This is a genomic window from Sorangium sp. So ce131, assembly GCF_051519095.1.
Classification (GTDB): Bacteria; Myxococcota_A; Polyangia; order Polyangiales; family Polyangiaceae; genus Sorangium.
Window position 1 is genome coordinate 5,053,602 of the sequence record NZ_CP150455.1, and the last position, 115,343, is coordinate 5,168,944.

At 72.0% G+C, this 115,343-nt stretch carries 82 protein-coding genes and 2 pseudogenes (2 of these 84 cut by a window edge); 47 read left to right on the forward strand and 37 right to left on the reverse strand.

What is annotated here, in order from left to right; translation table 11 throughout:
- The 7 genes from WMF43_RS18175 to WMF43_RS18205 form a co-directional block, all read left to right on the forward strand.
- Positions 1-3,378, forward strand: partial view of an amino acid adenylation domain-containing protein gene (locus WMF43_RS18175; RefSeq protein WP_437681742.1) — the 3' portion only. The gene continues 8,082 nt to the left of window position 1, outside the view; only the last 3,378 of its 11,460 coding nucleotides appear in the window; the start codon falls outside the window, past its left edge; it ends in the stop codon at positions 3,376-3,378.
- A 91-nt stretch (positions 3,379-3,469) separates the two neighbouring features.
- Positions 3,470-5,152 (forward strand): cyclic peptide export ABC transporter, encoded by a 1,683-nt coding sequence (locus WMF43_RS18180; RefSeq protein ID WP_437681744.1) that lies wholly within the window; start codon positions 3,470-3,472, stop codon positions 5,150-5,152.
- A gap of 83 nt (positions 5,153-5,235) precedes the next feature.
- Positions 5,236-7,272, forward strand: coding sequence for a membrane dipeptidase (locus tag WMF43_RS18185; protein ID WP_437681746.1), 2,037 nt, complete (start codon positions 5,236-5,238; stop codon positions 7,270-7,272).
- Between the two features lies 1 nt (position 7,273).
- Positions 7,274-7,993 carry an ABC transporter ATP-binding protein gene (locus WMF43_RS18190; RefSeq protein ID WP_437681748.1) on the forward strand — a complete coding sequence of 240 codons (720 nt, stop codon included), beginning with the start codon at positions 7,274-7,276 and terminating at the stop codon, positions 7,991-7,993.
- Positions 7,990-9,108, forward strand: coding sequence for an efflux RND transporter periplasmic adaptor subunit (locus WMF43_RS18195; protein WP_437681750.1), 1,119 nt, complete (start codon positions 7,990-7,992; stop codon positions 9,106-9,108). Before WMF43_RS18190 ends, WMF43_RS18195 begins: the two co-directional genes overlap by 4 nt.
- Positions 9,108-10,331, forward strand: a complete 1,224-nt coding sequence (locus WMF43_RS18200; RefSeq protein WP_437681751.1) for an ABC transporter permease — start codon at positions 9,108-9,110, stop codon at positions 10,329-10,331. The genes WMF43_RS18195 and WMF43_RS18200 overlap by 1 nt, the downstream gene beginning before the upstream one ends.
- The gene (locus tag WMF43_RS18205; RefSeq protein ID WP_437681753.1) at positions 10,328-11,590 is read left to right on the forward strand and encodes an ABC transporter permease; all 1,263 of its coding nucleotides are present in this window, start codon (positions 10,328-10,330) and stop codon (positions 11,588-11,590) included. The genes WMF43_RS18200 and WMF43_RS18205 overlap by 4 nt, the downstream gene beginning before the upstream one ends.
- A gap of 515 nt (positions 11,591-12,105) precedes the next feature.
- Here WMF43_RS18205 and WMF43_RS18210 read toward each other — a convergent pair.
- Genes WMF43_RS18210 through WMF43_RS18220 form a run of 3 tightly spaced genes read right to left on the reverse strand, consistent with a single transcriptional unit; the run spans position 12,106 to position 17,113 of the window.
- Positions 12,106-14,043: an SIR2 family protein gene (locus WMF43_RS18210; RefSeq protein ID WP_437681755.1), complete on the reverse strand. Its 1,938-nt coding sequence runs from the start codon at positions 14,041-14,043 to the stop codon at positions 12,106-12,108.
- The gene (locus WMF43_RS18215) at positions 14,040-16,862 is read right to left on the reverse strand and encodes a protein kinase domain-containing protein (RefSeq protein WP_437681757.1); all 2,823 of its coding nucleotides are present in this window, start codon (positions 16,860-16,862) and stop codon (positions 14,040-14,042) included. The genes WMF43_RS18210 and WMF43_RS18215 overlap by 4 nt, the downstream gene beginning before the upstream one ends.
- Positions 16,859-17,113 (reverse strand): hypothetical protein, encoded by a 255-nt coding sequence (locus WMF43_RS18220; RefSeq protein ID WP_437681758.1) that lies wholly within the window; start codon positions 17,111-17,113, stop codon positions 16,859-16,861. The genes WMF43_RS18215 and WMF43_RS18220 overlap by 4 nt, the downstream gene beginning before the upstream one ends.
- Positions 17,114-17,340: 227 nt before the next feature.
- Between WMF43_RS18220 and WMF43_RS18225 the strand changes: the two genes are divergently transcribed.
- Positions 17,341-17,925, forward strand: coding sequence for a hypothetical protein (locus tag WMF43_RS18225; protein WP_437681760.1), 585 nt, complete (start codon positions 17,341-17,343; stop codon positions 17,923-17,925).
- A 302-nt stretch (positions 17,926-18,227) separates the two neighbouring features.
- Here the strand turns inward: WMF43_RS18225 and WMF43_RS18230 are convergent, their stop codons facing one another.
- Positions 18,228-18,743: a universal stress protein gene (locus WMF43_RS18230; RefSeq protein WP_437681761.1), complete on the reverse strand. Its 516-nt coding sequence runs from the start codon at positions 18,741-18,743 to the stop codon at positions 18,228-18,230.
- Positions 18,744-19,078: 335 nt separating this feature from the next.
- Here WMF43_RS18230 and WMF43_RS18235 point away from each other — a divergent pair, with 335 nt between their 5' ends.
- On the forward strand, positions 19,079-23,905 hold the full coding sequence (locus WMF43_RS18235; RefSeq protein ID WP_437681763.1) for an AAA family ATPase: 4,827 nt from the start codon (positions 19,079-19,081) through the stop codon (positions 23,903-23,905).
- Between the two features lie 694 nt (positions 23,906-24,599).
- The gene (locus tag WMF43_RS18240; protein ID WP_437681765.1) at positions 24,600-26,780 is read left to right on the forward strand and encodes a hybrid sensor histidine kinase/response regulator; all 2,181 of its coding nucleotides are present in this window, start codon (positions 24,600-24,602) and stop codon (positions 26,778-26,780) included.
- A gap of 31 nt (positions 26,781-26,811) precedes the next feature.
- On the opposite strand, the gene WMF43_RS18245 is transcribed toward WMF43_RS18240, so the two are convergent.
- The 3 genes from WMF43_RS18245 to WMF43_RS18255 all read right to left on the reverse strand — a co-directional run bounded on the left by WMF43_RS18245 (position 26,812) and on the right by WMF43_RS18255 (position 30,954).
- Positions 26,812-28,089, reverse strand: coding sequence for a hypothetical protein (locus WMF43_RS18245; RefSeq protein ID WP_437681767.1), 1,278 nt, complete (start codon positions 28,087-28,089; stop codon positions 26,812-26,814).
- A gap of 780 nt (positions 28,090-28,869) precedes the next feature.
- The gene (locus WMF43_RS18250; protein WP_437681769.1) at positions 28,870-30,021 is read right to left on the reverse strand and encodes a sigma 54-interacting transcriptional regulator; all 1,152 of its coding nucleotides are present in this window, start codon (positions 30,019-30,021) and stop codon (positions 28,870-28,872) included.
- 600 nt (positions 30,022-30,621) lie between these two features.
- Positions 30,622-30,954: an STAS domain-containing protein gene (locus WMF43_RS18255; RefSeq protein ID WP_437681771.1), complete on the reverse strand. Its 333-nt coding sequence runs from the start codon at positions 30,952-30,954 to the stop codon at positions 30,622-30,624.
- A gap of 132 nt (positions 30,955-31,086) precedes the next feature.
- Here WMF43_RS18255 and WMF43_RS18260 point away from each other — a divergent pair, with 132 nt between their 5' ends.
- Positions 31,087-32,199, forward strand: a complete 1,113-nt coding sequence (locus WMF43_RS18260) for an SLBB domain-containing protein (RefSeq protein WP_437681772.1) — start codon at positions 31,087-31,089, stop codon at positions 32,197-32,199.
- 75 nt (positions 32,200-32,274) lie between these two features.
- Positions 32,275-33,756 carry a hypothetical protein gene (locus WMF43_RS18265; RefSeq protein ID WP_437681774.1) on the forward strand — a complete coding sequence of 494 codons (1,482 nt, stop codon included), beginning with the start codon at positions 32,275-32,277 and terminating at the stop codon, positions 33,754-33,756.
- 67 nt (positions 33,757-33,823) lie between these two features.
- On the opposite strand, the gene WMF43_RS18270 is transcribed toward WMF43_RS18265, so the two are convergent.
- From WMF43_RS18270 to WMF43_RS18280, 3 genes are all read right to left on the reverse strand, one after another.
- Positions 33,824-35,635 carry a GumC family protein gene (locus WMF43_RS18270; RefSeq protein ID WP_437681776.1) on the reverse strand — a complete coding sequence of 604 codons (1,812 nt, stop codon included), beginning with the start codon at positions 35,633-35,635 and terminating at the stop codon, positions 33,824-33,826.
- A 184-nt stretch (positions 35,636-35,819) separates the two neighbouring features.
- Positions 35,820-36,644: a WecB/TagA/CpsF family glycosyltransferase gene (locus WMF43_RS18275; protein WP_437681777.1), complete on the reverse strand. Its 825-nt coding sequence runs from the start codon at positions 36,642-36,644 to the stop codon at positions 35,820-35,822.
- Between the two features lie 29 nt (positions 36,645-36,673).
- Complete coding sequence (locus WMF43_RS18280; protein ID WP_437681779.1) at positions 36,674-37,834, reverse strand: glycosyltransferase family 4 protein; 1,161 nt, start codon at positions 37,832-37,834, stop codon at positions 36,674-36,676.
- Between the two features lie 272 nt (positions 37,835-38,106).
- Here WMF43_RS18280 and WMF43_RS18285 point away from each other — a divergent pair, with 272 nt between their 5' ends.
- From WMF43_RS18285 to WMF43_RS18315, 7 genes are all read left to right on the forward strand, one after another.
- Entirely contained in the window at positions 38,107-38,973 is an 867-nt protein-coding gene (locus WMF43_RS18285) for a glycosyltransferase family 2 protein (RefSeq protein WP_437681781.1), read from the forward strand.
- A complete protein-coding gene (locus WMF43_RS18290; protein ID WP_437681783.1) occupies positions 38,970-40,133 on the forward strand; it encodes a hypothetical protein in 1,164 nt (387 codons plus the stop codon). Before WMF43_RS18285 ends, WMF43_RS18290 begins: the two co-directional genes overlap by 4 nt.
- Before the next feature lies 1 nt (position 40,134).
- Positions 40,135-41,280 (forward strand): alkaline phosphatase family protein, encoded by a 1,146-nt coding sequence (locus tag WMF43_RS18295; protein ID WP_437681785.1) that lies wholly within the window; start codon positions 40,135-40,137, stop codon positions 41,278-41,280.
- Positions 41,281-41,288: 8 nt separating this feature from the next.
- Positions 41,289-42,422 carry a glycosyltransferase family 4 protein gene (locus WMF43_RS18300; protein ID WP_437681787.1) on the forward strand — a complete coding sequence of 378 codons (1,134 nt, stop codon included), beginning with the start codon at positions 41,289-41,291 and terminating at the stop codon, positions 42,420-42,422.
- A gap of 645 nt (positions 42,423-43,067) precedes the next feature.
- Complete coding sequence (locus WMF43_RS18305) at positions 43,068-43,781, forward strand: sugar transferase (RefSeq protein WP_437681789.1); 714 nt, start codon at positions 43,068-43,070, stop codon at positions 43,779-43,781.
- A 28-nt stretch (positions 43,782-43,809) separates the two neighbouring features.
- A complete protein-coding gene (locus tag WMF43_RS18310; protein WP_437681791.1) occupies positions 43,810-45,219 on the forward strand; it encodes a hypothetical protein in 1,410 nt (469 codons plus the stop codon).
- 50 nt (positions 45,220-45,269) lie between these two features.
- On the forward strand, positions 45,270-46,655 hold the full coding sequence (locus WMF43_RS18315; RefSeq protein ID WP_437681793.1) for an O-antigen ligase family protein: 1,386 nt from the start codon (positions 45,270-45,272) through the stop codon (positions 46,653-46,655).
- A gap of 55 nt (positions 46,656-46,710) precedes the next feature.
- On the opposite strand, the gene WMF43_RS18320 is transcribed toward WMF43_RS18315, so the two are convergent.
- Positions 46,711-47,994, reverse strand: coding sequence for a glycosyltransferase family 4 protein (locus WMF43_RS18320; RefSeq protein ID WP_437681795.1), 1,284 nt, complete (start codon positions 47,992-47,994; stop codon positions 46,711-46,713).
- A gap of 67 nt (positions 47,995-48,061) precedes the next feature.
- Here WMF43_RS18320 and WMF43_RS18325 point away from each other — a divergent pair, with 67 nt between their 5' ends.
- The gene (locus tag WMF43_RS18325) at positions 48,062-49,192 is read left to right on the forward strand and encodes a glycosyltransferase (RefSeq protein ID WP_437681797.1); all 1,131 of its coding nucleotides are present in this window, start codon (positions 48,062-48,064) and stop codon (positions 49,190-49,192) included.
- A gap of 264 nt (positions 49,193-49,456) precedes the next feature.
- Here WMF43_RS18325 and WMF43_RS18330 read toward each other — a convergent pair whose 3' ends face one another.
- Positions 49,457-50,734, reverse strand: coding sequence for a hypothetical protein (locus tag WMF43_RS18330; RefSeq protein WP_437681799.1), 1,278 nt, complete (start codon positions 50,732-50,734; stop codon positions 49,457-49,459).
- A 294-nt stretch (positions 50,735-51,028) separates the two neighbouring features.
- Here WMF43_RS18330 and WMF43_RS18335 point away from each other — a divergent pair, with 294 nt between their 5' ends.
- The 5 genes from WMF43_RS18335 (at position 51,029) to WMF43_RS18355 (ending at position 56,115) form a co-directional block, all read left to right on the forward strand.
- Entirely contained in the window at positions 51,029-51,220 is a 192-nt protein-coding gene (locus tag WMF43_RS18335; RefSeq protein ID WP_437681801.1) for a hypothetical protein, read from the forward strand.
- On the forward strand, positions 51,217-51,636 hold the full coding sequence (locus tag WMF43_RS18340) for a type II toxin-antitoxin system VapC family toxin (protein WP_437681802.1): 420 nt from the start codon (positions 51,217-51,219) through the stop codon (positions 51,634-51,636). Before WMF43_RS18335 ends, WMF43_RS18340 begins: the two co-directional genes overlap by 4 nt.
- A 419-nt stretch (positions 51,637-52,055) precedes the next feature.
- On the forward strand, positions 52,056-52,619 hold the full coding sequence (locus tag WMF43_RS18345; RefSeq protein WP_437681804.1) for a hemerythrin domain-containing protein: 564 nt from the start codon (positions 52,056-52,058) through the stop codon (positions 52,617-52,619).
- 86 nt (positions 52,620-52,705) lie between these two features.
- The gene (gene ric / locus WMF43_RS18350) at positions 52,706-53,383 is read left to right on the forward strand and encodes an iron-sulfur cluster repair di-iron protein (RefSeq protein WP_437681806.1); all 678 of its coding nucleotides are present in this window, start codon (positions 52,706-52,708) and stop codon (positions 53,381-53,383) included.
- Between the two features lie 1,490 nt (positions 53,384-54,873).
- The gene (locus WMF43_RS18355; protein ID WP_437681808.1) at positions 54,874-56,115 is read left to right on the forward strand and encodes a hypothetical protein; all 1,242 of its coding nucleotides are present in this window, start codon (positions 54,874-54,876) and stop codon (positions 56,113-56,115) included.
- Positions 56,116-56,257: 142 nt separating this feature from the next.
- Here the strand turns inward: WMF43_RS18355 and WMF43_RS18360 are convergent, their stop codons facing one another.
- The 6 genes from WMF43_RS18360 to WMF43_RS18385 all read right to left on the reverse strand — a co-directional run bounded on the left by WMF43_RS18360 (position 56,258) and on the right by WMF43_RS18385 (position 64,178).
- Positions 56,258-57,418 carry an ATP-binding protein gene (locus WMF43_RS18360; protein WP_437681810.1) on the reverse strand — a complete coding sequence of 387 codons (1,161 nt, stop codon included), beginning with the start codon at positions 57,416-57,418 and terminating at the stop codon, positions 56,258-56,260.
- Positions 57,415-58,689: a sensor histidine kinase gene (locus WMF43_RS18365; protein ID WP_437681812.1), complete on the reverse strand. Its 1,275-nt coding sequence runs from the start codon at positions 58,687-58,689 to the stop codon at positions 57,415-57,417. Before WMF43_RS18365 ends, WMF43_RS18360 begins: the two co-directional genes overlap by 4 nt.
- A gap of 242 nt (positions 58,690-58,931) precedes the next feature.
- Positions 58,932-60,416 (reverse strand): cobalamin B12-binding domain-containing protein, encoded by a 1,485-nt coding sequence (locus WMF43_RS18370; RefSeq protein ID WP_437681814.1) that lies wholly within the window; start codon positions 60,414-60,416, stop codon positions 58,932-58,934.
- A gap of 105 nt (positions 60,417-60,521) precedes the next feature.
- Positions 60,522-60,992 carry a response regulator gene (locus tag WMF43_RS18375; protein WP_437681816.1) on the reverse strand — a complete coding sequence of 157 codons (471 nt, stop codon included), beginning with the start codon at positions 60,990-60,992 and terminating at the stop codon, positions 60,522-60,524.
- 157 nt (positions 60,993-61,149) lie between these two features.
- Positions 61,150-62,550, reverse strand: a complete 1,401-nt coding sequence (locus WMF43_RS18380) for a sigma-54-dependent transcriptional regulator (RefSeq protein ID WP_437681817.1) — start codon at positions 62,548-62,550, stop codon at positions 61,150-61,152.
- Positions 62,551-62,633: 83 nt separating this feature from the next.
- Positions 62,634-64,178, reverse strand: a complete 1,545-nt coding sequence (locus WMF43_RS18385) for a sensor histidine kinase (RefSeq protein WP_437681819.1) — start codon at positions 64,176-64,178, stop codon at positions 62,634-62,636.
- Positions 64,179-64,206: 28 nt separating this feature from the next.
- On the opposite strand from WMF43_RS18385, the gene WMF43_RS18390 reads away from it, so the two are divergent.
- Positions 64,207-64,446 (forward strand): hypothetical protein, encoded by a 240-nt coding sequence (locus WMF43_RS18390; protein WP_437681820.1) that lies wholly within the window; start codon positions 64,207-64,209, stop codon positions 64,444-64,446.
- A gap of 10 nt (positions 64,447-64,456) precedes the next feature.
- Here the strand turns inward: WMF43_RS18390 and WMF43_RS18395 are convergent, their stop codons facing one another.
- Positions 64,457-65,686 carry a LuxR C-terminal-related transcriptional regulator gene (locus WMF43_RS18395; protein WP_437681822.1) on the reverse strand — a complete coding sequence of 410 codons (1,230 nt, stop codon included), beginning with the start codon at positions 65,684-65,686 and terminating at the stop codon, positions 64,457-64,459.
- A gap of 387 nt (positions 65,687-66,073) precedes the next feature.
- Between WMF43_RS18395 and WMF43_RS18400 the strand changes: the two genes are divergently transcribed.
- Positions 66,074-67,171 carry a hypothetical protein gene (locus WMF43_RS18400; RefSeq protein ID WP_437681824.1) on the forward strand — a complete coding sequence of 366 codons (1,098 nt, stop codon included), beginning with the start codon at positions 66,074-66,076 and terminating at the stop codon, positions 67,169-67,171.
- A gap of 87 nt (positions 67,172-67,258) precedes the next feature.
- Here WMF43_RS18400 and WMF43_RS18405 read toward each other — a convergent pair whose 3' ends face one another.
- Positions 67,259-67,399, reverse strand: coding sequence for a hypothetical protein (locus WMF43_RS18405; protein WP_437681825.1), 141 nt, complete (start codon positions 67,397-67,399; stop codon positions 67,259-67,261).
- 158 nt (positions 67,400-67,557) lie between these two features.
- On the opposite strand from WMF43_RS18405, the gene WMF43_RS18410 reads away from it, so the two are divergent.
- The 4 genes from WMF43_RS18410 (at position 67,558) to WMF43_RS18425 (ending at position 71,648) form a co-directional block, all read left to right on the forward strand.
- Positions 67,558-68,823: a helix-turn-helix domain-containing protein gene (locus WMF43_RS18410; protein WP_437681826.1), complete on the forward strand. Its 1,266-nt coding sequence runs from the start codon at positions 67,558-67,560 to the stop codon at positions 68,821-68,823.
- A gap of 27 nt (positions 68,824-68,850) precedes the next feature.
- Positions 68,851-69,504 (forward strand): Vgb family protein, encoded by a 654-nt coding sequence (locus WMF43_RS18415; protein WP_437681827.1) that lies wholly within the window; start codon positions 68,851-68,853, stop codon positions 69,502-69,504.
- A gap of 412 nt (positions 69,505-69,916) precedes the next feature.
- Entirely contained in the window at positions 69,917-70,312 is a 396-nt protein-coding gene (locus tag WMF43_RS18420) for a DUF6289 family protein (RefSeq protein WP_437681829.1), read from the forward strand.
- A gap of 475 nt (positions 70,313-70,787) precedes the next feature.
- On the forward strand, positions 70,788-71,648 hold the full coding sequence (locus tag WMF43_RS18425) for a helix-turn-helix transcriptional regulator (RefSeq protein WP_437681831.1): 861 nt from the start codon (positions 70,788-70,790) through the stop codon (positions 71,646-71,648).
- 71 nt (positions 71,649-71,719) lie between these two features.
- Here the strand turns inward: WMF43_RS18425 and WMF43_RS18430 are convergent, their stop codons facing one another.
- Complete coding sequence (locus WMF43_RS18430; RefSeq protein ID WP_437681833.1) at positions 71,720-73,132, reverse strand: hypothetical protein; 1,413 nt, start codon at positions 73,130-73,132, stop codon at positions 71,720-71,722.
- Between the two features lie 739 nt (positions 73,133-73,871).
- Here WMF43_RS18430 and WMF43_RS18435 point away from each other — a divergent pair.
- Together WMF43_RS18435 and WMF43_RS18440 are read left to right on the forward strand one after the other, a co-directional pair.
- Positions 73,872-74,918, forward strand: a complete 1,047-nt coding sequence (locus tag WMF43_RS18435; protein ID WP_437681835.1) for a histone deacetylase family protein — start codon at positions 73,872-73,874, stop codon at positions 74,916-74,918.
- A 217-nt stretch (positions 74,919-75,135) separates the two neighbouring features.
- Positions 75,136-75,729: a DoxX family protein gene (locus WMF43_RS18440; RefSeq protein ID WP_437681837.1), complete on the forward strand. Its 594-nt coding sequence runs from the start codon at positions 75,136-75,138 to the stop codon at positions 75,727-75,729.
- A 102-nt stretch (positions 75,730-75,831) separates the two neighbouring features.
- On the opposite strand, the gene WMF43_RS18445 is transcribed toward WMF43_RS18440, so the two are convergent.
- Positions 75,832-76,590 (reverse strand): hypothetical protein, encoded by a 759-nt coding sequence (locus WMF43_RS18445; RefSeq protein WP_437681839.1) that lies wholly within the window; start codon positions 76,588-76,590, stop codon positions 75,832-75,834.
- A gap of 80 nt (positions 76,591-76,670) precedes the next feature.
- Between WMF43_RS18445 and WMF43_RS18450 the strand changes: the two genes are divergently transcribed.
- Together WMF43_RS18450 and WMF43_RS18455 are read left to right on the forward strand one after the other, a co-directional pair.
- Complete coding sequence (locus WMF43_RS18450) at positions 76,671-77,438, forward strand: ATP-binding cassette domain-containing protein (protein ID WP_437681841.1); 768 nt, start codon at positions 76,671-76,673, stop codon at positions 77,436-77,438.
- Positions 77,439-77,680: 242 nt separating this feature from the next.
- The gene (locus tag WMF43_RS18455) at positions 77,681-78,613 is read left to right on the forward strand and encodes a S1 family peptidase (RefSeq protein WP_437681843.1); all 933 of its coding nucleotides are present in this window, start codon (positions 77,681-77,683) and stop codon (positions 78,611-78,613) included.
- Positions 78,614-78,616: 3 nt separating this feature from the next.
- Here WMF43_RS18455 and WMF43_RS18460 read toward each other — a convergent pair whose 3' ends face one another.
- The 3 genes from WMF43_RS18460 to WMF43_RS18470 form a co-directional block, all read right to left on the reverse strand.
- Complete coding sequence (locus WMF43_RS18460; protein WP_437681845.1) at positions 78,617-80,002, reverse strand: glycoside hydrolase family 15 protein; 1,386 nt, start codon at positions 80,000-80,002, stop codon at positions 78,617-78,619.
- Positions 80,003-80,319: 317 nt separating this feature from the next.
- Entirely contained in the window at positions 80,320-81,693 is a 1,374-nt protein-coding gene (locus WMF43_RS18465) for a response regulator (protein WP_437681847.1), read from the reverse strand.
- Between the two features lie 201 nt (positions 81,694-81,894).
- Complete coding sequence (locus WMF43_RS18470) at positions 81,895-83,169, reverse strand: hybrid sensor histidine kinase/response regulator (protein WP_437681848.1); 1,275 nt, start codon at positions 83,167-83,169, stop codon at positions 81,895-81,897.
- Positions 83,170-83,278: 109 nt separating this feature from the next.
- Here WMF43_RS18470 and WMF43_RS18475 point away from each other — a divergent pair, with 109 nt between their 5' ends.
- On the forward strand, positions 83,279-83,893 hold the full coding sequence (locus tag WMF43_RS18475) for a response regulator transcription factor (protein WP_437681849.1): 615 nt from the start codon (positions 83,279-83,281) through the stop codon (positions 83,891-83,893).
- Positions 83,894-84,113: 220 nt separating this feature from the next.
- Here WMF43_RS18475 and WMF43_RS18480 read toward each other — a convergent pair whose 3' ends face one another.
- Positions 84,114-85,292 (reverse strand): hypothetical protein, encoded by a 1,179-nt coding sequence (locus tag WMF43_RS18480; RefSeq protein ID WP_437681851.1) that lies wholly within the window; start codon positions 85,290-85,292, stop codon positions 84,114-84,116.
- 161 nt (positions 85,293-85,453) lie between these two features.
- Positions 85,454-86,971: a vWA domain-containing protein gene (locus WMF43_RS18485; RefSeq protein ID WP_437681853.1), complete on the reverse strand. Its 1,518-nt coding sequence runs from the start codon at positions 86,969-86,971 to the stop codon at positions 85,454-85,456.
- A gap of 423 nt (positions 86,972-87,394) precedes the next feature.
- Between WMF43_RS18485 and WMF43_RS18490 the strand changes: the two are divergent.
- Positions 87,395-87,472, forward strand: a pseudogene (locus tag WMF43_RS18490) (DNA-binding response regulator); the annotation flags it as partial.
- 57 nt (positions 87,473-87,529) lie between these two features.
- On the opposite strand, the gene WMF43_RS18495 reads toward WMF43_RS18490, so the two are convergent.
- Both WMF43_RS18495 and WMF43_RS18500 read right to left on the reverse strand, forming a co-directional pair.
- Positions 87,530-88,387 carry a Uma2 family endonuclease gene (locus WMF43_RS18495; protein WP_437681855.1) on the reverse strand — a complete coding sequence of 286 codons (858 nt, stop codon included), beginning with the start codon at positions 88,385-88,387 and terminating at the stop codon, positions 87,530-87,532.
- A 129-nt stretch (positions 88,388-88,516) separates the two neighbouring features.
- Entirely contained in the window at positions 88,517-89,131 is a 615-nt protein-coding gene (locus tag WMF43_RS18500) for a response regulator transcription factor (RefSeq protein WP_437681857.1), read from the reverse strand.
- Between the two features lie 154 nt (positions 89,132-89,285).
- On the opposite strand from WMF43_RS18500, the gene WMF43_RS18505 reads away from it, so the two are divergent.
- The gene (locus tag WMF43_RS18505; RefSeq protein WP_437681859.1) at positions 89,286-90,110 is read left to right on the forward strand and encodes a sensor histidine kinase; all 825 of its coding nucleotides are present in this window, start codon (positions 89,286-89,288) and stop codon (positions 90,108-90,110) included.
- A gap of 271 nt (positions 90,111-90,381) precedes the next feature.
- On the opposite strand, the gene WMF43_RS18510 is transcribed toward WMF43_RS18505, so the two are convergent.
- Both WMF43_RS18510 and WMF43_RS18515 read right to left on the reverse strand, forming a co-directional pair.
- Positions 90,382-90,690, reverse strand: coding sequence for a DUF6968 family protein (locus WMF43_RS18510; protein WP_437681861.1), 309 nt, complete (start codon positions 90,688-90,690; stop codon positions 90,382-90,384).
- A 1,043-nt stretch (positions 90,691-91,733) separates the two neighbouring features.
- Complete coding sequence (locus WMF43_RS18515) at positions 91,734-91,874, reverse strand: hypothetical protein (RefSeq protein WP_437681863.1); 141 nt, start codon at positions 91,872-91,874, stop codon at positions 91,734-91,736.
- A gap of 296 nt (positions 91,875-92,170) precedes the next feature.
- Here WMF43_RS18515 and WMF43_RS18520 point away from each other — a divergent pair, with 296 nt between their 5' ends.
- Positions 92,171-96,241: an ATP-binding protein gene (locus tag WMF43_RS18520; RefSeq protein WP_437681865.1), complete on the forward strand. Its 4,071-nt coding sequence runs from the start codon at positions 92,171-92,173 to the stop codon at positions 96,239-96,241.
- Between the two features lie 310 nt (positions 96,242-96,551).
- Positions 96,552-96,983, forward strand: coding sequence for a hypothetical protein (locus WMF43_RS18525; RefSeq protein WP_437681867.1), 432 nt, complete (start codon positions 96,552-96,554; stop codon positions 96,981-96,983).
- 1,541 nt (positions 96,984-98,524) lie between these two features.
- Here WMF43_RS18525 and WMF43_RS18530 read toward each other — a convergent pair.
- Entirely contained in the window at positions 98,525-103,393 is a 4,869-nt protein-coding gene (locus WMF43_RS18530) for an nSTAND1 domain-containing NTPase (protein WP_437681869.1), read from the reverse strand.
- Between the two features lie 16 nt (positions 103,394-103,409).
- Between WMF43_RS18530 and WMF43_RS18535 the strand changes: the two genes are divergently transcribed.
- The 4 genes from WMF43_RS18535 (at position 103,410) to WMF43_RS18550 (ending at position 107,786) form a co-directional block, all read left to right on the forward strand.
- Positions 103,410-104,285 carry a sigma-70 family RNA polymerase sigma factor gene (locus WMF43_RS18535; protein WP_437681871.1) on the forward strand — a complete coding sequence of 292 codons (876 nt, stop codon included), beginning with the start codon at positions 103,410-103,412 and terminating at the stop codon, positions 104,283-104,285.
- A gap of 412 nt (positions 104,286-104,697) precedes the next feature.
- Entirely contained in the window at positions 104,698-104,880 is a 183-nt protein-coding gene (locus WMF43_RS18540) for a hypothetical protein (protein ID WP_159397735.1), read from the forward strand.
- Positions 104,881-104,969: 89 nt separating this feature from the next.
- Positions 104,970-106,067 carry a hypothetical protein gene (locus tag WMF43_RS18545; protein WP_437681873.1) on the forward strand — a complete coding sequence of 366 codons (1,098 nt, stop codon included), beginning with the start codon at positions 104,970-104,972 and terminating at the stop codon, positions 106,065-106,067.
- Between the two features lie 117 nt (positions 106,068-106,184).
- On the forward strand, positions 106,185-107,786 hold the full coding sequence (locus WMF43_RS18550; RefSeq protein WP_437681875.1) for a hypothetical protein: 1,602 nt from the start codon (positions 106,185-106,187) through the stop codon (positions 107,784-107,786).
- Positions 107,787-107,789: 3 nt separating this feature from the next.
- On the opposite strand, the pseudogene WMF43_RS18555 reads toward WMF43_RS18550, so the two are convergent.
- Positions 107,790-107,999: pseudogene (locus WMF43_RS18555) on the reverse strand (LysR substrate-binding domain-containing protein); the annotation flags it as partial.
- 1,192 nt (positions 108,000-109,191) lie between these two features.
- On the opposite strand from WMF43_RS18555, the gene WMF43_RS18560 reads away from it, so the two are divergent.
- Positions 109,192-109,953 (forward strand): poly(ethylene terephthalate) hydrolase family protein, encoded by a 762-nt coding sequence (locus tag WMF43_RS18560; protein ID WP_437681877.1) that lies wholly within the window; start codon positions 109,192-109,194, stop codon positions 109,951-109,953.
- A gap of 45 nt (positions 109,954-109,998) precedes the next feature.
- On the opposite strand, the gene WMF43_RS18565 is transcribed toward WMF43_RS18560, so the two are convergent.
- The 3 genes from WMF43_RS18565 to WMF43_RS18575 form a co-directional block, all read right to left on the reverse strand.
- Positions 109,999-110,721 (reverse strand): ankyrin repeat domain-containing protein, encoded by a 723-nt coding sequence (locus WMF43_RS18565; RefSeq protein WP_437310280.1) that lies wholly within the window; start codon positions 110,719-110,721, stop codon positions 109,999-110,001.
- Between the two features lie 927 nt (positions 110,722-111,648).
- Positions 111,649-112,275, reverse strand: coding sequence for a JAB domain-containing protein (locus tag WMF43_RS18570; RefSeq protein WP_437684033.1), 627 nt, complete (start codon positions 112,273-112,275; stop codon positions 111,649-111,651).
- Between the two features lie 5 nt (positions 112,276-112,280).
- Positions 112,281-112,934 (reverse strand): RNA polymerase sigma factor, encoded by a 654-nt coding sequence (locus WMF43_RS18575; RefSeq protein ID WP_437681879.1) that lies wholly within the window; start codon positions 112,932-112,934, stop codon positions 112,281-112,283.
- Positions 112,935-113,102: 168 nt separating this feature from the next.
- Here WMF43_RS18575 and WMF43_RS18580 point away from each other — a divergent pair, with 168 nt between their 5' ends.
- Positions 113,103-113,381, forward strand: a complete 279-nt coding sequence (locus tag WMF43_RS18580) for a helix-turn-helix domain-containing protein (protein WP_012233090.1) — start codon at positions 113,103-113,105, stop codon at positions 113,379-113,381.
- 370 nt (positions 113,382-113,751) lie between these two features.
- Here WMF43_RS18580 and WMF43_RS18585 read toward each other — a convergent pair whose 3' ends face one another.
- Positions 113,752-114,564, reverse strand: a complete 813-nt coding sequence (locus WMF43_RS18585; RefSeq protein WP_437681881.1) for an integron integrase — start codon at positions 114,562-114,564, stop codon at positions 113,752-113,754.
- A 517-nt stretch (positions 114,565-115,081) separates the two neighbouring features.
- On the opposite strand from WMF43_RS18585, the gene WMF43_RS18590 reads away from it, so the two are divergent.
- Positions 115,082-115,343: the 5' portion of a hypothetical protein gene (locus WMF43_RS18590; RefSeq protein WP_437681883.1), read on the forward strand. Its footprint extends 1,187 nt past the window's final position; only the first 262 of its 1,449 coding nucleotides appear in the window; it begins with the start codon at positions 115,082-115,084; the stop codon falls past the right edge of the window.

Below are 115,343 nucleotides of genomic sequence, written 5' to 3' on the forward strand. Positions count from 1 at the left end.
GTCATCGAGCTCCCGCTCGACCGCCCGCGCCCGCCGGTGGAGACCTTCGTGGGCGGGAGGTACCACTTCCGCCTCGATCGCGGCGTGAGCGACGGGCTGCGCCGGCTGGCGCGCGAGCATGACGCCACGGTCTTCATGGCCGTGCTCGCCACCTACGCGGCCTTCCTCGCGCGCGTCTCCGGCCAGGAGGACATCGCCGTCGGCACGCCCGTCTCCGGCCGCGGCCGGCGCCACACCGAGCGCATGATCGGCTTCTTCATCAACACGCTCGTCCTGCGCTGCGACCTCTCCGGCGCTCCCTCCTTCGCCGGGCTGCTCGCGCGCGTGCGGGAGGTCGCCCTCGGCGCCTACGCGCACCAGGACATCCCCTTCGAGAAGCTCGTCGAGGAGCTCTCGCCCGAGCGCGACACGAGCCGCTCGCCGCTCTTCCAGGTCTGCCTCACCTACCTCGACCTGGCGCCTACGGTCGGCGCGGCCGGCGCGGACGGCGGCGGCTTCGACGTCGACCCGAACGTCGCCAAGTTCGACCTGACCCTCGCGGTCGCGCACCGGCCGGGCGCGCCGCTCGCGCTCTCGTTCGAGTACAGGACCGCGCTCTTCGACGAGGCGACCATCACGCGGCTGGCGAGGCACTTCCAGAACCTCCTCGCCGCGATCGTCGCCGCGCCCGGCGCGCCCGTCTGCGATCTGGACCTGCGCGACGAGGCCGAGCGCGCGCAGATGTGCGCCTGGAACAGCACGGAGACCGACCTCCTGGCCGAGCACCTCCCCGGCGCCGGCCCGCGGCCTCTGCCCTGCGTGCACGAGCTCGTGGCGGCGCAGGCCGCGCGCACCCCGGATCACGTCGCGCTCGTCGTCGGGGACGAGCGCGTGACGTACGCCGAGCTCAACACGCGCGCGAACCAGCTGGCCCACCACCTGCGCCGCCTCGGCGTCCGGGCGGACACCGTGGCCGTGCTCGCGGACCGCTCGGTGGACCTCATCGTGGCGCTGCTCGGCGTCCTCAAGGCGGGCGCCGCGTACCTGCCGCTCGACCCCGCGCACCCCCCGAAGCGCCTCGCCTTCGCCCTGCGCGACGCGCGCTCGCCGGTCCTGCTCACGACGTCCCGGTGGGCGGCCGTGGCGCGGCAGGCCGCCCCGGAGGCGCGCGTCGTCTGCCTCGACGCCGAGCGACCCGCGATCGCGCGCGAGCCGTCGGCCGACCCGCCCCCGCGCGCGACCCCCGCGCACCTGGCCTACGTGCTCTACACCTCGGGATCCACGGGCGAGCCCAAGGGCGTCATGATCCCGCACGGCGCCCTGACGAGCTTCCTCTGGAGCATGGCGCGCGAGTTCAGGCTGACCGAGCGAGACAGCCTGCTCGCCGTCGCCGCCGTGACCTTCGACATCTCCGTCATGGACATCTACCTTCCCTTGATCAGCGGCGCGCGCGTCGTGCTCGCCCGGACCGAGGACGCCTCCGACCCGGGCGCGCTCGCGCGCCTCCTGGAGAAGCACGGCGCGACGATCCTGCAGGCCACGCCCGCGACCTTCCGCATGCTGGTGGACGCCGGCTGGAAGGGCAGGGGAGGGCTGCGCCTCCTGTGCGGCGGCGAGGCCTTGCCGGCCGATCTCGCCGCGGCCCTGCGCGAGCGCGGCGACTCCGTCTCGAACCTGTACGGCCCCACCGAGGCCACCGTGTGGGTCTCCTGCCTGCGCGTCGGGCCCGACAGCGCCGGCTCGACCGAGTCCGTCTTCCTCGGCGGTCCCATCGCCAACACGACGTTCCACATCCTCGACGCGAGGCTGCGGCCGGCGCCGGTGGGCGTGCCCGGCGAGCTCTTCATCGGCGGCGTGCAGCTCGCGCGCGGCTACCTCAACCGGCCGGCGCTGACCGCGGAGCGCTTCCTGCCCGATCCCTTCTCCGGCCGGCCCGGGGCGCGGCTCTACCGCACCGGCGATCGCGCTCGTTATCGTCCGGACGGGACCATCGAGTTCCTCGGCCGCATCGACACGCAGGTCAAGCTCCGGGGGCTCCGCATCGAGCTCGGCGAGATCGAGGCGGTCCTGCGCGCGCACGCGGGCGTCCGCGAGGCCGTCGTCGTGGTGCGGCAGGAGCGGCTGGCCGCCTACGTGGTGCCCGCGGATCCGCAGGCCGCGCCGGCGGCGGCGGCGCTGCGCGAGCACCTGCGCGCCCAGCTCCCCGAGTACATGGTGCCGAGCGCCTTCACGTTCCTCGAGGCGCTGCCGCTGACCTCGAGCCGCAAGGTCGACCGCAAGGCGCTCCCGGCGCCGACCGAAGGCGCCGGCCGCCGCTTCGTCCACCCGCGCACCCCGCTGGAGTGGCAGGTCTGGCGGATCATGGCCGAGCTGCTCCGGGTCCCCTCGCTCGGGGTCAACGACAGCTTCTTCGAGCTGGGCGGCCACTCGCTGATGGCCGTCGCGCTGGTCGGCCGGATCGAGGCCCTGTCCGGGCAGAAGCTGCCGCTGACCGCGGTCTTTCGCCACCCCACGGTCGAGGAGCTCGCGGATCTGCTGCTCCGCGGCGGTGCCGGCGGCGGCGTCGGCGGGACCGGCGGCGACGCGGCCCGCTCTCCGCTCGTGGAGATCAAGCCGGGCGCCGGCAAGCCGCCCCTGTTCCTGGTGCACCCCATCGGCGGCACCGCCTTCTGCTACGCGGCCCTCTCGCGCGCGCTCGACCCGGATCAGCCGGTCTTCGCCTTCCACGCGCCCGGCCTGGACGAGGGGACGGCGCCGCTCCGGAGCGTGGACGCCATGGCGCGCGTGTACGCCGACGCGCTGGAGGCGGCGTATCCCGCGGGGCCGGTCCACGTGGGCGGGTGGTCGATGGGCGGCGTCGTGGCGTTCGAGCTCGGTCGGCAGCTGCGCGCGCGGGGCAGGGAGGTGGCGCCGCTCGTCGTGATCGACGCCGCGATGCCGCTCCACCCGAGGCCCGAGCGCAGGACCGACATGCAGCTGATGCTCGGCTTCCTCGGCAACCTGGAGCTCTCGCCCGAGGAGCTCGGCCTCTCGCGCGACGCCGACTGGACGCTCGACCGGGTGCTCGACGCCGTGCTGGTGAAGGGCAAGGCCGCCGGCGTCGTGCCGGCGAGCGCCGATCGCCGGTTCCTGGCGCGCTACTTCGAGGTGTTCGCGGCCGGCGCCAGGGCGCTCGACGGCTACCGCCCCGCCTCGGCTCCGGCCGACGCCCGCGCCCTCTACGACGGCGACGTGCTCCTGCTCAAGGCGGCCGACGCGCCGCCCGACATCGCGCAGGGCTGGCAGCGCTCGACGAGGGGGCAAGTCCGGGCCGCCGACGTGCCGGGCAAACACGACCAGCTCATGGATCCGCCGTACGTCGACGCGATCGCCGCCCGGATCCGCGAGGCGCTGGCGTGAGCCGCGCGACGCGCGCCGCGCGGAGCGTGGGTGCCCCGGAGCGCGCCGGTCGCGCGCGCGGCGCCCGGGGCGCGAGGGGTGAGGCCCGTCGATGACCTTCGTCCTGTTCCTCCTGCGAGAGCACCGCGCGAGCGTGGCGCTGGCGGCCCTGGTCGGCCTCGCCGGCGGCGCCGCCAACGCGAAGCTGGTCGCCATGGTCAACGGCAACCTGAGCGCCATGACCGCGGGCGGCGTCGGCTCGCCGTGGTTCTACCTGGGCGTCACCGCCATGGCCTTCGCGGCGGGGCTCCTGTCGGAGCTCATCCTCGTCTTTCTCTCGGAGCAGATCACCTACCGCCTGCGCATCAACATGTGCGCCCAGATCCTGCGGCTGCCGGTGGCGCAGGCCGAGAAGGTCGGCCGGTCGCGCCTCACGGCCACGTTCACCCATGACATCCAGACGGTCACGACCGCCCTCTTGCGGATACCCACCCTCTTCGTGAACGCGGCCGTCACGATCGGCTGCCTCGTCTATCTCGGCTTCCTCTCGCCGGTGATGCTCGCGGTGCTCTTCGGGTTCCTCGTGCTCGCGCTGGCCTCCTACCTCGTCCCGGAGCAGTGGGCGATCCGGAAGATGGAGGTGTATCGCCACGAGTACGACCGGATGATCGGCCAGTTCGACGCCATGAGCCAGGGCGCCAAGGAGCTCAAGCTGCACCACGCGCGGCGGCGGGCCTACTTCGAGGAGGTCCTGTGCGAGACCGCGGGGCGCGTGCGCTCGGCGGCTTACGGGCACCGCGTCGTCTATGCGGTGCTGACCCACTGGTCGCAGATGTTGTTCTTCCTGTTCGTCGCGATCCTGATCTACCTCATGCCGAGCTACGAGGCGCTCGACGCGAAGGCGATCACCGGCTTCGCCCTGGTCGTGCTCTACCTCGTGGCGCCGCTCGATCAGCTCATGATGTCCGTGCCGCGCTTCCGCGCCGCCGACGTCTCCTTCGCCAAGGTGCGTGAGCTCGGCCTCGAGATGGACGCGACGAGGCGCGGCGTCGGCCTGCTGGAGCCCGGCGCCGCGGCGCCCGACGGCGAGGGCCTGCCGCCGCTGCGCGAGATCCGCCTGCGCGGGCTGACGCACGCCTATTACCGCGAGCGGGAAGAGCGTCAGTTCGTCATGGGCCCCATCGACCTGGCGATCCGCGCCGGGGAGCTCGTTTTCATCACGGGCGGCAACGGCAGCGGCAAGACCACGCTGGCCAAGCTGATCGCCGGGCTCTACGTCCCTGCCGGCGGCGAGCTCCTGGTCAACGGCGAGCCCGTCACCGATCGGGATCGAGAGCGCTTCCGGCAGTACTTCTCGGCGATCTTCAGCGATTTTCACGTCTTCGAGCAGATCCTCGGGTTGCCCGTCGAGGCGCTGGACAGCCGGGCGCTCTCCTACCTGCAGAAGCTGGAGCTCGATCACAAGGTGGAGGTGGTGCAGGGCGCCCTCTCCACCACCCGCCTCTCGAGCGGCCAGCGCAAGCGCCTCGCGCTCTTGATCGCGTACCTCGAGGACCGTCCGGTCTATCTCTTCGACGAGTGGGCCTCGGACCAGGACCCGGAGTTCAAGCACGTATTTTACCGTCAGCTCCTGCCCGAGCTCAGGGCGAGGGGAAAGACGGTCATCGCCATTTCACACGACGACCGCTATTTCGACGTGGCCGACCGCGTCCTGAAGCTCGCGGATGGACGGCTCCAGTCCGGCGAGAAGGTCAATCAAAGTTGCCCGGATTCGGTGGCATCAATCGTTGAATGATGTATGCTGTGCCGGCAATCGCATCTGCGTACGGTGACGGAAGTCCTTCGCAGCGTAACCCTTTGCGTCAAGGATCCATCAAGATGAAACGCTTGAAGATTGCGTATTCCCCTCTTCTCCTTGTCGCCCTGTCCCCGGGGTGCGGCGCCGAGGCGCCGACAGGCGCCGCCGGGCTCGACGAGCAGGTCGCGCAGGAGCCCGCGGCGCTGGCGACGCCCGTCTCGGGCTTCGCGGAGCTCCACCATCACATGATGGCGGAGGAGGCCTTCAGCGGCGGCTGGCTCCACGGCTCACACGCAGGGCCGCTCGACGATTGCGACGGCGGGCTGCCGCCCAGCGATCACGCCCGTGTGCGGCAGGATCTCTCGAGCCTGCTGGACGTCTGCCCCGACGCCGGCGGCATCGACATGAGCGGCGTGCCGATCTTGAACCAGCTCTTCTGGCTGGGCGGCGCGGTCGGCTCCGAGCTGATCGGGCAGACCGACGGGACGGACGGGGACACCGGCCTTCACCTGGGCCGGTCCGACTTCGGCGCCGGGTGGCCGCGCTGGGACACCATCGCCCATCAGCAGGGGTGGGAGGGCTGGATGCGAGACGCCCACAACCGCGGGCTCAACCTCGTGGTCGTGTCGGCGGTCAGCAACGATTTTCTCTGCAGCCTCCTGCCGGAGGCCAACCGGAACCGTCCCTGCGACGAGATGGCGGACGTGGAGCTCCAGATCCAGATGGTCAACGACTTCGCCGCCGCGCGGTCCGACTGGGTCGAGGTGGCGCTGTCGCCGTCACACGCGCGCCAGATCATCGGCGCGGGCAAGCTGGCGATCGTCATCTCCATCGAGACGAGCAACCTCTTCGGGACCCGGAATGCGCTCTCGGAGCTGGACCGCTTCTACGCCATGGGGGTGAGGACGCTGCAGCCGGTCCACCAGCTCGACAACCGCTTCGGCGGCGCGGCGCCGCACAACCCGATCTTCCAGGTCGCCCAGTTCACGCGGAACTGCCACGTCGATTTCGACTGCGGCATCACGACCGACGAGTTCACGCTCGGCTTCGACGTCGACAGCAGCTGCCGCAACACGCGCGGCCTGACGGCCGAGGGGCGGGCGCTGCTCCAGGCGATGATGAACAAGGGGATGTTGATCGACCTCGCCCACCTCTCCGAGCGCGGCGTACAGGACGCCTACGTGCTCGCGCAGGCGAACTCTTATTACCCGCTCTACATCTCACACGGGCATTTCCGGGAGGTGATGAACCCCAAGCTCGCGGACGACGAGAAGACGACGCCCGCCTGGGCGATCCAGGCCATCCGGCGCACGGGCGGCATGTTCGGGCTGCGGACCGCGCACGACGAGACGCGCGCCTACTCGCGCTCGGGCGTCGAGAACAGCTGCCACGGCTCCAGCCGCTCCGTGGCGCAGGCCTACGAGTTCGGCCGCCAGGGGCTGAAGGTGCCCATGGCGTTCGGCGCGGATCTCAACGGATTCATCCAGCAGACCCGCCCGCGGTTCGGGCCGAACGGGGCGTGCTCTGCCACCTTCGAGGCCGAGGCGGACGCGCAGGCGCGCGCGCAGCAGGTGAGCGGCCCGGCCCGCGTGGGGACCGATTTCGACGAGAAGGGCCTCGCCCACATCGGCCTGCTCCCCGACCTCTTGACCGATCTGGATCACCTCGGCGTCAACACCGGGCCGCTGCGCAGCTCCGCGGAGACGTTCCTCCGCATGTGGGAGCGCGCGAACGGCCCGCGCTCGGGCATGGCGGACGCGGCCAACGACATCGACACGAGCGGCGTCTCTCCGTATGTGCCGCGCGAGCAGCGCGAGGCGTCGTACCCGACACAATGCGGCGAAGCCTACGCGCCGGCGCACCAGGTCACCGGCGGCGAGTGCCGCTTCGACGCCGAGTGCATCAGCGGCGATTGCTCCTCCTCGCCTTGCACCGTCCTCGCCGGCACGTGCCAGTGCGTCTCCGATGCGCACTGCGGCGCCGGCCAGTATTGCGGGTGGGGGCTGAACAGCGGCGCTTGTCAGAACAAGAAATCGTCGGGCGCTCTGTGCGTCGAGGGCCGCGAGTGCCTGTCGGGGAGCTGCCGCTGGACGCTCTCCGGCCCGCGATGCAGGTAACATGAGCCACGTTCCCCCCCTGGTCCGGCTGGAGTCGATCACCAAGGTTCACGCGATGGGCCACGTCGAGGTGCAGGCGCTGCGCGGCGTCTCTCTGGAGGTCCGGCGAGGTGAGATGGTCGCCATCATGGGGGCCTCCGGCTCGGGGAAGTCGACGACCCTCAACGTCATCGGCACGCTGGATCGGCCGAGCGGGGGGCGGTACCTGCTCGACGGAGAGCCGGTCGGGAGCCTCGATGAGGTCGAGCTCGCGCGGCTCCGCAACCGGAAGATCGGGTTCGTCTTCCAGTCGTTCAACCTCCTCCCGCGCAGCACCGCCCTGCAGAACGTCGAGGTCCCCATGATCTACGCGGGAATCCGCCCGTCCGAGCGCCGGGCGCGCGCCGCGCGGGCGCTCGAGCGTGTGGGGCTCGCGGGCAGGGCGGGGCACCTGCCGAACCAGCTCTCGGGCGGGCAGCAGCAGCGCGTGGCCATCGCGCGGGCGATCGTGAACGCCCCGTTGCTCCTGCTCGCCGACGAGCCGACCGGCGCGCTCGACTCCGCCACCACGCGGCAGATCATGGATCTCTTCTGCGAGCTCCACGCGGAGGGGATGACCCTCGTCCTGGTCACCCACGACGCGGCCATCGCGGCGTACGCGGATCGGGTCATCACCTTCAGGGACGGCGTGATCCTCTCCGACACCGGCGTACGCGCCCCGGCCCAGGGAGCGGCGGCGTGAGCGCCCGGCCGAGGCGCGCCTGGCGCTGGCTCCTGGGGCTCACGGTCGCGGTCGCCACCTCCGCCGTGCTCCTGCGCCAGAACTTCGCGGGGTCGGCGCCGATCGACCCCGCGCTGGTGGTGACCGCGCGGCGCGGGGATCTCACCCTGGAGATCCTCGAGACGGGGAAGGTCGAGGCCCGGGAGAAGGTCGAGCTCAAATCCAAGGTCGCCGGCCAGGTGGCCCAGGTGCTCGTCGACGAGGGAGACCAGGTCAAGAAGGGTCAATTGCTGCTCGTGCTCGACGCGACGGACCATGAGCGTGAGGTCACCCGCGCGGAGGCGGAGCTCGCCCAGGCCAGGGCGGGCGTCGCGTTCGCGAAGACGTCCCTGGATCGGGTGACCGCCGGGGTCGCGGGGAACGTCGTCGCCGCGAGCGAGCTCGACACGAGCAAACACGAGCTCGTCGCGAAGGACATCTCGGTGCGGCTGGCCCAGGTCTCGCTCGTCGCGGCGCGGGACCGCCTCGCCTACACGAAGATCGCCTCTCCGATCGACGGGACCGTGATCCAGCGCAACATCGACCCTGGCGAGGTGGTCACTCCAGGTGTGGAGTCGACGTTCGACGGCAAGGCGCTGCTCACGGTGGCGAACCTCGCGACCCTGGTCGTCACGATCGAGCTGAACCAGATTGATGTCGTCAAGGTCCGCCTCGGCCAGCCCGCGACGCTCGCGCTCGACGCCCTCCCCGGCAGGACGTACGCGGCGAAGATCACCAAGATCGCGCCCGCGTCGGTGCGGGCGCAGGGGAGGGAGGTCGACGTCTTCCCGGTCGAGGCGGAGCTCGCCGCCGTCGACGAGCTGATCAAGCCCGGGATGACCGCGGACGTGCGCGTCCGCATCGAGGAGAACCCGGGCGTCCTCTCGCTCCCCATCGAGGCGATCGTCGAGGAGAACGGGAAGACGTTCGTCACCCGCGTCGTCGGCCCCCCCGGCGGCAAGACGTCGACCGAGCGGGTCGAGGTCGCGACGGGCGCGCGCAGCGACCGCGCGGTCGAGGTGGTGAGCGGCCTCGAGGAGGGGACCCGCGTCCTCATCGACCCCGCCTCGGCGGCCGCGAACGAGGCGCGGATGTGATGTGGACCGGATACCTGGTGATCGCCGCGAAGGCGCTCTCGGCGCACCGGCTCCGGTCGATGTTGACGGTCCTCAGCATCACCATTGGTGCGTTCGCGATCGTCCTCATGTCGTCGCTGGCCGAGAGCGGCATCACCACGCTGAGCCGCGGCATCGAGGAGACGGGCGGCGCCAGGCTGATCCTGCTGGCCCCCAAGGTCCCCGAGCGCGCCGAGGGCAAGCAGGGGATGTACCCGCCCGGCTTCGAGCGGCGGGACAAGGAGCGCCTGTTCGCGGGCGTCCCGCACGTCACCGAGGTCGTGATGTTCGCGTCGCTCGGCATGCAGGACATTCTCTCGGAGCAGGGCAAGCAGGCCCGCACCGATCTGGTGGCCGCCGACAGCGGCTTCTTCGACACGTTCCGGATGCGCGTCGGCCGCGGGCGAGCCTTCTCGGAGGAGGAGGACCAGGGCCGCGCCAGGGTCTGCGTGGTTGGCCATCAACTCGCGGAGAAGCTCTGGCGGGGCGACCCGCTGGGCCGGAGCGTCACCATCGGCGCGCTGCGCTGCCGGGTTGTCGGCGTGCTCGCCGACAACGACCGTTTCGGCGTCGACTTCGGCTTCGACTGGGTGGACGTGCTCATCGCCCCGCTCGAGACGGTGATCGACGTCGAGGGGAGGGGCCGAGTCGAGGCGACGATCGTCGCCAAGACCGCCGACGTGAGCGCCAACGATCCGGTGAAGCGCATCCTCAACGCGCGGCTCCTGGAGCGCCACCGCGGCGTCGACGATTTCACCATCTACGACTTCAGCGCCGTCATGGCCCAGCTGAAGAAGATGTTCGCGATCGCCGAGGTGATCGTCGCCCTGATCGCCGGCGTCGCGCTGCTGATCGGCGGCTTCGGGGTGATGAACATGATGCTCGTCAGCATCTCCGAGCGCGTGCGCGAGATCGGCATCCGCAAGGCGCTCGGCGCGGCGCCCGGGGACATCAGCGCGCAGTTCCTGTGCGAGGCGGTGCTGCTCTCTGGCTCTGGCGGTCTCTTCGGCGCGCTGGGCGGCGCGCTCGCCGCGGCGCTGGTCGCCCCGCTGCTCCGGGGGTTCTTGCCGGCCTGGGTCGGGTCGATCTCGACGGCCGCGGTCGCCGCGGCCATGGCGGTGTCGCTCGGCGTGGGCGTGGGCTTCGGCTGGTTGCCGGCGCGCCGCGCTGGCCGGCTCGATCCGGTCGTGGCGATGCGCCGATGAGGCTCGGCGATCTCCTTCGCTCCGCGCGGTTCGTGGCGGAGGGCCGCGCCCGCGCGCTCTTGACGCTGCTCGGCATCGTGATCGGCACGGGCTCGATCGTGCTGCTCGCCTCGTTGCTCCGCGGCGGCGAGGCCGCGCTGGTCAGGGCGAGCCAGGATGTCGTCGACGCCGATCTCATCGAGGTCCGGCGCGCCGAGGTGAACGTCAAGGACCGGAAGCGCACGCGGCGAGAGCTCTCTCGCGAGGATGCCCGCGCGCTCGCCGCGTCCCCGGTGCTCGCCGGCGGCCTCAGCGAGTCGGCGCGCCGGACCGAGGCCCACGCGGGCGGCAGGAAGGCGCGCATCCGCCTTGTCAGCTCCGCCCCGGCGGCGCTGTCGCTGTACGGCCTGGAGGTCTCGCTGGGCCGCTTCCTCGCCGAGGCCGACCTCTCGGAGCGCCGGCGCGTGTGTGTCGTCGGCCATGACGTCTGGAAGGAGCTCTTCGGCGGCCGCGCCGCGCTCCACGCCGCGGCGCCGTCGCCCGGGGGCGGCCCCGCCGAGGCCGGCGCGCCCCACGTCATCGTCGATGGCCATGCGTGGACGGTCATCGGCGTGCTCGCGGATCACCCGACGCTGCTCTCCACGGACAGCACGTATGTCTGGAACCGCAAGGTGCTTGTCCCCGAGACGACGTACGACGCGATCTTCTCGCCCTCGCACGAGGTGGATCGCGTCTATGTCCGGCGGAGCTCGGCGGTCCGCACCCCGATCGAGACGCTCAAGACGATGATCGAGCGGACGCTGCTCCGCCGTCACCTCGGCGTCGGGAATTTCGAGCTCGAGGACGAGGAGGCCGCCCAGGAGGAGCTCATCCTGGGCGTGATCAAGCTGCTTGTCCTGAGCACGGGCCTGATCGCGCTCGTGGTGGGCGGCATCAACATCATGAACATCATGCTCGTCACCGTCACCGAGCGCACCCGGGAGATCGGGATCCGCCGGGCCATCGGCGCCTCTCCCCGGGCGATCCTGGCGCAGTTCCTCGTGCAGGCCGCCGCCGTCTCTCTTCTCGGCGGTGCGCTCGGCGTGCTCGCCGGCCTCGGCCTCGCCTGGATCGTGGCCGCGCTGCTGACCGAATTCGTGGGCCGCTGGGCCTTCCACGTGGAGCTCTGGTCGATCGCCCTCGGGCTCGGCCTGTCCGCGGTGATCGGCGTGGTGTTCGGCTTCTACCCCGCGTGGCGCGCGGCGCGGATCAACCCGATCGAGGCGCTGCGCGCGGAGTAGCCCGGTGTCTGGTTTACGAGGACGCGGGAGTCCTCGCAGGCAATGCTGTTGCGTGTACCGTCTGCCGGTCGACCTTGGAGCTGATCATCGACGTGGAGACCTCACGGCGATGAGTCGATGTCCCTTGGGATTACCTGTAAGGGCCCTTTTGCGGTGCAGTCGCGTCAACGATGCGCATCTGGTCGGACCACGAGCCGACCGCTTGCTCGATCTGAGCGAGCTCTCCGAGATCGTATGCGTAGAACTCGGTATAGCCGCACGTCAGGCATATCCAGGTCTGGAACTTCCCGGCGCGCATCGATTCCATCCCGCTTCGCACGACGGCATGGACCATGATCGCGGGGCACTCGCCTACTTCGGGCAGCTGAAAATTTGCGCTGACAGCGAACTTTCTGCCGGAGCATTTCGGACAAGTCTGGGTCGAACGCACGGTTTCCCTCTCCTTAGTTGTCTGTCGACAAGGCAATGCGGAGCTTACGGCGCGAGGGATTGCGCTTTCAGCTCCTTCTTTGTCTTCACCCCCGCGCCGCCGCGGCCAGCGCGCGGAGCCGCGCGTGCAGGGGCTCGCCGAACCCCTCGAACTCGACCACCTCCACCGGCAGCCCCGCGGCGCGCTGCTCGAACGCCTTCCGGTCCTCGCGCCGGACGAGCGCGAAGTGCGGCCCGGCCGCGCCCCGGAACTTCTCGGCGATCCAGCGGAGCTGGTCGCCGAACACCCGATCCTCGAGGCTCACGCCGACGAAGAGCAGCGTCCGCCCCGCCATCTGCGCGCGCAGCGACTCCAGCGCGGCCCGGTAGCGCACCTCGTCCGCGGGGCCCGTCGGGTACAGCGTCGTGTACCCGTCGGGCGTCAGGATGATGTCGTCCACGTGGTGAATGGTCCCGTGCAGGTGCCACACCGTCGGCCGCCTCAGCGCCCCCTGGAGGTGCTCGACCAGGCCGTTCGGCGTCTCGATGTTCCACTCGCGCAGGTTGCCGGGATCGGGGCACGCCCAGCGCAGCACGGCATCGTAGTTCGTGGTGATGACGAGCTGGCTGCCCAGCCCCCACACGAGCCGCGCGAGCTCCAGGGACGCCTCCTGCACGTCCCTCGCGTCCGGGCTGAGCTGCTCGACGAGGAAGCGGCTCCAGGTCGGCCCGAGCGCGCGCCTCGCCTCCTCGGCCGCCTGGAGCAGCCGCGGCGGGGCCATCGACAGGAGCGCGTCCACGAGCCGCGCTTCGGTGGGGCGATCCTCCTCCCGGAGGCGCGCCGCGGCCGCCGCGAGCAGCGCAGGCCAGCTCGGGAAGAGGGACCTTCCATCGGAGGCCCGCCGCACCGCCATCGCGACGCCCGCCCCGACGAAGGGGACGAGCCGCTTGCTGCGGAGGGCCTCGACCAGGCTGCGCGGGAACGTCATCGAGGCCTCGCTTGCTGCGCTGCCGCGCGCCGCGGTCCCCGGCCGCTCGTGCGCCGGCCCCGGCTCCGGCGCGCAGAGCCCGTACCGGCGCCGCGCCGCCGCGGCGTAGAGCGCGTTCCGCGGCCGGCAGAGCCCGGCCTCGTCCCGGACCACGCCGATCAGCTCGAGCCGCGCGATGTCGTCGTCGAGGCGCGTGAAGGGGACCACCTCCTGGGCGACGATCCGCTGGAACGTCGGCTCGAGGCCCTCGCGGTCCATGGCGTGGAAGACGTGCGGCAGGTTGTGCGTCTCCGCGCGCAGCAGCGCCGCCGCCGCCGCCTCGAGCGAGCCGCAGCGCGCTGCCTGCTCGGCCAGCGCCTGCGTGAGGTACGGCTGCCCTGCCGTCCAGGCGCAGAGCTCCGCGGCGCGCGCGGCGGGGAGCCCCGGCGCCGCGGCCGCGGCGAGCAGCGCCGCCACCGACGCCTCGGAGAGGTCGCCGAGGTAGATCTCGTCGAGCACGTTGCGCAGCGGCGAGTTGCGGTGCACCGCCATGTCGCAGAGCTCGATCCCGCCCGCGAGGACGAACGTCCAGCGGCCGAGCTCGCGGTGGACCAGCCGGAGGTTGAACGACGCGCGCAGCGCCGAGCCGAGCCAGCGCCGGGTCTCCTCCGGCAGCACGCCGAGCTCGTCGAGGAAGAGGCCGACCCGCGGCGCCTGCGCCGCGCTGACCGCCGCCCGGAGGAACCCTTGCAGGCCGCCCGCGCTCTCGGGGAGCGGCGGCGCGGCACGGAGCGCCCCGCCGAGCTGATCGGCGATCTGCTCCGCGAGGTGGCGCGCGCACGCCGCCGGATCGGCGCCGGCGACCGCCTGGAAGTCGACGAACGCGACCGGTTGCCACGTCCGCGCGCGCTCGCGCGCCCGCAGCAGCACGCTCGTCTTTCCGTTCTGCCGCCCGCCGAGGACCGCGCCCACGGCGTCGCCCCGCCGGAGCCAGCGCTCGATCTGGGCGAGCTCCTCCTCCCGGCCGACGAAGAGCGGGCTGTCCGGATCGAGCGGCCCGTGCAGGTGGAAGCTCACGTTCGAGCCCTCCTCAGGAGGCCCGCGATGAGCGCCTCGACGTCGTGTGATCGCCGCACCATCGCCGGGTACGACGCCATCGCGAAGCGGTACCGGTCCCCGTCGGGCGCGACGAGGCTGTACAGGTCGAGCATCTCGAGCGCCTCGGCCACGCGCCCGTCGTCGGGGAGGCCGCGGCGCCGCGCCTCGGCCCCTAGCTCCTCGAGCGAGAACGTCGGTCCGGCCGACAGCAGGCTGACGATCCGCTCGAACGGCGTCGCGTCGCTCCAGGCAGTCTCGATGAAATCGCGCTGGAGCTCGCGCTGCGCCGCGACCCGCTCGACGTCCGCGGCCGTGACCTTCCGATCGAGGCTCCCGGCGACGAGCTGCTGGCAGACCATCTGCACGAGGCTCGGGTGCGAGGAGGTGACCTGCGCGATCTCGGCCACGAGGCGCTCCGGGTTCGGCAGCCTGAAGCCGAGCTGCTGCATCGGCTTGCGCACGATCGCCTCGACCGCCTTGTCGTCGAGCGGACGCAGCAGGATCTCCTCGCAGAAGTTGAAGAACGGTGAGCCGGGATCGTGCAGCTTCTGGTAGAGCGTTCGGCTGCCCGAGAAGACGAACCGGCAGAGCCCCTCGTGCGCGACGGCGCGCAGGGCCCGGAAGAGCCGCCCGCCGCGCGCGGCGTCGTGCGCGAGCAGCCCGTCGATCTCGTCGAGGAGGAACACGACCGTCCGCCCCCGAGCGCGCTCGCGGAGCGCGGCGATGAGCGGCCGCGCGAGCGCCGGATCCTCCGCCGCGCCAGGGGCGGCGCCGCCCTCGCCGCCGAGCATCGCCAGGAACTCGCCCCACGTGGGGCGATCCTCGCAGCTGAGGTAGAGCGGCTCGTAGCGCGGATCGGTCGCGAGCGCGCGCTGCACGCGCAGGAGGATGGAGCTCTTGCCCATGCGGCGCCCCGCGACGACGGCGAAGCTGCGCGTGCCGATGCCCTGCGTGAGCGTCTTCACCTCGCGCTCGCGCCCGAAGAACATGTTCTCGGGAACCGGGCCGCGGACGACGTAGGGCGAGAGGCTGCTGGGATCGGTGCCCTGCTCGAGGATCATCTCGACGAAGCGGCGCGCCTCGCTGGCGACCGCGAGCGAGGCGAGCTGCTCGCGCTCGAGCACCACGAAGTCGTAGAGGTAGGGCGATCCGCTGAGGCGGTCCCGCAGCGCGCGCGCGCCGGACGCCCCGCCGGGCGACGCCACCGCGACGAGGACGATGAAGTACCCGAGGAGCTGCGCGGCCTGGAGGAACTCGGCGAGCCGGTCGACGAGCGCCGGATCGTCGTCGTGCTGCAGGAAGAGGATCGGGAACCGCGTGTGGCGGATCCAGAGCATCGGCGCCTCGACGAGGAAGCCGACCACGCCCCGGCGCAAGGGGACCTCGCGCTCGACGCGGAAGCCGATCGCCTCGCGCAGGAGCTCGTCGACGAGCCGCCGGCTCTCCTCGGCGAAGCGCGCCCCGCCGGCGGCCGCCGCGTCGATCATCCGCTGCCAGCGCTGGTCGAGCGCGTCGAGGCGGCGGCGCACCTCCGCCGCCTCGACCGATCGGCGCTGCACGAAGAGCAGCGTGACCTGGCCGACGCGCAGCGCGTCGCCGCGCTCGATCCGGACCGCCTCGCCGACGCGCTGGCCGTTGACGAAGGTGCCGCCGCCGAGATCCTGGACGGTCACCGCGTGTCCCGCGACGCGCAGGCGGGCGTGCCGCGGGGAGACCGACGGGACGTCGAGCCGGACCTCGCATTGCGGGGCCCGGCCGAGGGTGACGTCGCCGGAGATCGCGTGGCAGCCGCCGCGCTTGTCGCCCGCGGTGACCAGGAGGACGCCGACCACGTCCGGCCGCTCGAGCAGCTGCGCCGCCTCGGCCGGCAGCTCGGCGGGCGGCACCATGTCGAGGGTCGTCGCCATCGCGAGCTGCGCGTGCCCGGACGAGGCGGGCGCCGCGGGGGAAGGCAGCGGCGCGCCCGGGCTCCGCTTGTGCGAGGTCTTCAGGTGACGAAGCGCCGCGGCGAGCTCGCCGGCCGCAGGTCGCCGCGCGGGATCCTTCTTCAGCGTGCCCAGCACGATCGCGTCGAGCTCGCGCGGGAGGCTCGGGTTCCATTTCGACGGCGGATCCGGCTCGTCTTGCAAGATCCGGCTGAACACATTGCCGAGCGAGGACCCGAGGAACAGCGGCCGCCCGCAGAGGAGCTCGTACGCGACCGCGCCCAGCGCGAAGACGTCCACCGCCGGTGCGCGCGCGTGCCCCTGGAGCGCCTCCGGAGCCATGTACCCCGGTGTCCCGGTGATCATGCCGGTGCTCGTGAGCATCCCCGTCCCGATCGGCGCCGCGAGCCCGAAGTCGAGGAGCACAGGCTTTCCGGCCCGCGCCAGCATGATGTTGTTCGGCTTGATATCTCCGTGAACCAGGCCCTGCGCGTGCACGTACGCGAGCGCCTCGGCAATGCGCCGGATGATCTCGACGGCCTCGTCGAGGCGCAACGGCTTCCTCCTCTGCCGCGCGTCGATCTGCTCGCCCACCACGAGCTCCGTGACCAGGTAGGGTCGCCCATCGGCGAGCACGCCGTGGTCGAGCAGGGCCACGATGGACTCGTGCCGCAGGCGCGCAAGCACCTTTACCTCTCTGGCGAAGCGCTTGGCCGCGGTGCCGTCGAGCCCCTCGCGAAAGACTTTCACCGCGACCCCGCGACCGCCCGCCGCTGGTAGCGCGCGGTACACCGTCCCGAGGCCGCCCGTGCCGAGCAACTCCGAGATCACGTAGTCCCCGACGCGGCTGCCCGGCCAGAGCGTGTCGATCACGGCCGTGGTCCTGTCGCCATCTCGATCCTGCACGGAGCGAAGGCGACGAAGCCGCGGAGCGACGATCGAAGCTCGGGTGACGCCTCCAGGGCGAGCGCGCGCGCCCGGGGGCGCATCGTCACCGCGGCGGCCGCTCTCTCCTCGGCGAGCATGGCGCATTCCCTCTCGTGGGTCACCCGCGAGGTCACGCCCACGCCCGCGCCACCGGTCGCGAACGGCGCCGTCACTTCAAGCTCTACTACCTGCGACATGCCCGCTCTCCGCTGCTATCCCTGGGAACACCTGCAGAGCAGATCTCAGGTTACCGGGACGGCCGCCCTTTGTGTCAACGGAGCCGGTCGTGGCCGACGTGTGCTCCCCTTCGCCGAGGTGAACGACGGGCACCTCTCGCCCCGACGGCCGCTGCGCTCGCGGCCCGCGCCTTGACAGCCGCGAGGGGGCCTGCGATTCCCCTGGGCGAGCCCCGCGAGGACCGACGTTGAGCGCGCGCATCATCCTGGTTCGGCACGGCCGCTCGGGGCACGTCCACTCCGGCTGGATCGACGCCACCGGGTTCCAGCGCTGGCGCGACGCCTACGACACCGCGGCCCTGGCGCCCGGGGAGATGCCGCCGCCCGCGCTCCGGTCCCTGGCGATGCAGGTAGGCGCGGTGGTCGCGAGTGATCTGCCGCGCGCCCGCGCCTCGGCCGAGCTGCTCGTCCCCGGCGCCGAGATCGCCACGTCGGCGCTGCTGCGCGAGCTGGAGCAGCCGGCGCCGCTGCTCGGGAGCGCGCGGGTGCCCCTCGCGGTCTGGGCGCTCGCGATCGGCCTCCGGAAGGCGTACGGCGCGCTCCGCGCCGAGGCGGCGTCCCCCGCGGCGCAGCGCCAGGCGGGCGAGGCGGCCGAGTGGTTGATCGAGCTCGCGGCCCGGCGCGGCAGCGTGCTCGCGGTCACCCACGCCTGGTTCCGCGAGGTGCTGGCGCGGGCGCTGGCCGACCGCGGATGGCGCCGCGTGCACGCGTCGGGTCGTTACGCCCACTGGAGCGCGTGGACGCTGACCGACGGGCGTCGCCCCGGATCGTAGTTATGCCCTGCGGGTCGGCGCCAGCTCCCGTAGAGCGACAAGCGGGTTGAACCAGCCAGAAACGAGCAGAAATCGAGCGCCAAGGACGCCAAGGCGCCAAGGCGCCAAGGACGCCAAGAAGAAGAGAATATCTTGGCGTCCTTGGCGCCTTGGCGTCCTTGGCGCTCGATTTCTCGCTCGATCAACATGATCGGTGTCCTAGAATACCGCCAGCGGCGGCCATCCTCGACCGCGGCGGCTGCGGCCACCGCTCCAAGAAGGGCCTCACAGGAAGGCGGGAATCCCCAATTGATGTGTGGACTTCAAGGCACCGCGAGGTCGAGCTCCTTCACGCCCATCGAGGGGTGATACACATCCGGCCCCTCCTCGCCCCGCCGCGCGCGCTCGCGCCCCCGCGCCACCGTGATGACGGGGACAGGGCTCCTTCGCGTCACCTTGTCCGCCACGCTCCCGAGCAGCAAACGGGAGATCCCTTTGCGCCGGTGCGTGCTCATCACGACGATGTACGGCCGCTCACTCTTTATCGCGCCGAGGATCTCCTCCGCCGGATCCCCCTCGCGCAGGAAGAAATGCACTCCGCCGTGCTCCTTCGCATAGCCCTCGAGCGCCCGGCGCGCGATGGCGCCGATCTTCGCGACGGTCTCCGGCACGAGCGCGATGTTCACGCCCGCGTACGCGTACTGCGGCAGCGTGTAGACGTGCATCATCACGACCTCGCCCCCGATCCGCTGGGCGAGGTCCGCGGCGAGCGCCACGGCGCTGGAAGACTCCTCCTCCAGATCGACCGGTACCAGGATTTTCTTCGAGGCGTCGTTCATATGCGCTCCTCCCTTGTCGTCGGTCCGTCGGGGATCAATGCAGGGACGATGCCACCACGGAAAACGCGTTTTCCACGGGGCCTCGCCGCGGAGAACGCGCACGTTCTGCGGTCGAGTGCAGCCCCTGCGGGCCTGCGAACACCAACCGCGCTTGCAACTTGCTGCTCTGGACGGAGCCGCTACGCTGCATTCTGAAGACGAGCGCCATGACGCAAATCGTTCGCCCTTTCTGGCCGCGCGCCGGCGCGCTCGCCATAACGCGCGGCCAGCCCACCGCCCGAGGCCGCGGATGTGGACGTGTGTGCCGCGCGGTCGTTCTGCCGGGGTGAGCCGATATGCAATCAACCATCCTTCATCTGGGTACAGGCTTCACGGTCCACACGGCGAGCGACACCCCCTTTGGCGCCTTGGTGGCCGTGAAGGAGCCGACCGGCGAGCTCGTCACCGAGCACCAGGAGGCGGCGCTCGACAACGAGTTCGAGCTGCTGCGCGGCCTCTCGGTGCCCGGGATCCGCAAGGCATACGGGCGGGGTGCCATCGACGGCAAACCCGTCCTGTACCTCGAGCACTTCGACGGCCTCACGCTGCGGCGTTTCGTCGCCGAGCATCACCCCACATTGCGCGAGCGCGTCGAGATCGCGACCTCGATCGCGCGCGCGCTCGCCGGGCTGCATCAGGCCGGCGTCATCCACCGGGACCTGAGCGGCTCGAACGTCCTCGTCTCGCCGGGCACCCGGGAGATCTGCATCATCGATCTCGGCCTCGGCGTGCGCGGCGCGCAGCTAGACGCCGACCTCGGGGCGCCGGCCGGTACGCTGGAGTACATGGCGCCCGAACAATCGGGCCGTATGAGGCGCAGGCTCGATCACCGGGCGGATCTCTATGCGCTCGGCGCCCTGCTCTACGAGCTGTTCGTGGGCGAGCCGCCCTTCGTATCGGACGATCCGCTCGACCTCCTCCACAGGCACCTCGCCGAGCGCCCGTCGCCCCCGGCGCGGCGCGACGCCTCCGTGCCGGCGCCGATCAGCGATCTCGTGATGGCGCTGCTCGAGAAGGACCCGGACGCCCGGTATCAGTCGGCCGAGGGCGTCGTGCACGACCTGAGCCGCTGCCTGGAGCAGCTCGACGCGGGCCGCGCGATCACCCCGTTCCCGCTGCGCCGCGCCGACCCCGCGCTCGCGCTGAGCGCCCCGCCGCGCCTCTACGGTCGCGACGAGGAGCTCTCGGCCCTGCGCGCCGCCTTCGAGCGCAGCGCCTCCCGGGCCGAGGTCGTGCTGCTCGCCGGTTACTCCGGCATCGGCAAGACCTCGCTCGTCGCGCAGCTGGGCGAGGAGGTCACCGCGGCCGGCGGCGCGCTGGTCACGGGCAAATGCGACCAGTACGCGCGCACCACGCCCTACGGCCCCTTCGTCCAGGCGATGGAGTCGCTCGCCGCGCGTGTTCTTGGGCTCCCCGCGCAGGAATACGCGCAGAAGCAGGAGGCCGCGCGCGCCGCGGTGGGGGCTCTGGGTCAGGCGCTGCTCGCGGTGATTCCCGGCCTCCGCCCCCTGCTCGGCGACCTGCCGAGCGCGCCGGTCCTGTCCGGGCAGGAGGCCCAGAACCGCTTCAACCACCTCTTCTCGAGCCTGCTCGGCGCGCTGGTCAGCCCCGAGCGCCCGCTCGTCCTGTTCCTCGACGATCTCCAGTGGATCGACGCCGCGTCGCTCGGGCTGCTGACGCACCTGCTCGGCGAGGATCGCCGCCCGGGGCTCCTGCTGCTCGGCGCGTACCGCGACAACGAGGTCGACGCGTCGCACCCGCTCCGCGCCGCCCTGGCGGACCTCGAGCGGCGCGGCGCCTCGACGCGGACCGTGACGCTCCACGACCTCGAGCCCGCGCATGTCCGCGCGCTCCTCGCCGACACCTTCGCGCCGCGGGCGGCCGGCGCCGACCTCGATCAGCTCGCCGCCGGGCTCCACCGGAGGACGCAGGGCAACCCGTTCCACCTGCGCTGCGCGCTGCGCGACCTGATGAGCGCCGGGTGCATCCGCTTCTCGGCCGGCGAGGGCGGCTGGACGTGGGAGGAGGCGGCTCTCGAGCGGCTCGCCGTCTCGGAGAGCGTCGGCGAGCTCCTGGCCCGCAAGATCGCGGAGCTCCCGCCCCGCACGCGCGAGGTCCTGGCCGTCGCCGCGTGCGCCGGGGATCACGCGCCCCTGCCGCTGCTCGGGGCCGCGCTGGTGTGGCCCGCCGCCGAGCTCGAGGAGGCGCTGCGCCCCGCCCAGCGCGAGGGGCTCGTGAACGTGGTCGCCGGCGAGGTGCGCTTCGCCCACGACCGCATCCATCAGGCCGGAGCCGGCCTGCTCGGCGACGGGCGGCTCGCGTGGCACCTGCGGCTCGGCCGGCTGCTGCTCGCCGAGGCGCGCCGCTCCGGGGGCGACGCGACGCGTTATGACGCCGCCGACCACCTCGGCAGGGCGCTCGACCTGCTCGACGACCCCGCCGAGCGCCTCGACGTCGCGCGGATCGAGCTCGCCGCCGGGCAGCGCGCCTTGCACGCCGGCGCCCCGGAGCAGGCGCGCTTCTTCCTCACGAACGGCGTCGCGCTGCTGCCCGCGGACGCCTGGACGGCGCTCCCGGAGCTCGCCTCCGCGCTGCACCGCGCCCTCATGGAGGCGGAGTTCCTGACGGCCCACTTCGCGCACGCCGACGCCCTCTTTGCGACCCTCCTCGAGCGCGAGGCCTCGCCGGTCGCGCTCGCGGACGTGTACGCCCTGCACATCATGCAGCGGACGATGCAGGGCCGGTACGCCGACGCGCTGCTCGCCGGCCGCACGATCCTCGGGGCGCTCGGGTTCGAGCTGCCCGCGTCGGTCACCGCCGCGGAGCTCGAACGGGACCTCGGCCGGCTCGAGGCGCGGCTCGGGGGGCGCGATCTCCGCGCGCTGCTCGACGCCCCGCCGGTGAAGGACGAGCGCATCCGCAAGGCCGCGAAGATCTGCGGCATCCTGTGCCCGACCAGCTTCTTCGTGGACCCGCTGTACAACGGGGTCCTCGGCCTCATGGCGTGGAACATCGTGCTCGACGCGGGCCCCTGCCATGGCCTCAGCTTCCCGATCGCGACGACGACGCTGATCTATTACCTCCTGCGGAACGATTACCGCACCGGGGAGCTCTCCGCGCGCTTCGGCATGGACCTCGCGGCGCGGCTCGACGACCGGCTGGATCAAGGCAACTGCGCCCACATCTACGCGCTGTTCACGAGCCACTGGTCGCGCCCGCTCGCGGACTCGTTGCCTGTGGCGCGGCAGGCGTTCACGTCCCTGCTCGAGAACGGGAACCTCCAGATGGCGGGGTACACGTTCTTCAGCACGCTTGGCGCGACGTACGAGGGCGGCGCCCGCCTCGCCGACGTCCACGCGGAGGTGGAGCGGGCGCTCGCCTTCGTGCAGAAGACGAACAACCGCCACGCCGCGGACGCGTTCGTCGTCTTCGCGCGGCTCGTCGCCGCGCTTACGAGGCCTGACGGGTGGATCGCCTCCTTCGACGGGGACGGCTTCTCGGAGCGGGAGCACCTGGCGCACGCGGGCCAGAACCAGATGGCCCTCGCCTATTATCATATCTACAAGCTCGTCCTCTGTTATCTGCTGGGCGCCCAGGAGGATGCCTGTCGCCACGCGGAGCTCGCGACCCAGCTCGCCCCGTTCATCACCGGCTTCTTGCCGGTCGTGACCGCGAACACCTATGCGTCGCTCGCCTGGCTGCGCCGGGCCGAGTCCGTGGGCGCGGCGGAGCGGCCCGCCTGGCTCGAGCGCGTCGCGGCGAACCAGCGGCAGCTCGGCGCCTGGGCCGCGGGCTCCCCCGAGAGCTTCGGCCACCGTCACGATCTCGTCGAGGCGGAGCGCCTGCGCCTCGCGGGAGAGCCCTGGGCGGCGCTCGACCGGTACGACCGGGCGATCCAGCGCGCCGGCGCGAGCGGCCAGATCCACGAGGCGGCGCTCGGCTGCGAGCTCGCGGGGCGGCACCTGCTCGCGCTCGACAAGCCGCGGCTCGCGCAGCCGTACCTCGTCGAGGCGCTGCACGGCTACCGCCGCTGGGGCGCGCGCGCCAAGGTCCTGGAGCTCCAGGCGGCCCACGCGCAGCTCCTGCGCCGGCGCTCGGCGAGCGTCGCGCCCCCGAGCGGCGCGCCGGGCCCGATCACCGCGGGCAACGTCACCACCGAGCCGCTGTCGCCGAGGCTCGACGTCGGATCCATCCTGAAGGCGGCGCGCGCCGTTGCGAGCGAGATCGTCCTCGATCGCCTGCTCGATCAGCTCATGCGGGTGCTGCTCGAGAACACCGGGGCGGAGCGCGGCCTGCTGCTCTTGCCGCGGGCCGGCGAGCTCGCGGTGGCCGCGTCGCTCCGGGTCGGTGAGGGCGCGCCGGATCTCGGGTTCTCGGCCGCGGTGGTGAGCTACGTCGAGCGCGCCCGCGAGCCTTTGGTCCTCGACCATGCCGCCGCCGACCCGCGCTTCGCCGGCACGTTCGGCGAGGCGCCGGGCCCGCGTTCGCTCCTCTGCGCGCCGCTGCTCGACCGGGGCGAGCTGGCCGGGCTGGTCTACCTCGAGAACAACCTCACGACGGGCGCGTTCACCCCGGATCGGCTGCACGTGACGAGCCTGCTCGGGGCGCAGGCGGCGCTGTCGATCAACAACGCGCTCCTCTACGCCACGCTCGAGCGCAAGGTCGAGGAGCGCACCGCCGAGCTGCGCGAGCGCAACGAGGAGCTCGAGCGCAGCAGGCTGCTGCTCTCGCAGCTCGCGGACGAGCTGTCCACGCCGCTCATCCGGCTCGGCGACCGCGTGCTCATGGCGCCGCTCATCGGCGGCGTCGACGACGCGCGCGCCGCGTCCATCATGGATCGTGTCCTGTCGGCGATCTCCGCCGAAGGCGCCGCGCATGTCATCCTCGACGTCACCGGCGTCTCGCGGATGGACGCGAGCACCGCCGGCCACCTCGTGCGCCTCGTCCGCGCGGCCGGCCTGCTCGGCGCCCAGGCCATCCTGGCCGGCGTCCCGCCGCGGGTGGCGGCGTCGCTCGTGTCGCTCGGCGTGGATCTGTCGGGCGTCTCGACCGTGCGCGACGTCCGGGCGGCGCTGGAGCGCTGCTACCGGCCGGGGCTGCGCGCGGCCGGCGCGAGGGGGTGATGGCCTCCGAGGCCGCGTGGGTTGTTGAACATGAGTCGCTCGCCGAGGCGGCGATTCGAGGGCGTTGCCAGCACCCGGTCCCTATCGGGACAGATGGGGCCTCTTTCCGGCGGGGGCTCGCTTCCGGGAGATCACAAGGAGTTGCTTTGGCCAGGTCTTCGCTCGCGAGCCCTTGATACCGGGAGAGAAGCGATCGACACGGGCTTGCCCTCTCACCTGAAAACCGCCTGGTTCCGTGCCTCACAGGTCTGGCCAGGGATCCCGAGAGATTTCAACGCAAAGGCGCAAAGGCGCAAACCAGAATTTTCGCTGTATTTTTGTGCCTTTGCGTTGAATTTCTCTTCTCCCGCCGTGATCCCTGCCAAGACTTCTGGCAGGTCGAACCAGATCGTCGTCTCGACAATCCTTCGACATGGTCTCTCAGAGCTTCTCCGGACGTGCAGCGCCCCATCGGCCCACGTGAATTGATGGCCGCGCTTCCATCTGTTAGCTTGTGCACGCCGCCCCTCGTCGCGGCCGCAGGTCCTCTCGTCCCCTCGTCCTCACTCTTGCGGCGAGCGACGCCCTGCGCCCACCCCGCCCGGATCCCCGCTCCGTGAAGGACGTCTGCGACGTGACTCCGCCTCGCTCACGACGTGGCAAGCTGACCCGCTTGCCGGTCGGCGCGTTCCGCCCGACGGCGCGGTGAATGGCCATGACACACCCGACCGACGCTGACGCCGCCACCGCGGCCGGCGGGACCGTTCCCGTTCGTTCGCCGGCCTCGCCCCCCGATTTCCGGGCCGTCTTCGAGGCTTCCCCGAGCGTTGATCTCCTCCTCGCCCCGGACCTCACGGTCGTCGCCGCGAGCGACGCGTACCTGCGCGCCTCGCTGATGGCCCGGGACGCGCTCGTCGGCCGGCACCTCTTCGATGTCTTCCCCGGGGACCCGTCCGATCCGGCCGCGGCTCCCGCGGCGGACGTGCGCGCCTCGCTCGCCCGTGTGCTCGCGACACGCGCCCCCGACACGGTGGCCGCGCAGCGGTACGCCGTCCGGCGTCCGGCCGGGCAGGGCGGCGGGTTCGAGGAGCGGTGCTGGTCGATCACCCACACGCCCATCCTGGGCGCGGACGGCGCCGTCGAGCACATCCTCCACCGGGTCGACGACGCGACCGGGCTTGCCCGGAAGGGAGACGGGCAGAAGGCCGCCTTGGTCAATGGAGCCCCGCCCGTTGACGCTTCCGCCTTCTTGCGCGCCTCCGAGCGGCTCGGGCCGATCGAGTACGTCTCGACGGTGGCGCCGGACGTCACCGAGAGGAACCGGGACGAGGACGCGCTCCGGCGGCGCGAGCAGGAGTTCCGGACCCTGGCCGAGAACATCCCGGCGCTCGTCGCCCGGTTCGACCGGGAGCTCCGGCACCTCTACGTCAACCGCCAGGTGGCGGCGGCGACCGGCCTCCCGGCCTCGGCCTTCCTGGGAAAGACGAACCGGGACCTCGGCATGCCCGAGGAGCTCTGCGCGCCCGTCGACGCGCAAGTGCGGCACGTCTTCGCGACGGGCCAGGCCACGACCCTCGAGTTCGTGTACCCGTCGCCCGCCGGTCCCAGGTGCTTTCATTCCTGGCTCGGCCCCGAGCTCAGCGCCTCCGGCTCGGTCGAGACGGTGTGCGCCATCACCCGCGACGTCACGGAGCAGAAGGAGCTCGAGAAGGAGCTCCGGCGGCGGATGGAGGAGCTGGCCGCGGCCGACCGGCGGAAGGACGAGTTCCTCGCCACCCTGGCCCACGAGCTCAGGAACCCGCTCGCCCCGCTCCGGAACGGCCTCGAGCTCCTGCGGCTCGGCGCGTCCGATCCGGCGGCTTCCGAGCGGGCGCGCGCGATGATGGAGCGGCAGGTCGCCCACATGGTGCGGCTCATCGACGACCTGCTCGACGTCTCCCGGATCACGCGCGGCAAGCTCCGGCTCCGCCGCGAGCGGGTGGAGCTCGCGAGCGTCGTGCAGAGCGCCATCGAGGCGAGCCGCCCGCTCATCGACGCGTCCCGCCACGCGCTCACGGTCGACGTCCCCCCGGGCCCCATCCACCTCGACGTGGACCCGACCCGGCTCGCCCAGGTGCTCTCGAACCTGCTCACGAACGCGGCCAAGTACACCGATCCGGGCGGCCGCATCCGGCTCTCGGTCGAGCGGCAGGGCGGCGAGGTCGTCATCGCGGTGCGCGACACCGGGATCGGGATCGCCGCCGAGCACGTCCCCGGGCTCTTCCAGATGTTCTCCCAGGTATCCCCGGCGCTCGAGCGGTCCCAGGGCGGGCTCGGGATCGGGCTGTCGCTGGTCCGCGGGCTGGTCGAGCTCCACGGCGGGCGCGTCGCCGCGAGGAGCGACGGTCCAGGCAAGGGCAGCGAGTTCTCGGTCCGGCTGCCGCTCGCGGAGGAGCGCGCGCCGGCGGCGCCGCCGCCGGGCGAGGCGCGCGAGGCATCCCCATCGCCGTCGAGGTGCCGCGTCCTGGTGGTGGACGACAACTCCGACGCCGCCGACAGCCTGGCCATGCTGTTGCGCGTGCTCGGTTATGCCATCGAGATCGCGTACGACGGCCGTCAGGCGGCCGAGGTCGCGGCGAGGTTTCGCCCCGACGTGGCGCTGCTCGACATCGGCCTCCCGAAGATGAACGGGTACGAGGTCGCGCGGTATCTCCGCGAGCAACCGTGGGGAAAGGAGTTGGTCCTCGTCGCCCTGACCGGCTGGGGCCAGCAGGAGGACAAGCAACGAGCGACGGAGGCGGGCTTCGACGTCCACCTGACGAAGCCCGTGGACCCGGGCGCCATCAAGGCGTTGCTGGCCGATCTGGACGAGCGGCGGCGGGCGCCCGCGCACCCCGCCCCGCCTCGATCACCTTGAAGCGCCCACGGCCGCACCGGGCCGGTCTCCCTCAGGCGCCCTGCCGATCGCGCCGCTCCCGCGGCGCCCGGCGCTGCCGCAGGAGCCCCGCCGCGAGCGCGCCGAGGCCCGCCGCCAGCATCCCGCTGGCCCCTTCCGTGCCGGCCTGCATCTGGCACCCCACGCCCACGATCCGCCCGTTCTCGGCGCCGCTCCCCGGCGCGCCGCCGCCCGAGCCGCCGCTCGGCGATCCGGGATTGCCCGTCGTCGGGCCGCTGCTCCCGTTCGAGCCGCTGCTCCCCGTCGGGCCCCCGTTGCCCGAGCCGCCGTTGCCCGAGCCGCCGCCCTGCGCGCACGGGGACCCCGCGGGCCATGCGAGCGGGCTCTCCGAGTAGGCCGACAGCCGCGCGCGCATGTCGGCCGCCGTCCCGCCGGCCGCCGATTGCGACGGGGGGACGGCGCCGAGCTTCCCGGTGGCCCGGAAGCCGTCGGGATCGCCGCTCCCGAGCAGCTCGAACATCACGCCGCCGAGCCCCGCCGCGGCGAAGCGCTCGAGCAACGTCCGGTTCCCGTCGAAGAAATGGTAGTCCGTGCTCCCGATCGGCTGCTGCCACGAAATCAAAGGCACCTTGGCGCTCGACGTGACCGTTCGGAGCCAGGTCAGGTTCGCCGTCACGAGCGCCTCGTCCAGCGGCTCCCACCACGTCGACTCGTCGGTGCTGAGGTGGAAATTCTCGCCCACCAGCACGTCCCAGTCCCCCATGGACGAGTAGAAGCCGGTCACGACCTCGGGATGCTGGCCTGCACGGAAGTTCGACGCGTGCCATCCCATGCGCACCGAGGGCGCGTGCTGGTCCCGGAGCTTCAGGAGCGCCTGCCCCAGGCCTCCCGCGTGATCCGGAAACCCGGCGACGTCGGGGTGCCCCGAGCTCGCGACGGCGACCGGCACCGAGGTCGCGTCGGCGTTCCCCTCGACGCCCATGGCCCACATCATGAAGCCCCACGAGTCCGGCTCGACGTGCACGATCACGGGCACGTCGGCCATGGCCGAGGTCTGGAGCAAGAAGATGAAGCTCTCGAAGTACTCGTGCATCAGCCCCTTGTTCTGGAGCACCTTCTGCACGATCTCCGGCTCGCTCCCGTCGATGTCGGCGCGCTGCCCGATCTGGAGGAGCTGGTAGAACGTGAATACCGGGATGGCACCCACGGATTTCGCGGCCTCGATCTTCGAGAGCAGGTAGCTCTGCACGGCGGGTTTCGGATCATCCGTCGGCAAGATGTAGAGATAGATGAAATTCCAATCGACCCCCGCCTCCTGCGCGGCGGTCATGGGCCAATCGCCGGCGGCGGAAAAATTGGATAGGCCCACACCCAGCGCCGAGCCGAGATCTCCGCATATCGCGTGCGAGGGCGCAGCATATGCGACCTCGGCGCAGAGGGACGCGGCGGCAAGGGCTGAGAGGATTGCCTTGATTCTCATTGAGATCGAGATTCGATAAAAGGCGTCAATCTGTCAAGGCGAAACATCGATCCTGGCGAGCGGGCAAAACGCTGCTGGAACGCGCTTCAACCGGACAAACGCGGCAAGGGATCCGACGAAAAGGCCGCGGAAATTGCGCGCGAAATGCGTCGATGTATACTGCGACGGTATCTGTCCGTCGACCCGGAACCATGCTGTTAGCTCTCTGACCGAACACAGGTCACGGCAACCGTGAGCGAACGTCGATCGAGAGTGGTCATGATGAATCCACCCTCTCGATGCGCTCACGAGCACGAGCGGGAGAGCGCGGAAGGCGCGCGGCCTTCAATCGCCGGCAGTGCTGCACGGGATCGCCTCGCGCCGCGCTGCGCGGAGCTGCGTCTCCGCGCAGCCGACCTCCGCGCCGCACGGCGGTGGGAGACTACCCTTCGCCGAAGGTGAGGGTAGGGGACCTGCAGAGTCCACCCACCCTGGCGCAGTCGAGGGCGAGGGTAGGGGACCTGCAGAGTCCACCCACCCTGGCGCAGGTCGTCCACGTCCCGTCGCGCCGCTGGCCTCCATGGGCCGAAAGGCCGGCGGCCGCCGCGGGCTCCCGCGCTCGCGCGCCGGGGCGGCGCGCGCCTGGGATCATCAGTCGGTGCTCTGCTGGGTCGCCCGGCAACCGCGGCGCCTCGACGCCGGGGGGCGGCGCAGGCGGCTCGGGGACGCCTGCGCCTTCGGCGCGTCGCTCGGGCGCAGGACGCGCGGGCGCCGCTGCAGCGGGGACAGGGCGTCGTCGCCCTCGGCCCGGAACTGGGCCACGCGCCGGTACAGCGTCGCCCGGCTGATCCCGAGCATCTCCGCCGCCTTCGTGACGCTCTGGCCGCACGCGGCGAGCGCGCGCTCGATCGCGGCGCGCTCGATCTCGGCGAGCGGCGTCACCGCCGCCGGCGCCGGGGCCCGCCGGACGTACTCCGGGAGATCCGCCGCGGTGATCTCGCCGCCCTCGCACGAGAGGATGCTGCGGTGCACGATGTTGAACAGCTCGCGCACGTTGCCCGGCCACGCGTACGCCTCGAGCGCGTCGAGCGCGTCGCGCCGCACCCGCACCCGCCGGCCGCCCTCGAGCACCCCGAGCGCGTGGTCCACGAGGAGCGCGATGTCCTCCCGCCGCTCGCGGAGCGGCACCACCTCGATCGGGAACACGACCAGGCGGAAGTAGAGATCCTCGCGGAAGCGGCCGCTCTCCACCTCCGCGCGCAGATCCCGCTGGGTCGCGCACACGACGCGCACGTCGAGCGGGATCTCGGTCGACCCGCCGACGCGCCGGATCGCGCGCTGCTGCAGGGCGCGCAGGAGGCACGTCTGGGTCGACATGCTCATCTCGCCGAGCTCGTCGAGCAGCAGCGTGCCGTGGTTCGCCTGCTCGAAGCACCCGGCGCGCGCGTGCGTCGCGCCGGTGAAGGCGCCGCGCTCGTGGCCGAACAGCTCCGCCTCCTGCAGCGCCTCGGGGATCGCCGCGCAGTTGATGGCCACGAACGGACCGGCCGCGCGCGGCCCGCGCTGGTGGATGGCGCGCGCCACGAGCTCCTTGCCCGTCCCGCTCTCGCCGAAGATCGCCACCGTCACGTCGCTCCGCGCGACGCGCTCGATCTGCCGATTGAGCGAGCGCATCGGCGCGCTCTCCCCGATCAGCATGACCGACTGCCCGGCCGAGCCCGAGGACGACACCAGCCGAGTCCCCGTCCGGGGCTCGTCCGCCTCGTGGGCTGCTGGGTCCGAATCGTTCTGTGTGCGAGCCATTGTAAACGAAGCCTCCTCAGCGACCGGACCCGGGCCGCGCCCGCCGTGTCGCCACCGCCGTCGCTCCCGGAAGGGGGACGGCGTTCCGCGCGCCCCCTGTCCGCACGCCCGAACCTCGTTGTCGGGTCGATGCGTGTCGATGCGACTCCATGCTCATGTCACGTGAATGTTACTATAGCCGGCCCGGACGAATCCGGTATGAGGAGTTACACGATCCAGCCACAATCAAGGCTGACGGCTCGCTCGAGCGCACAAGGCGCGGCGGCTCCCCGCGACTCGGCCGCAGGGCAAGCACACGAAGGACTCGCTCGGAAACAGAGACGAAACATCGACGCGCGGCCAATGCAATGTCGCAGCGTCGCAGCCTTGCGATGTCGCGCGACGGCGTCATCGACGCTCGCAATGGGCGAGGTCGCTATCTGCTGGCTTCCATGGCGTCCTTCCGGACCACTCGCTCCGCACAAGCCCGCTTCGACGTGACGGCGAACATGCAGAGTGACCTCGCGCGGCCGCCCGTCGACGTGGGCTCGATGAAAGGCAAGGTGGTCACGCGGCCGACCCTACCACAGCCGGGCGGCCTGAGCTCGCGCGAAGGCGAGCTCAGCGGGATAGTTCCAATGTCGCGGCACGGACGTCGGCGAAGATGTCGAAGACCTCGTGCAGGCGCATCGCCCTCGCGACGGTCTGGCCCGGCGGGCGCAGCGCCGCGATCGCGATCCGCACGCCGGCCGGCACCTCCCGCCGCGTCATGAGGAGCACCGACAGGCCGATCGGGTCGAAGACCTCCACGGCGCCGAGATCGAGGACGAACGCGCGCGCGCCGCGCCCCGCCGCCTGGAGCAGGTCGTCGCGCAGCCGCTCCGCGGCCGCTCGATCGAGGAGTCGGGTCGTCGCGCTGAGCGCGTGCACGCCGCCGTCGGTCGCACCGTCCATCAACCGGCCCTCCAGCGCGCGCGCCGGCCGTGGACGCCCCGCTCCGACCTCTCGCGGAGGGCTCGGGTCCTCGTCACACGCGGGCCGCGCATTGCGTCATCCGTGTGGAGTATACTAGGACTGTTGGCGAAGATGGTCGAAGACGCCGAACTTCTGGCGCCGCGGCTGGCCAGGGCAGCTCACTCGCTGGCCCGGCGGCGCCGCCGGGACGTCGATCCTCCGCGCCCGGTCCGGCGCCGCGACGCCGGAAAGAGGCTGCTCGCGGCGCCGGCGGCGCTGCTCGTCGCGCTGCTCGCCGGGGCGTGCAGCAACACGATGCCCGCGCCCAACCTGCTCGCGGACGACAAGCAGTTCCCGCCGCCGGCCAAGGTGGAGCCGAGCGGCGTGGCCGACACGCCGCCCGCTCCTTTCCAGGTGCTCCCGGGCGACGTGCTCCGCCTGCGCACGACGTCGGTCGACCCGATCGACGTGCCGGCGGTGACCGTCGACGAGCTGGGGCGCATCCACGTGCCCCTCGCCGGGGACGTGGAGGTGGGCGGCCTCGAGCTCGTCGCGGCGGAGAAGCGGGTCGAGCAGGCGCTGAAGCCGTACGACCCGTTCGGGCGCGCCAGCCTGCAGGTGGTCCAGGCCTCGGGGCACCGGGTCACGGTGGTCGGCGCGGTGGACAAGCCGGGCGCGTACGATCTCAGGCCGAACGCGCGCGTCGCGGAGATCGTGGTGTCGGCCGGCGGGTTCAAGACGTTCGACGAGGGCGGCGAGCTCTACGACGCCGCCGACCTCGACGCGGCGAGGATCCTCCGCGACGGCGCCGCGCTGCCGATCAGCCTGAGCCGCGCGATGCAGGGCGATCCGCGGCACAACGTGCGGCTCCGCGCCGGCGATCTCCTCTTCGTGCCCCCGGCGCGGAGCCGCCGCGTGGTCGTCCTCGGCGACGTGCGCTCGCCGCGCCTCGCGCCGTTCCGGTCCGGGATGCGCCTGACCGAGGCGCTGGCGATCGCGGGCGGCACGACCAAGGAGGCCGACAACGCCGACATCCGCATCATCCGCGGCCCGCTCTCGAGCCCGAGGGTCTATGTCGCCGACCTGAAGGCCCTCGTCGCCGGCCGCGGGGGCGACGTCGAGCTCGCCGCCGGCGACATCATCTTCGTCACCGAGCACTGGTTCGCCACGACGACCGACGTCGTGAACCGGCTCGTCCCGCCGCTCGCCGCGGTGGTCGTCCCCGTGCTGCTGCTCAGGAGGTGATCGCATGACGCTGCCGGGGACCCGGAGGCTCGCCGCGCGCCGAGCCCACACCGCCATGGACGCGGCGCAGCCCCGATGAGCCGCGCCGGCGAGAAGCGGGTGCTGATCGAGCTGCTCGCCGGCGGCGGCCGGCAGATCGCGGCGATGGTCGCGACCCTCGTCGCCTACACGGTGATGGCCCGCTGGCTGCAGGCCGAGAAGCTCGGCGCGTGGTCGCTGCTCGGCACGATCAGCTTCCAGCTCGTGCTCTCCGACCTCGGGCTGACCACCGCGGTCCAGCGCGCCGCCGTCGCGGCCGACGAGGAGCGCGCGCGCCGCGCCGTCGCGCTCGCGCTCGTCCCGCTCTGCACGCTGGGCCCGCTCGCGGCGGCCGCGTCCTACCTCTGGTTTTTGGGCATCGCCGGCGAGTCGGCGGAGCTCCAGGCGGACATCTCGCGCGCGGCCGTCTTCGCCCTCGCCGGCGGGGTCATCTCCGCGCTGGGCACGCCCTACCGCGGCTACATCATGGCCCGCGGCCGCGCGAACGCGGTCGCTTACGCGCGCACGGTGCAGGCGTTCACGCAGCTGCTCGTGGTGATCGGCGGCTTCTCGATCGTCGGGCGCACGCTGCTCGTGCCCGCGGGGGGCCTGCTCCTCGCGAGCGTGATCGAGCTCGTCATCACGGTGCTCGTCGCGCGGAAGATCGACCCGCGCCTGCCGCTCCTGCCCAGCGTCCCCCGGAGCGCCGGCGAGACGTGGGGCGCGTTCCGCGAGGGCGCCGCGTCGCTCGTCATCAGCGTCTCCTCGATGCTCGCGGTCCGCGTCGACGCCATCGTCCTCTCGCGGGTGGCGCCGCTCGCGATCGTCGCCTCGTACGCCGTCGCCGCCCGCGCCGTGGAGATGATCTACATGCTCGCCAAGCAGGCGACCGTCGTGCTCCAGCCCCGGCTCGGCGACCCCGCGCGGCGCGAGGGCGCGGTGCGGATCGGCACCGGCGTCTTCTGCGGCGCCATCGCCGTGAGCATGGGCGCGATCGCGCTCGACGCGCAGCCGCTGCTCGTGGCCTGGGTCGGCGCCGTCGCCGACAACGACGTGACCGCCACCGTGCTCACGATCCTCGCGCTCGCCGCGATCGTCACCTCGAGCGAGGAGATGGCGGGGTCCACGCTCACGCTGAGCGGGCGCACGGCGTGGGCCACGGCGGTGCCGGCCGCGCTCGGCGCCGCCGTGAACCTGTCGATCTCGGTGTTCGGATCGCCGCGGTACGGCATCTGGGCGGTCGCCGGGAGCACCGCCGTGGGGAGCCTGGTGAAGACGTCGCTCGCGTGGCGCAACGCGAGCCGGCTGCTCGGCTACGGCCTCCGCGACGTCGCGCGGGCGTTCGCGCCGCCGCTGCTGGGCGGGCTCGCCTCGCTGGGCACGGCGTGGGCGCTGCGCGACCGCGCGCTCACGGGCGCGCTCGCGAGCGCGGCGTCGTGCGCCGCCGCGGCGCTCGTGGGCGCGGCGGTCTGCGGGGCGCTGCTCTGGCGGCTCAGCCTGCGCCCCGGCGCGGCGCCCGCCGGCGCGCCCGCGGCGTGAGGCGTCGCGCCCGCGGCGTGAGGCGTCGCGCCCGCGGCGTGAGGCGTCACGCCCGCGGCGTGAGGCGTCACGCCCCGGCGGGCGGCGCGGCCTGCGGGGCCGCCCGCGGCGGCTCCGAGGGGGACAGGGCGGGCGCGTCGGCCGCGTCGGCGCCGGCGCGCCAGAAGCCGCGCGTGTCGCCGATGTGATCGGGCAGCGCGACGAGCTCCGGGGCGATGCCGAGCAGCACGAAGCCGATCCCGTCGCTCCGGCCGAGGCGCGTGGCGAGCCCGACGAGATCGGGCCCTGACCGCTTGCCCGCCTCGACGAGCACCAGCACGCGGGCCGCCCGGCGCGCCGCGCGGCGGAGCGCGGGCAGCGCCTGATCGATCTCGAGGGCGCGGAGCTGCGGCCCCGGCGACGGGCCCGGCGCCGCCGGGACACGCGCGAGCCGCTCCAGGAGCGGGCCGACGTGCCGCGCCTCCGCCTCGCCGAAGCCGGCGACGAGCGTCGTGCCGGACGAGCCCCGCCACGCGTCGCCGAGATCGGCCACCAGGTCGTCGAGCGCCTCGGGATCACGCGGCCACGTCGACGTCGCCACCACGGGCCCGCGCCCCCAGAACGCGAGCTCCGTGCCCACGTGCGCGCGGAGGCCCCACACGGCGCGCGCCAGCACCGCCATCGCCGCGGCCAGGAGGCCGAGGATCGGCGCCATGATCGCCACGAGCGCGCGCCGCGACTTGACGGGGAGCGTCGGCACCCGCGCCGGCGAGAGCACGCGGAACCCGACGTTCGGCGAGCGGGCCGCGTCCTCCAGCCGCGCGAGCCGCTCCTGCCGCTCGGCGAGCTGCTGCTCCGCGAGGTGCAGCGCCGAGAGGAGCGCGGACGCCTCGCCCTCGATCTGCGACAGCTTGGCGATCATGGTCTGGGCCGCCGTGGTCAGCTCCGCGTACGTGGCCTTCTTCTTCAGCGCCGCGTCCCGCTGCGCCGCCGCGTGCGTGAGCCCCTCGCGCGCCGTGTCCCACTGCGGGTTGCGGCCGACGATGCGCCCGGCGGTCGTCGGCGGCGGCGACTCCGCCACGCGCTGCTCGAGCGAGGCCACCTGGGCCTCCAGCGCCTGCACGCGCGGGTGGTCCGGCGAGAGCTGCGCCTTCAGCGCGACGAGCTCGGTCCGCGCCTGCGCGAGCTTCTGCGCGTCCGGCAGGACCTCGCTCTCGGAGAGCACCGCCGTCGGCGACTCCTTCGCGGCGGCCTTGCGCAGCGCCTCGAGCCGCGCCTCCTCGGCCTCGATCTCCACGCGCGCGAGCTCGCCCTCGGTCCGGATCCGCGCCGCCAGCTCGATCGCCGCCTGGGTCTCGACCGGCAGGTCGGCGATCCCGTGCTGGTTACGGAAGTCGTCGTACGCCTTGCGCGCCTTGGCGATCGCGTCGCGCGCCGCGGAGACCGCCGCCGTTTGCTTCGAGATCTGCTCGCTCAGCCGGTCGCGCTCGTTCTCGACGCGGTTCTCGAAGAACACCTCGACGACCGTGTTCGTGAACCTCGCCGCGAGCTCCGGATCGTCGGCCCGGGCCTTGATGGTGACGACCTTGGACTCGTTCGAGGAGACCGTGCTCACGCGCTGCCCGAGCAGCTCGATCGCCGTGGGCACCCCCAGGCGCTCGCGGACCTTCTCGAGGTTCTTCGGGATCTTGACGCTGTCGAGCACCGTCTGGAGCTCGTGCGCCACCTCGTCGCGGCCCACCGCCTGCTCCCAGAGGAGCACCACGCCCGCCTCGTACTCCCGCTTCACGAGCGTCTTCGCGATCACCGCGCCGGCCACGCCGGACGCGATGGCGACGAGCGCGATCACGCGGGCGCGCCGCCGCAGCGCCCCGAGGACGCGGAGCGGATCGATCGCCACCCCAGGCCGCGCCTGGGCCGACGCGGGTGCGCTCCCAGACGGCGCTCTCACCTCGCCCACGTTGCTGTCCTCCGGGTCGTACAGACAGGGTGCCTCGCCCCTTGTTTAGCGCGTCGCGCAGGCCATCGCAGCTTGTACCTTCGCGAGGACGTCACGCCGCCGCCACGGTCCTGGCTGCGCCTTTTCACTCGGGCGCGGCGGCCGGCGCGCCCGCCCGCGGATCGATCTCGCGGACCCGCTCGTCCCGCGCGTCGCGGCAGGTCCGGTAGAGGATCCCGGCGAACTGCGGGTCGTCGATGAGGTACCGGCGCGCGAGCCGGCGCGGCTCCTGGGCCAGGCGGAAGAGCCACTCGAACCCCGTGCGCGAGACCCAGCGCGGCGCGCGCGGCACGTACCCCGCGAGGAAATCGAGCCCCGCCCCGATGCTGAGCGCCACCGCCGGCCGGATGTGCGCCGACGAGCGGTGGATCCACAGCTCGCCCTTCGGGGCGCCGAGGGCCACGAAGAGGAGCTGCGCCTCGGCCGCGCGGATCCGCGCCCAGATGGCCTCGTCCTCCGGCGCCGGCTCGGTCGAGATCCTCGGCTCCTCGGCGCCCGCCACGACGACGCCGAGCTCGCGCGCGGCCCTGTCGGCCACCGCGCGCGCCGCGCCCGGGCGGCCGCCGAGGAAGTAGACCCGGTAGCGCCGCGCCGCGGCGCGCTGGAGGAGGGGCCAGATGATGTCGGAGCCCGAGATCTTCTCGGGCAGCCGCGCGCCGACGAGCGACGAGGCCCACACGAGCGGCTGGCCGTCGACCAGCGAGAGGCTCACGCCCGCGTACGCCTCCCGGAACGCGGGGTTCCGCTCGGCGATCACGACGTGGTCGACGTTGGGCGTGAAGACGCTGCCGCCCTCGCCGCCGTCGACCAGCCGCTCGATCTCGTCGAGCGCGCCCTCGGCCGTCACCGAGTCGACCCACACCTGACCGAAGCGCACGCGCTTCCGGGCCCGCGCAACACCGTCGACCATGCCCGACCCTAGCACGAAGCGCGGCCCGCTCACGCGCCCCGACGGCGCGCCACCGCGTCCCGGCACGCGTCGAGGAGGGCGTCGGCCGTCTTCTCCCAGCTGCGCGCGGCGGCGCGCGCAGGCCCCTCGCGGCGCACGCGGTCGCGGTGCGCCTCGTCCCCGAGCGCGCGCGCGAGCGCCTCGGCGATCGAGCGCGTATCGTGCGGGTCGCACAGCGCGCCGAGGTCGCCGACGACCTCGGGCAGCGCGCCGGTCCGCGAGGCCACGACCGGCCGCCCCGCCGCGAGCGCCTCGAGCGCCGGCAGGCCGAAGCCCTCGTAGAGGCCCACCATCGCCACGGCGTCGGCGCCGGCGACGAGGCCCGGGACCACGGCGTCGGGGAGGTAGCCGAGCAGCTCGACCTCCCGATCGAGCCCGAGCCGCGCGATCTCGGCCCGGATCAGCGGCTCGGCGCCCCAGTCGGCGCCCGCGAGCGCGAGCGTGTGCGTGCCGCGCGCCGCGCTCTCGGCGAAGGCCTGGACCAGGCGGAGGAGGTTCTTGCCGGGGTGCTCGAGGCGCCCGAGGTAGAGCACGTAGGGGCGCTCGGAGCGGAGCCGGCGGCGCGCCTCGCGCACGCGCGGGTCGTCGGCCGCGGCCGGGGCGAAGCGCTCGTGGTCCACGCCGTTCGGGATCACCCGCACCGAGCCGGGGGGGCGGCCGAGCGCCTGCTCCACGTCGGCGCGCGTCACGTCGCTCACGGCGACGAGCACGTCCGCCGTGGCCAGCGCCCCGGTGACGAGGTGCTGGCCGTAGGCCATGCGGAGCGCGTCGTACCGGCGCTTCACCCGCAGCGGCGCGAGGTCGTGGACCACGGCCACGGTGGGGATCGGCGAGCGCAGGGTGGCCCGCCGGTTCGCCGCCGGCAGGAGCAGCACGTCCGCGCCCGCGCGCGCGGCGGCGCGGCCCGCCGCGCCGAGGTGCCAGAGCGCGTTGAGCGGCGCGGGGCGCCACAGCTCGCGCGTCACCACCCGCGCCGCGCCGTCGAGGTGCGCCGCGTACGCGTCGAGGTCCTCGCGCCCCCCGAGCGCGACGGTCGCGCCCCCCGCCTGCTCGATGCGCCGCCGGAGCCTCGGCAGCACGGCGTGCACATAGGCACTCAGACCGGAGCGGCCCCGATCCGTGCCGCCCGTCGCGATCGCGATCTTCATCATGCGAACGTCGGCCACCCATACCATGGCGCCGGAGCGGAGCGGGGCCTCGGCGTCGCGGTCATCTCGGCATCGACGTCGAGGCCGCCGTCGAAACGCAGGCGAAGCGCGGATGAAGTAATGCCGAAGCGCGGACGCGAACGCCGAAGCGCGGACGCGGACGCGCGAACGCGCGAACGCGCGAACGCGAGCGCCGGGAAATCGACGGCGACTCTGCTATACCATCGCCCTCTGCCCGCTCGGCGCCGCCAGCCCGCGGCGATGATCCGGCCCTCATGCTCGAAATCGTCGACGTCGTCGTCCGCTGCTACAACGAGATGCCGTACACGCGGCGCACCCTGGAGGCGCTCGCGCGCCAGGAGGCGCCGCGGGCGCGGGTGCTCTTCATCGACTCCGGCTCCACCGACGGGTCGCGCGAGGCGGCGGTCCAGGCGGGCGTCACCCTCGTCGACTGGAAGCCGGGCACGTACATGCCCGGGGCCGTGATCAACGCCGGCATGGAGCGCACCCGCTCGGCGGTGGTGGCGTTCGTCAACGCCGACGCGGTCCCGCGCGGGCCGGACGCGCTCGGGAAGCTGCTCGCGCCGCTGCTCGAGGGCGGGGCGGCGCGCGGCGCGACGGCGGCGGTCTACGGCCGCCAGGTCGCGCGCCCCGGCGCGGACGCGCTCACGCACGTCGACTACGCGCGGGCGTTCCCCCCCTCGGGCGCGCTCGCGATCCGGCGGGGCACGTTCTTCTCGATGGCGGTCTCCGCGATCCGCCGGGACGTGTGGGAGCGCCTGCCGTTCGACCCGGCCCTGCGCTACTCGGAGGACGTCGACTGGGTCCACCGGGCGGAGGCGCTCGGGTGGACCTCCGCGTACGTGCCCGACGCGGAGTTCGAGCACTCGCACGACTACGACCTCCGCGGCAGCTTCCAGCGGCGCCGCGGCGAGGGCGCGGCCGACACGCTGATCCACCGGCTCGGCCGGCCCTCCTTGCTCTCCGACCTCGCGCGCCCGCTGGCCGGCAGCCTGCTCCGCGACGCCCGCGCCGGCGTCGTCTCCCCGCGCGGGATCGCGACGCGGGCGGCGCAGGCGGCGGGGTATTTCGCGGGTCGGCGGCGGGCGGCGCGGTCCGAGGAATGGGCGGGCCGGACATGACCGCCGAGGTGGCCGCGACCGCCGCCGCGCCGGCGCCGCCCGGGCCCGGCGCGCCGCGCTACACGCTCTCGGGCGATCCCCGCGCCGAGGCCGCGATCGCGCGCGACCTCGCCGAGATCGCCGCGTCCGTCGGCGATCGGCTCGGTCCGCGGCTCGCGGCCGTGCTCCTCATCGGCAGCTACGCGCGCGGCGAGGGCGGCGTGGCCGAGCGGGGCGGCGAGCTCGGGCCGTTCAACGACTACGACCTCGTCGCCGTCGTGCGCGGCCGCGCGGCGCGCTTCGCCGAGCCGCTGCGCGCGTGCGGGCACGCCTTCACGCGGCGCCTCGGCGTGGACGTCGACATCCTGCCGCTCTCCGAGGACGACCTGCCCCGCGTCCCGGCGACCCTCTTCTGGCTCGACGCCGCGCTCGGCGGCGTGCGCGTCGTGCGCGGCCCCGCCGAGGTCGCCGCGCGGCTCCGGCGGCCCTCCGCGCGCCGCGTCTCGCTCGACGAGTGCGGCCGGCTCCTCATGAACCGGGCCGTCGGCGTCGCGCTCTCGAACCTCGAGCCCGCGCGCGGCAACGAGGACCGGATGGCGCGCCACGGCCACAAGGCGGCCTTCGCGTGCGGGGACGTGCGGCTGCTCGCGTGCGACCGCTACCGCCCGAGCCACGCCGAGAAGCTCGCCGAGCTCGAGCGGCTCGAGGGGAGCCCCTCGGTGAGCGCCGAGCTCGTGGCCGCGTACCGCGACGCGCTCGCGTTCCGCGCGCGGCCGGACCGGTGGCGGCCGCCCGGGGGCGATCTCCCCGCGTGGTACACGCGCGCCCGCGCCCTCGTCGCGCGGTGGCACCTCGAGTACGAGGCGTGGCGCACCGGCGCCCCGGCCGAGCCGCACGCCTTCGCGACCTTCCGCGGGCGCGTGTTCCGCGCCTTGCCCGACGTGCGCCCCGGGGCGGCCCCGCTCGCCGCGCTGCGGGCCGCGGTCAAGGGCGCCGCGCCGCTGCTCCCGTACGTCGGCCACCCCCGCGAGCGCCTCGCGCGCGCCGCCGTCGCGCTCGGGTATGCGCCGGCAGATCCCGCGTCGCGCGCGGCCGCCGAGCGCCTGCTCGGCGCGCCCGCGGGCGCCTCCGACGCCGTGCTCCGCGAGCGCCTCGCGGCGCTCGTGCAGCGAGGAGGTTGAGTTGAGCGATTCCCGCGACAAGGTCCTCGTGGCCTTCGTCGACGCGCTGGGCCCGTCGCAGCTCGCGCGCTTCGGCGACATGTTCCCCTCGCTCCCGCACCGGCGCTCGCTCGAGGGCGTGCTCGGCTACTCCTCGGGCGCGCTCGCCACGGTGCTCACGGGCGCGCCCCCGGCGGAGCACGGGCGGATGTGCCTGTTCACGGCGCGCGCGGAGTCGAGCGCGCCGGGCCTCCTCACGCCGCTCCGGTGGCTCGGCCTGCTCCCGCGGATCGTCCACGAGCGCGCCGCGGTGCGCCGCTGGCTCGCGAAGGGGTTCGCCCGCGCCGCCGGGCTCACCGGCTACGTCGCGCTGCACCGCGTCCCGCCCGAGGCCTTCCGCTGGCTCGACCTGCCCGAGCGCGAGGACCTCTTCCAGGCGCGCGACGTGGGCGGCGTGAAGACGTTCCTGTCCGACGCGCGCGCCGCGGGCGTCTCCGTCTACGCGGCGCCCTGGCAGCTCCCCGAGCCCGACCGCTGGGAGCACGCGCACGCCGCGATCCGGCGCGACCGGCCCGATCTCGCGTTCCTCTACGCGGCGGAGCTCGACGCGACCCTGCACGCGGGCGGCAGCGGGACCGACGCCGCGGCGGCGGTGATGCGCCGCATCGGCGCGAACATCGAGCGCGCGCGCGAGGAGATGGGCCGCGGCGGCGCGCGCGTCACCACCGTCGTCGTCGGCGATCACGGCATGGCCGACGTGCACACCTTCATCGACCCGCGCGACGTCGTGGCCCGCCTCGCGCCCGCGCGCGTCTTCGTCGACAGCACCATGCTCCGGCTCTGGGCCGACGACGCCGCCCTGGAACGCGCGCGCGGCGTCGTCGAGCGCGCCGGCTTCCCCGGCCGCTTCCTCGATCTCGCGGCCCTCGAGGCGCGGCGGGCCCCGACGCAGGGCGCCGCCTACGGCCGCGCCATGTTCGTCCTCGACGAGGGCGCGATCTTCGCGCCGAGCTACGTCGGCGGCCGGGTGAACGGCATGCACGGCTACGACCTCGGCACCCCGTCCTCGCGCGCGGCGCTCGCCTCCGACGCCCCGCTCCCGGCCGAGGTCACCTCCATCGCCGGCGTCGCGCCGCTCGTCCGGCAGCGCCTCGGCCTCGGCGCGTGAGGGCGTCCATGCGGATCGGCCTCGCCGTCCCCACGCTGGGCTACGCCGGCGGCGTGGAGCGCCACGCCCGCGATCTCGCCGCGGCGCTCGGCGCGCGCGGGCACGAGGTCGTCCTCCTCCACGGCGCGCCGCGCGGCCGCGACCCCGAGGACTACGCGCGCGTGTTCCGCCGCGCCGCGCCCGCGGACAGCCCCGGCTGCGCGCGCGACCTCGACGTCGTCTACGTCCAGCGCGCGAACCGCGTCGAGGAGCTCGCCCCGTTCGGCGGCGCCCCGCTCGTGATCGCCTCGCACGATCACGAGCTCACGTGCCCGCGGACGTCGCGTTACCTGCCGGTCACGCTCGCGCCCTGCCACCGACCGCCGGGCGTCGCCTGCATCACCCACGGCTGCTGCGTCGTCCGCGACCGGCGCCCGGGCGCGCGGCTCCCGGTCGGCGTCAAGAACCCCTTCGTCCTGCGTTCCCGGCTCGCCGGGCTCTCCGCGCGCGCGCTGCTCGTCGCGTGCAGCCGCTACGTCGCCTCGAACCTCCTGCGCGCCGGCGTCGACCCCGGGCGCGTGCGCGTCGTCTACCCGATCCCGCCCGAGGACCCCGCGCCGATCACCCCCCGCCCGGCGGCGCGGCGCCTGCTCGTCGTCGGCCAGCTCCTCCGCGGCAAGGGCGTCGACATCGCGATCCGGGCGCTCCCGCGCCTCTCCGCGGACGTCACCCTCGACGTCGTCGGCGACGGCCCGTCCCGCCGCGCGCTCGAGGCGCTCGCCGCCCGCCTCGCGCCGGGGCGCGTCCGGTTCCACGGCTACGTCGCCCCCGAGGGACTGCGCGCCCATTACGACGCCGCCTCGATCACCGTCGTCCCCGCGCGCTGGCCCGAGCCGTTCGGGATGACCGGCATTGAATCCATGCGCCGCGCGCGCCCCGTCGTCGGCGCCGATCACGGCGGCATCCCCGAGTGGCTCGATCACGGCGCCGGCGGGCTCCTCTTCACGCCGGGATCGCCGGAGAGCCTGGCCGCCGCCGCGCGCGCGCTCTTCGCCGACGCCGGCGCCGGCGCCCGCGCGTACACGTCCGCCGCGACCCGCTTCCCGCACGTGCGCCTCGTCGACGACATCGAGTCGATCCTCGAAGGCGCCGCCCGGCGCTGACGAGGCCCTCCCGCAGCACGCCGGCGTCCAGGGTGCGACGCCGGACCGGACGTGGCCACACCGCGGTGAACCGGTTTACGGGGAAGCCATGGAACCACCCGTGAAGGGCGACGCGCGGCGATCCACGTTCGGCGCGAGCTCCTGAAACACCCCGTATACAATCGCGTGCTGCGCCGCGCGCGCTGCGCTGCCCGCGCTCCGCGCCGCCGCCGGCGCGCTCGTCAGCGACACGCTTGCCCCATGTCTCGGCGCGCTCGTCTCAGAGTGAGACGCGCCGCGGCGCGGCCGTTACTACATCTAGCCACGGAGGGTCAATCGTCGTCCGATGTGCGAGGACGACCGTCCGTCATTATCTTCTAACTTCACGAATTCAGACCAGTTTTTCGCAGCCTGCGCGCTCCGGGGGGCCCGGCTGTGGTCCAGCTTCCCGTCTGTCGCTTCCGTCCGTAGTTGCCGAGGACCGTGGACGGTCGTCTCACGGAGAGAGCCGCGGGTACGGCCTCAAGCAGGTGCGGTTGTCTCAACTTGAGATCATCGAGGGCTCGCGCCCCGCGATTTGAGCCAAAGCGCCGTACAGCTCGCCTGGCGCGCTGCTTGCTCAATCGCGTCATCGGCTCCCTTCGTTTTTTCATTGGAGGATGTGCGATGACGACCGAGTTGATGGCGTGGGACTTTGCAATGCCAGCACCGAAGCGCGGAGCGCAGCGGGCGCTCGCGAAGCTTCGGCGCGCAGCGTTCGTCCTCTGCCTCCGCCTCCACGAGCAGCGGCCGCGCGCCCGCCGCGCGGTGGACATCGTGGTCGCCGGGATCGCGCTCGTCGCCGCCCTGCCCCTGCTGGTGCTCGCCGCGCTCGCGATCAAGCTGACCAGCCCCGGGCCGGTCTTCTTCGCCCAGGAGCGCATCGGCAAGCACGGGCACCCCTTCAAGATGTTCAAGCTGCGGACGATGCGCACCGACGCCGAGGCGCTCAAGGCCCAGCTCACCGCCGACGCGGGCGAGGGGGTCCGCTTCAAGATGCGGCGCGATCCGCGCATCACCCCGGTAGGGCGCGTGTTCAGGAAGTACAGCATCGACGAGCTCCCCCAGCTCTGGAACGTGCTCATCGGCGACATGACGCTCGTCGGCCCGCGGCCGCCGCTCCGGATCGAGGTCGAGCGTTACAGCGCCTACGCGCTCCGGCGGCTCGAGATGCGGCCCGGCCTCACGTGCCTCTGGCAGGTGCGCGGCCGCAGCGACCTGCCGTTCGTCCGGCAGGTCGAGCTCGATATCGAGTACATCGACCGCACGACGCTGCTCGACAACCTGCTCGTCCTGACGAAGACGGTGGTCGCGGTCGTCTCCGGCCGCGGCGCCTACTGACGGCGCCGACGGAGCGCACGGACACACCATGTACGCGATCATCCAGCGTGTCCCGGAGAGCCCCGACGCCGGGCTCTTCTCCATCGCCGGCCGTCCGCTCGTGTCGCGGCAGCTCCAGTGGCTCCGCGAGCTCCAGTGCCGGCGCGTCGCCATGCAGATCGGCACCGACGCGGCGAGCATGGAGCTGGCCGCGTGGCTGACCGAGCACGACGCGCTCGGCGCCGACACGGCGCTCGTGCTCGCCGGCGCCGCGCTCTCCCCGCGGGAGATCGCGCGGCGGGCCGGCTTCCCCGACGGCGCCCCGCTCGTGGTCCTCCCCGCCACGGTGCTCGGCGGCGGCGATCTCGCCGCGACGCTCGCCGCCGCGCCGCCCCGCGGCGCGTCGATCCGGCTCGATCCTCCCGAGGCCCTCGCCGGCCGCGCCGAGGCGGGCGTCGTGCGGGTGCTCGGCGCCGGCGACGTGTGCGAGGAGGAGGAGGTCGCCGGCTCGGGCTGGGGCGCCGTCATCCGGAGCCAGGCCGACGCGCTCGCGCTGAGCGCCGCGGTGCTCTCCGGGCGCATCTCGTCGGATCCCGCCGACGGGCCGCGCGCCGTCATCGTCCACGCCGCCGAGCGCTCGCCGGGGGTGTGGGCCGGCCGCGGCGCGCTCATCGCGCAGACCGCGGAGCTCACGCCGCCCGTCTTCATCGGCGCGCGCGCGGTCGTGTGCGCGGGGGCGCGCGTCGGGCCCGCGGTCATCGTCGGCCCCCAGGCGGTCGTCGAGTCCGGCGCCGTGGTCTCCCACGCGGTCGTACACGACGGCACCATCGTCGGCGAGGGGGTGTCCTTCTCGCACGTGGAGCTCTCGCCGCACCGCGCCGTGCGCCTCGCCGATCACGCGCGCATGGACGTGGACGACTCGCTCGTGCTCGGCCAGCGCGGCGGCCGGCCTGCGCCGGGCGTCCTGGCGCGCGCCCTCGCGCTGCTCCTGCTCGTGCTGCTCGCGCCGCTCGGCGCGCTCGCCTCGCTGCTCTCCTATCTGCTCGGCCGCGGCACCGCGGCGCGCTTCGCGGTGCCCGTCGAGCCGCGCCCGTTCTGGCTCATGGAGGGCGCGACCGGGATCGCGCCCTTCGACGCGATCCTGCGGCTCTGGGACGTGGTGCTCGGCCGCCGCTTCCTCATCGGCCTGTCGCGCTGGAAGGGCGGCCGGCCGGACGGGGCGTCGGCCGCGCTCTTCGCGGACGCGCTGGCGGTGCCCTACGGCTTCTTGACGATCGACGCCGGCCTCACGCCCGCCGAGGCCGACGCGGAGACGCGGCTGCGCGCGCGCCTCTGGTACGCGACCGAGAAGAAGTGGCGCGTCGACGTCGCGCTCGTCCTCCGCTGCCTCGTCTCCGCGCTCGGCCGCGGCCCCGCCGCCGCGCGCGTGCGCCCCGCGCCCGCCCTCGAAATTCCTTGATAGCGGCCCCCCGGCCGAGAGAATGACGTCTCCGGTAGCGCCGAGCCGCCATGGAGACGAATCACCTCATTTTCCTGGCGGGGCTCCTCACCACCGTCCCGATCGGCGCGTGGCTCGCGTCGAGCCGGCCATGGCTGCGGGACGCGTGCGCCTTCCTCCTCATCGCGGGGACGACGCATACCGGTCTCCAGGACATCAACTTCGTCAGCCGGGAGTGGTACCGCGGCACGACCCGGGGCTTCGAGATGTGCTGGCTCGACATGCTCTGGATGATCCTGCTCGTGAGCGTGCCCCGCCGGCCGGGCCGCCGCGCGGAGATCCCCGCCAGCCTGCCGCTCATGCTCGTGTTCTTCGCGTTCAACGCGCTGAACGTGGCCTCCTCGACACCGCAGCTCTTCGGGCTCTTCGAGCTGTCGAAGATGCTGCGGGCGATCCTGCTCTTCGTCGCGATCGCCCATTACATCAAGGGTGATCGCGAGCTCCGGGTCGTCGTCTGGGCGCTCGGCGTCGCGGCCATCTACGAGTTCCTCGCCACGGTCCACAGCCGCGTGATCCTCATGCAGCCGCGCGCCCGGGGGACGCTCGATCACCCGAACACGCTGTCGATGTACAACCTCATGATCGTGCCGCCGCTGCTCGCCGTGGCGCTGTCGGACGAGGACCGGCGCCTCCGGCGCGTGTGCGCGGCGGGCGCGCTGCTCGGCTCGCTGTCGGTGATGTTCACGATCTCGCGCAACGGCATCGTCACGTTGACCGGGCTCCTGCTCAGCGTCGGCGCGCTGTGCGGCTCCTTCAGGATCACCGCGCGCAAGGTCGCCGGCGCGGCGGTCGTGCTCGCCGTGATCGGGGCGGCCGTCTACAAGACGTCGGGCGACTTCGAGAAGCGGTTCACCGAGTCGGGCCCGGAGTACGGCGGCAAGGTGTACGAGGGCCGAGGGGCGTACCTCTACCTGGCGGAGCTCATCGTGGCGCACGAGCCGGGCGGCTGCGGGCTCAACAACTGGTCCTGGTGCGTCTCGAACCGCTACGGGCCGATGCTGCAGCAGTACCATATCCCCTACGTCGACACCGACAGGCGGCCGCCCAAGAAGAAGCTCCGCAGGGACGCCCACGTGGACGCCCCCCAGGCCGCGCCGGCGCACAGCCTCTACGCGATCACCCTCGGGGAGACGGGCTGGGTCGGCGTCGTGATCTTCGCGCTGCTCTGGCTGCGCTGGTACCACATGACCGGGAGCTTCCTGTTCCGGCGCGATCGATCGCTCCGCTCGCGCTTCGGCGTCGGCGCCTTCTTCGGCCTGCTCGGCGCGTTCTCCCAGAGCTTCACGGAGTGGGCGTACCGCCAGACGCCGCTGCTCTTCATGCTCTACATCCTGCTCGGCGCGGCCGCGGCGCTCTACCCGGTGCGGCCCTCGGCCATGCGCGCCCGGGCCGCGTGAGGCGTCGAGCCCGGTGCGGCCCTCGGCCATGCGCGCCCGGGCAGCGTGAGGGGCTTCAGCGCCTTGCGGCGGGCGGGGCGCGGCGCGCCTCCTCGAGCACCTCGGCGTAGAGCTCCACCAGCCGGCGCCCGACGATGGTCCAGCTGAAGCGGGCGCGCACGAGCGCCGCGCCCGCGGCCGCCGCCGCGCTCCGGGCGGCTTCGTCGGTGAGGAGCCGGCCGAGCGCCGCGGCCCACGCGTCGACGTCGAGCGTGGCCACGGCGGTCCCGCGGTCGTCGCCGAGCGCCTCCGCCAGGGCGGCGAGGGCGCTCCGGCGCGCGAAGAGGACCGGGCGATGGGCGGCCCAGCCCTCGAGCACGGCGAGCCCGAAGGTCTCGTGTGTCGAGGGCACGAGGACCAGCGACGCGCATGCGAGCACGTCGGGCACCTCGGCGGGGCGCACGTTGCCGAGGAAAAGCACGCGATCGGCCACGCCGAGCGCGCGCGCCTCGCGCTCGACCGCGGCGCGGTACCCGGGATCCGTCTCGGCGCCGGCCAGCGCGAGCCGGTGGTCCCGGGGGGCGCCCTTGGCGAAGGCGGCGACGGCGAGGACCTGGTTCTTCTGCGCCGCGATGCGCCCGACCAGCGCGACCACCGGCTCGCGCTGACCGAGCTCTGGCCAGCGGGCGCGCGCCCGCCCGGCGTCGCCGGCGGCGAAGCGGGCCGCGTCGACGCCGTGGTCCATGCACACGGCGCGAGCCCCGTGCTCCGCGGCGAGCGCCTCGCGCTCCCGCTCGTTGAACACGAGGATGCGGGCCGCGTCCGAGAAGACGCGCCGCGCGCCGAAGAGCAGCCCGAAGGGGCTGCCGACGTCCCACGCGCCGCGCTGCCGGCGGGCCGACTCCTCGGCGACGATCTCCGCGTCCACCAGGATCGGCCCGTGCGCCGAGACCACGTACGGCCGCCCGGTGAGCCGCATCGCCGTGCGCACGGCGCCGGCGATGCGGCCGGCCGTGTGGACGTGGGCCAGCGCGATGCGGCCGTCGCGGAGGAGCCGGAGCGGCTCGTCGAACGACACCAGGTTGCCGCCGGCGGCGCGCAGGGCCTGGAGGGAAGTCCGGTCGCCGATGTACGGATAGAACGCGCGGTACCGGCGGAGCTCGACGCCGGGCGCGAGCGCGTGGTCCGGGGCGGTCGGCCCCGCGGGCGCGTGGACCTCGACGCCCCACCCGTGCGCCGACAGCTCCCGCGTGATGGCGACGACGTGCGTCTCGGTCCCGCCCCACTCCGCGGGATCGTATTTGCGCAGGACGTGGGCGACGCGCGGCTCGGCCTGCGCGCCGGAGCGGCGAAGACGCATTCGAGGCGTGAACTTGTCTGTAACGCGCTCTTTCGTCAAGCGAAAGCCGCGGGGTAACATGCGCGGCATGTCGGAAGGACGCGAATCGAACCCACGTCCGGTGCTGGTCTCCATCGGCGTGTTCGCCTGGAATGAGGCGGACGCGATCCAGAAGACCCTCGACTCCGTCCTGCGGCAGTCGATCTTCGCCGAGCTCGAGCGGCGCGGCCAGCGCTGCGAGCTCGTCTGTGTGGCGAACGGCTGCACCGACGAGACGCCGCGGATCGCGGCGGAGGTCCTGGCCGCGGCGGCGCGGGAGCACCCGGCGCGCGAGGGGCTCGCCGCGCGGGCGCTCGACATCAAGGAGCGCGGCAAGCTGAACGCGTGGAACGTCTTCGTTCACGAGGTCTCCGCGCCCGAGGCGGAGCTCTTGATCCTCATGGATGGCGATATCGTCCTTCACGGCGAGGGCACTTTATGGAGCCTGTGCGCGGCGCTGCTCGAGCACCCCGAGGCGAACATAGCGACGGACGAGCCGCTCAAGGACATCGCGCTCAAGGAGAAGAAGTCGATCCTCGACCGCATCTCCCTCGCGACGTCGGAGATGTCGCGCGGCGGCGGCGCGCAGGTGACCGGGCAGCTCTACTGCATCCGCGCCCCGGTCGCGCGGAACATCTGGCTCCCGGCCGGCCTCCCCGCCTGCGAGGACGGCTTCATCAAGGCGATGGTGTGCACCGATTTCCTGAGCCGCGAGACGGACGTCCGGCGCGTGGTCCGCGCCCCCGGGGCCGCGCACGTCTTCGAGGCGTACGCGACGATCCCGGACGTCCTCAAGAACCAGAAGCGGCAGATGATCGGCCAGACGGCGCTGCACGTGCTCGACGTCTATCTCAGGGGGCTCTCGCCGGCGGAGCGGGAGCGGCTTGCGGAGACGCTGCGCGAGATGGACCGCGCCGACCCGCTCTGGCTGAAGCGGCTGATCGGCGAGCACGTCCGGGGGCTGCGCCATTCCTGGGAGCTCTTCCCGAACATGCTCGGTTATCGCTGGCAGCGCCTGATGAAGCTGTCCGGGAGGAAGAAGGTGGCCTATCTGCCGGCGGCGCTCGCCGGCTTCCTCGTGACGCTCGTCTCGAGCGCCATGGCCTACCGCTTCCTCATGCAGGGCAACACCGATTTCTGGCCGGACACGAAGAGCCCGAACCTGAAGAATATCAACTGAACCGGGGGCAGCGGCGCTGAGAGCGGATATCGTGGCGCTGCGTCGTCGCGCCGCGTTGCCGCTGCGCCGGGCGCGGCGGGGCGGCTAGTGCCTAGTTCCGAGCATCATGAGTCTGGCCAGGAATCCCGAGAGATTTTAACGCAAAGGCGCAAAGGCGCAAAAATACAGAGAAAATTCTGGTTTGCGCCTTTGCGCCTTTGCGCCTTTGCGTTGAATTCTCCCTTCTCTCGCTGTGATCCCTGCCAACACTCCTGACAGGCGGAACTAGAGGGGGCGCAGGCCGGCCATCCCGGCGCTGGTGAGCCACCGCCATTGATCGGGCCGGTCCTCCGCGCCGGCGTAGACGGGCGGTCGGGACCATGCGGCCACGCCGACGCCCACCAGCGCGGCGCCGGCGAGCACGAGGCCGCCGCGCGGCCGGCGCGCCGCGAGGAGCAACGTGCGCGCGGCGAGGGCGGCGCCCATGGCGATCGCGGGGAGCACGTAGAGCGGCTCCTTGACGCGGGGCACGCTGAGCGCGACCACGCCGAGGGCGAGCCCGAGCAGGGCGGCGCGCAGCGGCCGAAGGCGCGCCCGCGCGCGCTGGCGGGGCGCGAGGGCGACGCGCCACAGCCCGAACGCGGCGAGCGGCGCGGCGAAGCCGAGCTCGCGCGCGATGGCCGGCGGGTAATACAGCGGCCCGTGTGACCAGTCGGGGTGCGCCGCGACGCCCGTCCATTTGGTGACGGCGACGCCGCCGAGCCCGAGCACGGCGAAGTAGACCTCGCGCAGCCAGCGGCCGAGCGAGGCGGGGTCGAGCGCGGCCACCAGCGCGAGGTGCGCTCCCGACACGAGCGCGAGCGCGGCCGCGAAGAGGCCGAGCGCGGCGGCGCGGCGGGCGGCGGGCGGCGGCTCGCCCGCGTACCAGGCGAACGCGGCCGCGAGCACGAGCGGCGCCGCGAGCCACAACTTGCAGAGGAAGGCGAGGCCGAGCAGGGCGCCCGAGAGCGCGGGCCGGAAGCGAGAGGACGCCCCGCGCGCCCGCGGGTCCAGGGCGAGCGCGAGGCCGAGCAGGCCGAAGCCGGTGAGGGGGATCTCGGCCTCGAGCTTGAGCAGATCGAGCACCAGGCCGGGCGCGAGCGCGAGCGTGGCGGCCACGCCGAGCAGGACCAGGGTCCAGCGCTGCGGCGTCACCGCGCGGACCACCGCCGCGATGCCGGCGACGAGCAGCAGCGCGCCCAGGGCCGGCCAGGCGCCGGGCACACGCACGCCGAGCAGGCCGGGGACCGCCATGAGCGCGCTCGCGAGCGGGGGCGCGATGATGCCGTCGCCGAGCCGGGCGAAGGCGTCCGGATCGAGCGGGTGGTACGTGGGGCGGACCCAGGCGGCGCCCCGGTGGAGCATGGCGACGGCGAGGCTCGCGAGGTCGACCTCGTCGGCGGACCAGGGGGCCCGGCGCTCGTTGAGCCGCACCACGCCCGCGAAGAAGGCGGCAGCGCCGCAGACGAGCAGGACGCGGCGCACCGCGGCCGGCGCAGGCGTGGGCGTGACGCGCGGAGTCATGCGTCCGCAGTATAATGAAACGGGGGAGGGGAGCCCGGCTGAGCCAGAGGGTGGGGCTCAGGGGTGAGGCCCGTTCTCTTCCATTTCCACATCGCGGCGTGCGCCCTATCGCGGCGTAAGCGTTCGGCTGCGCGAGCCCGACGCCACGGCACGGGGGCGCCCGGCTCGCCACGCCTCGACGGGGATCCGCGGTGGGCATGCCTCGTTGAGAAACGACGGAGAACGACCATGGACGCACGCGGCGCTTGACGTCAGCGCGCTGGCGGGATGGTCATGTTCACGGTAGCCTGCATCATGAACATGACGAGGCACAAACACCTCCGGTTGGATCAGTCGAAGATCGATCGGGCCAAGAAGCTTCTCGGCGCGAAGACGGAGCAGGAAACGATCGAGCGGGCGCTCGATCTCGTCTTGGGCGAGGAGCCGATCCTGAAGGCCCACCGGCGCGTCAAGGGCGTCGCTGGCTTCGAAGATGCTCTCGGATGATTCTCCGGAAGGTTCTCCTCGACACCAACATCTACATTGGATGGCTGAACGGGGGGATGCACGCGGATCTGATGGTTGGGCCTGGCCTCGTCCGTTATCTCTCCGGCATCGTGCTGATGGAGCTCCGCGCCGGGGCCACGACGCTCCCGGCGCGGCGGGCCGTTGAGCATCTTGGACGCGCCTACCGGAGCGTCGGGCGGGTCATGGTCCCCGACGCCGAGCTCTTCGATCAGGCCGGACGAGCGCTGCGGCGGCTCCGTGAAGCGGGGCGCGAGGTGCGTCGCTCCTCCCTGGTGAACGACGTCTTGATCGCGCTCTCGGCGCGCTCGATCGGAGCCACTGTCATCACGGCGGATGAAGATTACGGCGCGATCAGGTCCATCGTGGACTTCAAGCTGGAGCGGATTGCTCTCTGAACGCGCCGCGGTAGGTGGCGGTCGAGCTGCGGTTCTGCCCGCCTGCCTGCAGATCTCGCTCGGAATCGACCCTTCGCGTGCGCTCCGCGCTTCGCGGGGGAGCATTCGGGAGTCCCGGCGAACGCACTGGACTGCGGCTCGTGGGAGCGCGGATGCAGCGGACCGGCACGGCAGCGCGCGGGAACTCCTCTGCAAGGGCAGCCTCGGCGGTCCACGCCCCGCGACGGACCGCGCAGCGCCTGCGCGCAGGAGGCGCAGCCGCTGCGCCGGGGGCCGGGCCGCCCCGCGCAGGCGCCGAGGTTTACGAGCGGCACGACGGCTGCATCACCACACAGCACATCACCGCCGTCGCGCGGCGATGAGAGGGCACGCACAACCATCGCTGAGACGCCGCTGAACCCCGGTCCCGCAGGTCCGCCATGCTCCACACGATCCGCACCCGCCCGCTCCCCGAACAGCCGGCCGACGCCGTCGACCTGCTACTGGCTTGCCACCAGCGAATCCGCCGCTTCACGGCCGCCGCCCTGCGCCTGCCGGGCGCCGAGGGGGCGCCCGCGGACGAGGTCGTGGAGACGGCCGCGGCGCTGCGACGCTACTTCACCGTCGCCCTGCCCGCGCACGCCGCCGACGAGGACTACTCGGTGCGCCCGCGCCTGCTCGACGCGGGCGCGCCCGCGGAGGTGCGCGACGCGCTGGCGGAGGCGGCCGCCCAGCACGAGGCGATCGACGCCGTGATTGCCGAGCTCGCAGCCGACTGGCGCCGCGTCGCGGACGCGCCCGCACGGCTGAAGGAGCTGTCCTCCACGCTGGGCGAGCGCGCCGCGCGCCTCGACGTGCTCTTCGGCGCGCACCTCGCGCTGGAGGAGAGGACGATCTTCCCCGCCGCGCGCCGCGCGTTGTCGTCCGGCGTCCAGCGGCAGATCCTGGACGAGATGCGCGCGCGCCGGCCGGCGTTCGCGGTCGAGGCGGCCGAGAGGGCCTGACGACCGGCGCGAGCGGTGCGAGCGGTGCGAGCGGTGCGACCGGCGCGGGTGCGCCATCCGAGCTCATCAACGAAAGGAGCCTCCCCATGTCCCTAAACGAAGCCATGACGGTCGCCGAGGTCGTCGGCGGACACCCCGAGTGCGCGCGCGTCTTCAGTGCCCACAAGATCGATTTCTGCTGCGGGGGGAAGGCCACCATCGCCGCCGCCTGCGCGGCCCGCGCGCTCGACGCGCCGCGCGTGCTCGCGGAGCTCGAGGCGGCCGTGCGCGAGCGCAGCGACAACGTCCCGTGGGACTTCCGGGCGATGTCCACCCCGGGGCTCATCGCGCACGTGGTCGATCGGCATCACGGGTACCTGCGCCAGGTAATGCCGCAGATACGCGCGATGGCGGCCAAGGTCGCGCGGGTCCACGGGGCGCGCGACGCGCGCCTCGCGGTGCTCGACGCGACCGTGAGGTCCCTCTGCGACGTGCTCCTCGCGCACCTGGATCGCGAAGAGCAGGTGCTGTTCCCGGCGCTGCTCGCCCCCGTGAGCGCCGCGGCGGACGCCGCGCGCGACGAGCTCCGGGCGATGGAGCACGAGCACGAGGAGGTGGGCGCCGCGCTCGCGTATGTCCGCGCGCTCGCCGACGACTTCGCGCCGCCCGGCTGGGCCTGCGGCACCTACAAGACCCTGCTGCGCGAGCTCGAGCACATGGAGTCGGACGTGCACCAGCACGTCCACCTCGAGAACAACGTGCTGATGCCGCGCTTCGTCGCGTAGGGCCGGTCGTCGCTGCCGGGTCGCGCCCGGGGTTGGGACCTGCGGCCAGCGATCGGCTCGGCTGGGAGGCGGGAGACGCCCTGCGGCGTGCGCTCCGCGATGCGCCGGGCAGGGGTCGGGAGCCCCCGCGAACGCTGAGGATTGCGGTCGGAAGGGGGGTGCAGCGCGCCCGCGAACGCTGAGGATTGCGGTCGGGAGGGGTCCGGACCCCCCGTCTGGCACAAGAGGAGGCGTTTTCGGGGGGTGGATGGCGCAAAATTGCGCAATTCGGGGCGCTGTTTGGCACAGAATACCCACGGAAGGGCGCTCCGCCGAACGTCTTGGAGGGGTCCGGACCCCGGTGTGTCGCAATGGTTTGCGGTTGTGCCGGTGCCGGACCCCCCTTGCTTGGCACAGAGGAAGGACGCTTGGCACATCCTGCCCTCGCATGTGGGACTGCGGCGAGGCGTCGGCGGCTCCTTCGGCGTCGCCGTGATGGCGGTCCTCGGGTGAGAGCACGCATTCCACGCGCGGCTTCCCGTGCGGCGTGCTCCCAGCCGGGACCGAACGGGGATCCCATGCACTGCAACGCGAGGGAGCACAGCTCGCTTGCGGAGAGCGCAACAGGGCTCGTCGTATGACGCCGGCGCATGCGCTCGACGTCTTGCACGGTGATGGCGTGGGGCCCTGAATGCGTCCCTCCACCTGCAATCATCGCCCACTCGACGGCGCACGCCCCCGTGCGCGGCTGTGCTCCGTTCGTGGAGCAATGCGACGGGCTGCCGCTTGGCCACGAGGCGCGGGCCCTCGACATCGATGGAACGCAGCCCATTCTTCAGCGTGTCGCATCCGCCAGCGGCGAAGCTCCGCAAGGCGGAGCACACCCGTGGCGCGCGGGTAGCATGCTTCTGCGCCCGTCACTTTCGTCTTTCGTCTTTCGTCTTTCGTCTTTCGTCTTTCGTCTTTCGTCTTTCGGTCCCCCGTCCCTCGTCTTTCGTGATCGTGATCGTGATCGTGATCGTGATCGCTCTTATCGTCGCCATGCTCACCAGGACATGTCGCAGCGGAGCGGAAGACGGCACGGTCGATCACGATCACGATCACGATCACGATCACGATCACGAAAGACGAAAGACGAAAGACGAGGGACGGGAGACGAGGGACGGGAGACGGGAGACGGGAGACGGGAGACGGGAGACGGAAGGACGAAAGACGAAGAGGGGAGAGGGGAGCGGGGAGCGGGGAGCGTTTGCGCGAGCGGTCGGTGGTGGTCGCATCTGCCGGCGCCGCGCGGAGAGAGGCTACTCCCCCCTGCGGGGCAGCATCGTGTGGGGCGCGGGACAACTCGCGGCGGGCGGCTGGGGGGCGAGGAGGACCGCCGCGCCCAGCGGACAGGTTGATCAGCAGGGACGGGCGACAACATTCCTCCCTTCTCTGCACGCGAGATCACCACCGCTCCTCACCGCGACTTTCCTTGGAGAACCCAACGCGAGCTGGTACGTCTACGACCCATGCGCATCGCTGCTCGTGGTCGGCTGCTCGGGGCAACGCTGTTGCTCGCGGCCTGCGCCAGCCCTCCGAACCGCTCGGCCGCGCCGCCGGCCGGCCCGGCGCCGACTGCGGTCGCGGCGCCGTCCGCCCCGCCTGCCGCCCCCGCCGCGAGCGCCGGCCAGGCGGGCTCGGCGTCGCAGAGCGCTGGGGCCGGCGCCGCTCGCACGACCGCGCCCGTCGTGGTGACGGGCGTGGTGGTGGCGCGCGGGGCGAAGCTCGAGATCTGCCCGGATACCGCGGTCGGGACGTGCGCGGGGCTCGAGGTCGAAGGCCAGGTGGATCCGGCGTTCGTGTCGAGCGCGAAGAAAGACATCGTGGTGCGGGTGCCGGGCGTGTTCGACGGCGCGCGCCTGAAGGTGGACGGCAAGATCACGACCGCGGACGTCCAGAGATCGTTCAATTTCAACAACCGCTGCCCCGAGTTCCAGCAGGCCGCGTCGGGCGGCACTCCGAAAGAACAGCTGCCGGCCGAGGTGGAGCGCTTCGTCGAGGCGCACGCCGACCGCTTCGCCGGACGGTGGTGGGACCAGGAGCGCACGACCATGGCGCTCTGGTTCACGGGCGACGCGACGGCGCTGAAGCGCGAGGTCCAGCGCCTCGCCCCGGGGGCGCGCGTGTGCGTGCTGGGGAACGCGAAGTTCTCCGAGCGCACGCTCGAGGCCGCCCGGACGCGCGCGGACGTGATCCTCGCGGCGAACGGCGTGCTCATGTCGAGCTCCAGCCTGGACACGCTCGGAAACCGCGTGGTGTACACCGTAGAAGCCATCGATCCGGGGACGCTCGACCAGCTGCGGCGCGAGGTGGGCGACGCAGTGCGCGTCGTGAGCTTCATCGAGCTGCGCGACGGCTCGCTCGCAACCCTGCCCAGCGCGCCCCCGAGCGGAGATATCCCGCTGGTCACGAGCCGGATGCGCAGCGAGGCGCGCATGCAGGCGCTCGGCCGGTTCAGCGTCCACCTCGACGCCGAACGGCGCTGCGTCTACCTCCAGGACGCGGTGGGCCGGCGCGTGCTCCCGGTCTGGCCCTTCGGCTACTCGGCGACCCGGGAGCCGTTCGCCATCCTCGACTTCGACGGCAACGTGGTCGCACGCCCCGGGGCAGCCCTCAACTTCGGCGGCGGCCAGGTCGAGGTGAAACAAGTCCAGACCAGCGAGACCTGCGGCGCAGAGTGGGCGTGGATCGGAGCGCCGGAGGGGCGGTGACCGCAGGGCGACCCGCGAGGCGCCGCCGCGCCGAGCTCGCCCCCACCGGCGCCGGGAGTCACCCCACCGGCACCGGGAGTCATCCCGCCGGCGCCGGGAGTCACCCCGCCGACGCCAGGAGTCACCCCGCCGGCGCCGGGAGTCACCCCGCCAGCGCCGGGAGCGTGAAGACCACCCGCGTTCCCCGGCCCAGCTCGCTCTGCACGCGGATGGTCCCGCCGTGGCGCTCGACGAGCTGCTTGCAGATCGACAGGCCGAGCCCCGTGCTCTTCTCGCCGCCAGTGGACCGGGTGCTCGTCCTCCCGAACTTGCCGAAGAGGTTGCCGATCTCCTCCGGGCGAATCCCGAGGCCGTGATCCTCGACCGCCACCTCGATCACCCCATCGACCGCGCGCGCGCTCACCGTCACCGTCGTGCCCGGATGGGAGAACTTGAACGCATTGCTGAGCAGGTTGCTCAGCACCTGCTCGATCCGCTCGACGTCACACCGGACACGCGGGAGGCCGGGCGACACGTCCACCACCACGGCGATGCCCTTCTGGCGGGCGCTGTGCTCGTTCAGGGAGACGGCCGCCGCGACGATGTCCGAAAGGGCGGCCTCCTGCGTCCGCAGCGCGACGTCGCCGTGCTCCAGCATCGTGATGTCGAGCAGATCCTCGAGCAGCTGCAGCGTGAACTCGGCGTTCGCCTGGATCTTCAGGAGATGGCGCCGGGGATCCTTGCCAGGGTCGCCGGCGCCCGAGAGCAGCATCGCCGCAAACCAGCGGATCGCCGCGATCGGATTGCGCAGGTCGTGCGCCGTGATGCCCACGAACTCATGGATGTTCTGGTTCTGCGCGGCGAGCTCCTGGTTCGCGCGCTCCAGCTCGTCCGCCCTCTCCGCGAGGCCGCAGAGGCGCCGCTGGATCTCGCTCAGGCGATCGTGATGGGAGAACGCGTCCCTCACGACGGCGGCGAGCCGCTCCGGATCCCACGGCTTGCAGATGAAGCGGTAGACGCCGCCCTCGTTGATGGCCTGTATCGCCGCGCTCGTGTCCGCGTAAGCCGTCATGAGGAGACGGACCGTCTCCGGGAAGTCGGCCTTGACCCTCGCGTAGAACTCCGTACCTGTCATCTCCGGCATGCGCTGGTCGCTCAGGACGACGTGGACGGGGCGCTCCCGCAGGATCTCGTAGGCCTGCGCCGCGCTCTCGGCGACGAGCACATCGTAGTCGCGCCGGAGCTCGCGGCGGAGGGCCTTCAGCGTCTCCCGCTCGTCGTCGACGACGAGCAGCGCGCGCCGCTCGTGGGCCGCTGGTGTCATCCGTCGCGCTCCTTCGGCAGCACGATCGTGAAGGTGCTCCCGACGCCGGGCGTCGACCGGGCGGAGAGCGCGCCGCCGTGCTGATCGACGATGATCTTGTGAGAGATGGTGAGCCCGAGCCCCGTCCCCTGACCGACGGGCTTGGTCGTGAAGAACGGATCGAAGATCCTGCCGAGCACGTCGGGCGTCATCCCGCCGCCGTTGTCCTCGACCTCGATCACGACACGAGGCCCCTCGTCCCGGGCGCGGATCTCGATACGACCGTTGCCCCTGCCGCGCGGCTCGACCGCCTGCACGGCGTTGATGATGAGGTTCAGGAACACCTGGCCGAGCTCCGCCGGCTTGCAGCGCAGCTCTTTCAGGTCGGCCCACGCGACCGTCACCTGGACGTCGCCGCGCTTCAGCGCAGGACCCGCGATCTCGAGCGTGCTCGCCAGGATCTCCCGGAGGTCGGACAGCTCCTCCTCGGCCCGGTCGAGCCGCGCGAAGGTCCTCAGGTGCTCGACGATCTTCTGCACGCGGGAGAGCCCGACCAGGGTGCCTTTCACGAGATCGCCCGTGTCCTCGCTCAGGAACTCGAGATCGATCTCCTCGCGGAGCGCCTCGGCGAGCTCCCTCACGCCGCCCGGCGCGCCGTGGAGGACGGCCCCGTCGAGCGCCCGGTAGGCGGCGATCAGCCGCTCCAGCGACCCGCCCAGGGTGTGCACGTTGCTGCGCACGAAGGCGAGCGGGTTGTTGATCTCGTGGGCCATGCCGGCGGCGAGCTTGCCGAGCGCGTTCATCTTCTCGGAGTGGACGAGCATCGCCTGCGTGGCCCGAAGCTGCTCGAGCGATCGCTCCAGGGCCTTCTGCTCGTGGACCAGGCTCCGCTGGAGGTTCGTGATCTCCGAGTTGAGCGCGGACACCTCGGCGATGACCCGCTCGAGCTCGATCACGTCGAACTCGGCCAGGATCAGGAGATCATCGCCGGTCCGCCAGACCTCGCCCGTCAGGCTGTGCGCGAGCGAGCGGAGGTCGCCGAGCTGCAGGATCCCCCGGTAGACCGGCGCCCCTTCGCTCGGCCGCGTCGCGGCGAGCTGCACCAACGTGGGGCTGACGAGGCGGGCCGCCGCGCCGGCGTCGCCGAGCAGGCGGCGCATGCCGCGGTTCTGGAGCCGCGGCGCGCCGTCCGGCGCGAACACACCGACCGCGATCGCGGTGGACTCCATGAGAAAAGAGCCGGTGATCTCCGCGACCCAGCCGCTCAGCCCCTGTCCCGACGGTGTCGTCACAAGCGGCGTCCCTCCGCTTTCTCCTGCGCTTCGCTGCTGGCGCGACTCCACCGGAGCCGCGGCCCCCTTCCGCTTTCTCCTGCGCTTCGCTGCTGGCGCGACTCCACCGGAGCCGCAGCCCCCGACTGCGTTCGTGGTGAGATAGGTAGTTTTTGGCAGCCTCGCGCGAGCGGGGCTATCCCAAAACGCACTCGAGACGGATCTCGCTCCGCGGGAGCGGGCCGCCGGCCGAGGGGCCGGGGTCATGCGGCTCTCGCCGCGAGGAGCCGCTCCGCCAGGTCGACCGCCCCCTCCGCGCTCGGCGCCGAGCCGTCGGCGCCGAGCCGCCGCCACAGGTCGTCGATGATCCGGAACGGCTGGCCGCCGACCAGGACGATGACGTCCCGGAACGCGTCGTCGTCGCGCACGGCGTGGATCAGCGCACGGACGCCGGGGAGGTGGTCGCTCAGCATGGCCGAGACCGCGAGGACGTCGGCCTTCCGGCGAGCGACCTCGAGGAGCACGTGCTCGGTCGGCGTGCTGGCCCCGAGATAGAACGTATCCCAGCCGGCCATCTCGAAGAAATCGGCCACGAAGCGCGCGCCGATCTCGTGGAGGTTGCCCTCCACGGCGGTGGCCACGACGCGGCGGTCGACGCGAGCGGGGTTGACGATGAGCGGGTAGAGCTGGCTCAGGACCATCTGGGTGACCGCGGTGAAGTAGTGCTCCTCCGCGACGGTGAGCTGCTTGAGGTGATAGAGCCGGCCCACCTCGTACTGGCACGGCTGGATGACGTGCGTGTAGATGTGATGGACGGCCGTGCCCGCGTCGATCGACGCGAGGACGAGACTCAGGGCGCGCGCCCGGTCCCCCGCGCGGACCGCGTCGAAATAGGCGCGCGCGAGGGCGGCGAGCGGGGCGCCGGGGTCGAGGAAGCTCGGGCACTCCGTCGAGGTGAGGCGATCGAGCGCCGCCGTGACGCAGCGGCGCGGCGCCTCGGCGAGGTCCGGGGGGAGCGCGATCGCGAGCACGTCGCGCAGCGCGCCGAGGTGGTTGACGAGCTCGGCCGGGTCGAGGCCGAGCTTGGTCAGCAGCGTCTGCGCCCAGTCCGAGTACTCGCCGAAGAGCGCGGGCTCCCCGAGATCGACCGCCGCGACGAGCTGGGTGAGGTGGCGCTCGGCGTCCTCGAGGCAGCGCGCGCGCCGCCTGCCGTGGGCGAGCGCGTCCGCCGGCCGCCGCATGTAGCTGAGCGCGACGGTCATCCGGGCGATGCGCGGCGCCGCCCGCGCCAGGGCCTCCGCCGCCGAGGCCGCCCCGCCGGGCGGGCTCGCGCCGACGGGGAGCTCCATGAGCGCGGCCGGGGTCACGAGGGGAACGGCGCCGACGCGCCGCCGGCCGGCCCCGAGCGCCTCCAGCGCGATCTGCGCGGACGCCGGGTCGAGCAGCGCCCCGAGGCCCTCGCCCAGCGCGTCCAGCGCGGCGCCGAGCGCCTCCGGCGGCGCGCCGAGCCCCGCCGAGAACACCGCGCGCAAGGCGCAGTACTCGCCGAACTGCTCGGGTCCGAGGCCGCGGAGCGCCGCCGCGAGCGCGTCGATGTGCTCGCCGATCTCCTGGCGGCGCCGCGCGAGATCCCCCCCTGCGCCGGAGGCGCGCGGCCCCGCCGCCAGGCGGCCGACCGCGGCGTCCACCAGCGGCTCCCAGGAGGTGAGCAGCTGCTCTGCTGTCCTGTCGCGCTCCGGCGTCCCCATGCCCGATCATCTGGGGACGGGGGGTGACGGGCGCACGCGCTAGATCACCCGAGCTCGCCCGGGGCGGCCGCCGCCGAGGCGATGATCCGGCCGCGCCGGCCGCGCTCAGCGGCGCATCGCGGTGAGCGTGTGGACCACGACCAGCAGATCGTCCACGTCGAGCGGCTTGTCGAGCACCACGTCGGCGCCGAGGCGGTAGGCCTCCGCGTGGGTCTCCGGGTCGCCGAACGCGGTGATGAGCACCACGGGGGTGGTCCAGTCGTCCCGGCGCAGCCCGGAGAGCAGCTCCAGGCCGGTCTTGCCCGGCATCCGGATGTCGCTCACCACGACGTCGGGCGGGGCGCCCCCGGACAGGAGCGCTTCGCCCATGAGCTCGAGCAGGTGGTTGCCGTCGCGCGCCTCCAGCACCTCGTAGCCCTCGCGGCGGAGGGCCGCGGCGAGCAGCCGCCGCAGCTCGCGGTCGTCCTCCGCGAGCAGCACGCGCAGGGGCGCCGCGCAGGGCTCCGGGATCGGGTGGGGTTCAGGGACCAGGCTCAGGGCAGAGGCTCGCGCGCGCATCAGCAGCTCCGGGTTCATCGGGGGTTCTCCTTTGACCGATCCCCTGTGCAGGCAGCGTGCCGCGGCGCATCCGGCGCCCCGCCGCGCGATCGCCGGCGCGCGCTCGCCCCGCCTGCGGCCGCGGCGGCCCGCGCGGGGCGGGGCGAGGGGCCCCGATGGGGTGTTCTTCCGCGGCTCAGCCGCCCTTCGTCGTGCCGCCCGAGCCGCCCGCGCCGCCGGACGGGTCCCACCGCTCGAGCTTGCGGTGCAGCGTCTTCCGGTCGAGCCCGAGGATCCGGGCCGCGAGCGTCTTGTTCCCGCCGGCGGCCTCGAGCACGCGCAGGATGTAGCGGCGCTCGACCTCCTCGAGCGGCACGAGCTCCGAGGGGTCGTCCGCCGCCACGAGGACGTGCGAGGGGCGGTGCTCCCGGACCTTCACCGGCAGGTCGTCCACCGTGATCTCCTGGTAGCTCGTGAGCGCCACCGCCCGCTCCATGCAGTTCTGGATCTCCCGCACGTTGCCGGGCCACGAGTACGCGAGCAGCCGCTCGGCGGCCGCGGGCGAGAGGCCGAGCACCTCCTTGCCCGAGCGCGCGGCGGAGTCCTCCAGGAAGCGCTGGGCGAGCAGGAGCACGTCGCTGCCCCGCGCCCGCACGGGCGGCAGCTCCACGTGGAGCACGTTGATGCGGTAGTAGAGGTCCTCCCGGAAGCGGCGCTCCTCCACGGCCTCCTCGAGGTCGCGGTTCGTGGCGGCGACGATGCGCACGTCGAAGGGCACCTCCGCGTTGCTGCCCACCGGGCGGACCCGGCGCTCCTGCAGGGCGCGGAGCAGCTTGGGCTGCACCGAGAGCGGCAGCTCCCCGAGCTCGTCGAGCAGCAGCGTGCCGCCGTCCGCCTCGACGAACAGCCCGGGGCGCGCGGCGCGCGCGTCGGTGAAGGCGCCCCGCACGTGGCCGAAGAGCTCGCTCTCGATCAGCGACTCGGGCACGGCCGCGCAGTTGACCGCCACGAACGGCCCGCCCCGGCGGCGGCTCCGCTCGTGCAGCGCCCGCGCGACGACCTCCTTGCCCGTGCCGCTCTCGCCGGTGATGAGCACCGTCGCCTCCGAGTCGCCGATGCGCTCGATCATGTCCTGCACGCGGCGCATCGCGGCGCTCCGGCCGACGAGGCCCTGGAACGTGTCGGGCCCGGCCACGGCGCGGCGCAGCCGCCGCACCTCGTCCTTGAGCGCGTGGTGGGCGATCGCCCGCTCCAGCGCCAGCGCGAGCGCCTCGATGTCGACGGGCTTGGTCACGTAGTCGTACGCGCCCGCCCGGATCGCCTCCACCGCGGTCTCGATGCTGCCGAACGCGGTGATCACCACGACGGGCAGGTCCGGCCGGATCTCGGCCGCCCGGGCGCAGACCTCGATCCCGTTCATGCCGCGCATGTTCAGGTCGGTGAGCACGACGTCGAAGCCCTCGTCCTCCTCGATCAGCGCGAGCGCGTCGGCCGGCGAGGTCCGGGTGGTCGCCTCGACCCCGCGCGCGCGGAGGTCCGCCGCGAGCCACGCGCACATGGCCTCGTCGTCATCGATGATCAGCGCTCTCCTGCCCATACTCCCTCCAGGCATCGCGGGCGCGACGCGCCGCGTGCTCGCTGCATCGCGTGCTCGATCGGTGGCCTAGTACAGCGCCTCGCTCACGGCCAGGCCGCGGGCCCGGCCTGCCCGCCCTGCCGGGGCGAGGGCGCGGCGTCGTCCCCGGCGGCGGGCCGCGCGGGGCCCTCGCCGCTCGGGGCGAGGTACACCGTGAAGGTCGAGCCCTTGTCGGGCTCGCTCTCCACGTCGATCCAGCCCCCGTGCTCGCGCACGATGCCGTAGGAGACGCTCAGCCCGAGGCCGGTGCCCTCGCCGACGTCCTTCGTGGTGAAGAAGGGCTCGAAAATGCGGGGGATGTCCGCGGGCGCGATGCCCTCGCCCTGGTCGATCACCCGGACGGCGAGGTGCTCGCCCTCGGCGCCGCCGTGGTCGGCCGGGGGGCGGGCGCGCGCGCGCTCGACGCGGACGGTGAGCTCGCCGCCCCGCTTCATCGCGTGCACGCCGTTGATGACGAGGTTCGTGAGCACCTGCTGCATCTGTCCGGCGTCCACCTCGGCGCGCGCGGGCGAGGCGCTCGCCTCGTCGAGGCGCAGCGCGACGCCCCGCTTGCGGGCGAGGGGCTCGAGCAGGACGAGCGTGTGGCGGGCGATCTGCGCGAGGTCGGCGGGCGCCTTCTGGGCGATCCTGCGGCGCGCGAAATCGAGCAGCTGCCGGATGATCCGGGTGATCCGGTCGGCCTGCTCGGCGATGATGCGGGCGCTCTCGGCCGCCTCCTCCGGCGGCAGGCCGCGGGCGATCATCTTGGCGCGGCCGCCCACCACGTTGAGCGGCGTGCCGAGCTCGTGCGCGATGCCCGACGCGAGCTGGCCCACGGTGGTGAGCCGGTCGGCGTGCCGGAGCTGCTCGAGCGCGGCGATGCGCGCGGCCGTCTCCCGGGCGGCGCGCGCCTGCGCGTCGGCGAGGCGGGCGCACATGGCGTTGATCTCGCGGGCGATCTGCCCGAGCTCGTCGCGCTGCGGCAGGAGCAGCGGGCCGCCGAGGTCGCCCTCGCCGATGCGCCGCGTCTTGTCGACAAGCCGCCGCGTCGGGCGGCCGACGAGGAGCTGCCCGAAGGTCATCGCGAGCAGGCCGCTCAGCGCGGCGAGGGCGACGATGGTGGTCACGGTGTTGACCATGCTCGCGTCCACGTACGCCTCCTCCTCCTCGAGCGACTCGGAGATCTCGATGGCGCCGACGCGCGCCGGGTCGACGGCGACCGGCGCGTACGTGTAGAAGCGCCCGCCGCGTTCGTCCTTGCGCCGGACCCGGAACAGCTCGGTGCCCCGGGAGAGCTCGCCGATCTCGCCGGCGGGCAGCGCGGGCGCGTAACGATCGCCGGCCGGCGCGTCGAGCCAGACCCAGCGGAAGCTCACGCCGTCCTCGCGCTCGCTCGCCTCGCCGAGCACGCGCAGCGCCTCGCCCATCCCGTCCCGGCGCCAGATCTCGACCACCGCCGCGCGGAGCGCGATGCCGATGAGGTGCTCGTCGCGCCGCATGTCCGCCTCGAACAGAGCGCGCTCGCGCCGGACCGACAGGTAGCCATACAGGCTCAGCACGGCGCACATGACGAACACGAGGGCCAAGGTGAGCTTGCTGGCGAGGCGCATGGGGTAGGTGAGGGAGGATGCAGGAGGCGTGCGCGATCTCAAGGCGGCTGAGCACGGGCGCGGGCCGGGCCGGGGTGCCCCAGATGTCCCCGGTGGGGCAAAACTACCCGCCGGCTCGCGCTGGATCGAGCTCGCGGGCTACGTCAGCCGCGGCTTCGACGCGGCGCCCGTGAACATCGATCTCACGCAGCGTGGGCCGTCGGCGGGCGTGGCGCCGTGTGGGGCCGACGTGACGAGCCAGCGCTCTGTCGGCGTGTCGGCGCGCTGATTCACGAGGCTCAACGCCGCCCGACCAGCGCCAGCTGGGCGCGGCACCCGATGCCCAGCTTGTCGTAGATGGACGCGAGCTGGTTGGCCACGGTGCGCTGGCTGACGCGCCGGCGCTCGGCGATGTCCGCGTTCGACAGGCCCAGCGCGGCGAGCCTGGCGACCTCGCCCTCCGCGCTGGTGAGCTGCGCGGGCGGCTCCCACCGTTCCTCCGGCCCGTCCACGACCGCGACGCGTCCGCCCGCCTCCTCCTCTTTCGGCGCGGGCGCGCTGGAGAGCGCGACCACCAGCTTGATGAGCTCGGCGCGTGACCGGACCCGGAGCTTGCGGCGAACCCTGGTGAGCAGCGCGCTCACCGAGCCCTCGCCGATCCCGAGATCGTAAGCGATCAGCTTGTTGCTGTGGCCCATGGCGGCGAGCTGCGCGACCGTCCGCTCGCGCTGGCTGAGGCTCCGTGGATCCGGCGCAAAGGGCGTGTTCTCGTACACGACCAGGCTGCGTGTTCCCCCCGAGCCGGGCGTCGCCACCAGCGACCAGCGGGCCGATCCCAGGACCTGCCACAACGACAGCGCCTCCTCGGAGCTCAGCCCCTTGGCGTGAGCCCTGGCCATCCGCCGGGCCGCGCTCAGGAGCTCCCGCCTGGGCCCTGCACCGTCGATCGCAACGTCGGTCCTGCCGCTCTCCGGGTTCACGGCGCCCTGGACCGCGGTCTTCGTGGTTTGCAGGCGGTGGTGCAAGCGCCCCGCCGCCGCCAGGTGCCGGGCCAACAGGGACCATCGCCGGCGCGCCGCCCGGTCGAGCTGCACGCCTCGGGGAAGGGGAGCGTCGAACTTCACACCACGGCCGCTGATGTCCATCGCCTGCACCGAGAGCCAGTCGTCCGCGCCGAGCTCCCTGGCAAAGGGGGCCGTGAGAGGGTGGTCGTGGACGGACACGCCGAGCACCTGGTTGAGCGTGATGACGGCGCCGGTGCCATAGACGATGTCCAGCAGGCTCTTCGTCGAGGCGCCGAAGGTCTCCCGCACGGTACGGATGAGATCGGCGTCTCCCAGCATCCGCAGCGACGATCCGATCGATACCCCCTCGCCCCGCAGGTCGAACTCGTACGCCACGATCCCTAGCCCCGCGTCCAAGGAGGGGCGGAGCACCTCCACGGCGGACGCGAGCCAGTCCGACCTGGGCCGGACCGCTTCCGCGTAGATGGCGTCGAGAGCGCCGATGGTGTCCAGCCTCGGCTTCATTCGATGATGACGAAAGATAGCGGTGCGGGACCGCCCCGCAAGCCGACCGCCCTGCGTGCTCGGGGCCCGGAGGGACACTGCCCCGCAGCTCGTCAGCGGATTGACTATGGAGCGACTCGTCCGCCGCTCGTATAAACCGGCCGTCGACGTCGCCGCGAGCGTCTGACGGCGCGATGTCGGCCTCCAGGCGGCCCGAGCCTGCCAGCGTGTGCTGGCCGGGCATGGATGAGCCTGCCGTCCAGGGGGGAAGAATGCGCTGGTGGGAGAAGGAAACCCCATCGCGTCGGAGTCGACGAGCTCAGCTGCGGGACCTGCCCCGCAGGCAAATAGGAGATAGAGGAAATGATTTCACGCAAATCTCGCATGGTCGAAACGTCGTGTCTCGTAATGGTCGCGGCCTCCGTGTGGATGCTCGGCTGCGCAGCGGCGGACGACGGCGGTGAGGCGGTCGGCGAGCAGCAGCAATCGCTGACCTGCGCTCAGCGCTTGACGCAGGAGGACCGGGTCGAGAGCGGACGCTGGATGACGAGCACGGTCGACTACGAGCCCGTCAGCGGAGTGGCCAACGTCCGGACGACGGTCAGCAACTCGCGTTCGCTGGTCGGCTGGACCGGCGGTGTGCTTCTCGTCTTCGTCGATCGTGACGGCGTCGCGCTCCACGTGACGGAGGTCTACACGCGCGGGGTCGACGCTTGTGCCTTCCGTTGCCCGAGGGAGTCCACGTTCAACTGGTCGGACACGGTTCCTGCCGACGTGCGCGACAGGGTGGCCGGCATCTCCATCGTTCACGCGCACACCGCCACCCGTCGCGCAGCGTTCAAGGTCATCAAATTCCTCGTGGGTTCAGCCCCGGCTTGCGTGCTGGCTCCGCCCCCGTGGAGCGCGGCATGCAAGGCCGTGGCGGCGGCCGCGAAGGCAGCAGACCCTGTTCTCAAGGACATGACGCAAGAGGAGTTCGAGAACACGGTCGCGCAGATGAGGGACGTCTATGCCGGCAAAATCCAGCTGTTTCCGAGCTGCCCCGGGACGAGCTCGAGCCTGGTGCCCGCGATGACCGGCCCGACGACCCCGAGCGGCGTGGTCTTCCAGTCCGGAGCGTACGGCTCCGGCTACGAGGGGTGGAGGGCCTTCGACGCCGATGCGAGCAGCATGTGGATCTCGGACGTCTTCGTCACCCCCGCGGTGATCGGGTACGAGTGGCCCAGCGGCGTTCAGACCGTTCGCCGTTATGCCCTGCGCTTCGCGAACGGCTCTCTGACCTCGCGAGCTCCCAAGGACTGGACCCTGGAGGGCTTCAACGGCGGATCGTGGGTCGTGGTCGACCAGCGCAGCGGCGAGACGGGGTGGCTGGGCACGGACCGGCGTGAATACACGGTTCAGTATCCCGGGGCGTACTCCAAGTACCGATTCAGCTTCACGGACGACAACGACACCAGGGCGGGGGTGGTCGTGATCTCGCTCAGCGGCGTCGAGCTCTTCAACTGAGAGGAACGCTGTCGTCCGGCGGAGGCGCGCCGGCGCGCCCGATCAGACCCACCCGCGCCGTCCCGCGCGGGCGCGCGGGCGCGCCGCTCACCGGCTCCCTCCCTTCGGGGCGGGCGCGCCGGCGACCTTCGCCTTCCGGAGCTTCTTGACGACGACCGCGGTCACGGCGCCGGCCGACGCCGCCTTGGCGAGGACCAGCCCGAGGGACGCGAGGCACGCAGGGCACATGGAACTCCTCTCCTCCTGCCGGCGTGGCGCGCGGCGGTCGGCCGCTCGCGGCGCTTCGCCGCCGACGCAGAGAGAGGACCACATCGGCTGCGGCCGAGACAGCAACATCGATGTCGCGATCGGTTGGCGCGCCCTGCTTCCTGTGAGATGCTGAGGCGGTGGACGCGACCGTCGAGATCCCCGCCGACCTCGGCGCGCGGGCGGCCCGGGCGCTCGCGGCGGGGGACGCGCTCGGCGCGCTGAAGGTGGCCGGCCCGTTCGGAGGTCCACACGCGCTCGCGCTCCGCGGGATCGCGCTCGCGCAGATGGGCGCCTACGCCGAGGCCAGGGGGGCGCTCGGGCGCGCCGCGCGGGAGTTCGCGGCGGCGGGCGCGGAGCGCGCTCGGGCGCGCGCGAGCGCGGCCCTCGGGGAGGTCGCGCTCGCGCAGCGGGAGCTCGGCGAGGCGCGGCGCGGGCTCGCCGAGGCCGGCGACGCCCTCGAGCGCGCCGGCGATCTCACGAACGCGGCGTGGGCGCGCCTCGGCGCGGCGCGGGCCGCGCTGCTCGACGGGGACGTCGCCGCGGCGGAGCGGGCGCTCGCGGCCGCCGAGGCCACGGTCACGGGCGGCGCGCCGGCGTTGACGCGGGCCGCGCTGGCGCTGGCGCGCGCCGAGCTGCACGCGCGGCTCGTGCGGGCGTCCTCGGCGCGGCGCGCGGCGGAGCAGGCGGCGGCGTGCGCGCGGGCGAGCGGGCACCCGCAGCTCATCGCCGAGACGGAGCGCTTCCTCCGCGCGCACGACGAGCCGGTGGCGCGCCTCGTCCGCGGCGGCCGCGAGGAGCCCGCGCGCCTCGCCGACGTCGAGGCCCTGGTCGCCGCGGCCCCCGGGCGCGTCGTCGTCGACGCGATCCGCCGCCGCGTCCTCGTCGGCGGCGTCGCGCACGCCGACCTCTCGCGCCGTCCGGTCCTGTTCGCCATGCTCGAGGTGCTCGCGCGCGCCCACCCGGCCGGGGTCGCGAGCGCCGATCTGGCGCGGGCGGCGTTCGGCGCGCGCACGATCAACGAGTCTCACCGGCGGCGGCTGCGCGTCGAGGTGGGTCGCCTGCGGGCCGCGCTCGGCGGCGTCGGGGTCGTGAAGGCGCTCGGGAACGCGTACCGCTGGGAGCTCGGCGGGGCCGTGGAGCTCGTCCTGCTCGCGCCGCTCGAGCCGGGCGACGCCGGCGCCATCAGCGCGCTCCTGGCAGACGGCGCCGCGTGGAGCGCCGCGGCGATCGGCGCCGCCCTCTGCAAGAGCACGCGCACCGTGCAGCGCGCGCTCGCGGAGCTGGCGCTCGCGGGCGCGGTCGAGGTCACCGGCAGCGGCCCCTCCCGGCGCTACGCGAGGCCCCGAGCGGCGCTGTCGATCGCGTCACAGATGTTGCTGCTGGGGTTGGCGCTCCCCGGCTAAGGACCGGGGCGAAGGAGGTTTGGGGCCATGGAGGCACGGCGGGCCGAGCTCGTCGCGGAGCGTACGTTCGACGGGGTGGAGTCGATCCACGGGGTCACGTTCGACGGGCAGGCGGTGTGGTTCGCGCACGGAGACCGCGGAGACCTCGTGTCCGTGGAGCCGGAGACGGGCCGGGTGCTGCGTCGCCTGAAGGCCCCCGCCGACGCCGGCGTGGCGTTCGACGGGCGTCACCTGTGGGTCGTCGGGGGCGGCAAGATCCGCAAGATCGAGCCCGGGACGGGGGCCGCGGTGGGCGAGGTCCCGGGCTTCGACGCGACGCCCGTGACCGGGCTCGCGTGGGCCGACGGCGCGCTCTACGCGGGGCTTGGCCGGCAGAAGAAGATCCTCAAGATCGATCCCGAGCGCGGGACCGTCCTCCGCACGCTCGTGTCCGACCGGCTCGTCACCGGCGTCACGTGGGCCGACGGCGATCTGTGGCACGGCGTGATGCGCGACGAGGGCGGCGCGCCGTCGGAGCTCCGCCGCGTCGACGCGCAGGGCGGCGAGGTCCTGGACCGGATCGCGCTTCCGGAGGGCGTGAGCCTCTCCGGCGTCGAGGCGGACGCGAGCGGCCGCCTGTGGTGCGGCGATCCGGCGACTGGCAAGCTCCGCGCCGTGAAGAAGCCGAGGAAGGCGGTCTGAATCGACGCAGGAGCGCGGGCGGCGCGTCGGCCGTCGCGCTCTTCACCGGCTGCGCGCTTGCGGCTGGGGCAGCGAGGGGCAGTTCCCGCGATGCGCTGCAGCCCGTCGGTCAGATCGATGATGCCACGGTAGCGCCACACGACCCACTCCGCCGTGGCGAGCAACCGCCCGGACACGGGCCGCAGCTGCGTCTGGCCGATGGCGTGGGCGAGGTCTGCGGGCCCGGTGGCGCGAAAGCACAACCGAATGGCGCGTTCGTGAACGCGCGCCCAGCGCCCTGCGCGTACACATCGTCACGACGATCGCGCGACGGGCGGGCCCCTCCGCTCACCCCGGCTGCGCGCCGACCCGCTGCGGCGGGCGGGCGCCGGGGCGCGCCTGGGCGCGGTCACAAAGAGGGAGTAAGCAGACCATGCTGAAGAACATCTTGATTGCTCTGGGCCTCGCCACCTCTCTTGCCGCCTGCATGGCCGAGCCGATCGAATCGGCCCCCGAGGCCGAGGCGGCCGACGGCGAAGAGGCCGTGGACACCGCGGAGCAGCCGCTGATGTCGACCGGCTTCACCCGGACGTATTACAGCGACAGTACGTTCAAGACCGCGATCGGAACCGAGACCCGGGACTGCGACCCCGATTATAACGACTTCTTCGGAGAGGCATCGAGATACTACAAGACGTATCGCTATAACTGCCCCGGCAGCAGCATGCCCGGGCTGCCCTCGACGAACTGTTACATCTGCTACGAGAACGCGGTCCCGGGCGGCCCGCCGTCTATCAGGTGCGTCGGCTCGTCGTGCCCGGTCTTCTGAACGGCCGAGTCCGCCATACGCCCGGAGATTGCGGCCGGATCCTCCGGCTCAAGCCCGAAGGCGGCGTCCCAAGACGCCGTCTTCGACACCTCGATCCTCCTCGACCGAATGGCCGAGCCCGCCCCACCGCCGGCGGGCCAGCGGGCTCGACGTTCAACCAAATCTTAAAGATGCAGTGAGGCTCCGCCCTTGGAGCCCGGCGATGCGACGACCTGCGCCAGTCTCCGTGGCTCGGATTGGCACTGCCATGACACCGGCATCAGGGGCGACAGCGGACCCCACGCGCCGGTGCGCGGCGGCGCGTGGGGGCGCCGCGACGCACTTGTGCTCCGGAAATCGCCCGGAAATGCCGGGCCCGCGAGGGCGTGCTGGCGGCTCGCGCCGAGCGCGACGGGCTCGGCCGGGCGCGTGGCATGTCGAGTGCGTCGACGTGCAGGCGCCGACGTTGCCGAGGCGGCAGCGGGCCAAGGGCGCGATGTGTTCTCTTGACGAGCTGAAGAACCCTTCCAGCATCGACGAGCTGTTGGCCGAGCCGGTCGGCACGTACTTCGTCGACCCCACGTTCGTCTTCTGGTTCCCCGAGCGCACCTTCCACGGGTTCTCGCTCTGGGGGCGGCCGAGCGCCGATGACGTCGAGCGCCTCAATCGGCTGAACGACGCGGTGCTCACGCCGCCCGACGGCCGCCACGTGTCGCTCGTCGACCTCCGAGGCCTCGAGGGCGCCGACCCGGGGGCGTTCGCGTCGATGGCGGCTTACCTCTCGGCGCGCTGGCAGCCCTTTCGCGAGCGGGTGATACGGCAGGCGCTGGTGCGGCCGTCGGGCTTCGCCGGCGCCGTGGTCTCCGGCTTTTACGAGGTGCTGAAGCCTTCGTTCCCGGTCGCGGTGTTCGACGGCATCGGCGAGGCGCTCGCCTGGCTCGGCCGGGGCGATCTCGAGGCGCTCGTCGGGCGCTTGACCGGGCTGCGCGACCAGGCCGGCGGGGCCGCGGCCGTGCTCGGCTCGCTCCGGCGCTTGCTCTGCGCGTCGCCCTGTCGGCCCGCCCTCTCCGAGGCGGCGCGCGCGCTCCACCTCTCCGAGCGCTCGTTGCAGCGGTACCTGCGGCGCGCCGGCACGACCTTCCAGGCGGAGGTGAACGCCGCGCGGGTGCGCGTCGCCCAGGGGAGAATGCTCGCGGGCGACGACAGCCTGACAGCCATCGCGCTCGACGTGGGCTGCGCGTCGGCGCAGCACTTCAGCGCGATGTTCCGCAAGGCGACGGGGCAGAGCCCGAGCGCGTGGCGGGCGCGGGCCCGCGGCGCGCGCCGCGGGGCCGAGTCGAAGAGCGTCGCCGCGTAGCCGCGTACCGCCCTTGTTCTCCGCGATCTGCCGCTCCCAGAGACTTTGCGTTGATGCTGCACGAGCGCGCGTCAGCCAGGCACCCTCGGCGCGGCAGCCCAGGCGCGGGACTTCGCCTTGCCGATCATCAGCTTCACCTCGTGGAGCCCATCCGAGCCGCGGAGCTCCGCCCACGACTTGTGCAGGTAGCGGCTCCTCAAGAACCCTCCTTTCTCCTGCGAGAAGATCCAGATGCCCTCGCGGGCGACGAGGACGAAGGCGGCTGACTGGAGGCGCTGCGCGTACGACTTTGCTTGCTGGTACGCGTCGAGGATCTGCTTCTCCGTCGCGAGCTCTCGCTTGGCCTCGACGATGATCCGGGCGGTCTCCTCACCCCGCTTCAGCACCGCGCCGATCGCGTAATCCGGGTACACCCGCTCGCCCCGGCCCATGCGGACGGGCATGTTCCGGATCCAGTCTCGTTCGACATACCCGAGCTCTCGGAGGAGCGGCTCCAGCAGCCTCTGCTCTACCTCCCGTTCGCTCTCCACATCGTCATGATCCGGCAGAACCGGCCTGTGGAGCCGGGGGAGATCCGATATTTTGCCACGCTTCCGCTTGATCATCCGGAGCAGCGCCTCGTACTCCTCGGCCGTCACGGGCTTGCCGCTCGCGCCTTGAAAGTGGGCCTTCACGGCCGGTTTTTTGGACCAGACGGGATCTGCGGCGATCTCCCTGAACGAGATCTCGGGGACCCTCATGGGCGCGCTGACCCACACGGTGCTATGGTAGTGGAAGAAGGGATCGATGAAGCCGTCGGTCTCCGCTCGCCAGATGGAATGGACATAGCTGCGCGGGGAGACGCACCACATCACCATGATGTCTCCCCGGCGAGTGTCGACGTTCCCCTGCCAGTAGCTCGTGGAGTCGTCGCCTGCGGCGTCGAGAAACTCGAAATCGCTGCTGTCCCCGGCGCCGCCCATGAGGAACCAGACCTTCGACGCAGGCGGGAGCTCGTCTTGCTCCTGCGCGAGATGCTGCGGCGAGAAGTCGTACAGGAACGCGCAGAGCTCGGCGGGGGTCAGGCCGTGGATGCGGCGGAACTCCTGTAGGGATGCGTTGATGCGCAGGTAGAACATCGCCCGATCCCGCCAGCTCGCCTTGCCCGGAAGCACCGGGACGGCGATCCCGAATTCGTCACAGAACTCGCTGAATTGATTGAATCTTCGCAGGAATAAATACAGGGCAAAATGCTCCGGGTGCGCCTTGAACAGCCCGAGGGAGATGCCCTGGATCATGTTGAGCCAGGCTTCGGGCTCATCGTCACCACCGACGACGGTGTGGATGGTGTCGCCGTCTTCAACGTCGAGCGAGAGGGTGAAGCCCTCGTCCAGCAGTCGCTCGTAGAGCTCGCCGGCCTGATCCTGGGAAGTGACCCGCCTGCCGACCGCCTCGTCGAACACCGCCTGCGCGGCCATCGGGTCGATCGGCCGGAGCTTCTCCATCCAGCTCTTCGGAGCGAGCTCGGCCCATCGCTCGTCTCGCGCGAGGAAGGACTCGTATTTGGAAATAGCGGCCCGACCTGCCTTCGAGCCGCAAAACAGGGACCATATGAACTTGTTGAAGCGCATTGGTTCTTTTTCTGATCGTTTCTGCCCTGTGGGTCGGCGCTGGGATGGTGAGCTCCGACAGGGCCGCTCGGCTTGGTTCCTTTGAGCCGGCAGCGGGCCGGCACGGCCCTGACGTCGTGTCAGGTCGCATCGGTGGATACCGCTCGTTCATCCTTGCATCGCTTCGTCGCGACCGGACGCTACCAACGTGTGGCGGCGCGTGATCGAGGCATCACTACGAGTGATACCTTCAACGAGGTATCGATGTCCACAGGAAATCTGGCGCATGAACTGAAGTGGGCTGTGGTGTGCGGCAGGAGGTGCAGGGCTCCTTCCTGCGCTGACGCAGCGCTGCTGGCGGGCGCCGCCGTCGTAGTCCGGCCCGCGGACGTCGTCGAGCAGGCCTGGAGGTCCCGCAGGGGCACGCCTGGGTCGGCGACGGCATGCAGGGCCGATCCAGCCGGCACCGACCCGTCGGCCAGCCGCTCGACCGCGCTCGCGCCGTGTCATGCGGGCGCAGAGGCCGACGCGCCGGGCGCGGACGGGCGCAGGTCGCCGCGCTTTACCGATCCTAGGGGCTGTGGTAGCTCTCGTTCGAAGACCGAGGCTCACACCTCCGCTGCCCCCTGGTCCGATGCTCACAGTCTACAGTGAGGAGCATGCGCTTCACGCGGGTGGAGCCGAGCTGAACGCGGGCGCGCTCGTGCCCTCTTACGAGGTGCCGAGTCGCGTCGAGGTGATCCTCGCCCGGGTCCGCTCGGCAGGGCTCGGGCCCGTCGTCGCGCCGGAGGATCACGGCCTTGGCCCCGTCGAGCGGGTGCATTCGCCCCGCTTCCTCGAGTTCCTCTCCACGGCGTGGGAGCAGTGGCATGCGTGCGGGCATCGCGAGGCGGCGCTGCCCCAGATCTGGCCCAGCCGGCACCTGCGCGCGGTCGAGCCGGACAACATCGTCGGAAAGCTGGGCTATTATTGCTTCGACGCGTCGACGCCGCTCGTGGCGGGCACCTGGCGCGCCGCCTATGCGGCCGCGCAGGTGGCGCTGAGCGCCGCGGGGCGGCTCGCCTCGCAGGGAGCGCGGCGGGAGCGCGCGGCCTTCGCCCTCTGCCGCCCCCCCGGCCATCACGCCGCGAGCGATCTCTACGGCGGCTACTGCTTCCTCAACAACGCCGCCATCGCCGCGCAGGCGCTCCGCGACGCCGGGGCCGCGCGCGTCGCCGTGCTCGACGTCGACTACCACCATGGCAACGGCACGCAGGCGATCTTTTACGATCGCTCCGACGTGCTGTTCCTGTCGCTGCACTGCGAGCCGCGGACCGAGTTCCCGTTCTTCCTCGGTTATGCGGACGAGCGTGGGGCCGGCGAGGGGGAAGGGTACAACGTCAATTACCCGCTGCCTCGCGGGTCGGACTTCGGCGCCTGGTCGGAGGCGCTCGAGGACGCCTGTCGCCGCATCGAGCGTCATGCCCCGGATGCCCTCGTGATCTCGCTCGGGGTCGACACCTACAAGGGCGATCCCGTCGGCAGCTTCCGGCTGGAGAGCGCCGATTTCGCCACGTACGGCCGGCGGCTCGCCCAGCTGCGGCGACCGACCGTGTTCGTGATGGAGGGCGGTTATGCCGTGGAGGAGATCGGGATCAACGCCGTGAATGTGCTCCAGGGCTTCGACGAGGCTTCGGGGTAGCCCTCCTCCGGACAACCGTATCCCCTCCGGTCGCCAGCTCGGACCCTGAAGAGAGCCCGAGGCCGGGAGGACCCGAGGGGCGCGGCGCTTTCGCCGCTGTGGCCGGCTCTCTGGCGGCGGACAGCCGCCCGCAACAGGGTCGTGCAGCGCGGCGCCTGGCGCCGGCGTTGCATCGCTCCCGGGCGGCGTTCGTGACGCCGCTGCAGGAGGGCAAACGATGCTGGGTAGGAAGCGATTCGGAAGACGAAGGTCGAGCCTGACCGACGCGGGGCTCCTCGTGATCCGCGTGGCCGCGGGCGGGCTGCTCGCGGGGCACGGGGCGCAAAAGCTGTTCGGCTGGTTCGGCGGCCACGGCCTCGACGGCACATCGATGTGGCTCGAGTCGATGGGCATGCGCCCGGCGCGCGTCTGGGGCGTGCTCGCCGGGCTGTCCGAGCTCGGCGGCGGGCTGCTCACGTCGCTCGGCTTCCTCGGCCCGGCGGGGCCGCTCGGCATCCTCGCCGCGATGGGCATGGCGACCGCGAAGGTGCACCTGCACAAGCCGATCTGGGTCACCAGCGGCGGCGCGGAGCTCCCCGTGACGAACATGGCCATCGCGACCGCGCTGCTCCTCGCGGGCCCGGGCCGCTTCTCCATCGACGAGGCGCTGAGGCTCGACGTGCCGCGCTGGGTCGCGCTGCCCGGCCTCGCCGCCGTGGGCATCGGCCTCGGCCTCGGCCTCAAAGGCGGCTCGCCCGAGCTGGCGACCACGAGCCCCGAGGTCGCGGGCGCCGGGCTGCAGGCGGGCGAGCACGCCGCGCACCCGATCTGATTTCAAACCACGTCGGAGAGCGCGAGCTCGGCGACGGAGCTCCCGGAGCACCCCTCCAGCGGGCACCGGCGCCGCTCAGCGGGCAGCGGGCACCGGCGCCGCTCAGCGGGTGCAGCACGGCGGGCCGCCGGGAGCGCCGCAGGTCTCTGGATCTGGATTGCACGGCGGCGACCAGACCTCGGTCGCGCCGAGGACGACCTCAACCCGCGCCGCGTGCTGCGTGGCGCCGCTGTCGTCGCGCACCTCCGCCTCGAGCAGCACGCGAGTCCCCTCGGCGAGCACGGCGTCCGGGGCCCAGACCCCACCGGGGAGGAGCGCGGGGAGCCCGGCCGCCCGCCGGAACTCCCCGGCGCCGAGCGGGACCATACCCTCCTGCGCCGCGGTCGACGGGAACAGGTCTCCGGTCGCAGGGTCCTTGACGGCGTAACGAAGGCGGATGGTGGCGTCGCACGCGCGGCACCCGACGGCGAGCCACAGGTGATATCCGCCCTGCGGCCCGGCCATCACCGGGAGCGTGGCGCCGTCCTCGACGCGCGTGAAGCAGGTCTCGCCGGTGCCGATCTCGAACACCGCAGGATTGTCCGGCGGACGGCACCCGCCGTCTCCGGTGGAGCCGCCGCCGCCGTCTCCGGTGGAGCCGCCGCCGCCGTCTCCGGTGGAGCCGCCGCCGCCGTCTCCGGTGGAGACGCCACCCGCGCCCGTCGTGGCCGACCCGCCGCCGTCGCCGGTGGAGCCGCCGCCCGCGCCGGTCGTGACCGAGCCGCCGCCCGCGCCTTCGTCCGGTCCCGCCGCGCCGCCCGATCCGCAATGCAGGCAGAGCAGCGCCAGGGCGAAGAGGGGAGTCGTTTTCCAGCGATTCATGCCACCGAGGAAGGATCTCATGGTCACCACCGTGGAGCGCGCCGGCGCGCGGAGGACGCGGGAGGAGTATACCCTTCGGGGTGCGCGCTGCATTTCGCTGTACCGCGCGCGCGGCGCCGCGGTACCAGGGAGGGGAGGCGACGGCGATGCTGGAGGCGACGGGGATCCACAAGCGGCTGGCGGGCCGGGACGTGCTCTCGGGCCTCGACCTCCGCTGCGGACCCTCGGACGTCGCGGTCGTGATCGGCGGCAACGGCGCCGGCAAGTCCACCCTGCTGCGCATCGTCGCCGGGGTGCTGGAGCCCGACCGCGGCGCCGTGATGCTCTGCGGCGATCCCATCCACGGCGGCGGGACCGCGGCGCGGCGCCGCCTCGGTTACGCGCCCGACGCGACCGAGGCGCTGCCCGATCTCCAGGTCTCCGAGCTCTGCGCCCTCGTGTGCGCGCTCAAGCAGGCGCCTCCGCTCGACCGCGCGTGGGTCGAGCGCATCGGCGCCGGCGCCTTCTACCGGCAGCGGCTCTCCGGCCTCTCGTTCGGCCAGCGCAAGCGCGCGCTCCTGCTCGCCGCGCTGGTGGGCGATCCGTGGCTGCTCGTGCTCGACGAGCCCACGAACGGCCTCGACGCCGAGGGCGCGCGCAGGGTGCTGGAGCTCATCGAGGAGCGCCGGGCGGAGGGCAAGGCGACGCTGCTCACGACGAACGATCCGGCGCTCGCGTCGGCGCTCGGGGAGCGGCCGCACCGGCTGAACGCGGGGCGGCTCACCCTTGAGGAGGCGGCGCCCGGCGACGGCGGCGCAGCCGGCGCCGCCTCGGGGCAGGGCGCGGGACAGGTGGGCCGCGCGCCGTGACGACCCGCGCCGCCCGGGTCAGGCCCGGGCGACCCTGACCCGCGGTGGCCTCACCTCCACGCGGCGGCGGCCCACCCTCACCGCGCTGTCGCGAGCGGCGATGATCGAACACACCCCGGCGCGCCGACCAGCACGCGTATTGACGATTCCGTCCCTCAACTCAATGACTCTGACGCTCGCACGTGGCGCGGCCCGATGCTCTCGCCAGCTGCCAGGGCGAGAGGATCAAGAATGGAGGGAACATGGGCTCGACTACCTATCCACAACACGCGGGCGCGTCGCCCGCATCCCCGATCTTCCTCGTGTGCGCGGGCGCCTTGGCCGCGCTGGTCCAGGCCGGCTGCGCGGTGGAGGCCGACGCCGGCGACGAGGGCGGGGCGCGCGAAGGCAGCGCCGCGGCGCCGATCCGGGGCGGATATGCCGATCTCTTCCGCGACGCGGTCGTCGGGCTGCGGATGTTCGGCGAGACGGGCCGGCGGACGTGCTCGGGCGTGCTCATCGCCCCGAACCTCGTCCTGACGGCGCAGCATTGCGTCGCGCGGTCCCCCGGGCGCGTCGCGTGCCCGACAGCGACGTTCGGAGATCTCGTCGAGCCCGACCGGGTCCACGTCACCTCCTCGGTGCTCATCTGCGAGCGGTGCGATACGCCCTGGTTCTCGGTGAGCGAGGTGGCGCGACCGCCCGGCGAGGACGACCGGTTCTGCGGCAACGACGTCGCCCTGCTCGTGCTGGACTCGCCTGTACCCCGCGAGTACGCGGCGCCGCTCTCCCCCCGGCTCGACGAGCCGCCCGAGGAGGGCGAGCTCTATTCGGCGGTCGGCTTCGGCCGCACGGACGCGCTTCGCAGGGACAGCGGCGTCCGGCGCAATCTCGACTGGCTGCACGTCGCGTGTGTGGGCGCCGGCTGCGGCGAGGGCGAGCGCGTCGCGCCGAGCGAGTGGCGGGGCGAGACCGGCGCGTGCAAGGGCGACTCGGGCGGGCCCGCGCTCGACGTCTTCGAGCAGGTGATCGGCGTCAGCTCGCGCGGGCGCGCCGACTGCGACCGCCCCATCTACAGCGGGCTCGTGGCGCACCGGGAGTGGATCCGCGACGAGGCCTGGCGGGCGGCCTCGATCGGCGGTTATACCCCGCCGGCCTGGGTCACGGGCGGCTTCACGGCCGCCGCCGCGCAGTGACCCTCACGGCGTCGAGAGCAGGTGCCTCCTCATCTCCGTCGCGAGCAAGAAGGCGGCGTAGTTCATGCTCAGGTGGGCCGCCCCCTGCTGGAAGCCGGTGAAGCGGTTCATCTGCTCTGACATCGATCCGTCGGGGTTCATGTGGTGACGGACCCGGGCGAGGAAGGCGTCCCCCTCGCGGCGGAGCGCGTCCACGACCCGGCCAAAACGAGGATCTCCCTCGAGGAGCCCCTCTCCAGGGTCGAGCTGCGCGGCGTCCCCGGGGAGCGCCTGAAAGAACGGCAGGTTCGTGGGCGTGATAACGATGCTCCCCGACCTCCCGTAGCGCATCGCGAGCTTGTAGTGGTACATCGCGAAGCCGATCGTGAGGCTCGGCCACGGGTTTCCGATCGAGTCCGTGCGGTAGCCGTCATAGTGGTCCTCCGGGTAGCGGCCGATGGCGATCCCCGGGATGTTCCGCGCCGGATCGTTGATCGGGTAGAGGGACTGGAATGTCCGCTTCTGCGCCGCGGCGGTCGCGAGCACCTGCTCGTGGTTGACCGGGTAGAGGTCCTCTCCGTAGAGCTCGTGGTCCTCGATGGAGTACCCGCCCAGCGTCGCGATGATGACCAGGCTGTCCAGGCCGCTCCGCGGAGGGTCGGTCTGCTGATCGCGGGTGGAGACGAGGAGCTGGCGCTCGGGATCCCAGTGCCGGCGCAGCTCGCCTTCCAGGCTCCTCGCCTGCTCCAGGTAGAACCCGGCGGCCCCGGGATCCCCGAGCCTCGTCGCGAGCGCGGCGCCCCCGACGAGCGCCTTGCGCTGCAGGATCCGCGTGAAGAAGTGATGGCCCAGCACCTCTTCCCACGCGTCGTAACAGGGCGCAGGCCAGCGGTGCGCCGTGTACTCCAGATCTGCCTTGATCACCGATCTGGCCGGCAGCGTCGCCTCGTAGAGCTTCTCCTTCACCAGATCCTCCCGGCCTTCCTCGAGGAGGCTGATGGCCAGGTGGGTGAGCTCGATGGCGCGAATGGCCGGCCCGTCGTCCTGCGGCCGCCCCCAGGGCCCCGTGTACGGCGTCCCCTTCACGTAGAACTTCGGCTCGCCCAGCCCGGTGCCGCCTTGAACGGCCATGTCCTGGATGTGCCGCGAGAAATCCACGAAATCCATCATCCGATCGAAGTACCGCCGCCGCGCCGCGGGCTCTCGCGCGAGCCGGTAAAGCTGCAGGATCGCTCGGAGGACGATCCCGGCGTCGCGGACCCAGTGGTAGTAGTAATCAGGGTTCGAGCGGGAAGGGGAGGCGACGATGGCCCCAGGCAGGGCCCCCGGAGGAGAGACGTTCCTCAGGAGGTAGATCTCGGCGCGCGCCTTCTCCCGACAAATCCATGCACCAAGGCTCTCTTCTGCCATGAAAACGTGTCGCAGACGCTCCGTGTCGGCCATGGCGCGGTCCTTGGTTGTTATCGATCGGTCTTCTGTTCTACAGCTTGAATCATAGCATCGATGGGAGGAGCGTTCACCTCGCGCCAGGTTCGCGTTCGCCTGGAGAGCTTTCCCAGAGCGACAAACGGGTTGAACCTGCCTGAAACGAGCAGAGGTGAGCAGAATGTCGAGCCGCCAAGGCGCCAAGGACGCCAAGGCGCCAAGAGTTTATCTTCTTCTTGGCGTCCTTGGCGTCCTTGGCGTCCTTGGCGTCCTTGCGCGCGGCGGGCCGGCGTCCGCCGGGATCACCCCGCGGAGCGCGCGGCGTCGTCCCAGACCGGCAGCGCGCAGCGGAGCGTCGCCCCCTCGCCGGGGCGCTGCTCGGCCCACAGCCGGCCGCCGTGCGCCTCGACGATCGACCGGCTGATGGCGAGCCCCACGCCGAGCCCCTCGGCCTTCGTCGTGTAGAAGGCCTCGAAGATCCGCTCGAGATCCTCGGGCGGGACGCCCTCGCCGGAGTCCGCCACGGCGAGCTCGACGCGCCCTGCCCCGGCGGCCCGCGTCCGCACCACCACGAGGCGCGCGTCAGGAGGGCGGTGAGACACCGCGTCGAGCGCGTTGGCGAGCAGGTTCTGGAGCACCTGCTGGAGCTCGGCGTCGTCGCCCCCGACGCGCGGCAGGTCCGGCGCGAGCTCGGTCCGCAGGGACGCGCCCGCGCGCAGCGCGGCGCCAGCCGCGAGCCGGAGCCCCCTCCGGACGAGCTCGTTCAGGTCGAGCGCGGCCGCGCTGGGCTCGCCCTTGCGCAGCATCGCGCGCATCCGCTGGATCACCTTCCCCGCGCGGCGGTCGTCCGCCACGATGTCCTCGAGCGCGGCGCGCACCTCGGCGACGTCCGGCGGGGTCCGCGCGAGCAGCCGCAGCGCCGCCTGCGCGTTGCTCAGGATCGCGCCGAGCGGCTGGTTCAGCTCGTGCGCGATCGAGGCCGCGAGCTGGCCCATCGCCGACACCTGGTTCCGGCGCGCGAGATCCTGCTGGGCCTTCTGCGCCTCGACCTCGGCGGCCCGGGCCTGCTGGAGCTTGCGCTCGAGGCGCTGGCTCGCGGCGCGATGCCCCTCGGTCTGCCGCGCCACCTCGAGATCCAGCGAGGCCCGGGCGCGCGCGAGCTCGTCGCCCATCTCCGACAGCGCCCGCGACGCCGCGCGGGCGGCGAGCTGCGCCTGCACGCGGGCCACGAGCTCCTCGCGGACGAACGGCTTGAGCACGTAGTCGACCGCGCCGAGCGCGAACGCGCGCGCCCGGCTCGCCGCGTCGGCGAGCGCCGTCATGAACACGACGGGGATCTCGCGCGTCGTCGGGTCCGCCTTCAGGCGGCTGCAGACCTCGAAGCCGTCGAGGCCCGGCATCACCGCGTCGAGCAGGACGAGGTCCGGCGGCTCGCGCCGGACCTGCTCGAGCGCCGCCTCCCCGTCGCTGGCGACCTCGACGTCGAGCGGCTGGCCCGCGAGGATCTCCGACAGCAGCGCGACGCTCCCGGGATCATCGTCCACGAGCAAGACGAGCGCGGGGCGGGCCCGCGCCAGCCGGGACCCCGACGCCAGCGGGTTGGCGGGCGTGTCGAGCGCCTGGCCATCGCTGCCGGCGCTCTCATCGATCTGGGCGTGAGCTGGGATCGCTGCCATGAAGGTCCGTGCCGCTCGTGGAGCGGCTGGGCAATCCTGCGTTGTGACACGCCGTCCCCACGGTCCGCCATGGGACCAAGGTCCCATGGCGCGTCGCGGGCCCGCGCATCGACCCCCGGCGCGCCCGCCGGGGGCCCCGCCCGGTCGAGGCGGCGACGTCGCACCAGGAGGTGCGAGCTGCCCGCCATACTGCACCGGCGTTCACTGCCCCGAGCGCCCGCCCTCGGCCCAGACCGGCAGCACGCAGCGGAACGTCGGCCCCTCGTCGGGGCTGCACTCGGCCCACAGCCGGCCGCCGTGCGCCTCGACGATCGACCGGCTGATGGCGAGGCCCACCCCGAGCCCCTGCGCCTTCGTCGTGTAGAAGGGCTCGAAGATCCGCTCGAGGTCCTCGGGCGAGACGCCCTCGCCGGAGTCCGCCACGGCGAGCTCGACATGGCCTGCGCCGCCCGCCCGCGTCCGCAGCACCACGAGGCGCGCCTCGGGGGGGCGGCGGGAGACCGCGTCGAGGGCGTTGACGAGGAGGTTGAGCAGCACCTGCTGGAGCTGGATGCCGTCGCCCCCGACGCGCGGCAGGGCCGGCGCGAGCTCGATCCGCAGGGTCGCGCCCGCGAGCAGCGCCGCGCTGCTCACGAGCCGGGTCACCTCCCGGACGAGCTCGTTCAGGTCGAGCGCGGCCGCGCTGAGCTCGCCCTTGCGCAGCATCGCGCGCATCCGCTGGATCACCTTCCCCGCGCGGCGGTCGTCCGCCACGATGTCCTCGAGCGCGGCGCGCACCTCGGCGACGTCCGGCGGGGCCTGCCCGAGCAGCCGCAGCGCCGCCTGCGCGTTGCTCAGGATCGCGCCGAGCGGCTGGTTCAGCTCGTGCGCGATCGAGGCCGCGAGCTCGCTCACCGCCGACACCCGGTTCAGGTGCGCGAGCTCGTTCTGGGCCTTCTGCACCTTGATCTCGGCGGTCCGGTTCAGCTCGACCTCGCGCGCGAGGCGCTGGTTGGCCGCGCGGAGCTCCTCGGTCCGCCGCGCCACCTCGAGCTCCAGCGAGGCCCGGGCGCGCGCGAGCTCGTCGTTCTTCTCCGAGAGCGCCCGCGCCGCCGCGCGCAGGGCGAGCTGCGTCCGCACGCGGGCCACGAGCTCCTCGCGGACGAACGGCTTGGTCACGTAGTCGACCGCGCCGAGCTCGAGCCCGCGCACCCGGCTCGCCGTGTCGGCGAGCACGGTCATGAACAGCACGGGGACCTCGCGCGTCGCCGGGTCGGCCTTCAGGCGGCGGCAGACCTCGAAGCCGTCGAGGCCCGGCATCACCGCGTCGAGCAGGACCAGATCCGGCGGCTCGCGCCGGATCTGCCGGAGCGCCATCTCCCCGTCGACGGCCACCGCGAGGGTGAACGGCTGGCCCGCGAGCGCCTCCGAGAGCAGCTTGAGGCTGCCCGGATCGTCGTCCACGAGCAAGACGAGCGTGGTGCGGTCCGGCCCCATGCCGAAGCAGATGCCAGCCTGCCGTCGCGGACGTCAAGCGCCTCGCCAATGCCAAGTCCGCCCACGGTTGACGTCCTTGCAGGATTGGGCGTGGAATGGGGTGGGTGTCATGAGCGCGACCGAGCCGACCGTGTTTGTGGTGGACGACGATCCCTCGGTGCTGCGCGCCCTGGAGCGGCTCCTGCGCTCGGCGGGGTATGTGGTGGAGGCGTACGCCTCGCCGCGCGCCTTCCTGGAGCTCGCGCCCGCGGAGCGGCCGGGTTGCCTGGTGCTCGACCTGCGCATGCCCGACCTGGGCGGGCTGGAGCTGCACGAGGAGCTCGAGCGGCGGGGGTGCTCCTTGCCGGTCGTGTTCCTGACCGGCCACGGCGACGTGTCGAGCTCGGTGCGCGCGATGAAGGCGGGCGCGATCGACTTCCTCACGAAGCCCTGCGACGACACCGACCTGCTCGCGGCGGTCGCGCGCGCCATCGACCGCGACGCGCGGGCGCGCGCGGCGCGGGACGAGCAGCGGGCGCTCCGGACGCGCTTCGAGGCGCTCACGCCGCGCGAGCGCGAGGTGTGCGTGCGCGTCGCGCGGGGGCTCCTGAACAAGGAGATCGCCGACGAGCTCGGCGCGGCGGAGAAGACGATCAAGGTGCACCGCGGCCGGGTGATGGAGAAGCTCGGCGTCGCGTCGGTGGCGGAGCTCGTGCGGCTCGTGGATCGGCTGGACGGCCCCTGAGCTGCGTTCCGTGACGCGCGGGTGAGGCTGGCCGTCACCCGCAGCGTGGATCTCTGCTGCACGATCTTCGCAGCGGCGCGCGTGGGATCCCGCGCGAGCCGACGGACGGCCTCGGCCCGCGTGGGCTCGAACGAAGCTCAGGCAGAGGCTGGAAGCCGTCGGCGCGACGTCGAGATCGGCGCGACCTCGTACCCGAGGGCCCTCTGCATGGGTGGATAACTCACTGGGGACCGGCCGTCCCTCCGCGCTGCTCCACGTACTCCTGGCAGCAGCAGAACTCCGTCGTGGTGACCTTCGGGTCCGTCTTGCTGCCGCAGATTACCTTCTCGAGCATCGCCTGGAAGGCGCTCAGGTTGTCCTGCGAGGCGAAGTACTGGCCGTCCGTCTCCCCGGCCACGCGCGCGTACTCCGCTTCGATCCCCTTGCGCATCCTCTCGTGCTTGGCAGCGTCGCTGCTGAATTTGCCCGTGCCCATGTACATGTGCACGCGGGTCCCGGTCTGCTTGGCGACCTCGATGGCGCGGTTTGCGGCCTCGATGTCTTCCTGGTCCTGACCCGTCGCCGTGAGGGAGAGGCCGCCCTCGAGCGGCTCGTCGCCCAGGAAGAAGATGTTACGGACCGCGCCGGGCCGCCAGTCGAAGTGGGCGGCGATGTCCTCGATGGCGCGTCCCGCGTCCTCCTCGACGTCGCCGAGCTGCTTCCTCTGCTCCTCGGGGACCTGCGCCCGAGTGCGCCCCTTGAGGAGCGAGGCATCGACCTTGGCCGTCTTCGTCAGGTGATCGCGCACCGTCGTCGTGAACACCGTCTTGGGGAACGTACCTTCGATGCCCAGGTACGTGGCCCGGAGGTTCGAGGGGCACTTCGTCTTTGCGGAATCGATGGCGGAGCCGACCACCTTGCTGAGCGCCTCGGCCTCGTCCCTCATCGAGGCGCTGGAGTCGATGACCACCACCAGATCGACCGTTGGGATGACCGTCTGGCCCTCCTCGACGACCGTGGTCGCCTCGGCGAGCTTCGGGAACTCCAGCTTCCTGCCCTGGCAGCTCAGCTCGCCGCCATTCCCGCGGTGGGCGGACGCCGCCCCGAGCTGACCCGGTGAGGCCGTGCCCGCGGTGATGCCATGGGTGCTCTCCGGGACGTTCCATACGTTGATGGCGAAGCGGGCGCCGGCTTGATCGCCCTGGGTGAAGTTGAAGGAGAGGAGGTTCTTCAGGCTCAGGGTCCCGACGATGCTGTCATGATACCAGAAGGCGGTCAGCTTGGGCCCGCGGCTCCCGTCCGCGCCGCCGAGCAGGTGCGCGATGTCGACGTCGCCCGGCGCGCCATCGTACGTGAAGCACCCCTTGCCGAAGACGGAGCCGTCGGCGTCGAGGACGCGGAACGTGTAGCTTGTGCTCATAGATCATTCTCCTGAATGTTCACTGCGTTTTGTTCGTGGCGAGCAGCCCAGTCCAGCGGCGCGACCATGCGTCTGCGCCGCGGGGCGGTCCCGCGTCATGAGGACGCGGAGGGCCTGCTCAACATGGACCCCTCAGGTTCTCAGGGCTTCACCTCGGGCGACTAGGCCGTGGTGGTCGCGCTCGGCCTGCTGCCGCAGATCACCTCCTCGAGGACGGCCTGGAAGCCTTGCTGCGCGTCCGTCGACGTGAAGGACTTGCCGCCGGTCTCCCGGGCCACACGGGCGTACTCCGCCTCGATCTCCTTGGCCATGCGCTCGTGTTTCTTGGCGTCGCTGCTGAATTTGCCCGTGCCCATGTACGTATGGACGCGCGTCCCGGTCTTCTTGGCGACCTCGATGGCGCGGCTCGCCGCCTCGATGTCTCCCTGATCCTGCCCCGCGGCGGAGAGGCCGCCTTCGAGCGGCTCGTCCCCCAGGAAGAAGACGCTGCGGGCCGCGCCGGGCCGCCAGTCGAAATGCGCAGCGACGTCCTCGATCGCGCGCGCTCCGTCCTCCTTGGGATCGAACTCCTTCTTCTGCTCCTCCGTGAGGTTCTCGTCGGCGCGGCTCCTGAGCGACGAGGCGTCGGCCTTCGCCGTCTGGGTCAGGTACTTCCTGACCGTGTTGTCGAAGCGCGTCTTCTTGAACGTCCCTTCGATGCCCAGGTACGCGACGCGCAGGTCCGAGGGGCACTTGGTCCTGGCCGCCTCGATGGCCGCCTCGATCGTCTTGCTCAGCGCGTCCGCCTCGTCCCACATCGAGGTGCTCGTGTCGATGACCACGACGAGATCGACCGGGGGCCGGGCGGGATCGATCGGCTTCGTGGGCTTCTGCGGCTGCTCCTGCGCTGGCTTGCGAGGGAAGGCGGAGGCGACGTACAGACCCGAATTGTCGATGCGCGGCGCCCTGTTGCCCCCCACCGGGGAGATGTCGTGACGCAAGTGCAGGGTCTTGTAGCCGGCGGCGTCGAGCCGCACGAGACCCAGCACGGTGTCGATCGAGTTGGCCATGCCTCCGGGAGCCGGCCTGTTCGTGCCCTGCAGGACGCCGCTCACGAGGCTCAGCTGCGCGCTGGGCTGATTGCCCCCGGCGGTGTTCGGCGCGGCTCCGCCGTTGACCAGCTTCCAGCCTGCCGGGCTGGCGGCGCTGCCGTCGGCGAGCGTGCCGGTGACGGTGACCGTCGTCTTGGCGTAGGTCTGACCCGCGTAGATGTCGCTCACGCCGATGAACGTGTTGGCCCCCGCGACGCCGTCCTTGCCCCCGACCTTCGAGCCCTTGTAGCGGGAGAAGTCGAGCTCGACCGTGAAGTTGTTCTTGGCCCCGGTGAACTCCCTGTTCGCCTGCATGCGGACCGCGTTGACGCTTGTCGATGCGAGGCCCGCCTGCTCGTTCTTCCCGAACGAGGCAGCGCCGGTGCCGTCATTGACCGAGCCGTGCGGGGCCACGCCCCCTTTGTTCCAGTCGAAGGTGCTGAAGCCGGAGCTGACGCCGAATCGGATGCCGATCTCGCCGCCCAGCCCGTCGGGGATATAGCGCCACTGGTTCCAGTCGCCGGGGCTCCACTTGTACGCCGACGTGTCCCAGAAAACGAGATCGAGCGCTTCGGCAGACGAGGATTGGGTGTTGGTGGTTTGTGACATGACGTGGATCCTTTCGCGAGAGCGAGCTCGCAGCCACGGTGTACGAGCGCCGTGGTGTCAATCTTGGTCGCTGTGCCGCACCACGATGCGCAGCTCGCCGTCTTGTGCCCCCACCTTGATCGCGCCCCTGGGCACCGTCTATAGGACCTTGGTCCCATAACACCCGGGCGGGCGGGATGTAGAATGTCCCCAACTGAACCATCCCCGGGTGGAATGCAGGTGATGACCACAGACCGGGCGCATGAGCTGCATGAGGCGCCTCTGACGCGGAAGAAGACCTGGAAGAAGAGCTCGCATGGCCTATGGGACTTTGATCCTACGTAGTGCCGCGCGGGCTGCGGGGGCCATGGGACCAAGGTCCCATGGCGAGGTCCATGACCCGGGACCACAACCGGCGGGCCACCCACTTGCGAAGAGAGAAACTTCCTGACCGGCCATGGCGACCTGTCGAGCTCGGTGCGGGCGATGAAGGCGGGAGCGGTCGACTTCCTCACGAAGCCCTGCGAGGGGCGACCGGTGGCGAGAGCGCGCGGTGGGCGCTCTCGCACGGCCGGCGAGTCAGCCGCCTCGCCGGCGCAGCTCGGCCTCGAGCTCGGCGATGCGCCGCTCCGCCGCCACGCGGGCGGCCTCCTCGGCCTCCGCGCGCTGGCGCTCGGTCTCCGCGCGTCGGCGCTCGGTCTCCGCGCGTCGGCGCTCGGTCTCCGCGCGCCGGCGCTCGGTCTCCTCGGGGGTGAGGACGAGCTCCGCCCCGTCGGCGGTGCGGGCGAGACGCAGCGCGGCCGGATGGCCCGCGGCCGGCACGACGACCCAGTGCAGCTCGAGCACGGTGCACGGGCTGCGCTCTCCCTCGACCACCCGCTCCACCAGATCGCCGTCGATGCGATCCCAGACCCGCAGCCGCTCCCCGGGGGCGGCCTCCGGGTCGAACGCGACGAGCTCCAGCACCCCGAGCTCCTGGTACTTGGCGAGCTTCTCGGCCCACGTTTGCGGCTCCGCGTCGTGCTCGCTCACGATCTCGACGGCGAGCTCGGGGACGCCGCGCTCCCAGGTCTTCCAGGAACCGAACGGCGTGTCCGGGGTGCCGAGCCGGACGAACGCGTCGGGCGCCACGCACCGGCTCGGATCCGATGCGGACCAGTAGACGAACTGGTCCGATCCGATCGCCGCTCGCTCCGAGAACGTCTTCAGCACGAGATAGAGCAGGGTCCTGATCTCGAGGTGGCGCTTGGTCTCCGGCGCGAGGGCCTCTTCCGGGAAGTGGAGCGGGGAGGGCTCGCGGACGTGACGGAGACGACCCGCGGACGCGGCGCGCTGCATGGGGGCAGTATACCCCTCGGGTGAGGAGGTCGACCGCGACGCGGCACGCGTGGAGGCGAGGTCGTTCACCACGGCCCCGAGCACGTCGTTGCGCGGCACGCGGAGCTCGTGCGGCTCGTCGACCGGCTCCAGGACCCCTGGGCACGCAGCCGGTGCATTGCCGATGAGCTCCGGCCCTTGCCATGGGACCTTGGTCCCATGGCGGCTCGCGCCGCCGGCGTGTCAGCATCAGAGCCCGTCGAGCCGGTCCACGAGCCGCGCGAGCTCCACGACCGACGCGACGCCGAGCTTCTCCATCACCTGACCGCGATGCACCCCGATCGCCCTCTCCTCCACGCCGAGCTCCTCGGCCATCTGCTCGTTCACGAGCCCCCGGGCGACCCGCAGGCACACCTCGCGCTCGCGCGGGGTGAGCGCCTCGAAGCGCGTGCGGAGCGCTTGCTGCTCGCCCCGGGCCGCGCGCGCCTCGGCGTCGCGCGCGACGGCGCGCTCCACCGCCGCGAGCAGGTCGGTGTCGTCGCACGGCTTGGTGAGGAACGCGATCGCGCCCGCCTTCATCGCCCGCGCCGCGCTCGCCCCGTCGCCGTACCCGGTCAGGAGTACGATCGGCAAGGGGCACCCCCGGCGCGCGAGCTCCTGCTGCAGCTCGATCCCGTCCATGACGGGCATGCGCAGGTCGGCGACCACGCAGCCCGGCCGCTCCGTGGGCGCGCGCGAAAGGAACGCACCGGGCGACGCGTACGTCTCCGCCACATACCCGGCCGCGCGCAGCAGCCGCTCGAGGGCGCGCAGCACCGAGGGATCGTCCTCCACCACAAACACCGTGGGCGCGGTCTCCGCCATGGCAGAGACCGCATTCCACGCCCCGTTCCGTGAGCACGTCAACAGCGGACTGGCACGGCGGCGCCGGCGCGATCGACACGTTCGGCGGCGCGCTGGCCTCTGCTTTTCCCACGACCCGCGACCGCCCCGCGCGCGCGCCGCGCTGGAGCGCGAGGTGAAGAGGCGGACGGAAGCTGTCCGCGCGGAGAGCCGGCGCCTCGCGCGCAGGCTCAAGCGCAGCCGTGCCGCCGACGAGCTCAAGGCGCCCGACGCCCTCGAGCTCGTACACCTGAACCAGGTGTCGTCGATGGGCGAGCTCGCGTGCTCGATTGCGCACGAGCTGAACCAGCCGCTGGCCGCCATCCTGAGCAACGCGCAGGCGGCGCTGCGCCTCCTCGCGCACATCCCGCCGGACATCGCCGAGGCGCGCGCCGCGCTCGAGGACATCGTGGCCGACGACCGCCGCGCGGGGAAGGTCGTCCAGCGGATGCGCGCGGCGCTCCCCAAGGGTGCGGTCCACATGACCGCGCAGGACGTCAATGAGCTCGCCCGCGAGGTGATCCGGCTCGTGTCGGACGCCGCGCGGCGTGCGGGCGCGACCGTGCGGACGGAGCTCGCGCCGGGCCTGCCGCGGGTCGGGGGCGACGGCATCCGGCTCCAGCAGGTGATCCTCCACCTGCTCGGCAACGCGCTCGAGGCCGTCTCCCGCTGCCCCCCGGACGCCCGGCTCGTCGTGGTGCGGACGCGCGCGGCCGACGGAGGCCGCGTCGAGCTGTCCGTGGCGGACTCCGGCGAGGGGATCCCGCCGGAGGACCTCGAGCGGATCTTCGAGCCCTTCTACACGACGAAGCCCAAGGGGCTCGGGGTGGGCCTTTCGATCAGCCGCTCGATCGTCGAGGCGCACGGAGGCCGGCTGTGGGCGGAGTGCAGCCCGGGCGAGGGGGCGACGCTCCGCTGCGCGCTGCCGGTCTGGGACGAGGGCGCGCGCCCCGCGGAGTGATGCTCGCGTGCCGCGCCCGCGCGACGCGCGGAGCATGATGGACCTGCGCATGCCCGACCTCGGCGGCGACGAGGCCGCGCGCCGCATCCGGCGAAGCTCCCCCAATGCTGACAGCCTCGGCATGCCGATCGCAACAGTGCCGGCATGCGAACATGCGACACCATCACCACCGCGCGACAAAGACTCGGGGCCGGCGCCAGCGAGTTCCAAGGGCCCGAGGTGGATGCCGGCGCGCGCCCCCGCAGCCGCGCCGCGCCTCAGCGCGTCGGAGTCACGGCGCAGTGAGTTTGATCTCAGGAAACCCGAGCCACTCCTCATCGAGCCACGAGAGCCGACCATCTTCCTTATAGTGTTCAAGCATCACCGGGATCAAGAAAAGCGCGCTATGCAGCGCCTGGAAAGCATCGATTCCGGTTCCGTGGGTCTTATGGTTGTGGCCCGCTCCAGCGACTTCCACATCAGCAACCCAGCTCCGAAAGTATGGGCTGTATTCGGGGGCCCATACTCGAACTCGGATGGTTTCTTGCGTCCCGCTCGGAAGCGTCAGCTCGATGCTACGTTCCGCGATCACGTCCGGCATGCTCCATCAGCTGGCGCGCTCTTTGGCGATGTCAAGCGCCCTGGCTCAACAGGAGCTCAGGCACTTCGCCTGCCCATTCTGGCGCGCCTGTTCGCAGACGCTCCTCATGAGGAAGGGCGCGCGATCATCGCAGTAAAGCTCCCATCGCGTCGACAGTGCAAAGCATGCAGCAGGGCAACTGGAACGGCACTTCCTGTAGCCCGCGGCCCGTCCTTCGTTGCTCTCCGAATGACAGCGAGCTGCTCGCGGAAGTGTCAAATATATTTCCGTCGCTGCCCCGTACATGAGAGTCCATACGTCAACCCCACCATCCACCGCGTCTCGGCACCATTCTTCCGCCGTGAGCGACTCGCTAGATTCTAGGGCCTCCTCGCCTGGCAGAGCCTCCGATCCGGGCGTCGGTTCAACCGAACACGAAGGGATGGCACAGCAAATGAGAGCGACGGCGATGGTGTTGGATGTTCGCATGCCCGCACGGTTGCGACATACGTGCCTGTCTCACGTGTGCTGCCATGAGCCGCACCCCATGAATACAAATCGTCTCGGCGTCTCAAGCTTCAGAATGAAGGTGGTAGAACAGTCATAACCCACGGAACGGCTGGAGGGTGCAAGGCGGTAGGTCTTGAACCCTGGGCGTCCGTTGCTAGCGGATCGCCCTTCGGTGGGGAGGTCGTCAACCACACGGTCGACGAGCGCCACAAGGGCCATGGAGCGCCGCACCGCAGCGGGGCGGCGCCGAGCTCGCTGGCAGAGCCGCTGCTCGCCGAGGCGGCTCCGCTGCGCGAGAACCTGCTCGGCGACGCCGAGGCGCTCGCTCGCCGCGGGCTGCTCGACGCGGAGACGGTCGCGGGCATCCGCGCGGGGCAGGGGTACATCGACACGGCGAACGACCTCGTGGCGCTCTCGGCGCTGTTCAGCGCACGCTGGTCCGAGATCGCCGGCAAGACGGCGGCGACCGAGGAGGATCGCTGGCGCGCGCGCTGCGCGCGGCGCTCGGGGAGCAGCGCTGAGGCCGGGGGCGCTGGGCAGGTCCCGCGGGCTGACTACTCCAGGACAGCGATGTGGAAGAGGGCGGCCCGCATGTCATACACCGCCTTCTCCATCTGGATGAGCGCGTGCAGGGTCAGCACGATGTCGTCAGGGACGCGCAGGGCCCGCGCCACGTGGCTGGAGGAGCGGTTCAAGGACGTCGAGGAGGAGCAGACAGCCAGTCCCCGATGAGCGCGCGGCGCGGGCCGTACCCCTCCATGGATGGCGCGGGCTCCGTGGGGCCGCAGCGCGAGGACTGCCTGTATCTGACCGTCTGGACGAGCGGCTTGGAGCCCGGCGGGCGGCGCCTCGACGTGTTCATCGCGATGTACCCGCAGCTCGAGGCGGCGCTGGCAGAGATGTCGCCTCCTGTCAGCCAGCGGCGCCTCACACCGGGCTGCCGAGCTGCCGGGGATCTTGGTCCTCTTCGAAGATCCTAGTATGCGGCCCCATGGCTGGCCGGTTTCCCTCATTGCGCGGGCGCTTGCTCGCCGTGCTCGGGCTCGGCATGGCCGTCGCGTCGTCGCCCGCGCCCGCCGCGGGCGACGCGGGCGCCGTCGCGGGCAGCGTGCCCGCGCCCGCGCCCGCCGCAAGCGACCTCCGGGCGCGCGGCGCGCCGGCGATGCGCGTCTTCGACGCCGAGGACGGCATCCCCCAGATCACGATCAACTCCATCGCATTCGAGCCTGGCGGCCGCCTCTGGATCGGCACCCAGGGCGGCGCCGCCTCGTACGACGGGCGCCGCTTCACGCCCCTCCCGCTGCCGACCGGCGGGGGGTCGAGCTGGGTGCAGGGGGTCGCCACGGGGCAGGACGGCGCCGTCTGGTTCGGGATGATGACCGGCCAGGTCATCCGGTATGCCGAGGGGCGCTTCACGCGCTTCGGGGCGGCCGAGGGGCTCGCGTCCGAGAAGCCGATCCGGACGCTCCTCGAGGTGCCCACGGGCCGAGGGCGCACGGTCTTCGTCGGAACGGTGGACGGCCTCTACCGGCTCGACGGCGAGCGGTGGGCGCGGGTGGACCTCGGGCCCGGCTTCGAGCACCCGGACGCGCGCGCGCTCCACCCGGCGACGCTCCCCGGCGGGGCGCCGGGCCTCTGGGTCGGCACCGGCGCGGGCCTCTTCCGCTGCGACGACCGCGGCTGCGCCCGCTTCGCGTCGACCGCGGAGGGGCTGCCCAACGACGTGGTGCTGAGCGTGCTCGAGACCTCCGGAGACGCGGGCGGCCGCGTGCTCTGGGTCGGCACGCGGGGCGGCGTCGCCCGGCTCGCGGGCGGGCGCTGGGAGAGCTTCACCCCGGCGACCGTGCCGGCGCTCGCGCAGCCCGTGCGGGCGCTCGCCGAGACGGTGAGCGGCACGGGCGCGCGCACGCTCTGGGCCGCCACCTACGGCGGCGGCCTCGCGCGGCTCATGGGCGGGACGTGGACGTCGCTGACCAAGACGAGCTCCACCCTGCCGGACGACCACGTGATGGCGCTCGCGGCGACCTCCGAGGCGCACGGCGGGCGCACGCTCTGGATCGGCACCAACGCCGGCGGCCTCGCGCGCCTGCGGCACGACGGGTGGGTCGGGTTCACGCAGCGGAACGCAAGCCTGTCGGGCAGCGTCACCTCCCTCGCCGAGGTGCACGCGCCGGGAGGGCAGGGCGGCCCGCCCGAGCTCTGGGTGGCCCTGAACAACACGGTGGTGCGGTCCTCGGGGCAAGGCTTCGCGCCGCTCGACGCCCCCGAGCTCGCCGGCAAGCTCGACGACCTCGTGAGCTTCCTCCTGCCGTCTTCGCGCGAGCCCGGGGTGGTCTGGATCGGCAGCGACCCCACCGGGCTCCACCGCTGGGCGAGCGGCCAGCTCACCACATACACGACGCAGAGCTCCCCGCTCCCCCACAACGGCGTCCGGTGGCTGTCGGAGTCCCGGGACGGGCGCGCGCTCTGGATCGGGACGGTCGCCGGGGCCGCGCGCCTCGAGGCGGACGGCGCGTGGCAGGTCTTCACGAAGGCGCGGGTGCCCCTCGCGGACGACCACGTGACGAGCATCCTCGAGACCGCGGGCGCGGGCGGGAAGGTCTCCACCTGGTTCGGCACCATGAAGGGGCTCTCGCGGCTCGAGGACGGGCAGTGGCACAGCTACACGGCCGCGGACGCGCCGCTCGCCTCGGACGCGATCGGCGCGCTCGCCGAGCTCAGGGACGCGCGCGGCGCGCGGGTGCTCTGGATCGGCGCCCAGGGCGGGATCTCTCGCTACGACCTCGACGCCGAGGCGTGGCTCGATCCGCTGAACGCGCAGAGCCGGCCGGCGCTGCCGGACGGCATCGTCTACGGGGTGCGCGCGGACGCGCAGGGCCGGGTCTACGCCTTCACCGACCACGGCGTCACCCGCTTCACCCCGCGCGCGCCCACGCCCGACGACCCCGCCGAGCTCGCCGCAACCACCTTCACCACCGACGACGGGCTGCCGAGCAACGAGTGCAACCAGAACGGCTCGCTCGTGGACAGCTGGGGCCGCGTCTGGGCGAGCACGACCGGCGGCGTGGCGGTGCTCGATCCGGCCGAGGAGGTCCCGGACGCCGCGCCGAAGCCGCTCGCGCTCGACGCGCGCGCTCACCGTGCGCGCGGCGCGCTCGCCCTCTCCCCCGGCGCGTCGCTCGCGTGGGACGAGAACACGGTCGCGTTCGAGTACACGCTGCTGAGCCTCTTCCACGAGCGCAGCACGCGCTACCGCGCCCAGCTCGTCGGCTTCGACGCGGCGCCGGGCGCGTGGACCACGGACGCGAGCGCGCGTTACACGAACCTCGCGCCCGGCCGGTACACCTTCCAGGTGTGGGGCCGCGATCACGCCGGCAACGTCGCCGGCCCGGCGACCGTCGCCTTCCAGGTCCGGCCCGCGCCGTGGCGCACGACCTGGGCGTACCTCGGCTATGCGGCGGCGCTCTGCGGCCTCGCCTACGCCGGCGTGCGCCTGCGGCTCCGGGCGCTCCGGCGGCGTACGCGCGAGCTGGAGCTGCTCGTGGAGCAGCGCACCGCCGAGCTCAGGGCCGCCAGGGACGCCGCCGACGCCGCGAACCAGGCGAAGACCACGTTCCTCGCGAGCATGAGCCACGAGCTGCGCACGCCGCTCAACGGCATCCTCGGCTACGCGCAGATCCTCCAGCGGTCCGGGCGGCTCTCCCCGGAGGATCGGCCCGGGGTCGACGTGGTGCGCCGGTCGGGCGAGCACCTGCTCACGCTGATCGACGACGTCCTCGATCTCGCCCGCATCGAGGCGGGCCGGATGGATCTCGCGCCGGGCGACGTCCACCTGCCGTCGCTCGCGAGGACGGTCGCCGAGCTGTGCAAGGTGCGCGCGGCGGCGAAGGGGCTCGCGTTCGCGCTCGAGCTCGCGGAGGGCACGCCGGCGTGGGTGCGGGTGGACGAGAGGCGGCTCACGCAGGTGCTGCTTAACCTGCTCGGCAACGCGCTCAAGTTCACCCGCGAGGGGCGGGTGACCTTCCGTGTCGCGCCGCGCGACGGACAGGCGCGAGGCGGCGTGCTCTTCCGCGTCGAGGACACCGGCCCCGGCATCGCGGCGGCGGATCTGGGCCGCATCTTCGAGCCGTTCGAGCAGGCCGGCGACCTTCGCGCGCGCGTGGAGGGCGCGGGCCTCGGGCTCGCGATCACCCGCCGCATCGTCGACCAGATGGGCGGCCGCATCGACGTGGAGAGCGCGCCCGGCGAGGGCAGCACCTTCACCCTGGCGCTCGACCTGCCCGTGCTCGCCGGCGCCGCGCCGGCCGGCGTACGGCGCGGGGAGGGGGCGATCGCGGGCTACGAGGGCGCGCGCCGGACGATCCTCGTCGTCGACGACCACGAGGACAACCGCGCCTTCCTGCGGGACGCGCTCGCCCCGCTCGGCTTCGAGGTCGTCGAGGCCGCGGGCGGCGAGGCGGCGGTCGCGCTCGCGGCGGAGCGCCGGCCGGATCTCGTGCTGATGGACCTGCGCATGCCCGACCTCGGCGGCGACGAGGCCGCGCGCCGCATCCGCCGGATCCCCGGGCTCGCCGGCGTGCCCATCGTCGCCACGTCGGCCAGCGTCGAGGCGCCCGAGCGCGCGCGCAGCGAGGCCGCGGGGTGCGACGGGTTCCTCCCCAAGCCGATCGACCTCGGCGCCCTGCTCGAGCAGCTCGGGCGCCGCCTCGCGCTCACCTGGGTGCGCGCGGCGCCCGAGATCGCGCGCGGCGTGGACGACGACGACGACGGCGGCGGCGGCGGCGGCGACGACGGCGGCGGCGGCGACGACGACGACGGGGCGCCGCTGCACGGAGCGGCGCCGCCGCCGCCCCCGGAGGAGCTCGCGCGCCTCGCCGATCTCGTCGAGCGGGGTCGCCTCCAGGATCTCCTGCAGCGGCTCGCCGCGCTCGAGGCGGAGGATCCACGGCTCGCGCCGTGGAGCCGAGAGGTGCGCGGTCTGGCCGAGGAGTTCCGGGTCCGCGAGCTCGGCGCGCGGCTCGGCGCGCCGGAGCGCGGGACCACGGGCGCTGGCCAGCAGTAGCCGCATCGCCGACGCCGGCGACCCTGGCCGTGATCCGCGACCGTCAGCGGCAGACGGGTTCGCCGAAGCACCGCGATGGAGGACCAAGGTCCCCTATCCAGTGCCGGACGATGGCGCCAGTGTCCGGCCGTGCGGACAGCGAGTCCGTTCACAGGCTCTGTCCGCGCGTTCAACGCGCGTTGAACGCGCGGACAGACGAGCAACCATCTTGTGCGGGTGGGAGCGCTTCTGGGACGGCATCGGTCCGGCGCTGTCAAGTAGGACCTTGGTCTCATAGATTTCCCAGCGGGGCCTATTATCCTGCTCCGACATGGGCAATCAACTGATCGCAAATGGACGTTACAGGATTCAGACGGCATTCCGGCGGGAGCACCTGGGGGAGCTACACGCCGAGGCGCCCTTGTCGCTGCTCCCGGAGGAAGGCGACAACTTCACGTGGGAGGTGGCCTTCGATGGCACCGACAGCTACACGCTGCGCAACGTCGAGACTGGCAGCTACCTGGGAGACGATGAAGCGCCGCAGACCGAGCACGTGCCGGTGCTGCGGGGCGCGTCGAAGCCCTTCCCCTGGAAGATCGAGCGCGGGCCGGAGCCGGAGACCTTCACCCTCTCCCCCAAGGGCTCCAGCGGCAAGACGCGGTTGGCCTTCAGCCTGCTGCGGATCTACCCGCCGCCCGTCGCCTGGATGCCGGCGTCCGGTGATTATCGTCCAGATGAGCTCTGGCGCCTGGTGAAGATCTAGCCCAGTCCCGCCCGCGGAAGACGCCCTCGCGGCGGTCGACGAGCGAGCGCATCCCTTCGGCGGCGCCTTCTGTGGCCATGAGCTTCCGGGCGCGCTCCTCGCGCCGCGCCGCTTTCCCCTTGAACCCACCGGTCGCCGCCGCCCGCGCCGAGGCCAGCATCGCCTGCATCACCAGCGGCACCTGCGCCGGAAACGGTGCGAGCAAGGCTGCGGCGCAGCCCTTCTGCCACCGGAAGCGGTGCGAGCAGGGCTGCGGCGCAGCCCTCCGGGCACCGGAAACGGTGCGTGCAGGGCTGCGGCGCAGCTCTCCGGGCACCGGAAACGGTGCGTGCAGGGCTGCGGCGCAGCTCTCCGGGCACCGGAAGCGGTGCGAGCAGGGCTGCGGCGCAGCCCTCCGGGTACCGGAAACGGTGCGTGCAGGGCTGCGGCGCAGCCCTTCTGCCACCGGAGACGGTGCGAGCAGGGCTGCGGCGCAGCCCTCCGGGCACCGGAAACGGTGCGCGCTGGGCTGCCGCATTGCCGAGGCGCAAGCTCCCGACGCCCGGCGGCCCCCTTCTCGGTGAAAAGCTCGATAAGGTCGGCGTCCCGTTCTACGCGCTGCGCTTCGTGGCGTACGCTGAGACGGTCGTGGAGCAGGAGGAGAGGGCCCGCAAGGTCCTCGCGGGCGAGCGTCCGCCGCGCCGGATGCCGCCACCCCCGGACGAGCCGAAGGCCGCCAAGGCGACCAAGCGCCGGAGGGGGCGACCCGCCTACCCCCGCGCGCAGCCCGGCGAGAAGAAGCCCCGAGCCGATGAGCAGGGCAGCCCCACCGTGCAGCCCCATGGAGACGACGCCGCCGAGCAGCAGGCCAACCAGTTCGACGAGGTCATGTCCCTGATCGCCTTCCACCTGGCCGGCAAGCTCGAGTCCAACAGCGACCCCGACCGTAATACTTCGGAAAACGCTCTCTCATACAACTTTTGTGTCTGTCACAGAATATGCCCGGCGGGAGATCTCGACCGCCCTCCTCGTATAGGTGCTCAGCGCACCGATTCGCGACATCGGTGCTATAGATCGCTGCGGTGGGCGGCTCGCCTGCGATTCTCGGAGCCGTCCCTGACTGGTGGAGTCCGACTGGACGAGCTCATTGACAGAACGGGCCTAATGCGATAAGCCAGGTCTTCCACGCCTGAAACGCCTGGGATTACCCCGACGTAGCACCAAGCGGTAGGCATCCTACGTAGTTCTGTACCCTGCTGACACTCGCGGACGACAGCGGACGACAAGCCGCACTGCGCCGCGCCCGATGCCGGTGGCCTTTTCGCGGCCGACCTGGGACGCCGCGTCGAGCTGCGTGCTCATCAACCTGTCGAGCGATATCGTCTCCGAGACGCGCACGCAGTTCCCCGGGGACGAGGACTACTACCTCGGCAACACCTTCCTGCCCGACAAGGGCGGCATCATGACGTCGGGGCATATGGCAGTCGACGTCCCGGGGAGCCCAGGCGAGGCCGACGCGCGCGCGCCCGCAAGCCAGCGCCGACGTCGGTGGTCACGGACCATCAGCGCCCGGGCGCGGCGGCTTGCGTCTGGACCTCACGGACACGACGCTGGCAGCGCTCGAGGTCGGCGCGGGACTGATCCTCCGGGAAGCCGAGCAGGCGCTGGCGGATGTCGAGCGGCATGCAGTAGTTGGTCGCGGTCCACAGCTTCGGGTCGTCGGCGCCTGAGAGCGGCTCGAGGTCGCTCCACACGATCACCGTCTTGTCGTCCGAGGCCGTGACGATGCGCCTTCCATCGGGGCTCCACACCGCCGTGTTGACGGCATCGTCGTGCCCAAGGAGCACGAGGGGTTGTCCCGTGCCGTCGGCCTTCCACACGCGCACAGTCTTGTCCTGCGACGCGGAAACGATGCGCTGGCCGTCTGGGCTAAACGCCGCCGCGTAGACGCGGTCGTCGTGTCCAAGGAGCACGAGGGGCTGGCCCGAGCCGTCGGCCTTCCACACGCGCACCGTCCTGTCCTCGGACGCGGAGACGATGCGCTGGCCATCGGGGCTCCACGCCGCCCCATAGACGACACCGTCGTGACCACGGAGCACGAGGGGCTGGCCCGAGCCATCGGCGTTCCACACGCGCACCGTCTTGTCTTTCGACGCGGAGACGACGCGCCCGCCATCGGGGCTCCACGCCGCCCCATAGACGACAGCGTCGTGACCACGGAGCACGAGGGGCTGGCCCGAGCCATCGGCGTTCCACACGCGCACCGTCCTGTCTCCGGACGCGGAGACGATGCGCTGGCCGTCAGGGCTCCACGCCGCTGGATTGACGCCACCGTCATGGCCACGGAGCACAAGGGGCTGGCCCGAGCCGTCGGCCTTCCACACGCGCACCGTCCCGTCCCACGACGCGGAGGCGATGCGCCGGCCGTCGGGGCTGAACGCCGCCCCATAAACGATATGGTCGCAACCACGGAGCACGAGGGGCTGGCCCAAGCCGTCCGCCTTCCACACGCGCACCGTCCTGTCAGAAGCGGCGGAGACGATGCGCTGGCCATCGAGGCTGAACGCCGCCGCGTTGACGCAGTCGCTGTGACCACGGAGCACGAGGGGCCGGACCGAGCCGTCGGCGTTCCACACGCGCACCGTCCTGTCTTCGGACGCGGAGACGATACGCTGGCCGTCGGGGCTCCACGCCGCCGTAGGGACGCGGTCTGCGTGACCACGGAACACGAGGGGCTGGCCCGAGCCGTCGGCGTTCCACACGCGCGCCGTCTTGTCAAAAGACGCGGAGACGATGCGCTGGCCGTCGGGGCTAAACGCCGCCCCATAGACGCTACCGTCGTGACCACGGAGCACGAGGGGCTGGCCCGAGCCGTCGGCGTTCCACACGCGCATCGTCCTGTCTTCGGACCCGGAGACGATGCGTCGGCCGTCGGGGCTCCACGCTGCCGTAAAGACGAAATCGTCGTGACCACGGAGCACGAGGGGCTGGCCCGAACCGTCGGCGTTCCACACGCGCACTGTCTTGTCCATCGACGCCGAGACGATGCGCTGACCGTCGGGGCTGAACGCCGCCCCATAGACGCGGTCGTCGTGACCACGGAGCACGAGGGGCAGTCCCGAGCCGTCACTGTTCCACACGCGCACCGTCTTGTCCCACGACGCAGAGGCGATGCGCTGGCCGTCAGGGCTAAACGCTGCTGCATAGACGACAGCGTCGTGACCACGGAGCACGAGGGGCAGTCCCGAGCCGTCAGCGTTCCACACGCGCACTGTCTTATCTGCCGACGCGGAGACGATGTGCTGGCCGTCGGGGCTGAACGCCGCCGCATAGACGTGGTCCTCATGACCACGGAGCACGAGGGGCAGTCCCGAGCCGTCACTGTTCCACACGCGCACCGTCTTGTCCCACGAAGCGGAGACGATGCGCTGGCCGTCGGGGCTGAATGCGGCAGACCAGGCCAAATCCTCGTGGAGGAGCACCATCGTGGCGACGCCTGCACCCCGTGCCCACCGCGCAAGCTCGCCCCATCCCGGCGGCGCCGGGCCCGGCTCGATCTCGCGGAGCAGCGCGAACATCGTGGTGGGGTCTCCCTGGCACTCGCGGGCCGCGGCCATCCGCGTGGCATTCCGGGCGCTCGCGGCGCTGCGCTCTGCCTCGGCCCTCTCCGCCTCGGCCCTCTCCGCCGCCCGCTTCGATTGGACCGCCAGCGCGGAGACCAGGAGCACGACCAGGCTCAGGGCACCGAACAGCACCGCGACGACCTGCCTCCTCCTCCGTCGTTCCCGCTCCCCCAGCGCCACCACCGCCGCGAGGTAGCGCGCCTCCCGCGCGCCCTGCTGCGCGCCCGCCGCCGGGCCTTGCCGCTTCTGCCAGCGCCGGGCTTCCTCCGCCGCCTCGCCTCGCCAGAGCAGGCCGTCGGCGCAGCCGCTCGCCTCCCATTGCTTGGCCGCGGGGCGCACCCGCGCGAGGAACTCCGCCGCCTCCTGGTTGTCGTCCAGCCATCGCCCGAGCTTGGGCCAGCTCTCGATCAGCGACTCGTGCACGAGCTCCACCGTCGGGAACGCGCGCTCTTCGGCGGTCTCGATCAAGAGCAGCCGCGCCTCGCAGAGGCGGAAGACTACCCGGTCCACGGCGTCCAACTGTTCGTCGAGCTCTCGCAGGTCGGGCAAGCTCACCACGGCGCGCGTCCGCTCGGGTGAGACCAGCCGGAGGAAGATCGCCCGGCAGAGGCTCTGCTCGATCCCCGAGAGACCTGCGAGCACCGCGTCGGCATGGGTGGAGAGCGCCCCTGCGACCCCCCCGAGCTTCTCGTAGCTCTCCTGTGTCAGGAGCCGGCGCCCACGATCGCGCGCCTCCCACAGCTTGGTCGCGGTGAACTGCAAGAGCGGCAGGGGGCTCGCCGCGCTCTCCAGGGCGCGGAGCATCGCTAGCGTCATCTCGGCGGTCTCGAAGCGATAGCCGAGAGCCTCGACCGGCCGCATCAGCGCCGCCACGAGGCCGTTCGGATCGAGGGGCGGCAGGAACCAGAGCCCGCGGGTCACCTCGGTCATGAGCCGGCGATCTTCGGCCAGCCGGTCGAGGAAGTCCGAGCGCATGCAGAGCACGACGCGGAGCGGGGACAACGCGTCGTCGGCGACGCCCTCCAGGCACGCGACGAACGCGGCCCGCTCCGCCGGATCGATGCCCTGCGTGTAAAGCTCCTCGAGCTGATCGACGAAGACGAGGATCTTGTGCTCGGCGCTCTGGCTGCGGCAACGCGCGCGCAGCCGGGCGCCCAGGAGGCCGGGCTGGGCGCGCAGGGCCGCGATGAGCGCATCGGGATCGCTCGCCGAGGAGAAGGCGTGCGAGCTCGACGCGTCGGGTGGAGCTCCCGTCGTCACCGGCGTGGCCGCGATCTGCGCGAGCAGGTCGGCGAGCGCGTGGAGCGGCCTTCGCCCCGGCCTGCGCGTGAACGCCTCCCAGGGCTCGCCCGAGCGCTTCAGCGCCGGGATCACGCCCGCGCGCACGAACGACGATTTTCCCGCGCCGGACGGCCCGGCAACCATCACGAGCGGCTGGCTGCGAAGACGTCCGACGAGCGCGGCGACGTCGTGATCGCGCCCAAAGAAGCGCCCGGCGTCCACCTCCTGGAACGCGCCCAGCCCGGCAAAGGGGCTCTCGTCCTCGCGGAGCGCCGGCGCCTTCGCGCCCGGCAGCAAGGGCTCGAGCGCCGCGATGAGATCCTCGGTTCCGCCGAAGCGCTCGTCCGGGCGCTTCTTCAGGCAGCGATCGATCACGTCGCCCAGCGCGCCCAGGTCGGGACGCGTGTCGCTTGCGCGCGGCATGGGCACGTCGAGACGCCGAACCTGCCCGAGTTGCCCCACCGCGAACGGCGCGAGCGGGTGCGTCCCGGTGCAGAGCTCGAAGAGCATGATCCCCACGGCCCACAGATCCGTCCTGGGATCGACCTTCTCCGCCCGCCATTGCTCCGGCGCCATGTACGGGACGGTGCCGACGAGCGCTCCTTCCTGCGTCAACGCCGGTAGCCAGCGCGAATTCGCGCCCTGGGCCGCGAGCCGCTCGATCTCGTCGGCGTCGAGCTGCTTGGCGATACCGAAGTCGAGCACCTTGATCGGCCCCGCCTCGGTCAAGAAGACATTCTCCGGCTTGAGGTCACGGTGCACGATCCCGAGCGCGTGGGCGCAGCCCAGCGCGCGCACCACCGGGAGCATCAGCTCGACCGCGAGGCTCAGCGGCAGCGGCCCTCCTCGCTCGACCAGGAAGGCGCGCAGCGTGCGGCCCTCCAGGTGCTCGAGCACCATGTAAGGAACGCGGTCGACCTCGTCCACCTCGTGGATCACCACGATGTTCTCGTGCTTGCAGCGCGCCGTGGACCGCGCCTCGGCGAGGAAGCGCTCGGCGCTCCGGCCGTCGGACTCGAGGAGGACCTTGACGGCGACCAGTCGGCCCAGCTTGGTGTCGCGGGCCAGGTAGACCACGCCCATGCCACCCTGGCCCAGCTTGCGGATAATCTCGTAGTGCTTGAGGGTGGAGTCCACCTGCGGAGCCGCGACCGCCGGGTGCAGGGGTCGCGACCGCAGGGCTGCGGTGGCGATCCGCGCGCGACCGAGGGCGCCCGTCGCGTCGTCCTGATCGCTGGTCTGGAGGACCTCCCCCGGCGGCGATCCCTTGGCGACGCCACGCAAGGATTCTCCCGGAGGCACCGCCACGCTCCTGAACTCCAGCTCGGCCAGCCGAGCGACGATGACGCGGCAAACCGCACATCCGTCGATGTGGTGCGCGATCGCCTCGAAACCTGACGGATACGCGGCGTACTCTGCGAGCTGGTTGTCCGTGGGGCAGTGCGACGTCGGCTCGATGGTGCCCGACTCTACCACACGGAGCGGGACTGTCAGGCGACACGCCTCCTTGACGGCCCACGCGGACATCAGCCATTCTCCGCGGGTGGATCGAGCGAGCGATCTCTCCTCTGCGTTCGCGGCGGGCCTCGGCGGGGGCGGGGTGATGCCCGAGGCCGATCCCGGCGCGACGATCGCGGCGCTCTTCGAGGCGGGGCAGGCGGCCTTCCCGGCCATCGCCGTCGAGGCGACCGCGCTGGCGCGCTACCTCGGCGAGCGTTGCTCGGCCGCGGGCGGCGCGCTGCCGCCTCCGTCGCTCGCGGCGGACGTCTACCTGGCGTGCGCCTGCGTCCTCGGGGTACCGGGTGCGCACGCCGCGTTCGAGCGGGAGTTCTCCGGGGTGATCGCGCGCGCGGCGGCCCGCGTCGAGCCGTCGCCCGCCTTCGCCGACGACCTCCGGCAGGTGGTCCTCGAGGGCCTCTTCAGCGCGCCGCCCTCGGCCACGCCGAAGATTGCCGAGTACGCGGGGCGCGCGCCGCTCCGGACTTTCCTGCGCGTGATCGCGGTACGCACCGCGATCAACCTGCGGCGGCGCAAGGCGGACAGGGCGAGCACCCCGCTCGACGAGGCGCGGGAGATCGCCGCCTCCGTCGACGTGGAGGCCGCCTACCTCGAGGCGCGCTACAAGGCCGAGTTCGAAGAGGCCGTGCGCGTCGCGATGGGGCGCCTCTCGCCGAAGCAACGCGCGCTGCTTCGCCTCCACCTGCTCGACGGCCTGAGCATCGACGTCCTGGGCGCGCATTACCAGGTCGGGCGCGCCACGGCGGCGCGCTGGCTTGCGGCCGCGCGCGAGGCGCTGCGCGAGGGCACGCGCGCGGAGCTCGTCGCCAAGCTCGGCCTCACCGAGTCGCAGTACGCGAGCCTGGCCAGGTTGATCCGGGGCCGGCTCGACGTGAGCGTCGCCTCGCTCCTCCGCGAGTAGGCACACCTCGCCAGACTATTTTTGAGACTTCGTCCGCCTCACGGTGACTTCCCGGTAGGCACGCGGGTGTGAGCCCCCGGCCCTCCTGGCGAAGGAAGGGCCTGGCACCACCGCGAAACGCCGTGGACCGTTCAGCGACGTCGCACGTCGCACGTCGCCGATAGAGCGTGACGAGAAAAATGCACCCGAAAAGGATCAAGAAAGACGCGATCACCCGCACGCCGCGTCCTCCTCGCAGCCGACCGAGGGGCGCGCCGCCAATCCCTCCTCGCCCTCGCCTCGCCTCTTTCCTCGCCACCGCCGCCCTCCTCGCGTCGGCGCCCCTCGCGTGCGCGCCCCCGGGCGATCCCCGAGGGGCAGATGGCTCGGACGCCGCGAGCGCGGCGCCTTCATGCAGTCCGGCGGAGGCCTCGTGAGCGCCGGCCTCGCCTGGTGGTGGGGCACTTCGCACACGCAAGCCGCCGAGAACTACCCTGGCAACAAATACCTGCGCACGGCGGTCGCTGAATACGATCCGCTAGACAGAAACGTCGCTGAAATGGATTTGAACAGCGTTGAACACCGTTGGACAGCGCCAGGCAGCGCCAAGCAATGACGATGGAAGCTCTCGCCTCTCGGCCAGCCGTGATTGCCCACGCGAGCCCTCACATCGTGCGAGATTACACGCCTCGTAAAGGAGACACCATGAGAAATACATTCGCCTTCGCCATGTTCGGAGCCACGCTTCTCGCCGCCACGGCGAGTGCCCAAGCGAGCACAAAGAGTGTTCGTGTCCTCTACGTCGTGCCGAGCGACGCGCAGCGAAGTGACCGCGCCGCTCTCGTCGCGAACGCCGTCGAGCACAACCGTCAGACATGGCAGAACTACGGCGCCACGATGACCACGGACGACGTCGTGACGGTTCGAAGCCATCATAACGTGAACTGGTTCCTGACCAACCCCGACGGCTTTCACGGCGGCCTGGCAGAGTGGTACTGGCTCGGAAACGCCTGCAACGCGGCCAGGGACGTGTACCCTGACGCCTGCACGGGGGACGCCAACCACAAGTACATCATCTTCCTGGAGGCCGACATCTCGAGCGTGAACGGCAACGGGGCGGCCGCCGGCTTCGGCGCAGCCGTCATGCCCAAGGGGATCATCGATGGAGCCGAGCAGGGGGACCTGCGCAGGATCGGAAGCATCGGCCACGAGCTCGGGCATACGTTCGGCATGCCGGATCCGGAGCCGGATACGGATACCGACTGCGAGTCGCAATGGCCTACGAAAAACATCATCTGCAGTGGCGGCTACTACCCGCACAACCGGCTGAACCACCTCGACTACCCCTACCTGTTCAGCGCTGAGAGCAGTGCCTATTTCGAAGAGACTCCATCTGATCTGTTCGACGTCGGCCAGGGGAAGGTCCTCGCCGGAGAGAAATGGAAGACCCAGCGCGGGCTCGACCTCGAGGGGTGCGCGCTCTCCTGCCTGCGCGACCCTGGCTGCAGCTCCTTCGTTCACTTCGGCACGACGTGCGAGTTCAAGGGAGGTCGCCTGAGCGAGGCCTGGGATATCTCTGGGTATACCTCGGCTCAGATCAAGATACCCGCCGACGGCGCCGTCGAGAAGAAAGTTGCGCCGATCTGGGACCAGCATCACGCGACGCAGGTGTGCCCGCAGGTGTGCGACATCTGGAGGAACGTCCCCTGGACCGAGTCGAGCTGGACGGGGACCTGGTGGCCCACCCCGGCGAATGAATACTCAGTTTGCCTCTGCGACTACAATCCTGACTACAATCCGTGAAGCGATACGCCGGGGCATGCGCTCGCGCATGCCCCGGCGGTGGCCGAGCTCGGCGCGAGCGACGTTGGTATGAATCCCGCTATCGACCCCGGTCCGCCCTACTCCACAGGAGTGTTCATGCACCTTCGTTATGCCTCCAGGTTCCCGTTTGCCGCGGCGGTCATGTGCGCCGCGGCGTCCGCCTCTCTGGCCGCGTGCGGCGACGCGGGCGCGCCCGGCGAGGTCGCCGGCATCGACGCCGAGGAGCGCGCCGAGGAGCGCCGGCAGGCGCTGTCGGCCCCGCTGGATATCGAGCCGCTGCGATCGCTGATCCTCACGAAGGTCACCGACCCGCAAGCCATGACCCGGTTCCCGCTCCAGTTCGTCCTCAATCAGCTCATCATGAGGGCGGAGACCGGGGGTGAACAGACAGCCCTCGATCTCTACCGCCGCTGGTGGGACTTCTTCAACCTCTCCGTTGGAGCTCAGTTCCCCGACGCCATCCATTGCGACGACCAGCTCAACAGCGAAGGTGTTCCCACGCTCAACGGCTACCGGATCAATTGCCGGAGGGAGGGCCGCCTCGCCACGAGCGATCCGTTCGACCAGGGTTCGCCGGACTTCGTGGAGCCGATCGCGGTCGTGAACCGCTTCGATCTGGCGCCGCTGGACGGTTCGCACTGCGGCGAGTACCGGATCGTCTACGCCAAGAAGACGGCCGGCATCGCCGACCGCAACCTGTTCATCTTCGAGGCCCAGCTCCCGAACCCCCACCCCGAATGCGGCCTCGCCGCATGCCTCCCGGTGGCCGAGTTCTGGGCGCGCCTCTCGACCCTGGACGCGGCCGAGCGCGCCAACGAGCTCGAGACGTTCTTCACCGTCGGCCTGCTCGACGCCGGCTTCGGTCCGGTGCTCCACCCGGACAACTTCGCCGACGCGGTCCACGGCCCCGGAGGCCGCCGCGGCACGGGCCAGATCCGCACCAACCAGTTCATGGGCAACCCCGGCGCCCCCGGGCAGGCCCAGCCCAACCAGCTCTGGCAGCTCCGTGAGTTCAAGATCGCGAAGACCTCCGACGGGCCGAACGGCGGGGATCGGCTCACCTTCAAGCCGGTCACGGTGAAGGAGAACCCCTTCGGCGAGCTGTTCAGCACGAAGTTCGACCAGAGCGACTTCCGCTACACGTGGTTCATGGACGACTTCCTCGAGTCGGTCGACAAGCTCACGACCCTCAGCGGCGACATCAACGACATCCAGCTCAAGAACTCGAGGGAGGCCCTCTACAACGCGGGCCAGAGCACCGTCGACGACAGCAACGACTACCTGAGGCAGCTGCTGCCGGAGGACAGTTGGCTGCCGAACCTCGATCTGCGCGACCGGATCCAGGCCGAGCTCGTGCGCCTCGGGCGGGACAGCGTCTTCACGCCCGCGGACGTGGCCAACCGCGCCACCACCCAGTCGTGCGCCGGGTGCCACCAGCTGAGCGCCGGCGACTCGCTCGGCAACAACGTGACGTGGCCCGTGGAGGATACGCAGCTCCGGTTCGTCCATGTCAAGGAGGACGGGGAGCTCTCGACGGCGCTCACCGATTTCTTCCTCCCGCACCGCGAGGGCGTGCTCGAGGATTTCCTCGCGGCGCACGCGGACGGGAACACGTGCTCCACGCCGACGACCTCGGCCGCGCTCGCGGTGGAGAGCGACGAGGCGGTCCCCACGCTCGGCGGCGCGACGACGCACTGAACGCTACGCGCGTGTCAGCGCGACGACGAACTCCAGGAACGCGCGGACCTTGGCCGACATGAGCTGCGCGGAGTGATGGTACGCGTAGAGGGGATACGTCTCGTCGGCCCACTCCGGGAGCACTTGAACCAGCCGTCCGTCGGCCAGGTGCTCGCGCACGTAGAGCTCGATCACCTGCGCGATCCCTTGGCCTGCGAGGCACGTCGCGAGGAGCGGAGCGCGTAGGTAAAAGAAGCCGGATCGCAGCGGCCTGCGACGCGGGCGGAGACCGCGTCGCCGAGCGCCATCTCAGGACCGCCCGTGCCCGCCCGGTGCCGTGGGCCGATGCCGCCCCGCGCCCAGCATCGTCAACCGCGGCGAGAGCCGCAAGGGGCCATGCCCATGGCGATGGCCGGGCGGTTACGCGCAACGATCTCAGCATTCCAAGATCCCGCATGCTTGTGGCCGGCACCGTGCCGCTGCTCCGCTCCTTTTGGGGACCTACCCCGTCGTGAGGCGGGCGTGGGGGCAACGATGGGTGGGAATTTTCGAGCGGTGGCCGGAAGGGAGGCTGCCACGTGCCAGAAGCTTTTCCGATGAGAATTCGTGACGGCTAACCGGAATGCAGGCCACGTGGATCCGTGGACGTCGTCCTCCCTCATTGCGTACGCGGAGCGAGCGCCCTCCATGATGGCCATCCTCGCTGCGTAGAGCTCCTCACCCTCACGCAGCATGCTCGATGCAAGGGGCTGGAGCATCAACGAAACTGGGCGGCAATAGCACCAAGCGGAAGGCATCCTACCGCATAGCTGTACACTACTGGCACCAAGCGGAAGGCATCCGACCGTATAGCTGTACACCACTGGTCGACCCCATTGGCGTCAACCTCCGGCATGGGAAAGTCGGTCGGCTCGGTCAGGCTCACGAGGTGACGATACTCCCGCCGTCGGGCGCTAGAGCCGTCCGGCCGAAGTCCTCGAGTTTAGCGCGGTTTGAACAATCGCGCGGCAGCGGAATAGGTGGACTTCGTAGCGGAATCGGGTCATGTGTGCGCTCACATCGCAGCCGCCGCACAGCAGCGAGTCGTTCGGATTTTTCCGCTCCGGTAGCAGGTTGGCCTGAGGGCCGTCGTCAAGAAAGCGCGCTCCGAGCTCCGAGGTATCCCATGAGGCAACTAGCTCCTTCTGTTCTCATTCTAGTTCTTGCTTGCTCGAGCGAGTCCGCTCCCGGCGACGGCTACAGCCCAGGGGCGAGCGGTTCGAGCTCGGGTGCCGGCGGCGCTGACTCCGCCGGAGCGGGCGGCACGGGCGAGGCCGCTGGCAACAGCTCGGGTGGTACCACTGCGGGGTCCGCAGGCACCGGCACGAGCTCCGGAGGCAGCGACTCGGGCGCGGGCGGTAGCGGCGGCCAGGTCAATCGGCCCGAAGTGGTGCTGGCGGGTGACAATGTGAACGCTAACGGACCGCTCGAGACGACGGTTCAGGACCTCTCGTTCAGCGGCGGTGGCCACATTCTCGTCAGGCCGACGACGCTCACCACCGAGCCCAACAAGAAGCACCCGGTGGCCATTTGGGGTCCGGGCGGAGGTACCCCTCCTCGCGACTACCTACAGCTGCTGACGCGCATGGCCTCGCACGGCTTCGTCCTCGTCGGTATTCGAGAGTCGACGGGCGACGCCGTGCTCATGTCGGCGGCGATCGATTGGCTGGAGGCTCAGGACGCCGATGAGAACAGCCCCATGTACGGCCGCTTGATCCTCGACCGAGTTGGTGTGTTCGGGCACTCGATGGGCGGGCTGTCGTCGGAAGCGGCTGCTCAAACCGATAAGCGCGTCTCCACCGCGTTGCTCGACAACAGCGGCTCCTTCGAGCACAACGCCCTCGTCAATCTCAAGATCCCTGTCGGCATCATCTACGGTGAAACGGGTCAAGAGGCGCCCAACGCCGAGGGTGACTTCAACAACGCCGGCAACAAGGGGCCAGTCTGGCTCGGCAAGATGAAGGGCGGTGGTCACGGCTCGGGGCCTTGGGACGGCGCCGGAGCGAACGTTGCTTGGATGCGTTGGCACCTCGGCGGGGAGAACTCCCGCAAGGACGCGTTCCTCAAAGACGGTGGCGACTACAACAACACGGGCGTGTGGCAGACTCAGTCCAAGAATTGGAACGAGTGGAAGAACTGGAACGAGTGACAGGCGGTACACCGAGCAGACGTTCGTGCTCGGCAGCATCACGTTTCAGGACGGGCTCGTGACATGAGCCCGGCTGGCTGCGTCTGGCGCGCCCTGTTCTTCGAGGATGTCGCAACCTAGCAGGCGATCGAGCGGCACGTAGGTGTCCGGCTTGCCCGCTTCGCCGGCGACTCGCACGCCGACCGTGCTGGGCATGTAGTGGCCTTGTCGCTCGCGACGCCATAGCTTGCGCGCCGGCTTGTAGCTGGAGCTCACCTCCGCGCGCGCGAGCACGCCGTTCCAGTAGACTCGCCGCCGCCGCTCCTCTGGAATGACGCTGCGCGGGAACGCGCTCAGCAGGCTCTCGTCGACGTGCGCCGCTTGAAAGCCATGGTAGCGCTTCACGCCCGCGTGAAGGTCGTGGACGCGCGCTACCATGAGGAGCAGGAGGAGGAACTCGCCCTGGGCTCGCGTCAGCCGCAGCCGCTTGTCGTCGACCTCGAGGTCGATCGAGGTGGGGCAGAGCAGCGCGAACAAGGGGCCCAGCTTCTCGCGCGCGTAGCTCGAGTCCTTGAACGTGCGCCGTAGCGCGAAGTGCACCGGCATGCACCCGAGGCTGTCCACGGCGTCCAGCCGGGCGCCGCGCTCGATGAGCGTCTCGACCAGCGCGACGTTGCCGGCTTCTGCGGCCATCATCAGCGGGGTCAACCCGAACATGCTGCGGTGCTCGAGGCCGTGCTTGGACACTTCCTGGAGGACCTTGGCAGTGTAATTGGAGTAGTGGCCCATGGCGCGCTCACGCAATGCCGGTGCCAGCTCTTCGGCCTTCTGCGGCGGCTGGTGTCGATGATCACCTGGTGTCGCCGGATTCTGACGAAGTCCCGCTGGACTGATCCCGCGCTGTCGTCATCGCGTGCGCCTGCGGCGACGACGTCGATCGTTCGGGCTCTCTCCTGGATGAACATCACGCCGTCGTCGTGACGGCGACTCACGTGGCGTGAGCAGAGCGGTCGGGTAGCCCCGGGTCGTCACCTTCCCGGGGCCCCCACGGATCCGGACGTGCAGATTTCCCGCATCCGGCTCTTCGAAACACGGCTTCGCTACACGATTCGGACGGCGGTCGGCTTCAGAAGCGGGTAGCGCTTCAGGAGCCGATTCATTGCCGCCCAGGAGAGACCACGCTGGGAGCGGCGATGCAGCCACCGCCACCACACCCGCGTGGCCCAATGCAGAAGAGTCCAGAGCCTCACCCGATTGCCAGGGCGGCCATAGTAGCCGTAGTGGCCTCGGAGCTTCAGGTTCAAGACGTGCTGCTGCCTCTCGAGTGGTTCATGGCGATGGGCCTTGCACCACTGCGAGATACCCTTCAATGCCCGTTGGAAGCGATCCGATGCCGTTCGCGTCTTCACTGCCCACTTGCCCGCGAGGCTCTTGCCCCAGTGGATGGTGAAGCCGAGGAAGTCGAAGGTGGCCGGCTTGTACGACCCCTCGTCAGCGTCGCGTCGACGCATCATCCGGTCCGGCCGCTCGAACGGCAGGAGGCGCCGTGACCCGACCGAGGTTGGGGAACCAACAGCCGGTGGCTCCGCGTGCTCCAGCGCGTTGTGCGGCTGCCGGAGGCGACGGAGATGCGGGCGGGGGCGGTGCGCTGGAGGCTTTCGGCCCGATGCGCAGGGGCGCAGCGCCCATCGGAGGGGCGCAGCGCCCCGCGATGGCTTACTCGTGGACGGCGGCGTAGCGGCCGCTGGGGGTGACGATGACGTGGGCCGTGAGCGGCACGTGCAGCTCCGAGCCGAGATGGCGCAGCTCCAGGGTCATCGCTTCGTCCTCGCGGGTCGGCGTTGGGTCGCCGCTCGGGTGGTTGTGGGCCAGCACGAAGCTCTGGGCCGCCATGTCCAGCGCCGTGCGCAGCACGGTCGCGCGGTCGATGTACAGCACGTCGGCGCCACCGCGGGCGAGCAGGCGCGTCTCGCGGACGCGGCCGTGGGTGTCGAGCGCCGCGATCCAGAGCTCCTCGTGGACCAGGGACGCCAGCCGCGGGCCGAAGTACCGCGCCACGCGGGCGGCGTCGGTGAGGAGCGCGCCCCGGCGCGCGCGGGCGGCGTGGTAGCGGCGGCCGAGCTCGAAGGCGGCGGCGAGCCGGGTCGCGTCGAACAGCGCGATCTGGGTGCGCTCGGCCAGCGCCGCGGGCGAGAGGCGACCGAGCGCGGGGAGAGCGGCCGTGCCGAGCAGGCGCGGGCCGACGCCGGGCAGGCCGAGCACCATCTCGAGGAGGGCGGCCTCGGTCGCGGTCGGCAGCTCGGCCGCCGTCTCGGCGGGGGCGTCGACGGGGGCGCGGCTCATCGGGCTCATCGGGGCCACCTCCGAGCGCGGGTGAGGGCGCGGGCGAAGAGGCGGCGCGCGAGGCGCAGGCGGGTGGCGACCGTGGGGCGCGGGAGCGAGAGGGAGGCGGCGATCTCGAGCTGGGAGAGGCCGGTGGCGGCGAGCGCCAGGATCTCGCGCAGCTCGGGGCGGAGACGGTGGAAGGCGCGGAGCAGGCCGCGGGCGACGAGGCGGGCCTCGGGCGAGGGGGCGGCGAAGGCGGCGAGGCGGTCCGGGTCGACCCCGGGGAGCTCGTGGCGGCGGTGGGCCTTGTCGCGGTAGTGCGAGGCCTGCCGCGAGGCGATGCCGGCGAGCCAGCGGCGGAGGGCGTCGGCGGGAGGAAGAGCGGGGGAGGGGCGGAAACGGCCGGCGCGCAGGCTGCGCCAGGCGCCGAGGAGGGTGTCCTGGGTGAGGTCGTCGAGATCGGCGGGGAGAACGCCGCGGGCGCGGAGGGTGCGGCGGATGAGCGGGCGCTGTTCGAGGAGCGCGGTGGGGTCGAGGTAGACGGCGGGGTGCGGGGGCTGCTGACGGCGGGGTTTGGGCGGGCGGGCGAGTCGGCTGCGAGCAGCGGGGCAGGGGCGGCGATGGGAGGACGGATCGATCTCTTGGCCCTGTTCAGGGCGTAGACGTACGGTTTCCATGTCGGACCTCGTTTGCGCGGGGTTCGGCCACGCCGCCCGGGGTGTTACCAGCACCCGCGGGCGGCACTTTTGTGGTCTCGCCACGTTACGAATTGGCAGCCGGCAGGTCAAGGAAATCCGATCTGCTGGATCATTATTCTGAGCCCGGCGCGGGGGTACGCGAACGGTGTGCGAACGCTCACGCTCGATACCCTTCTGCTCTACATTGCGGCGAACCTGCGGCGTCTACGCCAGCAGCGCGGCATCACGCAGGAGCAACTCGCGGAAGCGGCCGGGATCGAGCTACGGACGATGCAGGCGATCGAGGTTGGGCGGCAGAGCATGAGCCTCGGCACGCTCGTCAGGCTCGCGAACGCGCTCGATGTGTCGCCCGGGGTTCTTCTTCGCAGCGCCGCGATGCCGGAGATCAAACGCGGCCGGCCGCGCAAGCGTCCCGCCGGCACCTGACATTCAACCCCGGTGTCCGCACCTCGACAGCCCGCGGCCATCCGCGCGCTTCTCCACTTGGCTCACCGTCGGCGCGTGCGTTGTTGCGGCTTCGGACGCCGTCCCGCGTGGTGGAGAACTCGGCGAAGTGCGGCAACCTGAACAGCCCCGTCGCTGATCGGCCGGGAGTTGCAAGGGCACTCCTTCGCTTCGGAGGGGTAGGGCATCGAGGACCCGATCGCGCCTTCGTCCGGTGTAGAGACCGCACGGTCCTGCGCTGGCCTCCTTGACAAGATGGGGCAGCCGTCGGCTACGCTACCTTTCCACGATGCGTGGGGGCGGCACGTGGGGATGGGGTCGGAGTTCAAGGCGCTCCACGCGGAAGCGGCGGTCAGCGGTCGAGAGGACTGATCACGCCGAGCAGGCCGCGGTCGACGATGTGGGTGTAGACCATCGTGGTCCGCACATCCTTGTGGCCGAGCAATGTCTGGATCGTCCGGATGTCGGTGCCCGCCTCGAGCAGGTGGGTCGCGAAGCTGTGGCGGAGGGTATGGCATGTCGCGCGCTTGGTGAGCCCCGACGCCCGTCCGGCATTGTTCACGGCCCTTTGCACCGCCGATTCGTGCAGGTGGTAGAGGACCTGTCGACCCGTCGCTGGATCGGTGCAAGGGCGAGAGGCGGGGAAGAGGTACTGCCAGGGGAGGCTCGTGGCTGCTCCTGGCATCTTCGCTCGCAGAGCGTGGGGCAGGTCGACCTCGCCGCGGCCAGCCGCGAGTTCCTTCTTGTGTCGTTGCGCCACGGCGTCGAGCTGGGCCTGCAGCTCGTCGCGCGCCCGAGCGGGGAGCAAGGCCGGCCGGTCGTGCTGTCCTTTCCCGCGGCGCACCATGATTTGCCGTCGATCAAGGTCGACGTCTTTGACGCGAATCGAAAGCGCTTCGAGGAGGCGGAGGCCGCTTCCGTAGAGGAGCTCGCCGATGAGTCGAAAAGGTGGGATCAGGTGCTCGAGCAAGGTGAGAGCGTCCTGTCGCGAGAGGACCGTGGGGAGGTGCTCCGGCCGGCGGGCACGCTCGAGCGCTTCGAGCCGGGGTATCTGCAGGTCGAGGACCCGCTTGTAAAGGAAGAGGAGCGCGCACAGCGCTTGGTTCGTACGCGGCGAGTAATGCAGGCGCCGGATGGTGGCGCGCACGGCTTCGATGAGGGTCATGGGGGTGCTTCCCAGTGGTTGGGGCCGGTTCGTCGGACCCGCAGTGACCCTTATCGGCGCAGGGCGGGCGCGAGTTGCGGCGGCCAGCGGATATTTGGGCCGCACATCAGTCGCTCGAGGCAATCAATTACAGGCACGCATTTTGCTTCTCGGTGCACCGTCGCCGTCCGAAGCCCATCAACGGCGATACGTAGCTGTGCAGCGGCGGCCTATCTCCGGAGATGCGCAGATAGCCTGCGGAAGATCGCGACCTATCCGCGGGGATATCTAGATATGCTGCGGGGTGCCGCGACTCATCCGCGAGAACACGGTGATCGGGCACCACGGTTCGCAGCCTACATGCAAAAGCGCGAAGATATGTCGCGCGGCACAGATGATTGCGACGTTAGCCGGAGAAGCCGATGTTCGCACCCCCACTCGTCCTCATGCTATCGAAGCCGAGGCCTCGGTGACTCTACGCGGAGCCACTCAGACCTGTGGACGCACTTTCGGTTGAACCGGCTAGGTGATGACAACCATGGATTTTCTCGTGATCTTTGCATGCTTGACCTGCGCGGCGGCGTGCATCCTGTTCTACTCGTACCACCGGCAAGCCGGCCGAAAGGTGTACATGCCGACGAATCCATCTCGACAAATGTACACGTCGCATCCTGACGCCAACGCAATTCGTGTCGCAATGCCGACGGAGTACGCGACGGCGGCGTCGAACGCGCTGGAGATCACTTACAATCAAGTTCGAGAAATGCGAGCGACCGTCTGGCAGCTTGCGGACGAGGTCG

What these genes read in the sequence shown, in the direction of transcription:
- WMF43_RS18500 (WP_437681857.1), bottom strand. Translation starts at nt 89,131, where the DNA reads ATGGCGGAGACCGCGCCCACGGTGTTTGTGGTGGAGGACGATCCCTCG.
- WMF43_RS18485 (WP_437681853.1), bottom strand. Translation starts at nt 86,971, where the DNA reads ATGTCACAAACCACCAACACCCAATCCTCGTCTGCCGAAGCGCTCGAT.
- WMF43_RS18370 (WP_437681814.1), bottom strand. Translation starts at nt 60,416, where the DNA reads ATGGGGACGCCGGAGCGCGACAGGACAGCAGAGCAGCTGCTCACCTCC.
- WMF43_RS18360 (WP_437681810.1), bottom strand. Translation starts at nt 57,418, where the DNA reads ATGACACCAGCGGCCCACGAGCGGCGCGCGCTGCTCGTCGTCGACGAC.
- WMF43_RS18330 (WP_437681799.1), bottom strand. Translation starts at nt 50,734, where the DNA reads ATGACTCCGCGCGTCACGCCCACGCCTGCGCCGGCCGCGGTGCGCCGC.
- WMF43_RS18185 (WP_437681746.1), top strand. Translation starts at nt 5,236, where the DNA reads ATGAAACGCTTGAAGATTGCGTATTCCCCTCTTCTCCTTGTCGCCCTG.
- WMF43_RS18525 (WP_437681867.1), top strand. Translation starts at nt 96,552, where the DNA reads ATGGGCAATCAACTGATCGCAAATGGACGTTACAGGATTCAGACGGCA.
- WMF43_RS18460 (WP_437681845.1), bottom strand. Translation starts at nt 80,002, where the DNA reads ATGGCAGAAGAGAGCCTTGGTGCATGGATTTGTCGGGAGAAGGCGCGC.
- WMF43_RS18290 (WP_437681783.1), top strand. Translation starts at nt 38,970, where the DNA reads ATGACCGCCGAGGTGGCCGCGACCGCCGCCGCGCCGGCGCCGCCCGGG.
- WMF43_RS18235 (WP_437681763.1), top strand. Translation starts at nt 19,079, where the DNA reads ATGCAATCAACCATCCTTCATCTGGGTACAGGCTTCACGGTCCACACG.
- WMF43_RS18380 (WP_437681817.1), bottom strand. Translation starts at nt 62,550, where the DNA reads ATGGGCAGGAGAGCGCTGATCATCGATGACGACGAGGCCATGTGCGCG.
- WMF43_RS18430 (WP_437681833.1), bottom strand. Translation starts at nt 73,132, where the DNA reads ATGGAGAAGCTCCGGCCGATCGACCCGATGGCCGCGCAGGCGGTGTTC.
- WMF43_RS18220 (WP_437681758.1), bottom strand. Translation starts at nt 17,113, where the DNA reads ATGTCGCAGGTAGTAGAGCTTGAAGTGACGGCGCCGTTCGCGACCGGT.
- WMF43_RS18550 (WP_437681875.1), top strand. Translation starts at nt 106,185, where the DNA reads ATGCACCTTCGTTATGCCTCCAGGTTCCCGTTTGCCGCGGCGGTCATG.
- WMF43_RS18570 (WP_437684033.1), bottom strand. Translation starts at nt 112,275, where the DNA reads ATGAGCCGCGCCCCCGTCGACGCCCCCGCCGAGACGGCGGCCGAGCTG.
- WMF43_RS18415 (WP_437681827.1), top strand. Translation starts at nt 68,851, where the DNA reads ATGGAGGCACGGCGGGCCGAGCTCGTCGCGGAGCGTACGTTCGACGGG.
- WMF43_RS18335 (WP_437681801.1), top strand. Translation starts at nt 51,029, where the DNA reads ATGAACATGACGAGGCACAAACACCTCCGGTTGGATCAGTCGAAGATC.
- WMF43_RS18240 (WP_437681765.1), top strand. Translation starts at nt 24,600, where the DNA reads ATGACACACCCGACCGACGCTGACGCCGCCACCGCGGCCGGCGGGACC.
- WMF43_RS18255 (WP_437681771.1), bottom strand. Translation starts at nt 30,954, where the DNA reads ATGGACGGTGCGACCGACGGCGGCGTGCACGCGCTCAGCGCGACGACC.
- WMF43_RS18275 (WP_437681777.1), bottom strand. Translation starts at nt 36,644, where the DNA reads ATGGTCGACGGTGTTGCGCGGGCCCGGAAGCGCGTGCGCTTCGGTCAG.
- WMF43_RS18260 (WP_437681772.1), top strand. Translation starts at nt 31,087, where the DNA reads ATGGTCGAAGACGCCGAACTTCTGGCGCCGCGGCTGGCCAGGGCAGCT.
- ric (WP_437681806.1), top strand. Translation starts at nt 52,706, where the DNA reads ATGTCCCTAAACGAAGCCATGACGGTCGCCGAGGTCGTCGGCGGACAC.
- WMF43_RS18405 (WP_437681825.1), bottom strand. Translation starts at nt 67,399, where the DNA reads ATGTGCCCTGCGTGCCTCGCGTCCCTCGGGCTGGTCCTCGCCAAGGCG.
- WMF43_RS18575 (WP_437681879.1), bottom strand. Translation starts at nt 112,934, where the DNA reads ATGGAAACCGTACGTCTACGCCCTGAACAGGGCCAAGAGATCGATCCG.
- WMF43_RS18375 (WP_437681816.1), bottom strand. Translation starts at nt 60,992, where the DNA reads ATGAACCCGGAGCTGCTGATGCGCGCGCGAGCCTCTGCCCTGAGCCTG.
- WMF43_RS18480 (WP_437681851.1), bottom strand. Translation starts at nt 85,292, where the DNA reads ATGAGCACAAGCTACACGTTCCGCGTCCTCGACGCCGACGGCTCCGTC.
- WMF43_RS18420 (WP_437681829.1), top strand. Translation starts at nt 69,917, where the DNA reads ATGCTGAAGAACATCTTGATTGCTCTGGGCCTCGCCACCTCTCTTGCC.
- WMF43_RS18510 (WP_437681861.1), bottom strand. Translation starts at nt 90,690, where the DNA reads ATGCCGGACGTGATCGCGGAACGTAGCATCGAGCTGACGCTTCCGAGC.
- WMF43_RS18305 (WP_437681789.1), top strand. Translation starts at nt 43,068, where the DNA reads ATGACGACCGAGTTGATGGCGTGGGACTTTGCAATGCCAGCACCGAAG.
- WMF43_RS18320 (WP_437681795.1), bottom strand. Translation starts at nt 47,994, where the DNA reads ATGCGTCTTCGCCGCTCCGGCGCGCAGGCCGAGCCGCGCGTCGCCCAC.
- WMF43_RS18285 (WP_437681781.1), top strand. Translation starts at nt 38,107, where the DNA reads ATGCTCGAAATCGTCGACGTCGTCGTCCGCTGCTACAACGAGATGCCG.
- WMF43_RS18545 (WP_437681873.1), top strand. Translation starts at nt 104,970, where the DNA reads ATGAGAAATACATTCGCCTTCGCCATGTTCGGAGCCACGCTTCTCGCC.
- WMF43_RS18565 (WP_437310280.1), bottom strand. Translation starts at nt 110,721, where the DNA reads ATGGGCCACTACTCCAATTACACTGCCAAGGTCCTCCAGGAAGTGTCC.
- WMF43_RS18245 (WP_437681767.1), bottom strand. Translation starts at nt 28,089, where the DNA reads ATGACCGCCGCGCAGGAGGCGGGGGTCGATTGGAATTTCATCTATCTC.
- WMF43_RS18300 (WP_437681787.1), top strand. Translation starts at nt 41,289, where the DNA reads ATGCGGATCGGCCTCGCCGTCCCCACGCTGGGCTACGCCGGCGGCGTG.
- WMF43_RS18470 (WP_437681848.1), bottom strand. Translation starts at nt 83,169, where the DNA reads ATGGGGCCGGACCGCACCACGCTCGTCTTGCTCGTGGACGACGATCCG.
- WMF43_RS18180 (WP_437681744.1), top strand. Translation starts at nt 3,470, where the DNA reads ATGACCTTCGTCCTGTTCCTCCTGCGAGAGCACCGCGCGAGCGTGGCG.
- WMF43_RS18385 (WP_437681819.1), bottom strand. Translation starts at nt 64,178, where the DNA reads ATGCGCCTCGCCAGCAAGCTCACCTTGGCCCTCGTGTTCGTCATGTGC.
- WMF43_RS18530 (WP_437681869.1), bottom strand. Translation starts at nt 103,393, where the DNA reads ATGTCCGCGTGGGCCGTCAAGGAGGCGTGTCGCCTGACAGTCCCGCTC.
- WMF43_RS18445 (WP_437681839.1), bottom strand. Translation starts at nt 76,590, where the DNA reads ATGAATCGCTGGAAAACGACTCCCCTCTTCGCCCTGGCGCTGCTCTGC.
- WMF43_RS18340 (WP_437681802.1), top strand. Translation starts at nt 51,217, where the DNA reads ATGATTCTCCGGAAGGTTCTCCTCGACACCAACATCTACATTGGATGG.
- WMF43_RS18345 (WP_437681804.1), top strand. Translation starts at nt 52,056, where the DNA reads ATGCTCCACACGATCCGCACCCGCCCGCTCCCCGAACAGCCGGCCGAC.
- WMF43_RS18205 (WP_437681753.1), top strand. Translation starts at nt 10,328, where the DNA reads ATGAGGCTCGGCGATCTCCTTCGCTCCGCGCGGTTCGTGGCGGAGGGC.
- WMF43_RS18520 (WP_437681865.1), top strand. Translation starts at nt 92,171, where the DNA reads ATGGCTGGCCGGTTTCCCTCATTGCGCGGGCGCTTGCTCGCCGTGCTC.
- WMF43_RS18455 (WP_437681843.1), top strand. Translation starts at nt 77,681, where the DNA reads ATGGGCTCGACTACCTATCCACAACACGCGGGCGCGTCGCCCGCATCC.
- WMF43_RS18475 (WP_437681849.1), top strand. Translation starts at nt 83,279, where the DNA reads ATGAGCGCGACCGAGCCGACCGTGTTTGTGGTGGACGACGATCCCTCG.
- WMF43_RS18200 (WP_437681751.1), top strand. Translation starts at nt 9,108, where the DNA reads ATGTGGACCGGATACCTGGTGATCGCCGCGAAGGCGCTCTCGGCGCAC.
- WMF43_RS18425 (WP_437681831.1), top strand. Translation starts at nt 70,788, where the DNA reads ATGTGTTCTCTTGACGAGCTGAAGAACCCTTCCAGCATCGACGAGCTG.
- WMF43_RS18280 (WP_437681779.1), bottom strand. Translation starts at nt 37,834, where the DNA reads ATGATGAAGATCGCGATCGCGACGGGCGGCACGGATCGGGGCCGCTCC.
- WMF43_RS18395 (WP_437681822.1), bottom strand. Translation starts at nt 65,686, where the DNA reads ATGAAGCCGAGGCTGGACACCATCGGCGCTCTCGACGCCATCTACGCG.
- WMF43_RS18585 (WP_437681881.1), bottom strand. Translation starts at nt 114,564, where the DNA reads ATGACCCTCATCGAAGCCGTGCGCGCCACCATCCGGCGCCTGCATTAC.
- WMF43_RS18355 (WP_437681808.1), top strand. Translation starts at nt 54,874, where the DNA reads ATGCGCATCGCTGCTCGTGGTCGGCTGCTCGGGGCAACGCTGTTGCTC.
- WMF43_RS18400 (WP_437681824.1), top strand. Translation starts at nt 66,074, where the DNA reads ATGGTCGCGGCCTCCGTGTGGATGCTCGGCTGCGCAGCGGCGGACGAC.
- WMF43_RS18250 (WP_437681769.1), bottom strand. Translation starts at nt 30,021, where the DNA reads ATGGCTCGCACACAGAACGATTCGGACCCAGCAGCCCACGAGGCGGAC.
- WMF43_RS18265 (WP_437681774.1), top strand. Translation starts at nt 32,275, where the DNA reads ATGAGCCGCGCCGGCGAGAAGCGGGTGCTGATCGAGCTGCTCGCCGGC.
- WMF43_RS18435 (WP_437681835.1), top strand. Translation starts at nt 73,872, where the DNA reads ATGCTCACAGTCTACAGTGAGGAGCATGCGCTTCACGCGGGTGGAGCC.
- WMF43_RS18310 (WP_437681791.1), top strand. Translation starts at nt 43,810, where the DNA reads ATGTACGCGATCATCCAGCGTGTCCCGGAGAGCCCCGACGCCGGGCTC.
- WMF43_RS18440 (WP_437681837.1), top strand. Translation starts at nt 75,136, where the DNA reads ATGCTGGGTAGGAAGCGATTCGGAAGACGAAGGTCGAGCCTGACCGAC.
- WMF43_RS18465 (WP_437681847.1), bottom strand. Translation starts at nt 81,693, where the DNA reads ATGGCAGCGATCCCAGCTCACGCCCAGATCGATGAGAGCGCCGGCAGC.
- WMF43_RS18315 (WP_437681793.1), top strand. Translation starts at nt 45,270, where the DNA reads ATGGAGACGAATCACCTCATTTTCCTGGCGGGGCTCCTCACCACCGTC.
- WMF43_RS18325 (WP_437681797.1), top strand. Translation starts at nt 48,062, where the DNA reads ATGTCGGAAGGACGCGAATCGAACCCACGTCCGGTGCTGGTCTCCATC.
- WMF43_RS18230 (WP_437681761.1), bottom strand. Translation starts at nt 18,743, where the DNA reads ATGAACGACGCCTCGAAGAAAATCCTGGTACCGGTCGATCTGGAGGAG.
- WMF43_RS18190 (WP_437681748.1), top strand. Translation starts at nt 7,274, where the DNA reads ATGAGCCACGTTCCCCCCCTGGTCCGGCTGGAGTCGATCACCAAGGTT.